The following is a 115,343-nucleotide window of genomic DNA, read 5'->3' as shown; positions in this document are numbered from 1 at the left end:
TAGAAGAAGCACTTCTTCTTATTTTAAAATGTTTTTCTAACTGTTCTATCGTCGTCATATTCTTCCCTCATCTATATCATACTCGAATTTCTAATCGTTCTCCTTGCATGAGCAGGATTGTCCTTGAATATATAGAATACTAGAAAAGATCGCATCTTTAAAGTGCGGAGGAGGTTCTCCAGTGGATATTACAGCATTGCAACAACAATTAGAGCTTATACAACAAAATGACTATACGCAACTACAGCATATAGATGTAAATGAGTTAACTTTGAACATGCTTCAGTATATCGGAACGACTGATAGCTACGTTCGTTACCAACTTATATATAAATGTTTTGCGCATTTCATTCATCATGAATTCCTTATGGACGATCAGCTGAAATTACTTCTGCAAACTTGTTTAAGTGATGAGTATTTATATTGTGACATTTACTCCCCACATACAGATGGGGTTTTCACACGTTCTTACACTGTTTCGTTAATTGCGTTAATACTCCAATTCGCTAATTCGCACTACTTTTGTACAGAGGAGGATATCGAAGAAATAAAAAATAAACTCATTACATACACAAACTTAGAAACGGATTTTCGGGGCTATATCGAAAATAAAGGATGGGCTCATTGTCTTGCTCATGTATCTGATGCCTTTACTGAAATTGTTCATAATACGTATACAACTTTTGAATGGTACGAAGAATTAATTCATTGTTTATTAAATAAAATCTTTATTCCATCTGACCTTTTTCATAATAACGAAGATGAGCGCATTGTTACGCCATTACTAGCAATGCTGTATCATGATTTTCCTCAAAACGAGTTAATTTCTATTATTCATAAAAAAATAAAAAGGCTTCCTCAAATTAGAAAACGCCTTTCGCTTAATGAGTATTGTATTTTATGTGCCAATATTAAAACCTTTTTACGCACATTATTTTTCAGAACAAAAGATGACCATAACTTAGCCTTTACAGCACGTAAAACAGAAAGAATGTTAAAAGAACTTCCTAACTATTATTAAATACAAGGAGCAATGACATGGGTTATATTGAAGATATGAGAAATCTAGTAGGAAATCATCCACTTATTTTAATAGGATCACACGCCATTATATTAAATGAAAAAGATGAAGTATTGCTGCAACTCCGTACAGATTTTAAACGCTGGGGCATTATTGGTGGTGCCCTAGAATATAACGAAACGTTAGAAGATGCTTTAAAACGAGAAGTGTTTGAAGAAACTGGACTTATTATTAAAAATCCAGAACTATTCCGTACATACTCAGGGCCAGACTTCTTTCAAATCTATCCAAACGGCGATCAAGTACACGGTGTACTCGTTGTTTATATTTGCCGAGAATTTCATGGTGAACTTGTATGCGATCAAAGTGAATCAAAAGAACTACGCTTCTTTTCACTTGATAAATTACCTAATAATCTTCCTCCTGTTATTGAGAGGATTATTACAGATTATCTAAAAAAATAAGGGAACGCTTAACGTTCCCTCTCAAATCCAATCTGCTTTTTAATTTCCGCTAAATTTACCTTCGCAATAGCACGTGCCCGCTCAGCACCTTTTTCTAACGCTTCATATAATAAATTTGGCTCATTCATATACATTGCGTATTTCTCCCGAGGTCCAGCTAACTCACGATCTACAACGCGAAATAACTCTTTTTTAACATCGCCCCATCCGATTCCAGTCTCATATTTTTCACGTAATGACTGTACTTCGTCTTCTGTCGCAAATTCTTTATAAATTGTAAATAAGGTTTCTAGTTCTTTCGGTTCATTTGGAAGTGAAGAATCTGTTTTGATTTTAAATATTAATTTTCGTAGTTTTTCTTGCTCTGCAAATAATGGGATCACATTTCCGTAACTTTTACTCATCTTCCTTCCGTCAAGACCAGGTAAAATAGCCCCTTCTTCTTGTATGACATACTCTGGAAGTGTAAATGTCGTGCCAAATGTATGATTAAAATACGTCGCAATATCACGAGCAATTTCAATATGCTGAATTTGGTCTTTTCCAACTGGTACATGAGTAGCTTGAAATAATAATATGTCAGCTGCCATTAAAATCGGGTACGTGTATAACCCCATATTCACTCCCGCATCGACCTCTAACCCTGCTTCTTTATTTTGCTCCACCTTCGCTTTATACGCATGAGCACGGTTCATAAGACCTTTCGGAGTTAGGCAAGCTAAAATCCAAGCTAATTCTAGAATCTCCGGCACTTCCGTTTGTCGATAAAAAATCACATCTTCTCCAAGTCCAAGCGATAGCCAAGTAGCTGCTACCTCTTTCGTATAACTACTAAACTGACTCGGATCATGCACAGCATTTAATGCATGATAATCAGCTATAAAGTACAATGCTTTTCCTTCATTATTCTTTGACATTTGTAATGCAGGTTTAATCGCACCAATATAATTTCCTAAATGCGGATAACCTGTCGGCTTAATTCCTGTTAACATTATTTTTTCACTCACACTAACTCCTCCTTTCTCAAAATAAAAAGAGCCCCTCATCCTTAAAAAAGGACGAGAAACTCCCGCGGTACCACCTTAATTAGCTATCATTAGCTCACTTCATACTTCAATAACGTGAAGTAACCGTCTTTACCTACTCATTTCAGTTAGAAGCTCCAGAGTCCATTCCATATTCATCCCTTACTGATTCTCACCACATATCAGCTCTCTGAAAAGTTTCGAATATGTACTCTTCTCTTTCATTGCTTTTTCGTTATTTTTTACAGTTTATCACATTTCACTTCTAAACAAACCCGAATTTTCTATTTTATATAGCAGGAATTTCCACTTCAATTGTCTAATGATATATAGGTTTGCAGAAATATTCGAAACAACTTTGGAGGTTTTTTCATGGTAAAATATATATCCATTTTAGGTTCCACAGGATCCATCGGCACATCTGCATTAGATGTCGTTTCAGCTCATCCTGAACATTTCAAAATCGTCGGTTTAACCGCAAATTATAATATCGATCTTCTTGAGCAACAAATCAAAACGTTTCAACCTCGTATTGTAAGCGTTGCAACAAAAGACTTAGCAGACACGCTTCGTACGCGTATTTCAGCGAATACAAAAATCACATACGGAACTGATGGCTTAATTGCGGTAGCTACTCACCCTGATTCAAATCTTGTATTAAGTTCTGTTGTCGGAGTTTCCGGACTACTTCCAACGATTGAAGCATTAAAGGCGAAGAAAGATATTGCCATCGCTAATAAAGAAACGTTAGTTGCAGCTGGTCATATCGTAACTGAACTGGCCAAGCAAAACGGATGTCGTTTAATTCCAGTCGATAGCGAACATTCAGCTATTTTCCAATGTTTAAACGGAGAAAATAATAAAGAAATTGACAAATTAATCGTTACAGCTTCTGGCGGTGCATTCCGTGATAAAACACGTGAAGAAATGAAAACTTTACAAGCAAAAGATGCTTTAAAGCACCCAAACTGGTTAATGGGGGCAAAACTAACGATTGATTCTGCCACATTAATGAATAAAGGATTCGAAGTAATGGAAGCAAGATGGCTATTTGATATTCCTTATGAAAAAATTGATGTAATGATTCATAAAGAAAGTATTATTCATTCTTTAGTAGAGTTTATTGATGGATCAGTTATTGCGCAGCTCGGTGCTCCTGATATGAGAATGCCAATTCAATATGCGTTTCACTACCCTACTCGGCTACCTTCTTCCTATGAAAAATTAAATTTATTAGAAATTGGTAGTTTACATTTTGAAAAACCAGATTTAGAGAAGTTCCCTTGTCTACAATACGCATATGAATGTGGCAAAATTGGTGGCACTACTCCTGCTGTATTAAACGCAGCAAATGAAATTGCAAATGCATTATTCTTAAAAAATGAAATTGCCTTTTTCGATATTGAAAAAACAATTTACAAAACAGTTGAAGCTCATCATAACGTAAAAGATCCTTCACTAGATGCTATATTAGAAGCGGATCAATGGGCGCGCCAATATGCAAATGAATTGTTAATAAAAAAGAGCTAAAACAGTTCCCACTGTTTTAGCTCTTTTTTTCACGTATTCAACTTAACAAATCGATATCCGTGCGTAACTAACACTTTTAATATTGCATACCCTGGAATTGCTAAAATAATCCCCATAATTCCAAATAAATTTCCGGCAGTTAAAATAATAAAAATGATAGTAATCGGGTGAATATCTAACTTTTTACCCATGACTTGCGGAGAAATAAATTTACCTTCTGCTAATTGTACGACCATCATTACGATAATTACCTTTAAAACCATTGCTGGCGAGTCAATAAATGCGATAATTAAAGCTGGTGTAATTGCAATGATTGGGCCTACGTACGGAACGATATTTACAATCATCGCTAAAATAGCGAGTAGTACCGCATATTTAATACCGATAATAAGGTAACCAATTAATAGCATAATACCGATAAATAAGCTAACGATAATTTGTCCTCTAATATACGAGCTAATCGCATAATGCATATCGTCTAGTATTCTCATCGCTGCTGGTCGTCTTTGTTCTGAAATAAACTTTAAAAAGTGATTCGGTAATTGCTCACCATCTTTTAAAAGATAGAACAATATAAACGGAACCATTACAAACGTTAAAACAACCTCTGTAACAGTACTCAAAAATCCAGTTACATTTCCTGTTACTGATGATAAAGATTTCGTAAAATCAACTGTGTAGTCTTTTACCATATTCGCAACATTAATATTTAAATTCTCCTGAATTTTACCGAGTAAATTACTTTCCCCGAATCTACGTGCTGCTTGTTCAATCTCATGACCAAAATAAGGTAAGTTATCAATTAATGCATCAATTTGATCTTTAATAATAGGGATAACCGTTACAACTAAAAATACAAATAATCCTAGTACGATTAAATATATGGAAGCTATCGATACAATTCTTGAAACACCTTTCTTTTCTAAAAGCGAAACGAATGGATGTAAAATATAGAATAGCACGCCTGCTAATAGTACTGGGAAGAAAATTGTTTTTAAAAATACGATAAACGGTGTAAAAACAAATGATATTTTTGTTAGCAATAAAATATTAATGAACAATAACGCAAATCCAAGTAATACCGCCAAATAATTTTGTTCTCTAAAAAACTTTCTTAACTTATCTCTTTTTCTTATATTTATTTTCTCCAATGAAACCACCTCTTCGAATGATGAAAAGCCCTTATTCAGGGCTCTTCATCATAATCTATATATCTATTTCTTTGCAGCTTTCACTACAAATGATACAATAAAAATTAACACGATTGCACCTAATAATGCTGGCATGACATGAATCCCACCAAATGATGGCCCAAAGGATCCAAATAATCTACCACCTAACGAAGCACCTAATAAACCTGCGATAATATTTCCGAACATACCACCTGGGAAATTTTTACCTGTTATAGAACTAGCAATTGCACCTATAATAGCACCAACTAAAAATGTGATAATCCATCCCATTTTTAGTCCTCCATTTCTATTATAGTTTGTATGATTCAATACAAACATATGTATTTATCATTGCTAATCATATTTCACTATAGAAATATATTTACTACTATTTTACATATGGAGATACATATATTATATGCAAAAAAGAAAAATATTGTCAAATTCACTCATAAAGCAATTATATTCATATACCATATTCAAAGGAGGCTTCATTATCTATGATTCTTAAGTTAAATTCCACTTCTATTAAAGTAGCAACATCCATTTTACAGGTTCAAATTCCAGCTTATAAAGTTGAAGCAGACTACTTAAATAGTACTGCCATACCTCGTTTATATGATACTGTAAACGATATTCAAAGTTGTGGTGAAACATTCTATGGATATTTTTCTGAAAATAAACTTGTCGGTTTTATTTCTTTTGTACAAGAAGAAAAACTAATCGATATCCACAGGTTAGTTGTATCGCCCGATTTTTTTCAAAAAGGAATCGCAACGAAACTCCTAATTCATATATTTAACATGTTTCCCTCTTCAATGACATACATTGTACAAACAGGTAAAGCGAATACCCCTGCTATTACTTTATATAAAAAACACGGATTCATTACAGTATCAGATACAATACTTCCTGACGGTATGATTCTTACGCAATTTAAAAAGACAGAATACACAAAATAATTTGACTTGTTCGCTCCTTTATGTTATTTTTTACTTTATAAAACCTTTTGCTGAGTCCAAATTTTGGAGCGGGGGAACCATTTTTGTAGCTATGCTACTTGGGGCGAATCTTTTTTAAGTAGGGAAACTCTCACTTCCCGAGTCCGACAGCTAACCTCGTAAGCGTAATGGGAGAGGAAGGTGCTTTTTGCCTATGTTACACATTTTGCCTCCTTAATTATAAATATGGGATCGATATCAAATAGTCACCTATATTTATAGAAAAGGAGAATGTATTATGTTACGTTTATCTGATCACGCAATAAAAATGATGGAGCAAAGACTCCGAATTGAAAAACAACGCACATATCAAGCAAATAAAGTTGTAGATAACTTACATCACAAATACTTCTTTCAGCATATTTTCCAACCGAAAAGATGAAGAAAATGTTTATTTAATATTAAAAAACACAAGGTGTGTCTTACAAAGACATTCCTTGTGTTTTTTATATTCTTTATAAAATTCTCACTACATTTAAACTTGCTGTAATCGCACCTGCTATAGTAGTCACATGACCTACACCTAACGGGCCATTTTGTAATATTAATGTTGAATTGGCACTCGTCACATTCACAAGAAGTGTATTTGAAATGGCTGGTTCGATTACTACAGTTGATGTCGTTACGTTTTGTATAAAACTCCCTGTTAGTTGCGTTCCATTTAATAGCAACCTAACAGATACTGTCTCATTCCCACCAGTCGCGTCCCCTTGGAAATAGTAGCTTACTAAATATATTCCTGGCGTCGCTACTGTGACTGTCGTAGCACTAGTTAAAGATACACCAGTTCCATATACAGTGGATCCAGAATTAATTGGGATGTTGGCATTTGCTGCAATTGTACTTGTTGATGTAGAAAAGAAATATCCGCCACCTGTCGATATAGCAGATGATCCTGTTGCTCCTGTCAAGCCAGTTGGACCCGTAGCACCTGTTGGGCCCGTTCCCCCCGTTACCCCTGTTGCTCCAGTCATTCCTTGTATGCCTTGTATTCCGGTCGGTCCAGTTGCACCAGTCACTCCCGTCTGGCCGGTTGCTCCTGTTGGACCGGTTATCCCTTGGGGACCTTGGATTCCTTGTGGGCCTTGGGGACCCGTTTCTCCAGTCAGTCCGGTTGCTCCCGCCTGACCGGTTATCCCTTGGGGACCCTGGATTCCCTGGATTCCTTGAGGACCGGTTACTCCAGTCTGGCCGGTTGCTCCCGTTGGACCAGTTTCCCCTTGTGGTCCTTGAATTCCTTGAGGACCTTGGGGACCCGTTTCTCCAGTCGGTCCGGTTGCTCCCGTTGGACCGGTTGCTCCCGCCTGACCGGTTATTCCTTGTAGACCTTGAGGGCCGGTTGGACCTGTTGGGCCTTGGGGACCTTGCACTCCTTGTATCCCCTGAATTCCTTGGGGACCCGTTGGACCAATTGGACCTTGTATTCCCTGAATTCCTTGAGGACCCGTTGCACCCGCCTCGCCGGTTGGGCCTTGGGGACCTTGCACTCCTTGGATTCCTTGAGGACCGGTTGGGCCTATACTTCCTTGTGGTCCTTGAATACCTTGGATTCCTTGAGGACCGGTTGGACCTGTTATGCCACTCGGACCTTGCACGCCTTGCACTCCTTGAGGACCAGTTGGACCACTCGGACCTTGGATTCCTTGTAGACCCTGTAAACCAGTTGGACCTGTCGCTCCCCTTACTCCTTGCTCACCTTGTATACCTTGAACCCCTTGTGGGCCGGTTGGACCGATTGAGCCTTGTATTCCTTGTAGACCTTGCGGACCGGTTGGGCCGGTTACTCCTTGTATCCCTTGTGGACCTTGAATGCCTTGGTCACCCGTTGGACCAGTTGCCCCCATCGGTCCCTGTACCCCTTGCAAACCTGTTAAACCAGTTGCTCCTGTTGGACCCTGTATCCCTTGCACTCCTTGGATTCCAGTTGCTCCTGTTGCTCCGGTCGCCCCTGTAGCCCCTGTTGCTCCGGTCGGACCGGTTGGACCCCCTGGTGATCCTGCTGGACCGGTTGGACCGGTTGGACCTCCTGGTGGACCGGTTGGACCGGTTGGACCTCCTGGTGGACCGGTTGGACCGGTTGCTCCGGTCGGGCCAGTTGCAGAACCTGTCGGACCAGTTATCCCAGTTGCTCCTGTGGGGCCGGTTGGACCTGGATCACCTTGTAAACCGGTTGGACCGGTCGGACCAATTACACCTTGCACTCCTTGTATCCCTTGTATTCCTGTTGGACCTACCTGCCCCATTTCTCCCTGGGGACCTTGTAAACCTTGAACACCAGTCTCCCCTTGTGGCCCCATTGGCCCTTGCTCCCCTTGAATTCCTTGAGAACCAGTTGGCCCAATCGGACCCTGTAGTCCTTGTATTCCTGTTACACCTTGTAAACCACTACCTCCTAAATTACCTTGAACACCTTGTATACCAGTATTTCCAGTTGGACCGGTTGGACCATTTTCTCCTTGCACCCCTTGTATACCTTGTATTCCTGTCGGGCCGATTGGACCGATTGGACCTTGTACGCCTTGTATCCCTTGTATTCCTGTTGGACCGGTTGGACCGATTGGACCAGGAATTCCTTGTATCCCTTGAATACCAGTTGGACCAGTCGGACCTCTTTCGCCTTGTATTCCCTGTGGGCCTCGTTCTCCCATAGGTCCTTGATTACCTTGAGAACCTTGTGGTCCAGTTAAACCAGTTGGGCCGGTTGGACCATTTTCTCCTTGCACCCCTTGCACCCCTTGTATTCCTTGAGGCCCGGTTGGACCGATTGGACCTTGTACGCCTTGTATTCCTTGAGGGCCAGTTGGTCCACCTAAAGAACCTGTCGGACCGGTTGGTCCAGTAGGCCCCGTAATACCTGGCGGCGGAAAAGGAATAGGTGCTTGAAACTTACTACACTTATCTTGATTCTTCACAAGCATCTCCTCCCGTTTGTAACGCATCAAACTATTTTCAATATATTTAAACTGGCTGTTATTACTCCCGCTAATGTCGTTACATGCCCAATAGCTAATGGACCATTTTGTAATGACAAAGTGGAATTTAGAGAAGTAACTTCGATTACCATCGTATTGGAAATCGCTGGTTCTAATATAAAATTACCTTTTGTAACATAAAAAATAAAACTCCCTGCGACTTGCGTTCCGTTTAACACAAGACTTACTGAAATTGTTTCATTCCCAAAAATTGCATCACCTTGAAAATAATAACTTATCAAATATATCCCTGGCGTACTTAACGTTATAGTTGTCGCATTTGTTAAACTAACTCCTGATCCAAAAATTGTAGATCCAGAATTAATTGGTATTAACGCATTCGCTGCAATTGTACTCGTTGAAGTAGAAAAGAAATAACCGCCCCCGCTAGGTAAGCCAGTCGCTCCTGTCGCTCCCGCTATTCCCAAGAAACCTATTGAACCTGCACTACCAGTTGCTCCTGTCGGTCCCACCACGCCACTCGGGCCCTGACTACCTTGTGCTCCAACCGGGCCTATACTACCACTAGCACCTATCACCCCACTTACTCCACTTGGGCCTTGCAATCCTTGAACCCCTTGTATACCTTGTATTCCTTGCGGACCCGTTGCACCTGTATTGCCGGTCGTTCCCGTTATTCCTTGTATTCCCGTAATCCCTTGAAAACCTTGCAAACCTTGTGGTCCAGTTGCCCCGGTTGCTCCAGTAGCTCCAGTTTCACCCATTGCACCAGTAATTCCAACATTCCCTTGTGGGCCTTGTGGGCCTTGACTACCTTGCGCCCCTTGGACTCCTTGAGGGCCTGTTATACCGACTTCCCCTGTATTTCCTTGGGGACCTCTAATTCCTTGCGCACCTGTTGGACCGATAATTCCTTGCTCTCCTTGTATTCCTTGCACTCCTTGCGCTCCTGTTGGACCCATTATTCCTTGTAATCCTTGAGGACCTTGCAAGCCAATAGCTCCAGTCGGTCCTATTATTCCTTGCACTCCTTGAGGACCTTGTGCACCTTGTGTGCCTGTCAATCCGGTAGTCCCTTGTATCCCTTGAACACCTTGAGGACCTTGTATTCCAGCTGCTCCTGTTTCTCCTTGTATTCCTTGCACTCCTTGTATACCTTGTGCTCCAGCAGGACCGGTTGCTCCTCGGATTCCTTGTGCACCTTGAGCTCCTTCCGCTCCTGTAACACCAGCTGGACCGGCTATCCCTTGTATTCCCACCATTCCTTGTGCTCCTGTTGGGCCTATTACACCTTGAATACCTTGAATACCTTTAGAGCCTTCTGCACCTGTTGGACCAGTTACTCCACGCGTACCTTGTATTCCTTGAGAACCTTCTGCACCCGTTGGACCTGTTATTCCTTGGTTACCTTGAGGACCTTGTGCCCCTTGTACTCCAACTGCTCCAACTACACCTTGTGAACCTTGTGCTCCCCTTACACCTTGAGGACCGGTTGGACCTGTTATACCTTGCACTCCTTGCGCTCCAATTGGTCCTATCCCTCCGCTTACGCCTGTTGAACCAGTCGCACCCGTCGGACCGGTTGGACCTCCTGGTGGACCGGGTGGGCCAGCTGGTCCAGTCACCCCACTAGATGGACCAATTGGACCTGTTGTTCCCGTCGGACCGCCCGGCGGTCCTTCTGAGCCTTGAATACCAATGCTACCCGTCGCTCCCGTTATACCTCTTATTCCTTTTATCCCTTGAAAACCTGTTGCTCCCGTTATACCTTGTATTCCTTGCACACCTTGTGGTCCTTGTAAACCTATTGCACCTGTTATCCCCTTTATTCCACTTATACCTTGGGCACCTTGCATTCCAGTAGAACCAGTTGGACCCACTTCACCTTGTATTCCTTGTGCTCCTTGCGGGCCTTCCTCCCCAGTAATTCCTTGTATCCCTTGGAAGCCGTCTTCTCCTTGTATACCAGTAGCCCCTTGCTCTCCTTGTATTCCTTGAACACCTTGAGGACCTTGTGAACCAGTTACACCCGAGAGTCCAGTTATGCCTCTCTCTCCTTGCATTCCTTGTCCTCCTGTTTGTCCTCGCTCACCTATTTCCCCTTGTATTCCCTGTATGCCTTGTATACCTTGACTACCAGCAGGACCCGTAGCTCCTTGTATTCCTTCTAACCCTTGTACTCCAATATCACCAATTAGACCTTGGTTACCGATTAATCCTTGAGCACCTTGGAGACCAGTCGGGCCAGTTATACCTTGCTCTCCTGTACCACCAATAGCTCCTTGTATTCCTTGTGCTCCTGTTGTCCCTCGGGGACCTTGTATTCCCCTGATACCTTGAGGACCTTGGGGCCCAGTTGCTCCCGTCGGTCCAGTCACCCCTGTAGGACCAACAGGACCTTCATGCCCTCCAGTTGGACCGATTGGACCACTATTACCTGTCGGACCAGTTGCTCCTATAAGCGGAAGAGGCAGTGCCACTCCGAATTTTTTGCAATTTCTATGATGACGCACAACAATCCCCCTTCCCTAAAATCATTACACCTTTTATATGAAATGCATTTTTATAAGAAAAGTACACCTTTGACCTCATTTTTTTAAAATAAAGAAGCCTATCATTTCATCTTGGTATTATCCCCTATAGGTAGACAGTAAAAAAAGAGTCCATCTGATATGATGGACTCAATACTGTTTTATCTGGAGGAGATTTTTTTATGGCAAGAAAGGGACAATCATTTCAAAAATATACAGAAGAACTAAAGCGAGAAGCAGTTCGTCTTCGATTAGAAGAGAGAAAATCATTGCGAGAAATTCGAGAACAACTCGGTGTGAAGAGAGATGCTCAGATTATTGAGTGGGTAAAACGTGCGCAACAGGGGGAGCCCTTTGATGATCAACGTGGCGTCTGGAATCGAAAGAATTTTAATAGTCTAGAAGAAGAAAATGCTTATTTGGAGGCACAGGTTGAGTATTTAAAAAAGCGCAATCCAAATCTAAACGGGAAGGAATGGTCCTAAAGAAAGAACGATTTTCTCTTATCGATTCATTACGCCAAGCCTAGCCACTTCGATGGCTGTTTCAAATCGCGGAAGTTTCTAAGGCTGGCTACTATAAATGGCGGAAATATCATAACGTACAGCGTTTACGTCAGAAAAGGGATAGGTGGCATAAAGAACATATTTTATCTATTCATCGTCAGCACCCTTATTATGGGTATAAACGCATGACTCGTGCTTTAGCTCGAGAAGGAGTGGTAATGAATCATAAACTTGTTCGTCGTCTCATGAGAGAGCTGGATATTCAATCTATCATTCGAAAAAAATGTCCGTTTTATGGAAGAAAAACATCTGTGATATTTAAAAATCATTTGAAGAAACTGTTTTGATAATGCGTGTATCGAATCATTCTTCTCACATTTAAAAACAGAGAAGTTGTATTTAGTGCGCCCAAAAACATATGAAATGGTCTATCGAGCAATTCAAGAATATATTCAATTCTATAATACAGAAAGGTTCCAAGAAAAACTTCACGGTCTTTCCCCGATAGAATATCGGGAAAAGGCCGTGGCATAATACTCTTTTTATTACTGTCTACTTGACAGGGAGATGACCAACAGTCGAATCTTTTTATTTTTCATATTCAAGGTGATTATGTCTTTTACAACCAAATAAATAGCAAGCCCCTATATAATCAGTTTCAAACTCTAATCCTGGAACGTATCCAGATTTGATACGTTCTACCAATGTTTTATAACAATTATTCTCTTCTGTATATTCCTCAATTAACTCTTTCTTATCATTTTCTGTCCAGTTTTCTTCTACTTCTTCATTCTGAACATCTTCTATTTCTGCTGTTTTCGCTTCGATAGATTCCCGTATAACTTCATTTATACGGGAGAAATTATTCGTTTTATATAGAGCATACACAAATCTACCAATCCAATTAGGACTTTTCCAGCATTCTTTATATCCCTTTTCGAACCATTCAATTGCTTCTTTATAGCAATTCAACTCAACATATAAATCTGCTACCTTAATTTCCCCTAAAAAATTATCAGATTCCCTGTTAAAAGTATCTAACTTCTCTTTTGCTTCTGTCGTTCGCCCTAAATCAATTAAACATTTTACATAGCTATACATGATATAGTCCGAATCCCCTGCAACTCGCAAGAAAAATTCTGAAGCTTTTTCCAGCTCTCCAAGGTTATAATGTGCTACAGCTACATTATGATATGCTTCATCTGATGGTTGAATCGAAATAGACTTTTGTAATGCTTCTTTCGCTTCTGTCCATTTTTCTTGTTTCATGTAAATGTCCCCTAAGATGTTATAAGGAAAGTATGAAGAAGGATTCAACTTAACAACTTCTCTTATTAATTCAAGAGCTTTATCATCATTCTCTTCCTCATAAAAGTACATCCAAGCCAGATTATTGAGAGATTGTACGTCTCTAGATTCATGTACTGCTTGTTGAAACAGTTCCATTGCTTCCTCATATTTATTTTGTTCAAACATTTCAATTGCCTTCTCATTAATGTTCAAATAAATACCTCCGAAGTAAATGAATTCATCTATTCCCTATCATTATAGTAAAATGTAAAAATTATAATTTCTATAAAAAAATTTCTTTCTCTCGTCTACATTTCGATTGAAATAGAAGCTAAAACACATGAATTTACAACAATCAGTAAATTTTTCAATCTCCCTTAAATTGGATATACACCCTGTTTTAATTTACATATTATGGTACAATTAAAAGGGTACTAACTAAACATTTACGCTCCACACTAGTAATCTAGCAATACCAAAATCAAAATTCACATGGAATTGAGGGATGTTATGAAACAGAAATTAGCTGTTCTTCTATTCACCGGAATCATATTATCCGGATGTTCAGCTATTCCAGGAAATTCTTTAGAAACTGGAAACGGCAGTATGGAATTATTAACACCAACCATTACAACAAAAGATAATGAATTAGAAATTAAGACCGAGGGCATTGATGAAAATAAAGTGACCTTTATTTATGTTGCTAATAAAAAAGTGTTGGAACAAAAGCTAAAGAATGGTGAATCCTACAAGCTTAACATTAAAGATATCGAACACGCTCATAGGACAGACTACAAACCAAAAGTTCAACTTTTGCAAACGAAAGATGATGATGATGATGGAGAAATAGTAACCTTCAAACAAGTTAGATATACAGTTAAAAACTGATTTTAAAGTTGTTTCATTATAAATGTAACGAACGAAAATATACTTTTAACAGTAGATACATGTAAGGGGTGCTAACATGAAAAAACGATGGATTTCTTGGTGGATTGGTAACATATTTTGGATTATCGTTTTTGGAATATGGGCCACTATCATTTGGCTACGAGATGTTGATGGTGCTGGTGTTATTCAAACACCTGAAATTAAATCAATATCACTTATCGTTTTATTAATTACATTTATCATACCGGTATTTTTTCAAATTATATGGCTAATCATTAATTTGAGAATGAGTAAAAAAAATAATTATACGATTTAGTTTTTTTGAATTAACAGATGAATATTTTTCATAAAAAAGAGAGGAATCTACATCAAAATAGATTCCTCCCTTTTACATTTGGACTTATACTGCGCTTTTACTGCAGCACTACTCCTCTTTTTTACGATGCATGTTCATCTTTCTTCTTCATTAACGCTCTTTTCTTCATCGCTTTCGTTAAATATCCACCTTTAAACGAACGAATTTCATACGAAGACATAAACGCTTTCGGTGCAATTTCATTAATAATTTCTAAAAGCTCTTTCTCTCTAGAACGCTTTGCGACGATATCTAAGCGATAACGTATAGAATTAATACCTTCGCCTTCAAATACTGTAACGCCAAATCCAGAGTGACGTAACTCATCTACTAATTCATTACAACGGTCTAGTAAACTAACTTGATACGTAATATAACCAATTGCTAATTTATTCTCTATATAACCGCCTAATAACAGTCCCGCACTAAAGCCAATGACATAGGCAACGATGTTCATCCAATTTGATAAATCTTGAAACACAATACCTAAACTGACAATGTAAATAGCTCCTTCTAACAATCCAACACCAGCAGCGGATCTTGTTTGATTCTTTACAAGCAAAATCGTACGAATTGTTAAAATTGGAACGTAAATAATTTGTAGCACAAAAATAAGTAGCGCTTGTAACATTGGTATCCACCTCTTTCAAAAAGTCTTTTGTCATAATAACATACATAACCTTTAGAAATCGATGGGTTTTTTAAAATTTTTTTATTATTTTTCATACTATTGAAAAACGCAAAAAAGAAGCGTATCATATTTGTCGTTAATTTGATTACTTGTATCATATCGCTAAACTAAAAAAGGAACCCAATTAGGTCCCTTTCATCATAGCTCTATGTTTTTCGAAGCACGTTCCCTTTGCTTCTCTTCTTCTTTCACTAACTGCATATTTGCATACGCTAAATTTGCAATCATTAAAAAGTGACCACCTAAAATACCTGTACCGAATGCCCAAATTTCCATTTCATGCTCAATTTCATACATGATTATAGCTCCTAAAATAGCAGCTGCAAATCGGTTTAAAACTCCTAATCCAGGAGACTTTTCCTTCATTACGATACTTTTTCCGAGTTTCTCCACTCTGCGAGCTAATAACCAAAGACAATAGGCGCTTACTGCTAATCCAATACCAAACCCTGTCACTTGTTTTCCAAACGGAGTAATCGTCCACATAAGTAGTAAACCACTAAAGATCACATACAATTGTAATCGATATACACGTAAGGCTTCTTGAATCAAAATATCCGCTCCTAAGTTCTCATTTTTTGTACTTTAGAAGAAAAGCAGCAACTTACACAGTTGCTGCTTTCTCTTCTTCTTGTTCTTGTTCCATCTTACGAATTTCAACACGTTTAATTTGGTAAGCGTCTTTTTCTAACACTTTAAATTCATAACCTTCTGCCTCAACGTGTTGTCCTTCTTCGATTTCATGATTTTGCATCATAATCCATCCACCGATTGTATCCACATCATCTTCTTCGATGTGTAATCCAAATAAATCTTTCACTTCTGAGATAAGCACTTTTCCATCAACAATGATATGTTGCTCGTTCACATGTTGAATTGGTGGCGCTTCATCTTCATCATATTCGTCACGAATTTCGCCGACGATTTCCTCCAAGATATCTTCAAGCGTTACAATTCCGGCTGTTCCTCCGTACTCATCATATAAAACAGCCATCGGAATTCGCTTCTTCTGCATTTGAAGTAATAAATCGTGAATTGGAGTCGTTTCCATCACTTCAATAATCGGACGCATATACGAGCGAATAGATGATAAATCTTTTTGATCCTCGGTCATATATCGAATAAAGAAATCTTTTACGTTGACCATACCGATAATATCATCTTTATCCTCTCCAAAAATTGGATAACGTGTGTATCTCTCATTTTGGATCACTTTCATGTGTTCTTCTACTGAATCTTCCAGGTAGAAACCAACGATTTCTGTTCGCGGTACCATAATCTCTTTTGCAATACGATTATCAAATTCAAAAATGTTATTTACATACTTGTATTCGGCTTGATTAATTTCGCCACTTTCATAGCTATCTGAAAGAATAAGGCGTAATTCTTCTTCGGTATGAGCTACTTCATGTTCAGAAGCCGGTTTTAAACCGAATAAACCAGTTATCACACGAGCTGAACCATTCAATACCCAAATAAATGGATACATTACTTTATAGAACATCATTAGTGGAGCTGCAAATAATAATGTTACTTTTTCAGCCTTTTGAATTGCCATCGTTTTCGGAGCCAATTCCCCTACTACAACGTGTAAATACGTCATTAACATAAAAGCAAGACCAAATGTTAATACTGATGAAATAGAAGGATTTAAGTTCCATTTCTCAAATAATGGGTGTAATAACTTTTCAATTGTCGGTTCACCTAACCAACCTAATCCCATAGCTGTCACTGTAATACCTAATTGACAAGCAGATAAATATTCATCTAAATTTGTTGTTACCTTTTTCGCTGCTAAAGCACCGCGTTTTCCTTCTGCAACAAGCTGATCAATACGACTTGAACGTACTTTTACAATCGCAAACTCAGCTGCTACGAAAAATCCAGTAAATGCGATTAAAATCGCAACCATGACTAAATTAAATATTTCCAATGAATCCCCTTAGTTAAAAAACTAAGGTGTCCACCTCCTGTATACTATAATGTTTTCTTATTTGTTTCTTAGAAAACATAGCCCTATACAAAAATTAAAGAGGTCAGATTTCACTTTTTCTATAATAATAGAGCAAGTGTCTGTATTAAAGCTGTCGTTTGACCAGATAAAGATTTCGATATTTTTTCACGTTGTGAATCAGTCAATCCATCTAAAAGCGGCTTTAACTCTGTTAACTCTGCTTCTAATCGATGAATATGGTCTGTCACTTCATTCACTTGTTTCGAAACGTGTTCATTGATACCGAGCAGCTTCTTCTTCTCCTCGATTTTCTCTTTAATCTCACAAAGCGGCATATGCATTTCTTTGCACTTCTCAATAAATTGTAATGTCTCAAATGCTGTTTCGTCGTAATAGCGATAATTAGATTGAGATCGCTCCGCTTTTAAGATACCTAGATTCGTATAATAATCAATCGTTCGTTTCGACACGTGAGCCATGAGAGCCAACTGTCCGATTCGATACACCTTCCCAACGATTTTCCCCCCTTGTTTATATTACTTACATGATACAATACATAAACTGTACAGTCAAACGTGACGGTTTATTATTCACAATTTATACCAAATTCCAAGCTCCACCCTACTATTATCCAATACAAATCACTCATACAATAAAATTACTAAACTATTACCTAATCACTACATTGTCTGTACCTTTTAACCTTTCTTATTTAAAAGCATATTCTACTAATAATGATTGCTTGTATAGGAGGGAATTAACATGAAAAAGACAATCATTTCTCATTTTTATAATGAAGAATACCTACTTCCATGGTGGCTTATGCATCACACGAAAATATTCGATCACGGCATTTTAATTAATAGAGGGTCTACAGATCGTTCCGTAGAGATTTGTAAACTATTAGCACCCCACTGGGAAGTACGAAATTCCAGATTTCTTGAGTTTGATCCAACTAATACTGATATTGAAGTGATGGAAATTGAAAGAGAAGTTTCAGGTTGGAAAATCGTTTTAAATACTACTGAATTCTTTTGTTGTAATAATACTGAAGATTTTTTTTCATCTCTTCATACACTAGGCCAAAACATGTATGCGATTAGAATGATTTTAATGATAGATAATCACAATTATAATTATTCAAAGCCTAGATATTCTATCCCCTTAGTAGAACAGCGATACCACGGTGTCTTCCCTTACAACCCACAACTCGGATGTGCTTGGAGATTTATTCACAATCATCTAGATGGTGCATATTTACCTGGTAGACATCATTCGCGGCACGGATATATAATTTATGACTATCCTTCATTTATTTTAAAATTTTATTTTAGCCCTTGGAATGAACAGTCAAAGGCAAGAAAATTACAAATTACACCTACCCTTTCAAAAAGGGGTGTTCAAATGGGGCTTCAAACACATTACGGTCAATCTCCTGAAGTACTGGACATACGTTTTTTAGAGCTTAGTAACCTAACACAAGACCTCCGTCATAACCCTGAATACCAAGAATTATTCCCAAAATTCAAACCGTAATATTTTCTGCATCGTCATCGCCTCAAACATTTTCATTCGCTTAATCAAAAACAATCTCATTTGCATAAAACATGAATACTGTATAAATAATAAATTTTTATTTTAGGAGGAAAAAATGAAAGCTGTTATTCTTGCTGGTGGGTACGGTACAAGAATTGGGGAAGAAACACATTTAAAACCGAAACCTATGATTGAAATTGGAACAAAACCCATTCTATGGCACATTATGAGTTTGTATAGTCATTACGGGATTACTGAGTTTATTATTTGCTTAGGCTATAAAGGATATGCAATTAAAGAGTTCTTTCTAAATTACAACTTACACATGTCTGATTTCACAATACAGTTAAACGATAATACAATTACTAGCCATTCTCATCGTGTAGAACCGTGGAAAGTTACACTAATCGATACTGGTGTAAATACCGAAACGGGTGGCCGAGTGAAAAAGATTCAAAATTATGTCGGAGACGAACCTTTCTGCCTCACTTATGGTGATGGATTAAGTAATGTAAATATAAAAGAACTTATTACATTCCATAAAAAACATGGAAAAATGGCTACTGTTACTGCCGTACAACCTCCTGGTAGATTTGGTTCTCTCATATTAGATAAACAGTCTGTAACATCTTTTCAAGAAAAGCCATTAGGTGATGGCGGATGGGTTAACGGTGGATTTTTCGTTTTAAATCCTGAAGTTTTCAATTACATTAGTGGAGATAAGTCTGTTTTTGAAACAGACACTTTAGTTCAGTTAGTAAACAAAAACGAATTGGCCGCATATCAACATTCTGGTTTTTGGCATCCAATGGATACATTGCGTGATAAAAATAAATTAGTCGAGCTATGGGAAAGTAATAACGCTCCATGGAAGGTTTGGTAATATGGCTTCATCATCTTTTTGGAATAAGAAAAAAGTATTTATTACGGGACATACTGGATTTAAAGGCTCCTGGCTCACCCTTTTCTTAAGTTCTTTAGGGGCAGAAATAGTGGGCTTTTCTTCTCATCCCCCATCCATTCCTAATCTTTTTGAACAAGGTAACGTAGCAAAAGAGTGTATGACAATTCATGGCGATATTACTGATTACGACTCTTTATTCCACGCCCTAAAACAACATAATCCCGACATAATATTTCATTTAGGAGCTCAGCCAATCGTCACCACTTCATACAAAAATCCTATCGATACATTCAAAACGAATGTTTTAGGTACTGTCCACGTGCTAGAAGCAGCAAAGTCCGTCGAAAGCGTACGTGCCATTATTAATGTGACAAGCGATAAATGTTATGAGAATGACGGTAGTGGCGACCGAGCGTTCGTGGAAAATGACCGACTAGGAGGTTTCGACCCTTATAGCGCTAGCAAAGCTTGCGCTGAAATAGTGGCAACATCCTATCAAAAATCATTCTTCCGCACTAATACCCAGAAACTCGCCTCAGTCAGAGCTGGTAACGTCATCGGCGGTGGTGATTGGGCAGAAGATCGATTATTCCCTGATATCATTCGGGCATATTTGCACAATCATACTTTGTGTATTCGAAACAAATATGCCGTCCGTCCGTGGCAACATGTTTTAGATCCTCTACATGGCTATATCCTTCTAGCTGAGAAACTTTGGAATGATGCTAAATATGCAGAAGCATGGAATTTCGGACCGATTAATGAACCTAGCAGAACCGTAAATGATGTCATTCAATCCGTAACGAAATTATGGAATAAACGACTCACCATCCATTCTCCCTCTACGAAAACTCCTTATGAATCACCAATTTTAACACTCAACAGTACAAAAGCAGTAAACAAACTCGGCTGGACCCCTAAGTTATCAACAGATGATTCTATTTCTTGGACTGTTGATTGGTACAAAAAATATGCATCCGGTGAAAATATAGAATCTTTCACGCGACAACAAATCGATGCATTCAAAAATTTATAAGGGGACTATAAAATGGAACAGAAAAAATGCCGTTTTTGCCACTCATTACTAACCAACACTTTTTTAGATTTGGGCGTTTCTCCTCTTGCTAATTCATTTGTAGCTCCTGAAAATTCATATAAAATGGAACCATTTTATCCGCTGCACACATTTGTTTGTCACTCTTGTTTACTCGTGCAGCTAGATGAATTTGAATCTCCGCACAATATTTTTCATGACTACTTATACTTCAGCTCTTACTCCTCAAGCTGGCTGCTACACGCTAAACAATATGTAGAAATGGCGATTAAGCGTTTCAACTTAACGAAACATTCAAAAGTGATTGAAATCGCAAGTAACGATGGGTACTTATTACAATACTTTAAAAAAGAAAATATCGAGACATTGGGAATTGAACCCGCGAAAAACGTAGCAGAAATTGCTATCAAAAAAGGAATTCCTACTCATGTGAATTTTTTCAGTAATGACTTAGCAAAAAAATTGCCACAAGCTGATTTAATCGTCGCAAATAACGTATTAGCACACGTTCCGAACTTGCATGATTTTGTCGCTGGTTTAAAAACACTATTAAAACGTGATGGCACGATAACAATTGAATTCCCACACTTATTAAACCTCATATCCTTTAAACAGTTCGATACTATCTACCATGAGCACTTTTCCTACTTCTCACTTATAAGCCTTCAAAAAGTTTTAAGTTATCATCATTTACAAATTGTTGATGTAGAAGAACTTTCAACGCATGGTGGTTCCTTACGGATTTTTGTAAACCATCTAAGTGCCCAATCAACTATCCATTCCAATGTTACAAAATTAATTCAAAAAGAAGTCGACCACGGGTTAGATACTTTAGATTGCTATCTCCTTTTTTCTAAACGCATCGAACAATTGAAAATAAATATTTTAAAGTTTTTTATTGAAGCGAAAGCTTTAAACAAACAAATTATCGGTTACGGTGCTCCAGCTAAAGGAAACACCCTTTTGAATTATTGCGGGATAGGTAAAGAATTTCTAGCTTATACAGTAGATAAAAATCCTCACAAACAAAATCTCCTTTTACCAGGAACTCGTATTCCAATAAAATCTCCAGCAGAAATTAAACGTACAAAACCAGATTACATTCTTATACTTCCTTGGAATTTGAAAGACGAAATTATGAAAGAATGCTCTTTCATTCGTGAATGGGGCGGTAAATTTTTAGTGACGGTTCCAGAAATTGAGGTGATCGAGCCATGAAGAAAGTTGTTGTAACAGGTGGTAGTGGCTGGATAGGTAAATATGTTGTACATTCACTTATACAAAAGGGATACGAAGTGCACGCCACGTATAATAAAAATAACCCCTCTCACCTCCCTTGCCATTGGCATAAAGTAAACTTGCTTCGCGATGACGAAGTAAAACAATTCATTTACGACGTTCAGCCTAGCCATCTCATTCACCTTGCTTGGGAAGCAGTGCCACCAGCATGCTATGTATCTATTAATAATTACTATTGGCTAAAGTCTAGTATTTCATTGATTCAACACTTTACAACATGCGGTGGAAAGCGTGTTGTCGTTGCAGGTACTGGCGCAGAGTACGAATGGTTTAACGGCGTATTATTTGAAGATTCACCGCTCCTTTCCTATAAAACCCCGTATTCTTTATGTAAAAATGCACTGCACTCCTGGCTAGAAACGTATGCACAACAAACAGGCCTCAGCATGTGTTGGGGCCGCATTTTTCATATGTATGGACCTCACGAACAAGGTAATCGGCTCGTTTCTAACATTATCACTTCCTTATTAAAAAACGAGGAAGCACTATGTACACATGGAAAACAATCGAGAGATTTCCTCCATGTGAGTGACGTCGCTGACGCTCTCGTAACAATATTAGAACACAGCGTTACAGGCACCATCAATATCGCTTCTGGTCAATCTGTACAAATTAAAGAGTTAGCTTCTATCATTGCTAAAAAGATAGGAAAAGAACATTTAATTAAACTAGGTGCAATCCCTTTCTCTAAAGATGAACCTTTATTTGTCGGGGTTAATGTAGAACGTTTAAAAACTGAAGTAAACTGGAAACCAACATACGATCTAAATACAGGAATTGAAGAAACAATTTTATGGTGGAAATCATTTATACAAAAACATAACGATATGCATCATTAAAACGTAAATCCTTCGTTCCTCTCGCTAATTCCTTATACCATCCTTCTAATCTTTCCGGCGTAACAATATGATGCGTCCCCATTCCCCCATGCTTACTAGCTTCAGAAAGAGTCGGACCAATTTGTAACTTTCTCTTTCTCATCGCATCGTTCCACGGACTAAACCCAAACCATAATATACAGGCAAGAGGTGGATAAATCATCGATTCATGCGCAGATAAATGTCTTCCAACCGTATAACTTCCATGCTCATGATTATGAATAAATCTACCTCTTCTCCATAACGGCCAATCTTCTGGTAAATAACCATGAAACCGCTGTTTCATTAAAGGTATTCCAAAGTTAAGGTCCGGATAGTTGTAGTTAGGATCATCAACCATAATAAGCCCGTCCAGCCAATACATCCTCCCCCCCAATTCATTTAGCGATTTCCAAAACTGATTTTTATCTTGCACGCAAAGAAACTCAGTCGTATTTAAAATCATTTTCCATCCTTGTACTTCTTGTTCTATCCTCATCACTTCATGATCTGTCGCATATGCATCAAACTCTGGATTTACAGAATCTCGCACCTCCCAATGCGGTGCGAATTTTTTACAAATCTCAACCGAACGATCCTTAGAACCTTTATTAATTAAAATGCCATGATCAAACAGTTTCGTATGATGTATAAGCCACCACGGCAATAAATACTCTTCGTTATAAAAATGAGAAATAACAGTTGTAGTTATAACAATCTCCTCCTCTTTCTCTATTAATCTACTTTTTCATCCTACTCTTAATATACTTATCTACTATGTCATTGGTTTCTCTTATTTTAAAAATATGTTTTTCTACCATATACTACACTTTCTTAGACAGCCACTATTTCCTAAAGAAACATCCCAATAAACTGAAAATTAAGTTATAATATCATTATAAAATATGAAGGAGGAATGCACCCATGTACTACAACACTTCATTCGAAAACGATCAACCTGTAGGCCGTCTATAAACTAAGGCGGGCTTGTAACACATACACTATGCCTCGTCTTAGGGAACTCATATTACCCTAAAAATAGACGGAGGTACTTCAAATGAAACAAACAATTTTAGGAGCTATATGCTTATCACTAGCAGCAAGTATATGGGGCGGTATGTATGTTGTTAGCAAATACGTACTCGATTTTATCCCACCACTAACACTCGTTTGGCTACGCTTTATTATCGCTTTTGTTGTTTTGTATGGCATTTTAAAACTAGCTGAGAAAAAGCAAAAGAAAAAAGTAACCATTCGCAAAAAAGATTGGCTCCTATTCGCTTGGATTGGATTTATCGGATATTTTATTTCAATCACATGTCAATTTATCGGAACAAAATTATCCGACGCTCATACAGGCTCATTAGTAACATCAGCTACACCTGCATTTATGGCTATATTTGCAGCGCTCATTTTGAAAGAAAAACTAACCGCTCGTAGACTTTTATCTACTATCATAGCGACAATCGGTGTCATTATCGTAATCGGGTGGGATATTGAAATTGGCTCCTATTTTATCGGAACAATCATTTTAGTTGGAGCCGCTATTACGTGGGCTTTACTATCTATTTATGTAAAAATCGCTTCAATCCAATTTTCATCCTTAGTTATTACAACGTATGCCATATTCTTTTCACTCTTTTTTATTACACCTTTTATGATAGGGGAACTACAAACATCCTCTATCGGAACAGTAAATACGTACGTCATATTAGGCGTATTATACTTAGGAATCGTCTCAACAGCAGGTGCCTTTTTCCTTTGGAATAAAGGATTAGACTTAATGGATGCAAGCATCGGTTCCTTATTTTTCTTCTTCCAACCTATCGTTGGATCATTACTTGGTTGGCTCTTATTAAATGAGACATTAAATAGTAACTTTTTCATTGGTGGTATGCTCATTATATGTAGCGTTTTCATTACTACTTTTGAAAAGAAATAAAAAGCAGGCAGAGATTCTTAGTCTCTGCCTGTTCGCATAATTGGATCTTGGTCGTGAAAACCAATACAAATCGGTATATTACTTTGCACTTCACTACGTACACTTATAAAACTACACAGCGTTTTAGCAATTAAATATAAAGTTATACTGATTGCTTTTTCACTTGTATCAAAGCCATTTTCATTATACATATCTGCTAATTCTACAGCCCCCGGCCCCTCAATATTATATGTCCATTCAGATGCCCAATCGTGATCCTCTTCTTCCATTGGAAAATACTCCTCACAAATATAAAACTGACTATCCCATTCGTTATCAAGGTCATACTCAAAATAAATCGCTTTTGCTTCTTCGTTAGTAGCCATTTCTACAGCTGCATCCAAACCTACTCGAATACTTTCCTTATATGACTCTAAATCAATTGCTTTAATTCGTTCTGCATATTCTGTAGATGCCAACATGCAACAAATATCATAATACTTCGCTTCTATTTGCTCTACTGCTAACGAAAAGACATCCTCTTGCATCTCTTCTAAATACTGAAATATATCCACACTAAACACTCCTCACTCTTTACGCACTCCAATGCGATGGACGGGACAACAATTTCGGCAATTTCGTATGCTTATCCCCTTTCGCCGCATTAATTTGAACTTGCGTAAGAAAAATACAATTTGTAAAGTCTGCTCCGCGAATATCTGCATCTCGTAAATCTGCTCCAATGAGATCTGCCCCTCGTAAGTCTGCTCCATTTAAGTTTGCCGCAATTAAGTAAGCTCCTCTTAAATTTGCACCTTGTAAATCTTTCTTTTTCAGATTTGCTCCCATAAGGTCTGCTCCGCGGTGAATGATTCGTTTCTTACGCGCAGTATTCATTTCCTTCCATACTAATTCGCTCGTTTCTAAAAGAAGAATGTTCACCTCTGCCCTATGCATTGGAACATTTATTTTCATTAACTCACCTGGATTTAAATTCGAAAGTCGCTCTGTCTCCTCAATTGCGGTCTCCAGCTCTTTATGAATTGGCTGTGTTGCCTTTAAAAGAATCGCTTCATTCAAATACCAAAGCATTTCATGAAGTTGATGCATAACCGGAAAAGCATCGTACATTTTTCTTGCATGCTTTGCATCTTTCCTCCAATCAATCCCTTTAAACGTACCCTGAGAAATCTTCTGCCCAGCACCGAAACACTCAAATACTGTACAACCTTTATAACCTTTTCCTCTAAGATTTTTATGTATACTACATTTAAAATCTGATTGTAAGTTGGAACATGGTTTACCACCATCTTTATTCACTGCAAAATCTACCGATGCTGCGAACGGTAATGCAACGCAACATAGACCGAAGCATTTTTCGCAGTTTGCTTTTAAATGATCATTATGATTAGTCAAAATCTATACCCCCTGTTGTCTTTTGACTATTTCATAATATTCCAACTGTAATAAATAATCAATTTTAAAATAAACCGGCATCTTTCGTTTCAATTCATAACTTTATCATTCGATTTCCTTTCAATTGAAAAGGACTATTTCTATTCAATGAATTATAATTAAATTATAAATTTTCTAACTAAAAGGAGACTTATTATGGCACTAGAAATGAAAACAAACTGTCAAATTTGTGATCAATCGCTCGAACAAGATTCTGAAGCATACATTTGTGTATATGAATGTACATTTTGCGCACCATGTACAGAAGAAAGACAAAACGTTTGTCCAAACTGCGGCGGCGAATTAGTACGTAGACCGAAAAAGAAACAATAAAAAGCAAAGCGATATCGCTTTGCTTTTTATTATTTTCTGAGTATATGAAATTATATCGAACACAACTTAAACATTTAAAAACTTCACACAAACAGGCTCTGGCACAGCAACATCAGATTGTAAAAGTGTTAACTTTCCTGTAGATTCATCTCTTGAAAATAGCACAAGATTATGTGACTTTTCATTTGTAGCAACAAGAAACTTTTCAGTAGGATCTAATACAAAATCCCTCGGCCAATTTCCTTCTGTAGATGTATGTTCCACAAATGCAAGCTCACCTGAGTTTTGATCCACACTGAAAACAGCAATACTATTATGACCACGATTACCTGCATATACAAAGCGGCCTTCAGAAGAAATATGGATAGCACTGCCTTGACTATTTTCATCAAATTGTTCTGGAAGAGTAGAAATATACTGTAATTCTGTAAAGGAGCCTTCTTCCGAGTTATATGTTAACGCAATAACCTCTGAACTCAGCTCCGTCATTACATAAGCGTATTTTCCATTTGGATGAAAAGCAATGTGTCTTGGTCCACTTCCCGGATTCACAGACAGGCTATTCACTTCTATTAATGTACTATCTTTTATTTCATACGTAATTAATTTATCTATCCCTAAATCAACACCTATCACATATTTTTCATCAGGAGTGTACCCCGCGTAATGTGCGTGTGGTTTTTCTTGTCTTTCTTTATTCGGACCTGAACCTTCATGCGCCATAATAGATGCAGCAGGATTTACAGTTCCATTTTCTTCATTTATTTCAAAAGACTCAATCGTTCCTTTATGGTAATTTGCTGTAACTACTGTATGATTTCCACTATCAACACTAATATGACAAGGAGAAGCCCCTTCTACTACTTGTCTATTTTTCGCTTTTAGTTCTCCAGTATGACTATCAATGGAATAAGCAGCTACACCGCCAGATTCGCCTTCCTTAACAACGGAATAGAGATATTCATTATTTCGGTTAATCGTTACATATGTAGGGTTATCCAACTTAGCGGCAAGTGTTACATTACCAATTTTTTTTGCTTCCGTGTCTAAAATAAACTTATATATTCCTTCACTATTTTCTTTCGTGTATGTTCCAACATATCCGATAAACTCTTTGTTATCCTTCATTTTCATAACCCTCTCTCCCTATATTTTTCATTCATCATACTTCTTAAAATATTTTATGTTGAAAGAGTATCCTAAAAAATCGGAGTACCCCTTTATACGTTACCATATTTTCTTGGTAAATAGCTTTTAAACCCACTTTTTTTGATACGCTGCTATACTTTCATATTCTTCTTCCAATTGACGGGACAAACGGATATAGATTGGCGTTAAATCTTTATATTTTTCCACACTTTCCATGTTTGGCTCATGATGAAAATCTGCACCTACCATTTCAGAAACTACATGTAACGTATCTACTTCACCTAAACTATATAAACCGAGGATGGCAGCTCCTAAGCAAGAGCTTTCGAAACTTTCAGGAACATATACGTCTTGATGGAAAATATCCGCCATCATCTGTCTCCAAAGTTCCGACCTTGCAAAACCGCCTGTCGCTTGAATTTTTTTCGGTTCGCCAATGAGTTCTTTTAAAGCGAGAAGAACTGTATATAAGTTATAAATTACTCCTTCTAAAACAGCACGTATCAGATGTTCTTTCTTATGATGCAATCCGAGTCCAAAGAAAGATCCTCGCGCATTTGCATTCCATAAAGGAGCTCTTTCCCCCGCTAAATACGGGTGAAATAATAAACCGTCAGATCCCGGATTCACTTTTGCTGCTATTTCAGTAAGCACCTCATATGGATCTTTTCCTAAGCGCTTTGCAAGTTCAATCTCTGAAGTGCCCAATTGGTCACGAGCCCACCTGAAAATCATACCGCCGTTATTAACTGGTCCACCGATTACCCAATGGTCTTCAGTTAACGCATAACAAAAAATTCTACCTTTTGGATCTGTTACAGGACGATTTGTTACAGCACGTATCGCACCGCTTGTACCAATTGTAACAGCCACAACGCCAGGATCTATTGCATTTACACCTAAATTAGATAGTACTCCATCACTCGCTCCTACGACAAAAGGCGTAGAAACAAGTACATTCATCTCTTTGGCAAACTCTTCATCTAATCCTGTTAAACTGTGCGTTGTTGGAACAAGCTTTGAAAGCTTTTCATCTGTAATTCCTGCTACATGTAAAGCCTCTTCATCCCACTTTAAAGATTTTAAATTGAACATTCCTGTCGCTGATGCTATAGAATAATCAATTACATATTCTTTATATAACTTGTAAAAAACATATTCTTTAATAGAAATGAATTTATAACTTTTTGCGAATAACTCTGCTTGCTCATTCTGTAGCCAAACTAATTTCGACAGTGGTGACATCGGATGAATTGGTGTCCCAGTACGAAGGTAAATTTCATGACCATTCATATCATTCTTTATTTTCTCCGCCCAGCTTGCACTTCTATTATCTGCCCAAGTGATACATCTCGTTAACGGCTTTCCCTTTTCATCTACAGCAATGATACTATGCATTGCCGAACTAAAAGAGACACAAAGAATATCATTCGGCTGTACACTACTTATTCGTACAGTTTCTTTAATCGTATTTATTACTGCATGAAAGATTTCTTCTGGGTCTTGTTCTGCTGTTTCAGGTGTAGGAGAATATAAAGGATATTCAATTCCATGACTAGCAATAACAGATCCATCAGTAGAAAATAGAACTGATTTTGTACTAGTTGTCCCAATATCTACACCAATCATATATTTTGAGCTCACCATCTCTTCCTCCTAACAAAAAATTGCTACAGTATCCCACCATAAAAATACATTCCTTTTATCTATTAATAACGTTGTATGCCACAATTATCTAAATAGAAACATCTTTATCTTAAACAAACATATCGAGTAGTAAAACGCCTCCAAAAGCGATAAATGAAAGTAACGTTTCTAATACTGTCCATGTTTTAAATGTTTCTTTCACTGTTAAACCTAGGTATTCTTTTACCATCCAAAAACCAGCATCGTTTACGTGTGAAAACATTAATGCTCCTGCACCTGTTGCAATAACGAGTAACTCTAAGTTCACACCTGTCGTATTTTCAACGATTGGCGAAACGATACCCGCTGCTGTTGTTAAAGCGACTGTCGCTGACCCTGTCGCAATTCGAATTAATCCAGCTACTATAAATGCTAATACAATTGGAGATAGAGCTAAATGCTCAGACATTTGAGCAATAGCATTCCCTACACCACTATCGATAAGGATTTGCTTAAATCCACCACCAGCACCAATAATCGCAACAATTGAACCGATTGGTAATAAGCTATCTTCTGTTATCTTCTTAATAGCTTTTTTATCGATACCTTGACGAAATCCAAGAAAATAGAACGCCGCAAAACATGCAATCAATAGCGCAATTATAGGACTACCGATTAATGTGATAACCTTCATCAAAGTATTAGAAAGAGGCACATAAGGAGCTGCTGCAGCTAAAACCATTAACATAACAGGTAACAATATAACTAAAAATGAAACTCCTATTCCTGGTAATTTCGTTGATTTTGTATTTACACGAATCAATTCTGGCTCATTTTCAGGAATTACACGTTTGTGAATCCATGTCGCAAATATAGGACCTGCAATAATCGCTGCAAAAAATGTAATAATGAGTGAATACATTAGTACCTTCCCAAGATTCGCTTTATAAATACCAATTGCAACTATGGCCCCTGGATGCGGAGGAACAAGGCCGTGTACGACAGATAGCCCAGCAATTGCTGGTAATGCTATTAATAAAATATTTTGTTTCGTTGTTTTATGAATTGAAATTACTAACGGCAGTAATATTAAAATGCCTACTTCAAAAAACACCGGGATTCCAATAATAAAACCTGCAATTAACATAGCCCATGGTAAGTTTTTTATCCCAAAGGATTTAATAAAGAACTCTGCCACTTGCATTCCAGCACCTGACTCTGCCATCATTTTCCCTAAAATTGTACCCAATACTAAAATACCTACTAAATGCCCGAGAACACTTCCGACTCCCATTTCATAAGCACTCACTATTTTATCCATTGGCATTCCAGACATAATTGCTAAAAACAAACTTGCAATCGTTAAACTAATAAACGCATGCCATCTCCACCACGATACCCCTAAAATAACAATTACAATTGATAATAATGTAATAATTAAAAGGTACATATTCATACGCAATTTCACCCCTTTATGTAAACCCTTTCAAAATTACTATACAATTAAGAGCACCTATATAGTTCTTTCATGAGTAAGAATTTATATATCGATATACAAATCATCTTCACAAAATAATAATTTATACAAAAAGAATCTCCCTTATCAGAGATACATGTTAACTACTCTCTCTGATAAGGGGATTTCTCTTTCATAATTATAATGTTATTTTATACATGCTTCATACGAGCATATTTTCCTTCTTCAAAAGTGAATGACACTTTCTTCTCTTGCTGTTTTCACGTAGTAAGACTACAAACTCAGGATCCAGTTTAAACGATGAAGTTACTTAAGATTTGTCCTCTTATGAAAAACAATTTTCGGAAAGCACCTTCGCTTTCATACATTATAATTTAGGCGCTTTCGCCCAATCAGCAGCAAATTTCTCAATACCTTGGTCTGTTAATGGGTGCATAGCAAGTTGTTCAATTACTTTATAAGGAATTGTTGCAATGTGAGCACCTGCCATCGCTACACGAGTTACATGATCTGGATGTCTAACAGAAGCCGCAATAATTTGTGTATCTAGTTGATGAACATCGAATAATTCAGCAATTTTAGCAACTAATAATACGCCATCTTCAGAAATATCATCTAAGCGTCCTAAAAATGGAGAAACGTACGTTGCACCTGCTCGAGCAGCTAAAAGTGCTTGGTTCACCGTGAAAATAAGTGTAACATTCGTTTTCACACCTTTTTCAGTAAGGTAGCGACAAGCTTCTAATCCAGCTAACGTCATCGGAAGTTTAACTGTAACTTTTTCATCGCCACCGTTAATTTTAATCAGTTCTTCTGCTTGGGCGATCATCTCTTCAGCTGTAACAGCATCTGGCGTTACTTCTGCCGAAACAGATTCAACTTTAGGAACTGCCTGACAAATTTCTGCAATACGGTCTTCAAATTTAATGCCCTCTTTTGCTACTAAAGAAGGATTCGTTGTAACACCAGCTAAAACTCCAAGTTTATATGCTTTTTTTATATCCTCAAGATTTGCAGTATCAATAAAAAATTTCATGATTAATTCCCTCCAGTTTTTAAACGTTGATGAGTTACATGTTTAATATGCTTATCCCGTAAAAGCCCGATTGGTGTGGAATGAAGCCCCTACTTATTAAAGTTTCACTTTATTTCTTTTCTACTGCATGTCCACCAAATTCATTGCGCAGAGCTGCTACAACTTTTCCTGTAAATGTATCATTGTCTAATGAGCGGTAGCGCATTAATAGAGACATTGCGATAACAGGAGTTGCTGTTTGAAGGTCTAATGCTGTTTCTACTGTCCATTTTCCTTCACCAGAAGAATGCATAACACCCTTAATCTCATCCAGTTTTGCATCTTTAGAAAATGCATTTTCTGTTAATTCCATTAACCAAGAACGAATGACTGAACCGTTGTTCCATACTCTTGATACTTTTTCATAATCGTAGTCAAATTCACTTTTCTCTAGAATCTCAAATCCTTCACCAATAGCAGCCATCATACCGTATTCAATTCCGTTATGAACCATTTTTAAGAAGTGACCACTACCAGCTTTTCCAGCATATAAGAATCCATTTTCTACAGCAGTATCGCGGAAGATAGGTTCAACGATGTCCCAAGCTTCTTGATCTCCTCCGATCATGTAACAAGCACCATTACGAGCTCCTTCCATTCCACCAGAAGTTCCTGCATCCATAAAGTGAATGCCATCTTTCTTTAATTGCTCATATCGGCGGATAGACTCTTTATAATGTGAATTACCAGCTTCAATTAAAATATCTCCTTTTGATAAAAGTGGTGTAACCTCATCAATAACAGAATCAACAACAGCGTGTGGTACCATTACCCAAAGAATTCTTGGTGATTGTAATGACTGAACAAGTTCACTTAAACTAGATGTACCTGTTGCCCCGTACTCTTTCATTTCTTCTACTGCGCTCGTATTTAAATCAAATGCTACTACTTCATGTTTATGATCCATTAAATTTTTCCCTAAATTTAATCCCATTTTACCTAACCCAATTAATCCTACTTGCATAATATAATTCCTCCTCAAATCATCTTTTATTAAAAATCCATATCACTACAATCTGGAATACCTTTCAGCACTGAAATGTTAATATGTACAGAAAGGTATTCACAGTCATAGCTTAAGAATTCAACACATTTTTTGTAATTTGAACAACATTTTCTGTCGTAAATCCAAATAGATTCATGACTTCAGCTCCAGTACCTGAAGCTCCAAATGTTTCAATTGATAGTACTTTTCCTTCTTGTCCTACATAACGTTCCCAACCGAGAGATACACCCATTTCAAGAGATACTCGTTTCGTTATAGAAGACGGAAGAACGGATTCTTTATATGCGTTCGATTGGTAATCGAATAGCTCCCAGCTCGGCATTGCAACGATGCGAACAGAAACTTGATCTTCTTCTAATTTTGCTTTCGCACTAGCAGCTAAGGGTACTTCAGAACCTGTCGCAATTAAAATTACATCCGGATTTTCATTCGTTTGTGTTAATACGTAAGCTCCTTTAGAGAGATTCTCTATGTTCGCTTTCGTTTCATTAAACACCGGTAAATTTTGACGGCTCAGTACTAAAACGACTGGACCATCCGTTTGCTGTAAAGCATACGCCCAAGCACTTCCTGTTTCATTTGCATCTGACGGACGGATAACTGTTAGACCAGGAATTGCTCGAAGAGCTGCCAATTGTTCAATTGGTTCATGCGTTGGACCATCTTCTCCTACAGCAATCGAATCATGTGTAAATACGTAAGTAACAGGTAACTTTTGCAGTGCAGCCAGTCGAATGGACGGACGAAGATAATCATTAAATACAAAGAATGTACTTACGAAAGGTTTTACTCCTCCATGAAGCGCCAATCCATTCGCTGCAGCGCCCATTGCATGTTCACGTACACCGAAATATATATTTCGTCCAGCATACGATTCTACTGCATATACTGCTTCACCTTTTATATCTGTCATCGTAGAATGAGAAAGATCCGCACTTCCACCGAAAATAGAAGGAATCGATTTCACATAATGATTAATAGCTTCCCCACTTGCAACACGAGTAGAAATTGTTTTTTCAGTATCAAAGGATAGAATGTCTTTCGCTTCAATTAAAACCTCACCTGTAATCGCTTTTTCTAATTCATCTGCCAGTGTAGGATTCGCTTCTCTGTATAAGTTGAACTGCTCATTCCAGTCATTGTCTTTTTCAATACCTTTTTGTTTTAGTTCATTAAAATGAGCTTTTACTTCTTCAGGTACAAAGAAATCTTCCTTATAACCCCAACCATACACTTGTTTTGTCGCTGTTGCCTCTTCTACTCCAAGCGGATTACCATGTGCTTTGTTCGTTCCAGCAACTTTTGGACTTCCATAACCTATAATGGTTCTAATTTCTATAAGAGTAGGTTGATCCTTATTTTCTTTCGCTAATGTAATAGCTTTTGTAATAGCATCGACATCGTTTCCATCTTCAACTCTTACATATTGCCAATGTACAGATTCTACCCTTTTCTGAATATCTTCAGAGAAAGCAATGCCTAATTCACCATCAAGTGAAATTTCATTTGAATCATACAGTACAATTAGCTTGCCAAGTTTCATATGTCCTGCCATTGACATCGCTTCATAAGCGACACCCTCCATTAAGTCACCATCTCCGACTAAAGCATACGTATTGTGATCTATAATAGAGTGACCACCCTTATTAAACTTTGCTGCTAAATGAGCTTCTGCCATTGCCATTCCGACAGCATTAGCAATCCCTTGTCCTAACGGGCCTGTAGTCGCTTCAACTCCAGGAGTATGACCAAACTCAGGATGTCCTGGTGTTTTACTATTTAACTTTCTGAAGTTTTTCAAGTCATCAATTGAAACATCATATCCAGCTAAATGAAGTAGACTATATAACAGACTAGATCCATGTCCCGCCGATAAAACGAAACGATCACGGTTAAACCATTCTGGGTGATTAGGATTGTAATTTAAATGATTCGCCCATAATGCATAAGCCATTGGTGCTGCTCCCATCGGAAGACCTGGATGACCTGAGTTTGCCGCATTAATAGCATCAATCGATAACGTACGAAGTGTATTCACTGCTAATTGATTTATGTTTTGTGTCATAGTAATCGTCCCCCTAAATGCTTTCATTAAAGAAAGTACTTATTTTTCCGTCTCTTGATCTAACCACCATTTAAATCCACTTTCTTGCAACAGTTCATTAGACGCTTCTGGACCATATGAACCAGACTCATATTCATAAAGCGGTAATAAGTTTTCCTCGAACGCTTCAAGAATTGGTTGTACCCATTCCCATGACAATTCAACTTCTCTCCAATGTGCAAAGAATGTAGCGTCTCCACTCACAGCATCATGAATGAGTCTTTCATACGCTTCAGGTACTCCCACATCCGCTTGCTCACAAGTAAAGTTAATACGCATCGGTTCAATTTCTCCATTTTTCAATGGATTTTTACTGTTTAACTGTAATGAAACGTTCTCACCTGGACTAATTTCAATTATTAACAAGTTAGGTGCTGCATTTGGATTACTATCTTGATATTGCTGTTTTAACGTATTTTTAAATTCAATTACAATACGAGTAGACTTTTCTTTCATTCGTTTGCCTGTTCGTATATAGAAGGGAACGCCAGTCCAAAATGGATTATCGATCCACAGGCGAGCAGCAACAAATGTGTCTATGTTAGAAGAAGGATTTACTCCTGGCTCCTCTTTGTATGCTACAACTTGCCCGCCTTTTATCTCACCTGCAGCGTATTGTCCGCGAATGATATGGCTTTGAACGTCTTCTTTTTTCACTTTACGAAGCGTTTCCATTACCTTTCGCTTTTCCTCTCGAATTTCACATGCATTAACCTTTTCCGGCAGATTCATAGCAGTCATCATTAATATTTGTAACATATGATTTTGAACCATATCTCGAATGGCCCCTGCCTGGTCATAATATCCTGCCCTTTCTTCAACCCCAACTGTTTCACTCGCTGTGATTTGTACATTCGCTATATGTTCTTTATTCCAAATTGATTGGAGAACAGGATTTGCAAATTCTAATGCTTCAAGATTTTGAATCATCGGTTTACCTAAATAATGATCGATACGGTATATCTCGTCTTCTTCAAACGTGCGACTAAGCTTATCGTTAAGCTCACGAGCAGATGTAAGGTCGTGCCCGAATGGTTTCTCAATCATCAGACGTTTCCATCCATCCGTTTTATCAAGTCCGCTTTCCTTAATATTTAAAGCAATGGTCTCGAAAAATTCAGGAGCAACGGAAAGATAAAACATTCTATTTCCTTTTATATGTAATTCTTCTTCCCTTTCACGAACGACTTGTAATAACCTCTCATAGTCTTCCGGCTTACTCACATCTAATGGACAATAGCGAAAATTATCTAAAAAACCTTCCAGTTCTGGAGTACCTTCTTCTCTATGACGGGAAAACGTCTCTATTGATTCTTTTATTCTTCCTTGAAAATCTACATGAGATACTTGACGTCTCCCAAGCCCGATAACGGATATTTGCTTTGGAAGTTTTTGATCTCTATATAAGTTATATAGTGCGGGGTAAATTTTGCGTTTCGCTAAGTCCCCTGTCGCTCCAAATAAAACAAAGGTCATTGATTCCAATTTCAGTCCCCCTCTTGTTGTATAATCCTTGTCAATATTTTAAAAATGAATTGTACAGAAGCTCATGTTTTATAAAAACAAAGAGTTATCAAATTCCAATTCTTTTTATGCCTTTCGCTTTTTAATTGTCCCCAATATTAATAGTGGCAATTCAAAGCATTTCTACCACAACTTACTTATTTATAGAATTTAACGGAATATTTTATATCTAATTACTTTTAGTAATTAGATAATCTTATGTCTAATATATTAACCACATAAATTATTATCGTCAATAAAAATGTCTTGAATTACATACGATTTATTTCGTAATACTTTTCTAAGTGTATTCCTAGTTACCATTCATTTTCAAAGATAATGATCGTTATAATAAATATCAGTTTCATCGAAATCTTCAATTAATTTCGCGTTAAACTCACGAGCAGACGTTACATTATAATCAAAAGGCTTCTCTATAATAAGACGATTTAATCCTTTTGTAGCCCACAATCCACTTTCCTTAATATTTAAAGCAATGACATCAAATACTTCTGGTATAACAGATAGGTAAAACATACGGTTTTCAGGAATATTTAATTCTGTTTCACGCCTCTTTACAAGACTCAACAAATCTTGATAGTCCTCTACATTCGCTGTATTTAATTGACAATAACGAAATGTGCTAATAAATCCTTCTACTCCTGATTCGTCATCAGTAGATCTTCTAGAAAATGTAGCAATGGATTGTTCTACCTTTGTTTGAAATTCCACATCTGACATTCCCCCTCTACCAATACCGATAATTGAAATAGATTGCGGTATATGTTGATTACTAATTAGTTTGTATAAAGCATGGTAAATTTTGCGTTTCGCTAAATCCTCTGTCGCTCCGAATAAAGTGAAACTTTAATTAGCCCTTACCAATCTGGCTTTTACAAGCAGCCCAACTCCCACCTAACTTCTTTGCTTTCGCTGAATTTTGAGGCGGGGGTCTTACTGCCCGGCAAATAGCGGCATAACATTCAAAAAAACCTTGCAGAAAAATTCTACAAGGTTTTTGTCTATACATACAAATTAATCACTATATTAAAATAAAAGAGTTTATAATTCATCACAATACTATTAAATATAAGCTGCTTTAAAGGCTTGTTGGACAGCTTGTACTTCTAATGAATCTTTACCATATAAGTTCGTTGCTACACGAATACAAGCTTCTTTTAATTCTTTAAAGTCAGAAGTCATATTTAATTCATCCGTATTTGCATAATAGAAAATATCAAACATTTTATCTTCTCCAATGCCATGTACGTTTACTCCATTATGGTTTCCACCACTAGCAATCAAGTAAGCTACTTTATTAATAATGCTAGAGTTCGTGTGTACACCACCATGATCGTGGTCAGCATCAATAGGTAAGTTATTATAATGTCTATAGTCCTCCGGATATCTAGAAGAGATAGATGATGGGTTTTTCATATCTCTAAAAATACGACCTGATTGTTCTCCCATTGTCCAATTGAACTTTCCGTTATTGGCATACTTTTCAACTGCTACTCCTAAAATATCAGATAGAGCCTCATTAATTGCACCAGCTTCTCCTGCGTACTCAAGTCCAGACTCATTTCTTGTAACCGCGTGTGTAAATTCATGTCCTGCCACATCAAATGCTCTAACAATTGGATCTCCGTATACTAGCATAGCTCCATTACTAAATGCATTAAACCACTGCTTAGGATTTCCTTTATTCGTACCATTTGTATTCCAGCCATGAACGACAGAAATTACTTTTTGTCCGTTATTATCAAAGCTGTTACGCCCATATTTTTCTTGATAAAAATCATATACTTTCGTTGCTAAATAATGGGCACTAACTGCTTTAGGATCAGTAAAATTTGTAGAATTACTTGTTACTAAATCATCGAGATAACCCCATACATTTCTTCTATAATTATTATAATCTTTATAATTAGCAGTGTATGTTTCAATTCCCTTACCACGAGAATAATCTGCAAGCATGTACGTTCCATCACTTCGCTGCGTAATTCCAAACGTACGATTAATACCTAAGTCATCTTTTCCTGTACCTGTTAATTTTGAAGGATCTTGTGATTTATTTGCTGTCGCAGATTGGACAATACTACTATCTACTTGTATACCCAATTTTTGAACGAGTTCTTTTAATAGATTACCACCAAAAGCATCAATTAATACTGTACCCGATACATATTCAGGTGTAGATGCACTAAAAGTAATTTGATATGCGTTTGTAGCTTTACTTGTATTTTCATCTACATATACTACTTGTTTAATTTCTGGTTCTTCAACAAATGTGAGATTATTCCCATAAATGTTAAAGAGCTGTTTCTTTGCATCTTCTTCTGATAGAGTAATAGGTTGTTTCAAATCTTCCTGTTGTTGTAGATCTTGGGCGCTATCCCCCGAAACACTCGTAAGTACACCATCATCATTAATATGTGCTGTTAATTGATATCCGTATACATCACGTCCTTCATATGTTTGTTGAAGACGTACCAATGTAGTACCATCATAAGATTTACGACTTTGCGTAACATTATAATTAACTTTGGATTCAGTATTAACTTGCTTTGATGATAATGCTTGTTCTGTTTTTCCTTTTAGCGCATCCTTTGCTACATTTTCTGCCGAATTTTGAGAAGGTGCTGTTAAATTACCTGTTCGGAACGTATCTTCCTTTGTTTCCACTTTTAAATCTTCTGTTTCCGCATGTACTCCTCCATAAGGCATAATCGCCGATAACACCACTCCTGTAGTTAAACCTACCTTTACGAAATTATTCATATTTTTACTCCTTTATAATCGTATTATCAAATTTAAAAAATGTATTTTAGAATTTTAAGCATAGATAAAAAATTTTAACTATAGCCAATCGTTTTTACATACCTCTCCATATATAGGTTAATAGATTGGTTTGCTACTTTTTTAGATTCAATTCATTTCTCAAAAATTACTCATTATATAAGCTATCTTTATATTTATTCATATACGTTATTTTTTGTGGTTCTGATAACATATTTATTGCCATCCACACATTCTTTTTCATTTCTAATTTTTGCATTGGTATCTCTTTTAAAAACTGATTACCTATAATCGCTTCCATTTCTTCATCAATTCTTTGTATAAGATTTTCTTCTGGATTATTTTGCAAAGAAGTATTTTTCAATCCCCATTTTGTTATTATAAATTCATTCGTTTTATTCATAGGATTAATAATAGTAGCTTTACTAGTTAATCGTTTTTTTATTTCATCATGATAGATTTTAATTCTATATCCCTCTTTTAGTGGAATGATATCTTTTACAATTATTACATTTGTTCCTTCCATTTCCTTCGTATAAATTTTTTCACCTTTTTCATTAAAGACCTCTATCGATGCATATTTTTCACCTGCATAATAGCTATGAGGCGTTTTAGTAGTAACCGTAAAAACAGCTCGCTTTTGCTCTAAATCCGTATTTAATTCAGCAAATTGGTCATCTCCTAACCCTAGGAATTGGATCGTTTGATTTACCAACTTGCCCACTTTCATTTCGTTAACATCAATAGTTAGACTATTATCTTTTTCTTTTACATAGGCATAATACGAACTGAAATGATACATAACATCTGTTTTTCCACCTGAAATCTCAACTGTATAAACCCCATTTGGTACATCTTGTAAATTGATATCTGTTGTTTCGATTGTTTTCTCTTGAATAACTATATTCCCTTCTTTTAATTTAATTTTTCCTCCTTTCAATGTATCTATTTCATTTGTATTTAAATGGATATGCAAATTCCCTTTTAGCCCAAGTGAAGCAATTTGCTGATTTGTAACTATTTCAAAGTTAGAGTTTATAAGAATCTCAGAATCAACTAGTGCTCTTGCTTTAGCTAATTGTGATTCAGGCACTATATAAGCTAAAGAAGTAACAGCCGGAAAACCTTTCGCCCTATTCATCTCTATTTGTTTATGATTAAGCTTAAAGCCCCATCTTTCAAATACAGGTGTAAAATCAACTCCTCCATTCTCACTATAATACTCATTCATCAAATCTGGTAAAGAATGGTCATCTTTTTTGAAAGCAGCATTGCTAGCTAGTTTTCGATAACCTTGATACATTTTTGCAAAAGCTTCATCGCCAGCTTTTTGTTTCGCCATCGTTAAAAGAATAAGTTTTTGTCGTAAATCTAAATCATCATAATTTTTATTTTCTTTCATTAAAGCATTATATAAATTCCGTTCTACCTGTTCCTTTTTCCCGAAATTAAACAACCAACCAACTTGATCTGCTTTTTTGCCGTATTTACTATATTGATATTGAACACCAAATAGATTATTAGAAACTTCTCCTGTAAATATTCCTTGATTATCAAAACCAGCTTGGTATCCATGAGCGATTTCATGTAAAGTTCCCCAACTCAGTTTATCTAACCACATTTTTGTACTATCTGAACTATTCGCTGTCCAATTTGTGCCATAATAAGCACCGCCAGCACCAGATATATCTGCTTTTAAAAAATAACGATTTTGACTTTTTTTATTTTCAAACGCTGAACCATCTAAACCAATAATTGAATCATACATCGCAAAAATATCTTCATAATACGCAATTAACTCATCCAACGATTGAAAATCTTTTAAAGATCTTACTAACTCTTTATCTTTTTTAGGTACAAATAATTGAAAACTCTCCCCTTGAATTAACGCATACTCTCCATCAAATTGATCCCATGTACTAAAAAATTGAGATACACTTTCTTGTTGTTTATAAATGGGAAGAGGCTTAGTAGCACTTTCATTCCCTACTTGGTACTCAAGTACAGCATGCTCTTCACCATACGGAGTATCTATGAAAGGAACTAAAGGCGTATCACCTTGAATGGTAACCCATTCATTTCCTACTTGTATGGATTTTTCATTTTTTGAGTCATTAGACAATAAACGTAATGTTAATTTGTCTTTAAAATTAGGATTCGTTTGTCTTACCTTTAGTGGTGTATTTCTCTGCAAAATAAGCCCTAAATCTTGTCGATCGTGATATTTCCCCTTACTTATGCCCGCCTGAAATATCCAAGTAGGCTCTTCTAAACTAGTAATTTCTTTTACATTTGTCCGTTCATCAGCATGTAAGTGTATATTTCCTATGAGGAAAAACATTGTATACATTATGCCTATAACAAGTAACCTTTTCATTTACATATCTCCTTCTCTATTTTTTATATACAAAATACAATAAAACCCTCCTTCTTCACTTATAACTGTCGTCAATAAGTTACTTATCAGTGTAATTATTATAGTTACATTAACTCGTGATTATCAATCATTAAACGTATGTAATTTTGCATATATGAATATTTTGTGATAAGTTCCAAAATATCGTATAATTATCAATATTTTTTCAGACATTATTCAATAAAAAAACACGAAGACTCTTAAGTCTTCATGTTTTTTATACATGTTATTACACTTGTAATTGAATTAATTACTAAAATCTTTTTAATCGTAAAAAATCAATTATTTTTAGGCTAATAGCCATACGTAAACTTTTATGATTTACTCATCCTTTTTGTTCTGTAATATTAAATTTTGAAACCAATTCCGTTAATTCTTCCACCTTTTCTTTCATTTTGTTGGATTGGATTGATATTTGTTCAATTGATACGGCCTGTGATTGAATTGAATTTACTGTTTGAAGAGTCTCCTTTTTCACATCCGTAGCAGTTTCAGAAACTAGCGAAAGAGAAGCATTTACTTCTTCTGTACCAGCAGACATCTCTTCTGTCGCTGCGGATACTTCTTGAATTTGACCTGTAATCTTAAGCAGCTTCTTTTCCTTCTACTGCCTTTTGTTGTCCTTTTTGCATGACATTAACTGTATCTTGGGTATCTTTTTGAATCGATTTTATTAAATGATTAACTTCTTTTGCAGATTCTTTAGATTGCTCAGCCAAGTCTCGAACTTCTGCGGCAACCACTGCAAATCCTTTCCCATTCTCTCCAGCACGTGCCACTTCAATAGCGGCATTTAAGGCAAGAAGGTTCGTTTGTTCGGCAATATTAGTAATTGCAGCGAGAGCTGTATCAATCTGTTGTGTACGTGTAACAAGTTTATTTATTACTTTTGATGTTTCCTCGACAACATCATGCACACTATTCATTTGAAGAATAGAGTGATTTATCACTTCACTACCGATATTTATTCGTTCTGTAGTCGTTACTGCTACCTCAGCGACTACTGCTGAAGATTCAGCTACAGTTTGCACCCCGGTTGTAATTTCTTCCATTGAGGATGGGCTCTCCTGAATACTAGTTACCTGTCCTTCTATTTTTGTTTTTACTTCTAGAACAGTCTGTACAACCTCATTTGAAATACTAGACGCTCGATTTGTATCTTGTACTACGCCCTCCGTAGGAAAAATAACCTCTTGTGTTGTCATCTTAACATTCTCAATTAATTGTTGAAGGTTATCTAACATACTATTAAAAGACTGAACAATATGCCCTAATTCATTATTTGCTTTATAAGGAGTACGTGTTGTTAAATCTCCAGCTGCTACTTTCTCCATATCATTTTGTAGTAATGCAAGTGGTTTTCGGATAGTTAATTTAATAATATATCCAATTAATATAATTATTAAAATTGCTAAAATCGAAATACTAACAAACATTATCATTGTATTTTGAGCACTATTATTATTTTCCTTCTGTAAAAGCTCTGCATTATTACTATTATATAAAATCAATTCACAAATTGATTTTATTGATTTTTGCATATTAGGTTCAATCTCTTTTAGGTAATATGCATATACTTCTTCATTATTAGATTTTCCTAATTCTTGTGCTTTCTTCATTTGAGTCCTTAATTCATTAAATGTTTCATGAAACGTGTTATATAATTCTTTTTCTTTAGTAGAAATAAGTTTAGCCTCAAACTGCTTTAAAAGATGATCATTTTCTTTACGAATTCCATCCATTTCTCTTATTAATTCGTTCATTCTTTTTTCATCTTTTGATAACATTATTTCCATAAAGTTCATATTAACGTGATAAAAATTAGATTCTACAATCCCAATCCACTCAATTGGTAGTAAATTATCCTCATACATATTAGAGGAAGTACTTTTCCCTCTTTCTAATCCCCAAAACCCTATTAGGGATAATACTATACATGCAATACTTGATATCGTTATTAATATGTTTAGTTTTGTACCAACCTTACTGTTTCTTAATAATTCCAATTTCATATTTTTTCATTCTAATATATAGTTTAAATAATGTATTTTATAATAAGAATCCAAAAATTCATGATTATGAGCACACCCCATTAAATCTTGAACTTCTCATCCAAAATATCCACAAATATTGTGGCACCAGGGGAACCTATCATTGATATATAAATTATACTTCCATACAAGACTAGCTTAAAAATATTTTTCTTATTGCTCATTTTTCTATTTCCTCTCTATTAGAAGTACTTCTAGCACATCACACTAATAAAAACGATAGTATTAAAAAAATAAGGAAAGACATAACACCTATGTCTTTCCTCTAAAATTGTAACACTCAATATGCTCTTGGCTCTATTTGATTTTCCAGTTAAATCCTCGCATTTCTTTCTTTATAATATTTCCTAACTCCGTCCAACTTGTAATTCGCGGGATATTGAGATGTTGATTGTAAGAAGTATTTTTTGCATACACATTTATCGGTTTTCCTATTAACGTTTCTAAGACTGCCGGCTTATCATCAAAGAAATAGTTTAATTTTATTTCTTGTATGAAGTGTATTTTTTCTTCATCCTTCATTCCATAGAAAAAGCGATCTTCATGTACCGGAAAACCTTTTTCTATTAACCATTTTTTTGTTTGCTCTCCATGCTCTTTAGGTCGCGCTGTTATATAGTATATTTCATGTCCCTGTCTTTCTAATTCTTGCAATGTCTCTACTGCATATGGAAACGGTGAACAAGAAGTATAATAAATCTCATCCAGCAAACTATTCCACATATGACTACCTTCCTCCGAAGTCATGCCAAATGCTTCATGAATTTCAATTGTTTTTAAAGAATGAAATACATCCAATCCTACTTTTTTGTTTAATTTTTTATTATATAAATGAAAAGCATGCTGCCTTAAATCAATTAACGTATCATCGATATCAAATCCAAACTTCACTCTTCATCGCTCCTTTCTGCAATCCATTTATCGGAAAATATAAGTAGTTTTTATTCTCCTTATTTCTCACCTTTCTGATATTCTGGGTAACCAATAAATCTATAATCTTTTCCAACCTGGGTAAATGATATATCCTTAAATTCAATTGCATCTTGCATTTTAGTAATACCAGCCCCCTCTACAAAGCTAGGCGCCATTCTACCCCCAATCATTTTAGGTGCAATATATAAAATCAGTTTATCTATTAATTTATTTTCAATAAACGAAGCATTTACCTCTCCACCACCTTCAATAAGCAGGGAGGAAACTCCTTTTTCCCCTAAAACATCAAGCATTTCATATAAGTTTATATGCTTTTCTCCGCTAGTAACAAATACTTTGACTCCTGCATTTTCTAATGCTTTCTTTTTTTCCGCTGCATGATTACTTGTTGTAAATATCCAGGTAGGAGCTTCTCCATCTGTAATAACCTTAGCTTCCATTGGTATGCGTAATGTTGAGTCCAATATTACTCGAATTGGATTTCGCCCATTTGGAATACGCGTTGTCAATGATGGATTATCCTCTTGTACAGTATTTGCTCCTACTAAAATGGCTGCATTTTCATTTCGTATTTGGTGTACTTCCTGTCTCGCTTCTGTAGATGTGATCCACTTACTATCCGATAAAGAAGTAGCAATTTTCCCATCTAATGTAACTCCTGATTTAATCGCTACAAATGGGCGCTTTGTCAAAATATATTTATTAAAGACTTCATTCATCTTTTTAGATTCTTCTTCACACACTCCTACAAGTACTTCAATACCTGCATCTTGTAGAATTTTAATTCCACGTCCAGAAACAAGCGGGTTTGGATCAAGTGTAGCAACTACTACCTTCTTAATTCCTGCTTGTACAATTGCTTCTGCACAAGGCCCTGTTCTTCCATGATGAGAACAAGGTTCAAGAGTTACATAGATTGTACCACCACGCGCCTGTTCTTCCGCCATACGTATCGCATGTATTTCAGCATGTGGTTCTCCAGCCTTCATATGTGCTCCGACCCCTACAATTCGGTTATCATTTACAATTACAGATCCAACCAATGGATTTGGAGTCGTTTGTCCCTTCATAGCCTTGGCATTTTCTAGTGCTAGCTTCATATACAATTCATGCTCAAGCATGTAAGTGTCCCCCTTCAAAATGTCCAGAACGCTGAATCTTCGTTTGCAAATATTTCTCATTAAACTCTGAGACATCACCCCATAACGGTTCACGACTCGTAACATTTAATCCAGCTTTTTGTAACGCTTCTAATTTTTTCGGATTATTTGTAATAAGTTTTACAGGTTTTGAGCGTAGCGCTTTTAATACTTCAATTGTATCATCATAGTTTCGAACATCATCTTCAAAACCTAGGTTCAGATTAGCTTCTACTGTATCTAACCCATTTTCTTGCAAGAGGTACGTCATAGCTTTACTAAACAAGCCAATTCCTCTTCCTTCATGATTCGCTAAGTAAAATAATGCGCCTGAACCATGTTCTGTAATCATTTGTAAAGACTGCTTTAATTGGAATCCACAGTCACAACGTTTACTACCAAAGATATCACCGGTGTGACAAATACTATGCATACGAATTAGGGCATCTTCAGAATTCTCAAAATCACCATATACAAGCACACTAGATTGCTGCATATCAGCTAAATTAATAGATGAAAGTTTTTCAATAACCCCTTCTACACTATTTGTACCCTCACTACATTGTAACCAAGAATACCATTGAAAAACTTTAGTCTCCCCATATAAATTAATTGGCAATTTGATAGGGCCTACTAAATAAATATCCTTTCCATCTTGATGTATAAATTGAATTTTATCTTCTAACATATGAATTGTATCTGTTGTAACCATTAGGTACCTCCTAGTATAGAGAATCTCTAAAATTCTCTTCCATTGTTATATTTTTTATTGTTTAACTTACACAACGTAAGTGTTTTTACAGATGCTATTCTTTTTTCTCTCAGCTTATATGCAATATGTATCATTACAACTTTGGCCATTTAAAGAAAAGAGTTTTAGTTACATAAAACAACTTAGTTACTTTATGTAAGTTAGTATACATTTGTAATTAATTTACGTCAAGTAATTAATTATAAAAACATTTGTTACTAATAGTAAGATGTTATATAATTTATTTTAGGAGGTGAAGGAAAATGAATGATTCTACATTATGCCCTCGCTTTGAAAAAGGAATGAAATTTTTTAGTCAACGATGGACAGCACTAATTATTTACCAACTTTTTTCTGGATCTCAGCGCTTTTGTACGCTTGAATCTTCTCTTCCTGTTAGCGGAAGATTACTTTCAGAAAGATTGAAAGAATTAGAACTAGAAGGAATTGTCGAACGTAAAGTCTTTCCTGAGACACCAGTTCGTATAGAATATTCTTTAACTCAAAAAGGATTTGCTTTAGAAGCTATTATTCGCGGAATAGAAGAATGGTCACAGGAATGGATAGAACTTGAGGAATAACATAAAAGCTTTTTCGTATATAGTTTTAAGTGTCAAATTACAGATACCTATTATTAAAACGCTAATTTTTCAAGCATTTATGAAAAGCTAGCGTTTTTTAATAAATAAAATGTAAGAAATAAAGCAAGGTGATCAAAACGATCACCTTGTTACCTTACAGATTAAAATAGTGTTTTAAAATCTTTTATTCATACATACTCGATTAATAAAAAAACGAATAAGTTTTTTTATTACTAAACAGTTTTATTTTTACAATACAGTTAGCTTCTCCTGCTATTTGCGGACAGTAAGACCACCACTGATTAAATTTCTATTTTATTACATTCGAATATTACTTATGAAATTTCACACGCTCTTCAAGTGGTTGGAATTCTTTTTCACCTGGTGCAGCTGTTGGATTACCAAATGGCATTTGTGCAATTAGTTTCCAATTAGCAGGGACATTCCATTCTTGTTTTACCTCATCGTCAATTAATGGATTATAATGTTGTAAAGATGCCCCTAATCCCTCTGCTTCTAAACCTGTCCACACGACTAATTGGTGCATACCTGATGCTTGGTGTGACCAAATTGGGAAGTTTTCAGCATATGCAACAAATTTTTCTTGAAGCGATTTAACGATAGCCTCATCTTCAAAGAATAGTACTGTTCCATAACCAGCTTTAAAAGAATCCATTTTTTGTTGCGTTCCTGAGAATTCTCCATCTCCAACTACTTTTCTTAATGTTTCAGTTGTAATATCCCATAATTTATCATGAGCTTCACCAAATAATACAACTAATCGCGCAGTTTGAGAATTGAAAGCTGATGGAGTATATTTCACAGCAAACTCCACAATTTCTTTAATTTTTTCATCCGATACTTGTACCTCTTTATTAATTCCATAGTAAGTACGTCTTTCTTTCAGTGCAGTATAGAAATCTTTTGTCATAATTCCATTCCTCCTAAGTTTTAATATTCTTCAAAAGGATACATCTCAAAGATAATATGCGTTTAAATGAGTTCATTTTTGAATCATTGAACTTCCTATCACCCATTGCCAGTCATTCTAAATCTAAACACACTGCTTCCTTCAGTTTCCCTAAAAAAAGCCTTATAACATCATTCATAAAATCTAATCATCATTCGGTATTATTTTACCCATTCTCTATTCATGTATCCTGCTTGTTTCATATTTACACAAACATGAAAATAAGCTTAAATTGATAGTTAAAAAGCCAGGTAGCATGAATAATGCATTACCTGGCTTTTTACATTTTAAATTTAACTAAATATTACTAACGAACTGTAGTAGAAACCATACTGGTCACTTATTTAATAATTAACATCTCATAAGGATTTACATATTAATAATTGCTTATAATACTCCATTATCTAATATGAAAGTATAAAAATACTTTCATTACTGATTCAACTGATTTTTCACCGCTCTTATAACCAATTCATGATCTTCTTCTGGTGGTAATCCTGAAACTGTTATCATTCCAATAACCCCTACGTTTTTTATTCTGATAGGAAAGCATCCACCAAACGCAGCATATTCCGAAGTATCTAAAAGATATTTTTCATTATATGAAATTCCAGTTATTTCACTTTGTATCTGCATATAATACGAGCTACGATCATGTAGGGAAACGACTCGTTTTTTACGCTCAATCCATTTCGTATTTTCCTCATTTGTCCCTGTCATCTTGAAATGAAATAATTGCACACCATTTTTCGTTATATCAACAGCAATCAATTTCCCCTCTTTCTTCGCTGTTTCAACGATAAATAAACCTATTTGCAAGGCATCTTCATTTGTAAAAGAGGAAAATTGAAGTGTTTCCTCCTCTTTTAAAATTTGTTTACTTATTTCATTCAAATTTGAAGTACTCATATCTTTAACCTCCATAATTGTTTTATGCCACACCGACATTTTTTCGAAATTATTAGGCCATATAGTACAACCTTTCAATCAATTTGATTCTAAATAAACTACTGTAACATCTTTGGTAACTAGTAGTACCGTAAAGCTTGTTTTCTTCTTACTGGTGCTATTATGAATGACATTCAAAGTTATAAAAAGTACTATTCTACTTATCCCTATCTTACAGAGACTATTATGAAATATATTTAACATCTTAAAAATGTATGTACTAAAGAATAATATTTTTAATCACTAACTTTTTTGATCAATCGTTATAATCCAATTTCATCAAAATTTTTATCAATTATTACACTATCCAACAATAGGAGGAAACAAAGATGGATGAAAATATATCCAAAAGCTGAAAAGCAGTTGAGTCCCTTGAGAGAATAGTTATAATTCACTACATATAGAAATAAACATACAAAAAACGCCATCCTTTCCTATAATTCTAAAGAAAGAATAGCGTATTCTTTTCAAAAATGATTTCTTTTATTGAGAAAATTTGATTCTATATTATACATAAAAGGGCAACCAGTGCTAAAACAGCTGGAAGTCCTTGTTTCACAATAATTGATTTATTAGATGTGAAACCTCCGAAAATAGCTGCTATCACCACACAAATCACGAAAAATAATTGGACCATATAACCAATTGGATTGAGCCCAAGTACAAGTCCCCAAATGAGACCAGCCGCTAAAAACCCATTATATAAACCTTGGTTTGCAAACATAATGGCTACGTTTCGATCTCCTTCTAAATGCTTCGGTAATTTGAAAGCACGTTTTGCTACTTTTGAATCAATAAAAAACATTTCAAGGATCATGATAAACAAATGTTCTAATGCTACGATCCCGACTAAAATAGCTGCAATTATTTCCACACTATTCTGCCCCCTACACTCTCTATTCTTTAATATTCTCCACATTTTTTTGCATCTGTAATAGAACATGAATAAGTATTTTGCGTTCTTCTCCACTGATATTTACGAACATTTCTTTCATAAAATGTTCCTTTTCTTTCTTGTCAAAACATTAATTGATATATCAATTATTGATACATCAATTAATATACACCTCTCTTTTTATTTTTGCAAGTTTTTTTGCTCAATTGGTTTTATTTTGTTCCAGCAACTTTAAACCAATTCAAAACATCAGTTTGCATTTCTAGAAATCATAATTACTTTAAGTTCATTCTAACAATCATATTTAACTAAATATATAAAAGAATTGAGTTATATCTCCATCAATTTATAAAAATTAATTTTTTCTAAAAACAGATACTTTACGTTTTTTATAGTAATAAAAATCATTTTTTGTTTCAGAAGCAATCCATTTTGTTAGCTTGATGGGCATAGGATAGCACCCAGATGACGAACCAATTATCTTTCAAGAAGACGGCTAGAAAACTGGATTTGGTAGGGGAGTTGCCTACTTCCCCAATCCAGATGGTACTAATTTAGAGCTAATTGCTCCAAAAAGGCCATTCAGACGTGAATAGTTAAAATAAATTAATACCGAAACAAGCCACCTTCTGCCTGGAAGGTGGCTGTTTGTCGGCAAGTTGATAGAATGACTAAAAAAGGACAAACTCTCCAATGTGAGAAGTTTGTCCAAAAAGTTTTTCATGTTAACTATTTTTACACTAATACGAATAATAATGAATTAGAATAATGACTTAATACTTGCTAAGACAGTAAGTACACCTACAATAATAACAAATACGTTGCTCATTTTCCCTTTGTATTTAGCTAGTACTGGCACTTTTTGAATCGCATACATCGGTAATAGACATAAGATAGCAGCAACTAAAGGACCGCTTAGAGAATCAATAAGTCCAAGAATACTTGGATTTGTATAAGCAACAAACCAGCATGATAATACAACAAAAGTAAGGATTACTGTCTTAATTGTTTTTTCTTCAATATCTTTTCCACGTGATTTACCAAACTTAATAATCATGTCACGCATTACTTCAAATGCTCCGATATAATGGCCAAGGAAAGACTTTGTAATAGCCACAAAAGCAATAATTGGAGCTGCAATAGTGATTACAGGCGAATTAAGCTCATTAGCAAGATATGAAAGTATTGATAAGTTTTGTTCTTTTGCCATTTTTATATCATCTGGAGTCAAGCTCAATGCGCTACTCCAAACGAAGAACATAACAACAGCGAATGTCATGATATAACAAACCTTTTGTATTTGCGCACATTTAGCATCAGTGGCTTCGATTCCATACGTAGCTCTCTGTTTCACAACAAATGATGAAATCATAGGTGAATGATTAAATGAGAATACGATGATTGGTAGAATCATCAATATCGTCCCAAAATAGCCTGTTCCTGTTGAAGCAGTTGAAACAGCTGAAAAACTAAGCATTGACGTATTCCACTGTGGAATTAAAGATATTGCGATAAAAAGTAGAGAAACTATGAAAGGATACACTAACATACTCATTACCTTTACAGTAATATCTTGACCAAAATTCAGTATAGCGATAAGACCAAGAACTAATACAAGTGATAAAATAGCTCTTGGAGGTTCTGGCATGTGCAATTGATGCACGATAAAACTACTTGCAGTGTTTGTAAGCGCAACCGAATACATTAGCACGATTGTATAAATTGAACCGAAATATACGATGTTAAAAATGATACTCGCTTTATTTCCGAAATACTCTCTAATTGTACCTGTGATCCCCTCATCAGCAGAATTAGAAGCGTATATCATTTTAGCAAGCGCCCTATGTGAGTAGTACATAACTGGATATGCAAGTAATGTAATTAGTAGTAAAGATAATAAACCACCTGAACCTGCATTAATCGGTAAAAAGAGCACCCCTGCTCCAATTGCAGTTCCAAATAGACTCAGTGCCCATGTAGTATCCTGCTTATGCCACTTTTTCGGATCTGCATATTGCTCATTTTTTAGTGCGGTATTTTCAGCTTGAACTTCTATTTTCTTTGCAGTATTCCCGTTCATATAATAACTCCCCCTTGTATCTATTCCTGCATCTCTCTTTGCATCTAACAAATATTCCCTTTCTGGAAAATGAATTCCTTACAAGTTGCCCCACATTGTATGTCCTTCATCATAATGAATCCAAATTGAAACATTCACTAATTAGCGTCCTAATATAATTGTTAGCGTTCACAAAAAAGTTTACTCGTAATATCCGCTCTTTATATAAAGACCCCTTAAGAGAACAATATAGAATAGACTTCATAAATACGTTGCAACATTTCTAATAACAGTGTATTACTTTAATGGTTTCTCTTTTTTACTTTTAACAGTAATTTTAGCTAAACCGGCCTCTCTTAATTTGCGAGGCATTTCTTTCTCAATTCTATACATTACCTTCATAACTTCGGTAGCACTGATGATATTGCTTACACAAGCCACTGAAGCACATTACATACATTTCGCCTCTAATCACACACCTTTCTTACTAAGAATCGCATTTTTTATATTTTCTCCAGAGATAATAAAATTTCTCTCGACGCCCTCATTATAACGTGTATATTTATAAAATTAATATTTTTATATTTTCAGAAATATTAAAGTGGAATAATTTTATACAGATAATATTTTACAGTTAGCATGTAGCCATTGTTTTTATAGCTTAAAGCTGAATTAGTTAGTAAAAAAATACAATAATACATTATCTTTCTAGGTGATTTATTATAAAGACACTTATATCCACTTTTATCAAAAAATTTTATTTTAAACATAAAAGATATTGTAATAAATAATTAATGTAGGTAAAAAGAAAAAAACCAAAAATACATAAACCAAATTTCAGGATATATATTATCAATATTGAATTCATATACAATTTAAAAAGCTACACTGAGCAAAAAACAAAAAAGCTGCCCCATATGGACAGCTCATTTACATAATTATCGTTATCAGGAATACACAAACAAATCAATTCAATATCATCTTAATTGTAATTTGTTCGGCTCTTCTTCAGGAATATCTCTATGTTTGTAATGAATCGTTTTTACATCGTTTCCCTTTATGCGAAAAGTAATTGCGTCCTCTCCATAAGGCGGATTGTGTGCACCCTCAAAAGTTTAAATTTTAAAATCCCTCATTAACTAGCTCTTTTATCGAGTTTAATTTTGAAGAAAGCTCGATAAACCATTCTTCATCCCCTGTTAATAATGCAAGATCTATAAGATAAAGGATTTGTTCCTTATTTATTACCTTTGATTCAGGGAGTTTGTTAACGTGTTTACTAAAGAGTAAAATCGCTTCGTTTATTGTGTACTTGCCGTCACGTTTCACAATACTAACTGTAACTATATCCTCCACATCATCAAGTGATACAATATAACCAACTATTAATTCACCTTCATTTGATATTCCACGAACCCAATCTCCTACTTTTAAAACATGATTATTATTTGACATCATACCGTTTCACCTTCTTATAAATATTTTTTGTGACGATAAAAAAGATATAAAAACAAATTATACTGTAATATTTTTCATTACATTTAAGTGTTAAGAACTCACGGCTATATAATAATTAAGCCCCCTTAACGCTCTTGATTGATAAGGTCAACAACTTCTTTCATTGTATAATTCTTTAAGTATTCACCTAGATGTTCTTCAGCACCTAAGAAAATAGCGAAAAGAACTTTTCGCATGTTCGAACCTACAACACACTGATTGTTTGATTCCGGACACTTCGGCTGCAAAGCACCTTCAGAGGTTATCTGATAAATATGCCAAAGATTAATTTCATCTAAATCGCGAGCGAAAATAAAACCTCCACCAGTTCCCTCTTTCGATTGTATAAATTTATGTTTTTTTAACAAACTTAGCACTTTACGAATACGTACTGGATGTACACCTGCACTTTCTGAAATAGCATTACTTGTTGACATCCGGTCTGGCTGTAAAGCTAAATAAGTTAAACTGTGAATGGCCAAGGTAAAGTCGCTGTTCATGATTTTCCTCCTACGATTCAAAATATTGTTTTTCATATATTAACATACTGTAGCCATAAATATTACAGATAGGTTAGAACGTTAAAACATATAGAATACTTCTTGCCATAAAAAATTAATTCTCTTATATTCTATCCGGTTCCACCTATATCTGATAACTTCATTTAGCTTTTTAAGTTGAAAATAAAATTAAACACTCCACTGTTTCTTCACTTGTTCTTCTGCCAACTGTTCAATTTTTGTCCAAATCGTATCTTTACTCACAATAACATTTGTTTGATAATTTCTATCATTATAATTAACTGTAACACATACTTCAATCATCTTCTGCTTCCTCCTTTCAAAAAACTTTTTCTAAAAAATACTACTTATTAATTGGCCAATTTTTGCAATTCAATGTTCAAAAACGTTCGAACGCTACGTGGTAAAAATTTACGAATTTCTTCCTCATTAAAACCAATCTGCAATCTTTTCTCGTCCAGCATAATTGGGCGACGTAACATTAGTGGATGCTCAATTATTAATGTATAAAATTCATTGAGCGAGAGCTCCTCAATATTTATATTTAAGTCCTGAAAAGTTTTCGATCTAGTTGAAATAATTTCAGTAGCCCCCTCTTCAGTTAAACGAAGAATTGATTTAAGCTCATCAACTGTCATAGAATTTGATACGATGTTTTTTTCAATATAATCAATTTGATGCTCTTCAAGCCATGCTTTCGCTTTTCGGCATGAGGCACAGCTTGCTGTTGTATATAGAATTACCATATTTAACTCACTCCTTTAATGTTATGAAACGTACATTTTAAACATCGTTTATTGAAATGTATTAAAAAAAATTACAGTTTAGAATCAAATACAAGCAATATTATTTATTCGAGAATATTTAATTTATCTACATTTTACAGACGATAACAACTCACTTCTAAAAACTATACTGTAATTTTAAACTTTACAGTTCTATAAATCAAATGTTAAGTCTTGGATTCATTCTATTAACTTATAATAGGAGCAGTTGAGACAATACTTGCCTCAACCGATTTTTATATCTCTTTATAATTTTTTGCAGTAATGACTGTTTCAAACTCAAAGGTTTCGGGTAGATGATCTGCATAAGAATATTCAAAAGTTCGTCCATCCGTTAAATAAGCTACTTGTTCAACTCGCATTAGGAAATCCTGATTTGTTAAGTTCATAAACTGCTTTCCCCTATCATCTGGGCGAATTCCTTTAACCCTGACAACAGATGTCCCTACTTCAAGACCAAGTTTATTTTGAATATGTGAGTATATCGACTCCTCTAAAATAGAAGCCTCAACACCTGGGATAACCGAAATTGGCATCCATGTATGCTCCATAATCGTCGGAATGCTGTGAATGATGCGGAGGCGAATGATTTTATAGACGAAATCACCGATTGAAACTCCCAATTTCTCAGCAACTACTTCATCAGCCCCAACAATCGCAAACTCGATAATTTTACTTTCTACCTCACTGCCGTATACAGCTTTCGTACCCGTTAAAGTTTGAATCATTCGTGCCTTTTCCTGTTGACGCCAATCTTGCACCACTGTTCCACTTCCGCGCCGGCGGATAATGTAGCCATCTCTAACTAATAGATCCAGCGCTTTCTTAATAGTAAGGGCTGAAACACCAAATTCTTCAGCAAGGACGGGGCTACTCGGAATTTTTTCGTTGATTTTATATTCACCGTCTAAAATTTGCTGTTTAATCTTTTGATAAATGCCGAGGTATTTTACTTGTGTTGATCCGCTTGCCATTTCCATACCTCCTTTATACTGCAAACTCTCTTCTATTCATTCAAATGTAAAGCCTCAAGTTTGTAAACTGAAGGTGATGGGGCAGCAAATCCATTTTCTAAGATTTCAATATTCGTTACCACTTCTTCGTCTTTCACAAGTTTTGGTGCACCATTTATAATTGTTTCATACGCGGCATCATAGAAACGACCGTAATCACCAAGTGGCGTTTTAATTTGTTTTTCAATCCAGTCACCATTTGCATTACGATACTTAGCAACTCCATAGTACATCGGTGAATCTTCACCAAACCCTGCACTCTCAGGCATAATCCCCGCTTTCAAATCATTTTCCTGCTGATCTTCACCGTATTTAATAAATGATCCATTTGTTCCATGGACGATAAAGCGTGGATAATCTTTTGCTACGACATGGTTTGTTTTCAGCTTAATCTTCAACTGATTTCCGTAATGTAAACCAACATCGAAATAGTTATCAACCGCACCTTCCATTTCATTATTACGAATATCGTATGTCACCGTATCTGGACGGCCGAATAGTGAAATCATGCGGTCCATCGTATGAATACCTAAACTATAAAATGAACCTTCTTCTTTTGGAGCTTCATGAGTGATTGAACCAGGACGGAAATAATCAATATGTGATTCAATCTCAATAATATCACCAAGGAATCCTTGTTCAACTACTTGCTTCACAGCTAAAAAATCACCATCAAAACGGCGGTTTTGATAAGGCATAACTACTACACCTTTTTCTCGTCCTAAAGCTAATAATTCTTTCGCATGTTCCACTGTATCGCAAAATGGTTTTTCAACGATAACTGATTTTCCAGCAAGTATAACTTTTTTCGCTAATTCGTAATGCGTATGTGCTGGCGTACAGACCGTCACCACTTGAATTTCTTTGTCATTCAACAATTCATCCAAATCAGTAGTGAAGTAAACACCTTTTTCCTCATATGGAGCCGCTAATTTTTCATTTATTTGCCGTACAAAAATCGTTTTTATTTTTATATTATTACGTGTGTTTACATAAGGTAAGTGATAGCGGTTAGCTGACTTTCCAAATCCAATAAAGCCCATTGTTAATGTCATATTTTTCAACTTCCTTGCTCATAAATTTTCGTTTCTATATTTATTATATAATTTAATCATTAAAAGTATATAGTTTTAACTTTATAATTATATATTAAATAAAAAATCCACGATAAAATTCATTCTCACTATAAGTTATGGACCTATAAAGTGAAACTTTAATCAGTGGGGCGGTTTATCCCCTACTGATTATTTACCCGTAAATACCGGGATGAAAAGGAGCGTAATGAACATGGCATATACTACTATATCTATGGAAATTTTTGGATCACCTGAACAAGTATGGCAATTAATCGGAGGTTTCAACTCCCTTCCAGACTGGTTACCTTATATACCTAGTAGTAAATTAACCGAAGGCGGTCGTGTACGTCATCTAGCTAATCCAGAGGGTGAAACAATTATAGAACGCTTAGAAGTATTCAATGATAAGGAACGCTACTACATGTATTCAATCATGAATGCACCGTTCCCGGTCACTAATTATTTATCTACAATCCAAGTTAAAGAAGGTACTGAAAGTAACACATCATTAGTAGAGTGGTCTGGTACGTTCACTCCTGTTGAGGTTAGTGTTGAAGAGGCAATAAATCTGTTTCATGGTATCTACAGCGATGGACTGAAAGCATTGCAGCAAGCATTTCTAGATTAATTCATGTAATTGATTGAGACGAGAAAGTTAATTAACAGTCAAATATTCGATTTTGTGGTTAAATTCATTATGAAAGATAAACAAATACAAATTTCATGCACTCTTGTTAATTACACGAAATAAAAAATACTACCTCCAAATGGAAGGTAGTATTTTTATTAATCCGGAAAAACAATTAATCCCTCTTCTTTTTCCTCCTGTTTTAAATCTTCTTCTGGGAAGTTTACAGTTGAATTTTTATCCCCGGTTCGTTTTGTTTCTTCACCTGGAAATACGAAAGTTGAATTTTCTTTTCCTTCATTTTTTTCTACGTTATCTGGAAATACCATAGGATCATTGGTAGTCAAATCACTATGAAATCCAAGGTTAGACAAAATCGCTTTTAAATCTGGTAAAACCCCTATTTTATCAGATGATGGGTTATTAGACTTTGTGCCTGTATTAGGATTACTTAAAATTGCTCTCAATTCTTTTGGTGTATATGCCTTACCTAAATGTTCTTTAGCAATCCCTTGAATTGATACAGCAGCCCCAGCAATTATAGGCGAAGCGCTAGAAGTACCACGGAAGTTAGAAGTATAACGATTCATTATATTCTGATCTGTAACTTTTTGTCCTTTACTATTTTGATTTTGATATGTATCTAATGTATCAACATACTCTCCCCAACCATATACATCAATTCTACTACCATAGTTAGAGAAACCTAAACGTTTATGAGGAACTCTTGCAGTAGATGCTCCAACTATAATAGCTCCTGAATCTTTAAAGTCTGGACTATTTCGATTTAAAATCTGTTTACCATTACGGTCTTTAAATTCATCTAAATCAATCCCACCATTACCAGCTGCTTCTACAATAATAATGCCTTTATCTGTACCTTTGCGAATTGCGTTAAATATACTCGGGTATACTTCTACTGGTAAAGGGTCATCTCCATATCCATCATATTTAAAGGATTCTTCTATTAATAAAACATCTCCAGCCTGTAAAGAATCTACGGCACTTAAAATAGCATCTCTTACATCGATTCTCCCATTATCTCGAATCACTGAAATTACTTTTGCCTTTGCTTTTGGTGCAATCCCAATGTTCCCAATCCCATTGTCAGCTGCAGAAACAACACCTAGAACTGAAGTACCGTGAGAAAGATCATTACTCATTTTTCCAGACATAAATTCAATATTTTGACCGACTAAATCTTCATGATTTAATAACCAGCCTTCTTCCAAATCTACAAAGGTTGCTCCTTGACCATCTCCTCCTTTAATTCCCCAAGCATAAGGAGCATTAATTCCTAAAGGTGCCTCTTCAAGATATCCCTGTCTCGAAAATCTAGGATCATCATAAGGATTCACTGATAATACAGGCAATCTCGAGCTAGGCGTTGTGTTTATACTCTTATTAGAACGAACTTGTATTTTACTAGAATCGTTATTAGCAGCATGTACTGTATTTGTTACAAATGTCGTACCTACTCCAGCAAAAGTTGTAATTGCAAGTGATGATATCAACATACCTTTAAAATTTTTCATCTTTCCACCTCTAGTTTTCTATTAGAATTAACATATTTAATAATGTGTATGAACCGAAATGCTTTTTATCTTATTATAAAAATTAATAGATTTTTATAACTTTTTGATTTACATAAAAACTCCTTTCATTCTTGTAATTCAATGTGTATATTTCAAAATAACAAACTTACTGTAACCATTATAGTTACACATTTGTTGATTTTCAACTATGAAATATAAATTTAAAAAAATAAATTTATATTACTTTAAAACAGCATTAGCCTTTTACGCACATAAAAAAGCAAAATATCTGTCCAAATTACAGCGATCAATAAGTTTATGGACTGCGAAAGAAATACGAAAAAGCAAAGCACTAAGTGCTTTGCTCCTTATAAAATTCCTTTTAACTTTTCACCAATTAACCTCGCTACATACTCATAGCCTTCTGGTCCAAAGTGTAATCCATCTTTTTCATCATTTTCTACAAATCTTTTATAATCCCGTTCTTGAATCATTTCAGCGAATACGTTTAGAAAATAACTTCCTGTTTCCCTCGCCACTTTCTCCACCACGTCTGCATACTGACCCAGCACTCTATTTGTTCTATTACGCTGTCTTTCTTCATCAACTGGTGCAGGACTAATCAGTAGTACTTTATCTGATGAAATATGGTTCACAATCTTCTCTAAGTTTTCTTTATATGCTTGTAATGACACTTGAGAAAAAGAAACTGCATCATTCGTACCAAGAAAAACTGTTACGAAATCTGGTTTATATGATATTACATCTTCTTCAATCCTATTTAACGCATCGAATGTATTATCCCCTGGAACACCTGCATTCACTACTTTCCATTTCGGAAACATCTCTTGCAAACGTGGTGTTAATCTCGGCATTCCATCAAAAAATGTTTCATCAGCTGTAATACTATCTCCAAAACATACTAACGTTTTCATTAAGCTACTCTCCTTTTACGTATGAAACAACTTTCCTTCTATTGCTTTTATATATCTTTCAGCAGAACGTTCAACTGCCCCATTTGCATTTTCTTTTACTACTCGATGAAAAGCGTTGTATAAACGATTAAACTGTAACGGCTTAACTCGGTTCACCATTTCTTCCACTTTTCTCGCTGGTAATGGAATTAAGTTTGGATAGCTGTACATAAAGCTTACCCACTTCTCATCTGCTACGACTTGAATAATATCACCTGTTAACAAAATCCCTTTTCCATCATTACCTTCTTCCCAATGCAATACAGAACCACCACTAAAATGTCCTCCAAGACGATGTACAGTAATCCCATCCGCTAATTGTAAAGACTCACCAGACCAATAAATAATACGACTACTTGGGCGCATCACCCATTCTTTATCATCTTCATGTATATAAATTGGTACATCAAATGTCTCTGCCCATTCTACTTGCGTTGAATAATAATGAGGATGAGACAATGCAATTGCATCTAATCCACCAAGCTCTTTTATTTTCGCAATTGTCGTTTCATCTAAATACGTAATGCAGTCCCATAGTAAACGATATGACTCTGTTTTCACTATAAATGCCGTTTGACCGATCGCAAATCCTGGTTTTGTCGTAATACTATAAAGTCCATTTTCCTCTTTGATTATTTCATTTTTATATGTATCATCTGTTTGCAAATTTTCTAAAGTCGTCCAAGACTGCCCTTTCGGATTCACATACTGCCTTTCTTCATCACAAATATGACAACTCACCGGTTCATCTACACTCGCTGCATACTGCACACCGCACGTTGTACAAACGAAATTTTTCATAATAATTTCCCCTATCCCTATATTTTTATTAAGCTGATTTTTGTTGATAATGATCTACTTTTTTATTTTCAATTAATAAACTTATAAAAGTAAGTAAATAGACAACTGTAACCAATAATGGCATTACAGTAAATCCTTTTTCGCTTCTGCAACATTCATCTCACTATCTCCCCCAAAATATTTGTACTATAAAGGCACCTCAACCTCACCCATCCAATAACGCCAAGCTGCTAAATAATTTTCTAAATCTTTCGGGTGGTGCCGTAAACATGTATCTATACGCAAATATAATCCTATGACTATTTCTTCATATAAATCACGGTCTTTTTTATGAAATACACATTGTTTCATCGCATAATCGATTGTTTCTTTTGTTAAATCTTCCGGGGTTGAACAGAACGCATAAATTAAATCATATATAGGATCTCCTAACAATGGTAAAGGATCAATTACACCATGTAGCTCATTCTCTTTAAATATAAAGTTATGAAATCCAAGATCACCATGTAATAAAAACGGCTGATTTATTCCAGCGTCCCTATTTGCTAACTTAAGAACCGTTCTATACTCTTCTTCACTTATGTAACATCTTACATTTTCATGAGCTTCTATCACATTTGTTGTTAAAAATTCATTCCAAGATTGAACCGGATTTTCTTTCCATCCCCAGCTATCAACCTCTGTAGCTACTTCATACTTATTGATAACTTTCTTTACAAGTTTACAAAGAACACTCCGTTTATGGCCTAGTTTGCAAGAAGTTGTGCCCTCAAGGAATGAGTAAACAATATAGCGATTTAAAGGTTCCTTATATAAAAGCTTTGGAAATAATTCGTCCTTTTTATAAAACTGAAGAAAATAAGCTTCTTCACGTATGACATCCGATTCATTCAACTTTATAACGTATTGTTCATCTAACAAATATATAGTACTTGTCGTTCCCCCGTTTAATGCTTTTACGCTATTTGGATAATGTGAAACAACTTTTTCCTTAACTAGTTGTGCAGTGATTATTGAAATGTCCATTCTCTCACCCTTCAACTCCGAATATTCCCTTAATTCAAAAGACAACTTTACTATTATTTGACAAACATAAGGGAATTTCCCCTAAAAATCTTAATATAACAAAAAATAATTTTATTTCACTGCAACTGCTTCCTTCAATATTCCATTATATAGTTCATTCCATTTATGGTAATGCGATGTGATTTCTTCACTCCAAATGATCTTCATTTAATCTAGTAATTTCTATTGAATTATCTCTTTCTTTTAACTTATGAGCCAAACTTTCTACACCAAACACTTCTGTAAACGTATGACTGCCTACAATTAAATTAATTCCTTTAAATTTCGCATGTTGAACTGTATATAATGTTTTTTCACCGGTTATGTACGTGTCACACCCTTTCTCTAATGCACGCTCAATCAAATTTGTGTTGTTTCCTGCACCGGTTAAAATCGCAATCCGTTTTACTAGTTTATCGTGATTTCTCCAGCTCTTCACTTTCTCTTCCATTTTTTCTTCAAGTTTTCCAACTAAGTTTGAAAAAGGAATCGCTTCTTTATATTCTCCTATTCCCGGTAGTTCTTCTTCCTCATAGGTTGAATATTCCAGTATTGTATCTATCCCAATTTCGTTAAATAACGATGTACACGTGCCAAACTTTACAAAATCTAACGGCAAATGAATCCAAAAATGATTCATTTCATATTGCTTCAATTTCTCAATACAAGCCTCTTCCATACCAAATAAAAAACTCCACGGCGCATGATGTGTAACTATCATATCGACTCCATTTCGATACGCTTCTTCAATAGTTTCTAACGTTAAATTTGTTGTGTAACCGATTTTGTGAAACTCTTCTTTACTTATATAAGTAAAACCATATTCATCATCGCCATATTTATGAAGATGCTCTCCAAATAGTGATGTTATATGTTCTTTAAACTGCTTTATATTCATTTTTATTTCTCCTTTCATTTACTTTTATATTTCATAAATAAGGAAATACTAAATTACAACGTTACATACATATAGGAGGACAATATGAAACCTGAATTTTTAAAAGCTGTACATGATGCAATCGGAAATGTCGAACACATTCATATAGAGGAAAGCGGTGCTGACAGCTTACTTATTCATCATGATGATGCACAGCAGTTACAACAAGTTGCTAAGGCGTTAGAAAATAATAATTTCCGCTCCGTTTTAAGAACAACTGGAGATGCTTCGTACATTGAAGTATTGAACAGATAATGAAAGTCCGGATGTATTCCGGGCTTTCTTTTTTATCGCGCTATTCACCGAGCAGTAAGACCCCCACTGATTAAAGTTTCACTTTATATCGAAATTTCAAACTCTTTTACATACACCGCTGTTCCAGCAATATCTATTTGTAACTTTTCGTTTTCTATCCCTTTCGTTACATAAACAGTTACACGACCATCTTTATTTATTTCCTGTCCTTGCTCAACGATTAAACCCAATTCATGTTCAAAATCTTTCTCTAAATACTCCGCATAATACGCTCCCATTACACCTGAAGCTGTTCCTGTCACTGGATCTTCAATCGTCCCAGCGTAAGCTGATGAAAAATGACGGCCGTGCATTTGTGCTAGTTCATCATAAGTTTCTAGACAAATGGGGTGAATAGAAGCATTAGGTATTTCTTTTAATACTGATGGAAATGCAGCATTATTAGGTGTCATTCTCTCACATGCATTAAGATTTTTAATCGGTACAATTACAGTCCAATTACCAGTACTTCCATATACAATCGGTAAACTTACATCTAAATCATTTACTTCTAAACCGATACTTTGAGCTAATTCTTCTTTTGAACCTGTAAATTCTTTAAACTGAGGTGCTGCCTGTCTCATTTTAATAAAGGTTTCTCCATTTTCATTTACACCTATTTGTATCGGTAAAATCCCAGCCTTCGTTTCAATCGTAAGGTTACTTTTCTCTTCTAATAAACCTTTTTCGCGCAAGGCAAATATCGTCCCTACTGTCCCATGACCACATAAATCCATTTCAAAACCAGGTGTAAAATAGCGCATTCTTATATCTCCTACTTCTGAGAAAAGAACAAAAGTTGTTTCGTTATATCCAACTTTTTCAGCAATAATTTGCATTTCCTCTTCCGTTAACCCATCTGCTTCTAATACAATACCTGCTGGATTTCCCTTATTTGGTTTATTCGTAAATGCGTCGTAATGAAATACGTTTATAGTCTTCATTTTCTTTTCTCCTAACCTTCTTTAAAGATTTTATAATAAAGCTCTATCTTCGTTTTCAACGAACAATTATTTCTCCAAAATATCCTCTGCATCTTTTCATTTGAAGTATGTGTGCTTCCAATGTAATAAGTAGCCCCCATTTCCTTTAACATATGCAACGATTGAAGATGCATATGGGAAGCAATTCCTTTCCCGCGATAATAAGGCATTACCCCAAAATAAAATAATCGTCCTTCACTTTCTGTTCCAGTTTCTATATGCGGTATGGACATACCAATCGGCTCATTTTTATCATAAAAAACAATACATGACTTTTCCCAGCCCGTACCTAACTCTGTTTGCACTGAATAAAAATGCTCATCGATAGTTAAAATTGAAGTTTGATTCCCTGAACCCGACATACATTGTTCCCAAATATATTTAAATTCTTTTTCCGCTAACGTTCCTTCTGCTATTGATCGATATGTATATTGTCTTTCAGGTCCTTCTACATTGTTCAATTCTCTACATACTTCTATCTTTGCGGCATACAAAGAAAAACCGGCATCAAGTAACACTCTCACACTTGATTTATAACTACTAAACCTTTTGTTTAATACAATACTCGCTCTTTTTAACTCCCAATTAAAACAAACTTCTTCAAATCTACTTATCTTTTCTTTATAAGTTTGTACATCATAAAGAACATTCTCTTCTATCTCTTCAATCGTTACTGCATTTGGTAAGCCATTTAATACTTTTTTAGAAGGGCCAAATAGATTCTGAATGATTGCAAGATCGTATATCACCACTTCAATTCCCCCACACCAGGCTTAATAAACTTTCCTGAAATATCCTCATTTAAATCTATTACCCAATCATATATATTTTTTGCTCCTTCAGCCGGAGTCATATTCGCATCAAAGGCACCAATATCAGTTTTTAATTTTCCTGGGTGAATGGCAGTTACACGAATTCCTTTATTCTCAAACTCTTGTTGTAAGCAGAGTGTTAACATATTTTGTGCAGCTTTAGCAATTCGATATGAATATGAGAACTGGCCTTGCGGAAACTTTTTGTTCGCCATTTTATGTAATGATCCTAATCGAGAGGACACATTTATTATTCTCGGATGATTCGATTTAGCCAACGCCACATATGTACCTTTTACAGCCCGAATTACACCTAAGCAATGAATATTAAATAAGTTCGTTAACTCTTCTGAATTTGTATGTAAAATCTCAGTCTCCTTCCCAGTAATGCCAGCGTTATTTATAACTAGATCAACATACTCTGTATATTCCTCAAGCTGCTTCTTAATTTGCTCCGTACTCTCATCAGCCGATAAGTCTGCCATTATAGGAAAACATCTACCACTAAATATTTGCTTCAATTGCGTTACCGCAACCTCAGTTCTAACTAATGGCTAAACGATATGCCCATTTTCATAAGATACTTTTACTAACTGTAATCCTAACCCGCGGCTGCCACCTGTAATAAACACTCTCATATATTCATCTCCTTATTTTTATAATAAATAAGAAAATCCATCCACTTACCATTCTCTAATGAAAACGCCTCTCTCTTGCATTCAAATGAAAAGCCTGCTCTTTCCGCAAGACGCACTGATGGCTCATTATCAACACATATATGTAATTCGATTCTATGAAAATTAAGGCTACTAAAAAATAACGGTAACGCAGCTTTCACACTTTCAACACCATATCCATTTCTCCAATATTGATTATGTATCGAGTATCCCATCATCACCCATTGATAGTCCATACGTAAAATTTTTATTAGCTCTAGCTTTCCAATTTAGCTCCGTCTTCTTTACGAAAAATGCCTAATACATACATCTCATCTCTATGTGCTGCTTCATCAAAACCTCTTACCCATTCCGTGAACCATGCTTTTGTTGATGATGCCAGAACTTGATAGCAATCGTCATATTTATACTGCGATGGCAGTCTCTTGTTAAATCCATCTAACCAACTTTCATAATCACCTTTTTGAAATGGACGAATAATGAGTCTATCCGTCTCTACTTCTAATAACGGTAGCTTCATTTAATTTCATCCCTCGAATTATTAATTGAATATTCTTTATCATCTTACACAAAATACAAAATCTAGTAAATTATTATGTTTTTGATACATAAAAACCCAGTCATGCTTTATACATAACTGGGTTCTCCATCGTTTCATAATTTTCTATTTCACAAGAACTGCATCTCGTAATTCCCTCTTCAACACTTTTCCTAAAGCGTTTTTCGGCAACTCATCTATGAATACTACTTCTGGTATTTTATAACTTGCTAATTTCTCTTTGCAATACTGAAGAATACTTTCTTCTGTTAATGTTGTTTCGCTATCCTTCACAAGATAAGCTCTTGGAACCTCTCCCCAAAAGTCATCTGGAACTCCAACTACTGCAACTTCTAAAACACCATGTATTTCATGAATAACATCTTCTACCTGATCTGGATATACGTTGTCACCACCGCGTATAATAACGTCTTTATATCTTCCCATAATATGCAGGAATCCATCATCATCTATCATGCCAGCATCACCCATGTTAAACCAGTTATCTTTTACTACTTTCTTTGTCGCCTTTTCATTATTCCAATATCCTTTAAACATGTATGGACTTTTCACATGAATCTCTCCAACTTCATTTGTTGTTAGTTCATGTCCTGTTTCCGGATGAACAATTTTCACCTCTACATTTTTCAAGGTCTTTCCTACAGAAGACATCTTTTCTTTTCCCATCATTGGATGCCATGAGGTTACAACCCAACCTTCTGTACTACCATAGCCTTGCACCATATATATGCCTTTTTCCATATATTTTTGAATGAGTGTTTCTGGCACTTTTGTACCACCGCTTTGTGCTACTTTAAAGGTTGAAATGTTACGTTCTTTTTTATGTAGTTCATCAAGCATGTAGCTATAAACGGCTGGGAAAGCAAGCATCGTAGTAATTTTCTCTTCTTCAATCTTATCCCAAATAAGAGCAGGATTCGAATCAGCTAAGAAGATCATCGTAACGCCATGATAAATACAATTTAAAATAGAAAGCACGCCACTCATATGAAACAATGGATGCACAGATAAAAAGCGTTCACCTGCTGGGATTTCTCTTTGTCCCGCAATTTCAGCAAAATAATGATGTAAGTTTTTATGTCCAATTACACATGCTTTCGCCTGTCCAGTCGTTCCTGATGTAAACAAGTAAATGGCATCGTCTTCTTCATGAACTTCTACGTTCGGTTCTGTCGTTGGCTGTTTTTGCAACTCTAATTCAAATGAACCAAAGCCTTCTTTTGTCGTTTGAATTACATAAGGAATTTCTTTAACAGCATCAACCTTTAATAACACTTCACTAAATTCTTCATCAATAACTAACACTTTTAATTTCGCTTCTTTTACAATCGTTTCTAATTCATAAACAGTCAGCTGATGATTTAGCGGAATAAATACCGCTCCAATTTTTAAACTTGCCATCATAACGCTTGGAAATGGGTGATTATTTTTGCATAGTATTCCTATACGATCTCCTCTTTGCACACCATTATGTAACAAATAATGTGCAAACTGATTTACTCGTTCATTATATTGCTGAAACGAATATCTTTTCTTCCCCCCTACAAGCGCTTCCAAACTTGGTGATTGCATTGCTCTCTTTTGTAATAATTGTCGCATCGTTCTCAAGTAAAACTCCCCTTTATATATGTTAGGTTTTTTATTTTACCAGATTAAATATTAATTTACTAAAGATTACACTTAGTGAATATAAGAAGAATATAAAATAGCCATTTACTTTACAAGTAAATGGCTATTTCCCATTATATATTAGAATACTTCTTGTTCATCACATATTGCACATACTCAGGTGCACTTTTATCAATCTCTTCATCACTTAGTTTATATTCTGCACCATATAAATAAAAGGAAGGTATAAATTCCATACCTGTGTATAAGCATGTAGCTTGGAATGGTTTCGTCAACTCATCCATTGTAATTCCACTATTTTCATAGTCTTTTTCTAATCCACCTATAGAAATAGCTACACCAAATTCTTTCCCCTTCACTTTATCTCCTTTAGATCCGTACGCAAATCCATATGTTAATACATCATCGAACCATTTTTTTAATAATGGTGGTGAGCTGTACCAGTAAAGCGGAAATTGAAATATATATCTGTCATGTTCTACTAATAACTTTTGCTCTTCTTCAATATTAAACTCCCAATTCGGTGCCACTTTATACAATTCATGCACCGTAATTTCATCCGAATATTTCTCAAGTTCTTCAATCCATCTTTTATTAATTTTTGATTTTTCAATATCAGGATGTGCTACAATTACAAGTGTTTTCATCTTTTTTCATCCCCTTTATAAATTATTCAACCCTTTACGTATTAGTATGAATGAGTCACATATAATTGAAAAGTACGTACTTTAAAGTGCTATAGGAACCTTAAAGTACCTGTGGAGGTGTTATATGAATCAAAATGATGACTGCCCAATTGCAACTACACTCGATGTAATCGGTGGAAAATGGAAAGTTCATATTTTATGTGTCTTAATAGATGGAAAAATGCGAACAAATGAAATCCGACGAGAAATTCCAAACATTACGCAAAAAGTTCTTACACAACAACTTCGGCAACTTGAAGCTGATGGTATTATCCATCGTACTGCATATCAAGAAGTTCCACCAAAGGTTGAGTACACACTAAGTGAATACGGAAAATCTTTAATGCAAATTATGGATGAATTATGTGAATGGGGGAAAGATCATCAAATGAAAAGATTACATGACTAAAAAAACATTACCGTCTTTATTAAATATTCTACATTCATATTAGTAGTTCAATATTTCTACTGAAATTTTATATTAGAGGGACTCCAACAACTCGTAATTTAGAACCCCAAATCTTTCAGAAGTAAAAAACAATAACATTCATCTATATCTTTATAACAAAAGTATCCTATACTTTTCACCTTATATTTTACTCGGACATTTTTTATTAATTGAACCGCATCCTAGTTGTTAGACATATAGTCAACAATTTGAGATGTGGTTTTATTAGTCGAATAACAGTTCTCATCAACTTTAATAATCATGACTGCACACAAAATACTTTGCAAAGAATTCCTGTACAAGCTGATTTTTCACATAGACTTACCAAATAGCATTTTTATAAAAAACTTCTCACATTTGAATTGTACAAGCATATTTTATTATATGGGGACTCCCTACTCATAGAAAACTACCTTTCTACTCTAAGAGCGCGCATATTTGTGTGCTCTTAAATTATTTACAATAAAATAAAGAGTTTATTAATTTTCTTAATTCACTATCAGAAAAGTACCCATAATAATATCTTTATATTTATCTATTATTTTTTATAAAACTATATTATTTTGGAGTTGGTTAATACGTTACAAAAAACTGACCGTGTAATCATTATGGTCCCTCCATTTTCACAAGTGTTTGTTACATTTTACTCATCATCAGGAGAACTTCTTTCATCACAAATATTATCTAATACCTCTCCACATCCTGTATCAATGTATGCACTTAATGAAATGGAAAGCGAATTATTTGAAGTCGAGTTAAAACCACTACTACCTCATTAAAACTACGAATAGCGGAAAGACCTTTACAACTCCCACATGGAACTATAGCAGTAGCATTTTTAGTAAAAATAGCACAAGCATAAGAAGCTGCAGCCTTTAATGCAAACGCCATTACATATCAATGCTACCCAATGGCTACTGCTGCAGACACGCTATATAGCTTTAACTACAACTATGTAGACTTCTCCTAGGAACTTCATTTTAGTTTCCAAGGAAACTAAAATGAAGTATAATTATATATGTACAATAGATAGCATTTATAAATCTATTTACAATTTTTCACATTAGCTCTTAAACAATTAAATAAATGGAGGGCATGATATGGACAATTATTATGATGTAGCGGTAGTTGGTGGTGGTCCAGTTGGGCTTATGGCAGCATGTGAATTAGCTATTCAAGGCGTAAAAGTTGTTGTTTTAGAGAGAAGATTAGACCGGGTACGAAATTCTAGAGCACTCACACTACACCCCCGCTCCTTAGAATTGATGGCTATGAGAGGTATTGCAGATCGATTTTTAGCTAGAGGCAAGAAATTAAATACAAGTCATTTTGCTGCCTTAGATACAAGATTAAACTTTAAAAATTTAAATACTGATTTTCCGTATACACTTTTTATTCCCCAATCTATTACAGAAGAAATATTAGAAGAACGTGCATTAGAATTAGGTGTAGTCATTAAACGTGGGCATACTCTGAAAGACTTAAAACAATATGAAACATTCGTACAACTAGAAATAGAACAAAGAGAAACAATATATAAAATAGAAGTTCCATATGTAATAGGAGCTGATGGAGCAAGAAGTAAAGTTCGTGAATTATCAAATATACCGTTTAATGGAACAAACACAACAACTACTGCTATATTAGGTGATGTTATTTTAGAAAATATACCAGATACTCCATTTTTATCTACTTCTAATATAAATGGGATATTAATGATGGTACCTATTACACCTGATGTATTTCGTTTTGCAATTGTTGATCCTAAGAATCAGACAATACCCGTTCATGTTGCTGTTACAGAAAAAGAGTTTATAGATAGTATTTATAGTATTACAGGTGAACATCTTCAAATTAAGAGCACAATATGGCTTTCTCGTTTTGGCAATGCAACCAAACTAGCAAATACTTATCAACATAAGCGTGTATTCTTAGCAGGGGATGCAGCACATATTCATTTCCCTGCTGGAGGACAAGGTTTGAATGTAGGCCTACAAGATGCTTTTAATATAGGCTGGAAATTAGGGCTCGCAATAAAACAAAAAAAATATGAAAGTCTATTAGAAAGTTATCATATTGAAAGACATGCTGTGGGAAAACAATTTTTCAAGGAAGTACAAGCGCAAGAACAATTAATGATAAACTTTTCAAACGCAGGAATGGAATTAAGGGATTTATTTTCGCACTTACTTACATATCCCGAGATAAATCACGATTTATCTGAAAGAGTAAGTGGGTTAGGGGTAATGTATTCATCGATGCACGATACAGAAAGACATCCATTGATAGGAAAAAGATGTAAAAATCTCACTATTTCTTCTCTAAATAAGAAAAGTTATAAACTCTTTGAATTAATGAAAGATGGTAACTTTATTTTATTAATACACCCTTCTTATATAGATAAGATAAATAAAATGAATATTGATTCGCACATAAAGGTAGTTGTAGGAGAAATACAAGATTCTGAGTTAAAAAATATAGATACCATTTTGATTCGACCAGATGGTCACATTGCCGACATTGAGTATACCAAGATAGATAACTGGGAATATTCCTGAAAAACGATTATCAACCGTATTAGTGATACAATATAAATTCACTTTTATAAAACGAAAAGAATCCTATTTATTTAGGATTCTTTTCGTTTTGCCCATCTCACTATTTATAAAAACATGTCCACAAGGGAAAAATATTAAACTTACAGTTAACTATAAAATTCCGCTCTGATGTACTACAAAAAACTCCCACCTACATACTCTCATAATCAAAAATATTTTTCTCTATTTCATATAAAGTATGATAAGCATCCATAAAGATAAAGCACAAAGGATAGCAAGCACTATACGAGTAGATAGTACCCTTACTTCGAAATCGGTTTTCTTGGATGGTTCAGGATATGCAATTACATAAATCCCTTTTAATAGTGCGAGCCATGCAATAAGTGTAATGAGTCCCTGCCAATTAAGTGTCCAAACATTATGTAGGATAACAGTACCTAACCCAAGGAAAATTGATAGAAAGCCATATATAATTCCAAATCCTCTGTCTTCTACCACTAATTTTTCTTCTCTAATTTTAATTTATTAACAATGTAAGATACCAATGTATTCAATGGAGTAATAATAGTCTTAGATGTTTTATACTCAACTTGCTTAGATGCATCAACCATAGATAATTGAGCAACAGAGATAAATTTCTTTTCATCTTTAATGATTTGATTTAAGAACTTTGTAACTTCTTGGTTGTATTCTTTTTTTAATCCTTTCATTATCAATTCAAAAACACTATTTATGACAACAACCTCTAAATCTAAAGATTTTTGAAGGCTATTAGCATGATGTTTAAGACGTTCTACTGTGCCTTCAACAGTTGCAGGATTTGTAAAAACAATTGTCTGAGGTTGCTGTATATTGCATATGTAATCAAAGAAAGGTACATCAATTTTAATAATTGGCACTGATATTAAGTCTTGGTCTTCATGTAAAATTGCAATATAATTTGTACAAGTAATAAGGATAGCATCAACATTACATTGAGCAATCCATTCTATTTGCTCTTTAACTTTAAATTGAGCATCTGATTCTTGAAATTTTTCATTGGATGTAACCTGATACATTAATGCCGGGTCAACAAAATGGATTAATTCAATGTTAAATGAGGTAAGTGCCTTTTCTATATATTCTATATTTGAATAATGGGCATGTAAGCATCCTAACCTTTTTCTCAAATCCATTCCACCTTTATTATATTTTCGCTTATTCTATCAGTATGCGAATCCACGTGTCTACTGAAATTGAGACCTTTTCTTACATTCTATAAAATGCACCTTTAACTGAACAATTTATTTTCACTAAATAGTTCCTTAATTGATTTTTTTAATAAATAAGGTAACAAGTAATTTTGCAAAATCTAGGATGCAGAGGATTTAAGTTATATTTTTTTGCATATTGAGCATGTTGATCTTTCCACTTAGGAATTAAGCCTGTGTGGACTTACTTTGACTCCAGACCTATTGCTAGTTTGTCAAACGTTTAAGGTAATCAAAATTTATAAAGATAGCGTATAAATTGAAACCAAAACATTCTTCCTTTTATTACAGATATTAAAAAATATGGTATAAAAATTCCGTTTTATACCATATTTTCAAACAATTATTTTATTTATTAAGGAACTTTACTTCAGATCTTCACTTGTGTAAAAACCTTAAAAATTCTCTCCATAGAATTGCTTTCCTATCCTTTTCTTAATTTTGACGTCTAGAAATCAGCATTTAAACTAAACATGCTAATATTGATTTTGTGCGATTGTCAGTTACCTCATAATAAATTTCTAATCCTTTCCGAGTACCTGTAACCATTTTAGCAGCTTTTAGTTTAGATAAATGTTGACTAATTGTACTTTGAGGCATTTCCAAATCCCCATACATTGTTGTTACATTAGTAGGACCTTTTGCAAGCATTATTTTTACTAAAGATAGACGAACTGGATGCGCCAATACCTTTAACACCTCAGCGATTTCTTGAAACATTTCTTTTTTTTCTTTCATCTTATTTCTCCCCTTTTATATACATATTTATGTTATCCATATATATAATTCGAAGGTATATGCGTTTTTGTGTCCGTCATTTTAAAAAAATATAAAAAAACTTTAATCCGAAACTAAAAGATTAGCTTAACATAATGTCTCACTATTAATGATGAATAGGAATCTCGTTATAGAAACACCAGTTTTTATGCTACAACTCTACATTCAACTAACTAAAATCAATGAAAAAAAGAGCAGATAGTCTGCTCTCTTATGATGCCTCCTTATGTTCCGTGGAATGTTTAACACTCCCCATTCTCTTTAGTTTATTCCATCCTACCGCTACGCCTCGAATAGATGAGAATATAGATTTAATGACAACATAAGTCATAAATTGACGATAAATAAAGCGTTGTAAAATTAACCACACTAACGGTTTAGGGTCCTCTTTCTCTAATTTAAATGCAAACAGAGATGCAAAAAGGTCTAATAAAAAGAATATAAGATAAAACCCTAACACTTTTAGCGGATTGCTACCAAACAGCCCCATAATCATTAAAATATCTGCAAAAGGAGCAATGAATTGCAGAACATATTGGAATAACCACATGTTAGGCAATGCAATAAATCCTAACGTTTTATGTTTTGTATGAAACACTGCTTTTCGATGTTTCCAAAGACATTGGAGTGTACCATATGACCAACGATATCGCTGTTTAATTAGACTTTTCACATCTTCAGGTGATTCCGTAAAAGCATAGGCCTTTTCTTCATATACAATTTTATATCCTTGACGTAAAAATGTAATAGTAAGATCCGTATCTTCTGCTAACGTATCCTCACTTAAATATCCAGATTCAACTACATTTTTTTTACGCCATGCTCCAATAGCTCCTGGAACTACTGTAATACAATTTAACTCATCAAAAGCTCTACGTTCTAAATTAAACCCGGTAATATACTCAACATGTTGCCAAGTAGTTAACAAGTTTCGTCTATTTCCCACTTTGACATTACCTGAAACTGCTGCTACATTCTGATTTTCAAAGTGTCTAATCATGAGAGAAATAGCGTCTTGCGCAATAATAGTATCCGCATCTAATGTGACAATAATCTCTCCTCGAGATTGTTGAAACCCTAGGTTCATTGCCGATGATTTCCCGCCGTTTTCTTTCTGAATGAAACGAACTTTAGGGTGTTTATAAAATGTTTCTTGCATTACTTTTGACGTACCATCTGTCGATCCGTCATCCACAACAATAACTTCAAATTCTCCATACTTACTATCCAAAATTGAGCGAATTGTCTTAGCTATCACCTTTTCTTCATTATATGCTGCTATGACAACACTAACAAAAGGTTGGTAGGACGAATTAATAGAGCGAGATAACGTTTTTCTTTTTTGCTTCCATGCAAAATAAATTAAGAATAAGAATCGAAAAATCCCTAATCCAATAGCAATATAAAAAATAGTTGTTAATATATGTTTAAAGTATCCCGCCCCTGAAAAGACAGCTTTATTGTAAAGTAAATATTGCTCACCCTCAGAAGAAACTGGGGGCATAATTTCATCTCGTTCTTTATTCATTAAATCTGAAATTGTTACAAAACTATATCCATGCTTTTTAAGCTCTTTAATAATGATCGGCAACGCCTCTACCGTATGGGTACGATTCCCTCCCGCATCATGGAGAAGAATAATATTTCCTTCTCCCTTATAAACGGGATTAAGAGCACGCTTTACTAATTCATTAGTTGATGGTGTTGCCCAGTCCTCAGGATCCACTTTTTCTGCTACCATTGTATAGTTCATATTTTGTGCCCGTAAAATAGGCACTATTTCATTTGAGGAATCCGGGTTAGCATCCGCTTCGTATGGTGGCCTAAACAAAACTGTAGAATGCCCAGTTATTTCCTGGATCAGACGTTGCGTCGTATTAAGTTCTACTTTTGTTCGTAGTAAAGACGTATCAGCTACGTTAGGATGCTTGAAAGTATGATTGCCAATTTCATGCCCTTCATCGTATATTCTTTTTACAATACTAGGATTTAGTTGTGCGTTTTCACCAAGGACAAAAAAAGCAGCTTTTATTTTATTCTCTTTTAATATATCTAAAATTTCTGGCGTATATTTCGGGTCTGGTCCATCATCAAATGTTAATACTACTTGTTTCCCTTTCGGTTTTCCATATCGTTGCACTTCGTATGCAGATGGTAAAGATTGATATACTTCATCTGTAAGATAACCATCTTTGCCTACTTTAAAATCTCTCAATCCATTTTGCTTTTCATTCTCAATCTGTAAAATTTCACCTTGTCCAGAATAATTCACTTCATCTAAACTAGTGATTTTATGTAATACATCAGGATTTTTTTGTGCCTCAATCGGATTTTTTAAAACTTTCCATATTGTAGGATCTTCTGCTCCTAATCTCCATAACGCAAACCCCTTTGCATTGTTGTCCATTGCGATTTTCACTTGATTATAGAGAGTAACACTGTCTAAGAACCAAGCAGTATGTTCTTTCTCTCCTGTTTTATATCTAAAATAAGGATTTCCACTCATGTTATCCCATTGAATTTTCATATTGGAATCATTCGCCATTGTCATAACTTCTGAAAAAGTTAAAGACTTCGCAGGTTTTTTACTATTTATTTCCCAATCATATCCGTAGTTACCGAAAGCAACTATAAGTTTATTAGACGGAATATTCAGTTCATTCAATGTATGTTGGAACCACTTATTTGAAGCAATTGGTCCTGGTTCCCCCGCTCCATAGTGCTCATCGTACATCATTACAATCATACGATCTATTATTTTTGCTAATGCACCATAATCAAAAGCCTTATCATTAGCTGGAACATCTTGTGTAACGAGCAAATCATGTTTATGAAAGACCGTAGTAAGTTCTTTCATAAAATTTGTTAAGTTTTCTCTATCACTTTCAGGTACGGCCTCAAAGTCAATATTAATACCTGAAAACTGACTCTTTTTAACTTCGCTTACTAAATCATTAATAAATTTCGTCTTCACATCATTCGGCGAATTCAGTAACTTATGGATAAGATCACTATCAGGGCCAGAAGCTTTTTCTGTATAGTTAGTAAGTAACGGCATAATTTTCACATGATTTTTTTTTGCTAGTTTTACAATCTCAGGTTTTATCTCACTTCTAATCGTTAAATCTTCTTTTAAATGATACCATTCTGGTACTAACGTGGTTAATGAATTGATATTTTCTTTTAAAGACGCTGTACTATTTTCATCCCAGTTTACATAAAAACCATACACTTCTTTACGTTGTTTACTATCGTTTGTCGAATTCACCAAATTTTTATTATCCTTCATTTCGGTATTTGGCTTGAATTCTCCCTTCTTTAACTGCTCTTCACTAAGTTTTTGATTAATTGGTACAAGTTTCGTATCTTGTTTTACAGTAGGATTCATGTTTGGAATTTCTGGTGTTGAAAAAATACTTTGAAAGAAAAAATAAAATACAACACCTACACTAACTATTGAGATACATAGAAACCAAATAAAGGCTATGTTTCTCCTTCCTTTCGGATCATAAAAAACAGGTTTTTCTTTATCTTTCTCTTGTTGAATGTTTTTCTCCATTATATTTTTCACATACTCCTTCTTAATAGAACTATAGAATAATAAAGTGAAACTTTAATTAGCCTCACCAATCTAACATTTATAAGCAGCCCAACTCCCATCTAACTTCTTTGCCTTAGCTGAATTTTGAGATGGGAGTTTTACTGCCCACAATAGCGAGATAAATCCTTTTAGCTTTAAATTGAATCTCTCACTTCCAAATTCTATTGATTCTTTTTTTCATTGCCTTGTTGGTGGCCCCTATTCTCTTGTTGAGATCCCCTTCCATTGTTCCCTTGCTCATTCTCATTATTTCCTTGTTGAGGTCCTCTTCCGTTGTACCCTTGCTCATTCCCATTATTTCCTTGTTGAGGTCCTCTTCCGTTGTTTCCTTGCTCATTCCCATTATTTCCTTGTTGAGGTCCTCTTCCGTTGTTTCCTTGTTGAGGTCCTCTTCCGTTGTTTCCTTGCCCATTCCCATTATTCCCTTGTTGAGGTCCTCTTCCGTTGTTTCCTTGCTCATTCCCATTATTCCCTTGTTGAGGTCCTCTTCCGTTGTTTCCTTGCTCATTCCCATTATTCCCTTGTTGAGGTCCTCTTCCGTTGTTTCCTTGCTCATTCCCATTATTTCCTTGTTGAGCTTCTCTACTGTTATTCTCCTGTTGATTCCTTCTATTTTCTTGCTGAGATCCTCTTCCATTGTTTTCTTTTATTTGCTTCGATGGCTGTTCCTCTGTTTTCTTTTGTTCTTTATGCTCTTGCTTCTCATACTTTTTTTCTTGTACGGGAGACAAATCCATTGTTGCATCAGGAGATGACTTCGGTTGCGATTGCACCTCTTCTTCGTTTTCCACCGGATTAGACGGCGTGGCAGGAGGCGTAAGCGATTTGTTCTTCTCATTCTCTTGCTTTATATAGACACCTGTGCCAATTCCAGCTTTTCTAGCATTCTCTCGTACTTGCATTGTGCTACTTTGATATTCAACTGTAATATGTTTTAGCTCATATTCTTTCTTTAATTCTTTCATTGCCTTTTCCAAAAGTGGTTCTAGTGCCTTGTCCTTTGCAACAGCTGTTAGCATAACTTGCTTATCATTCGTTAAATACTTATCCTCTTGACTTTGCTTTATAATAGTACGTATTACTTCTTGCAATTGTTTATTTTCCCATTGCTTCAATTCTTTTAAAATACGCCTTCCATCATCATTACAAGCCTGCAAATCTATAACACGAAAATCCTTTGTTACGCTCACCTCTAAACTTGGATTTATATCAACTGAGACGTAAGCAAATACTTTTTCTTCTGGTTGGTTGTAGAAAAACAGCACTGCAAATAGAAAACAAGCAACAAGTATTGATGCAGGCTTTAAAAAGGAAGGGATTGAAAAATACGATGCTTTTTGTTCTTGCTCATCAAATGAGATTTCTTCCCCGATTATGCAAGAATCCCCTTTTCTTTTACACGTAATAAACTCTCCATTTGGAGTTAAAACAACTACGCTATGCTTTTTTATATCCATCACAATTCCTTTATTCATCATGCTTCCCTCCCTTTATATAATCAAGAATGTATGTATAGTTGTTTGCAAAGATAATACACATTGCAATGATATATTTTCTATGACGCTCCAATGTTTTGCGACTTACCCTAACACGCGGTTCAATATGTTTAAGCGGTAACTTTTTCTTTCGGAACAGCTCTTCCATCATTTCCTCTTCTTTTATAATAATTTTCACAATTTCTATTAAGTGCTCACGTGTATCACGATGCTTAGGAGATTCTTTAGCAAGCTCTGAGAATGTGATTTTAAACTCAGCTAGCACACTTTGAAAATGAAGAATTTCCTCCTTACGGTTACTATTTTCCATCTCTTTCATATACTCCGTAAGCGACACTTGCATTTCTAACATTTCCTCTTGCTCATCTTCTTTTAAAAAGACAAAGTTATGTTTAGACTCCTTACGTATATAGTCAATTACATCTCTTTTTATAAGAAGATCAGCAAACGCTAAAAAGGATTTTCCTTTTGTATATGAATACTGTTCAATTGCTTCGTTAAACGCAAACAATCCAATGCTATATTCATCATCCTGTTCTGTAATATATCGGCGGCAGACAGATGAAATTGATTTTCTAATAAAAGGCTGATACTGTACGATAAACGCTTCTTTATCTTCTTCGTTGTTTTGTATGTTACATACGATATCTTCTATTTTCGGTTTTCTTAAGATCTTCATTACTAAACTCAACACTTGTAATCTCCCAGCCTCCTTCAAATAGCAAAATGGCCACTGCACAAGTGACCATTTAACCAGATTTTCTTGGTACTTTTCTTCGGTCTTGTTTTCTTGCTGTTAATTATATTTTTCGAGTCTAACTTTTCCCAACGTTTTCTTAATGATTTTCCTTTTCTCTCAGCACTAAAGTTAAGTTTGTATTTTTATCTACTTTCTTATTTTCTACCGTTCGTTTTGCTTATTCTTTTTCTATTTTATCTGCAATTCTTGAATAACTCTCCTCTATACCATTGGTAATTTCATCCTTTTTTTTGGATGCCCACTTAATCTAGTAATTTTATTCATACTTCTATATTCTTTCATAGTCATTTTTCTTCTATTTATTTTCTTCACTATACATATTCGGAGGAATACATAGTTTTATGGGGGTCAAAAAATATTTTTATAAAAAATACATATTTATTTCAAAAATAAAAACCATCAATTTGAAAAAGGATAATCAAATTGATGGTTTTCTTATAATATCTATTAAATTAAGTTGGATTCTCATCATATCTAAAAAAAGTACTAGCTATCCTCTGCCGCTTTTCTCCACTTTTATCTTTCTTGGTTATCATAATATGTCTTATCTGCGTATTTTCTATCATTTCCTTTTAGATAAGCTAAAATTACTTTTGGATTTTTAAATAAAGTCCAGTCTCCATATGTATCAAATCTTCTGCATGAAGTTATCATTCCATTTTTAATAGTACCGAATTTCTTATTATTTTTCTTTCCCCACTCTTTTAAACGTTTTGCGAAATCTGCATCTTCTGCCATAAGCATGTTTTCATTAAATCCATTGATTGCCATAAAGTCTTTTCTATAGCACCAAAAAATCCCTACAGATATAGCTCCGTACTTAAAAAGTAAAGGGATTATGATTAACATTGCGGAGAGAAATATTCCTAAAGATATTCTTTCAAACTTCCCATTCACCCCACCACCAATGTATTTACCTGAAGCTAAATATTTATCTACATTAGACAACATAGACTCTGTCATTATCGTATCAGCGTCTATAGTAACGATTATTTCTCCACTGGCTATTTTAGCCCCTGCATTTCGAATTTTAGATAAGTTTTTATCGTTATTTTTCAATGTAATACAATTATAAGATTTTGCTATTTCCTCTGTTTTATCTGTACAACGATTTAAAACAACTATAACTTCCGTTTGCTCTTTATATGCCTCTGATGCCTTTGCAATTGAATCTAAACATTTTCTAATGTACTTTTCTTCATTGTGTGCAGGAATTATAATAGAAAACTTCATATCTTTTTTCAAATTGACTCCTGAAGATTCATTTGTCTCAGTCATAATATTCCCCCCTTATTTTATAAGGTTAATATCTACTATACATAAATTATATTAATATTTATTAGGTTATATTATAGAAACTGAAGGTAAAGAGGCTCTTACTGTCGACGTTCAAAAGCAAGACGTACAGCAAGCACCGTTAAAACACTTGCCATAAGCCAACGCTGTACTCGTAGCCACGTCGGGCGTGTGCCAAACCATTTTGCAATTTTACTTGCTGTACATACAATTACAAGGTTAACTATAAAGCTAACAGTGATTTGCGTAAGCCCCAAAACTTCACCTTGAAAAAGCAGCAATCCCTTCTCTGGATCTTAAAATTGAGGTAGAAGTGATACACACAAAATGGAAATATTTGAATTCGAAAGTAACCTATCCGTAGAGCTACTAAAACTACTACGAATAAAGCAAAGCAACATGTAATATTTCGAATCCACTTTTGTATATCACCAAAATACCTTTCTATAAATATAGCGTTGATAGTAAGCATAAGAAATAAAACAAAGAAAGGCAGCGAGGTATAGGTCCATTTTTATCTTCATGGCTGGAATTATACTCCTTACCAAATTTCTAAATGAAATGTATAGCTGAGTAGTTACCTTATTTTTCAAAAAGACATTCTGATTATTTCTTTTTCACTTCTTCTACAAATTCCCATGTCTCTCCGTTATCTTTTGATTGATAAAGTGCACTACTATCGCCATTGTAGTCTCCATCTGCCCCTTGTCCAACTAACATATTAAAAACCCCATCTTTCTCATATGGCATACTAGGAGAATCAAAAGGACTTATTGTGGACTGTGTATGATCTAATTTCACTTCATGCGGCGGATATTCTACCTTTTTGAAAGATACTCCCCCATCATCTGTACGATATAACTCTCCTTCATTACCAGAAGGCCTGATTGCTCCTAAAAACCCAAGTTTATCATTTATAAAAGTGATTCCTGATACACTACCAATCCCCCCATTAAATGGGTCTGGATTGATAACCTCCCATGTTTTCCCTTCATCACTAGTCTTGCTTAATGAATAAAAGGCGCTCCCTAATGCTTTATCTGTCATATTTAGTTTATAACCAACTTCTTTCGATAGGAAAAACTGTTCTTTTTCATTCTTTAAATCTTGTTGTTCCTTCTCTTTAAGCCTATCTTCTTTTGGAGGCGTCTTTGATTTACTCCAACTTGCGTCACTTATTAAATTATATCTAGCAGGGACTAGCTCTTTCTCTTTTCCAGGGACAAATATAGATACAGTATATCCAATGATATCAGAAGCTGCTTCTTTAAGACTCTGCTCCTTACCATCCTCAGTAATATTAATAATTCCCTCTGTATTGGATCCCCAATTTCTTTTTCCATAATAAATCAACCCATACTTACTTTCATTCCATTTTTTGACCGTTTGCTTAACTGGGATCGCCTTAACCGTTTTAATTAAAGGTTCTACTAATTTATCATCATTATAATCAGGCTTTGCGTATCCATCTCGTATTATAGTAATATCTTCTGATTTCTTCTTATTATAAGAGATTAAATAAGTTTCTTCTTTCCCATCAACATTTTTCCCATAAACAAATGTATCAAACGCTGTGATTGTTCCATCTGAATGAAACGTAAGATCAAAATCAGTTGCCATATACAATTTCTTTGGCAAAGGATATTTTTTATTTATATCTTCAAAAATACCTTCTACTCCAGATTTATATATATTATTATGTTTAAGTTTAACTGACCTTTCATGTTTTAACTTTTCTATAAACCATGCCAATTTGCCATTGTAATTTATTGCACTTTTATAAATCTGCATCCCATAAAATGATGTAATTGCAACAATAACGATAATAGAAATGGATCTCCATGCTATTGAATTTGTTAATTTTTTAGATTTATATTCTCTATTTTTTATCACCCGCATTGTAGTAAATGTAGTTATGGATATAAAAAGTACTATACATAATAACAAAATGTAAATATTATAATTCATTCTTCCGTACTTACAGTATAAGGCCAACTCATAACAAAAAATCCCGTATACAATTATTAGTATTGGATTTGTTACTAATGACAGAAGTATCCTTTTTGTATTTTCTCTAAATATAGAAACCACTCCTAATTATATGAATTACTGATATTAAGTATACTTTATTGTAAAGTAACAAAAAAGCTATTTAATCTTGTCGCAAAAAATACAATAAACATATGAATATTATATTCATGTTAAAAAGGCCAACAATCCAAGATTGTTAGCCTCTACTTCCCATATTCGTATCTTTTATCACTTTACTTCCTTACAACTGGAATCCACATTTCACCAAACACTAAGCCGTTTCTTTTCCCCATCTCAACCGTCGTATTTGGTCCACCAACATAAGCAAACTCATTTGCATCTGGTAAAGCTTGACCGAAGGCGATGCCAGTCAACTTATTACTTAACTCTTCAGCTGTTTTGTCTTCCCCTTTTACTACTAAGTATTCTCCCCTCGGAAACTGAATCACTCTAGATTCTTCTTCTATTTGTGCTTCTGTCATGACACCCGCATAATACATCATTTTGTTATTCACCGCTTCGCTCACAGAAAAAATGTATTCATTTGTCGCTAAAGCTTTTAAAGTGTCCAGCCTTCCATCTTCTTTAACAGCCGACCAAAAGTCTTCCTTTTCTTTATTTATTCCAGCAAAGTCTGTGTACTCACTCTTAATTTCAGTTCCAATACCTAACACAATAAAGCTATCTTTTTCTTCTATAGTATAATTTTTCATATACAAAACCTGCCTCTTTTTTTATTAATCAAACGATTTATCTTTTCATCTGATACGTTTATAATATCTTTAAACCATGTCAAAAAATGATACTGTTTAGGAGACCAAAATGAAAAAAGTTGAACGGATTAATACAATTATGCGGTATATTAACAACCGCTCCCACTTTACAATTTCTGAAATCATACGAGAATTTAACATATCACGATCGACAGCTATTAGAGACATTAGAGAAATTGAAGCTATGGGAATGCCACTTGTCGCTGAAGTTGGGAGAACGGGTGGATATTTTGTTATGCATAATTCTATCCTGCCCGTTGTTCGCTTTACTGATAATGAAGTGAAAGCTCTTTTTATTGCCTTTATGGCTACGAGGAATCAACAACTTCCCTATCTAAAAAGTCGTCAATCTTTAGCTGAAAAACTACTAGGACTCATCTCAGAAACCCAGCAAGATGACCTCGTTCTTTTAAATCAACTCTTGCTGTTCCAAGGAACTAATCCTCATAATCCCGATCTACTTGAGCTTTCTGATCTCCCCCATCCTATGTTAGAAAAACTCATTCAAATCCTTCTTTTGGATAACCATTTATTGATTACCATTAAAGAAGATGAAGAAATTAAGTCTTATCCAATTTATCTATTACACCTTTATCAAGAAAAAAGCCATTGGATCATTGAAGGATTTGACTTAAAAGAAGAAAAGAAGTTAATGTTTCCTGTCGATGCTCTCATCAATATCGAACCGTACACGACGAATAAAAGGCTCAATAAGAAAAAGATTTTAGAAAAACTAAGTAAGAAGGCTGAAGCAATTAACCTTGTACTTGAACTTGGTCCGACAGCAATTGCCCAGTTCAAAAAATACCATCCTTTAAAAATTGCAATATCTTATACTAATCCTTACCAATCCACAGCCATTTTAAAAACTTTTATCAATGTTAACAATCCCGATGAAGTGACGGAAATAATAAATTGGCTGCTTTTTCTAGGGAAGGATATTAAAATCAAAGAAATACCCGATGAAGTATTAGCAGATTTACAAAAACGAGTGTGCTTATACATTCCATAAGCAGTGAGCCTCAAATATTAAGCTTTATCACTGGATAATTATCCTATTTTTAAATACCATTTCATTTACTACGATGAGAGCATGATAAATAATAAAAGCACGGAAAATCTCCCGTGCTTTTCTAAATATATATTATTCCTGAAGGTTTCGTTTATCTCGTTTCTTACCCTAACTGACGTTTAAATGCTTTACTGGCGAAAAAGTAAGAGATGACCATTATACCTACGCACCAAGCGAGTGCAATCCAAATATCGTTACCCACAGTTCCTTCATATAAAAGAGCACGAATCGCATTCACGATTGAAGTTACAGGCTGATTCTCTGCAAACGCACGAACAATTTTTGGCATTGTTTCGGTAGGCACAAAGGCCGAACTAATAAATGGAAGAAAAACTAGCGGGTACGAGTAAGCAGTCGCCCCTTCCATAGACTTCGCTTTCAATCCTGGAATGATAGCTAGCCATGTTAGCGCCAGCGTAAACATCCCAAGTATTCCAGCTACCGCGAGCCACTCTAGAATATTAGCACTGGAACGGAAACCCATTAATAATGCAACAAGAATAACCACCACGATAGTAAGTACATTAGCAACAAGAGAGGTTAAAACGTGAGCCCACAATATCGATGAACGCTTAATAGGCATCGTAATGAAACGTGCCATCAGCCCACTCTTTACATCAGTAAAGAGTCGCACAGAAGTGTAAGCTACACCGGATGCGATAGCCATTAGCAAAATTCCCGGCAATAAATAATTGACGTAGTTATCTGTTCCTGTCTTTATAGCCCCGCCAAATACGTAAACAAATAATAGCATCATCATAATCGGCGTAATCGCTACTGTAATAATTGTATCCGGGCTGCGCATAATGTTACGCATTAAACGACCTAATAATACACCTGTTTTACTTTTCATTTACATCTCCTCCTTTTTGCCAATAATCGCAAGGAATATTTCTTCCAATGTCGGTTGCTTCTCGATATACTCCACTTTTGCCGGTGGGAACATCTCTTTTAGTTCAGTAAGAGTACCTGTCGTAATAATTTTTCCGCCATGCAAAATAGCGATACGGTCTGCTAGTTGTTCGGCTTCTTCCAAGTACTGGGTCGTAAGCAAGATCGTTGTGCCGCTACCGGCAAGTTCCTTGACTGTATCCCACACTTCGATTCGCGCTTCAGGATCAAGTCCAGTCGTTGGTTCGTCAAGAAAAATAACTGCTGGCGCCCCGATCAAACTCATCGCGATATCAAGCCGGCGCTTCATCCCGCCTGAATACTGATCTGCCCTTTGGTTTGCCGCATCAGTCAGGCTAAATCTTTCAAGCAAATTGTCAGCGACTTGAACGGGATTGGAAACACCACGTAACTTAGCGATTATTATCAAGTTTTCTTTCCCCGTCAACATGCCGTCTAAAGCTGCAAACTGTCCTGTCAAACTGATACTTTGACGAACTTGATCTGGTTGGCGCTGTACATCAAATCCACAAATGCTTACCTCACCGCCATCTTGCTTCATTAGCGTCGAAAGGATGTTGACCGTTGTTGTCTTTCCCGCTCCATTTGAGCCTAGCAGTGCGAAAATTTCGCCACGCTGTACATCAAAATCCACTCCCTTTAACACTTCTTTGTCTTTAAAAAATTTTTTTAATCCTTTTACAGAAATCGCTGCATTGCTCATGCTTTTTCCCCCTTACAAAAATAAATTACCTATACCCTCTATTTAGTACCACTGATATTCTGTAACACTTAGTACTGAGTTAAAAATATAACTGAATAGCGATGGCGGTAGTTCACATTTATGACCAGCTAATCAGTCGGTATTACGTATTGCATTTATTTTTTTCTCAATTTCTTCATAATACTTTCATTCAAATCTTCACGATATTTGGAGACATACGTTTTAGCGTTTGCCACTAGTTCGTCAGCAAAAGATGCCACATCTTCCCCAGTAATATCTAGCACTTGTCTACCTTCCGCTGCACCGGCTTCAAACAAATCGATTAATTCGTACTGAATGTGCAGCATATCCATCCCGTTTCCGGTCGAAAAATTCCACATATAGTTTTGAATTTTCTTAAACACAAACTGATAGTCCTCTGGCAGTGCTGCAACACGTGCCATCATCATTCTGTACTCTTTTTTATCACCGATTAATTTTTTGAATATTTCCAACATGTTATTTTCCTCCTTTTTATAAAGCAGAACAAGAAACTCTCCAAATATGAGCCGAAACATTTTATATTATGAGGCTAGTTTGACTTCAAGACGTTAATTTTTGACGATACAAAATCCCATTTTCTCCAAAATAGTTCAAGCTCCTGACGACCAGCTTCATTTAATGAATAAAACTTACGAGGCGGCCCCATATCTGATGGTTTCTTTTCAATATTCACAAGCTTTTTCTTCTCTAGTCGTACGAGAATGGTATACACCGTTCCTTCCACGACTTCGGTAAACCCAAGATCATTCAAGTGGCGAGTAATCTCATAACCATACGTTTCACGGCGGCTAATGATTTCCAACACACACCCTTCCAGTGAACCTTTCAACATTTCAGTTAAATTTTCCATGTTCTGATCCTCCTTTACCCCCTATTCTGTCTGACTTATATTCAGTATTACAGAGTACTAAGGCGAATTTTTCACTGAACAGTTTTTGTGAATTCGAACTATTCAGTATCACTTATTACATCTACATTGTATGACTAAGTAGCGATAGATGTCAACTGATTTTCAAATTTTTTCTAAAATCCGCTATTACCTATTGTCTGCTGAAAATATTTTGAGAAACAACACTACTCAGTATTGCTTATTACAAGTACATTGTATGACTGAGTAGCGATGAATGTCAACTCGATTTTTATATTTTTTTCTAAAATCAACTATTACCTATTCGATACAGTCTGTTTTCTTTTTTTAAATTTCCCCATACCTATCCCACTAAGAAAAGAAAATACCCCAAAATAAAAATTCTACATTTTTGTTTTGGGGCGCTATACTATACCAAAGTTAATGAATATGGCTAGCTCTTCTTATTTAATAAGACAGATCATTTTTTGTTACGATAACATCATAGCCATATCTTCTGCTGCATTTGTAATTAGTTTTAAACCAAATGTTTCTTGTAATACATCAAGCACGCCAGCTGAAATAAATTCAGGAGCCTTTGGACCGATGCGAATATCTTGAATCCCAAGACTAAATAGCCCTAGTAAAATGGCAACCGCTTTTTGTTCAAACCATGATAGGACAATACTTACTGGCAATTCATTCACTTCACATTGAAAAGCATCAGCTAAAGCAGCCGCTATTTTCACTGTAGAAATTGAATTATTGCACTGTCCTAAATCAATGTAACGCGGAATTTCCGTACCAGGTACAACACCGTAATCCACATCATTAAAGCGGAATTTCCCGCAAGAAGTTGTTAAAATAACCGTTTCTGGCGGAAGTGACGTTGCTAATTCACGATAATATTCTCCGCCTTTTCCCGGTGCATCACAACCGGCGATAACAAAGAAACGCTTTATTTTCCCTTTTTTTACTGCGTCAATAATTTCTGGAGCTAATGATAATACTGTATTATGATGAAACCCTGTCACTAACTGTTCATCCGACTCCATATGTACTTCTGGAAGTTCTAGCGTTTTTTGAATTAACGTTGTAAAATCATCATTTTCAATTTTTTGTACACCTTCTAAACCTGCAATGTCATATGAAAAGAATCGATCAGAGTACGAGCCTTTAATTGGCATAACACAGTTCGTTGTAGCTAGTATGGCACCAGTAAATTTTTCAAAAAGGCGTCTTTGATCATACCATGCCTTACCGATGTTTCCTTTTAAATGTTTATATTTTTTCAGCTGCGGGTATCCGTGTGCTGGTAGCATTTCAGAATGCGTATAAATATTAATGTCTTTTCCTTCTGTTTGCTTTAATAGTTCTTCTAATGCAAATAAATTATGGCCCGTAACTACAATTGCTTTACCTTCTACACGATTTTGTGTAATTTGTACAGGTTCTGGCACACCAAAATGATTCGTATGTGCCTCATCCAATAACTCCATCACCCGTAAAGCTGATTTCCCAACTTTCATAGCCATATCAATATGCTCTTGTTCGTTAAAATTAGAATTTGTTAATGTCATATATAACGCTTCTTGTGTTGTAGCATCTACAAATGCATCCGTATACCCTAGCTGAGCAGCATGTGTGCGATAAGCTGCAATTCCTTTTAGCCCAAACACAATCGTATCTTGTAAACTCGCAATCGTTTCATTCTTACCACAAACACCCATCACTTTACATCCGCCTGTTGGCGTTTGTTCACATTGATAACAAAACATATCATCCCACCCTCTCCCAATCATTCATTACACCTTAAGCATAATACCCATTGAAAAAAAGTGATGTGATATCAATCACAATAATATATAAAGATTTGTGACAGTTCATATTGTTGACATAATATTTTTATTGACACTAAAAAATGTACATTAGTGTGCACACATCTTTCGATACTTTTAAATAGCTAAATAATTAATTTGGAGAAATATATACAACGAAAATTTTTTGAATCCTTATACAAATAGTTGCAATTCATCACATATGAAAATAGACATACAAAAACGCCATCCTTTTCTATCATTCAATAGAAAGAATAGCGTATTTTTTATTTTAAGGAACTATCATTTTTTATTAAAGCCTTTATTGTAAAGCTTTTTATTTACAATACATTTACACTATCTTAACATTACTTACATTATTTATATGATATATTTATATAGAAACTACTTAAGAAATTTCATATACATTTTATCTTTATGATCTCTTATCTAATCAATAAAAAGATCATGTTATATTTTTATAACAGGGGTGAATTAGAATGACTGAAACTTTAAAAACACTTATAATGCTTGATGCTACTTACGTTGTTATTGCAATTATGACAGTACTAGTATTTGTATACTTGGAATTAAAATCTCAGTAATATATGCTGACGTAATCGACAGATTCAGCATTTAAATATAGTTAGAAGAAAGAAAGGAGAAAATTATTTCTCCTTTCTTTTGTATTTCTACAATTTCTTATTTTAATAAATCCAATGTATGTAAAAGTAATCCCTTGTCTCCTACTTCTCCATGACCAGGTACTACCGAATTTATATTTCCATATCGCTTCAGCACATTCTCAATCGATGTAGACCATTCATTTACATACGCATCCGCAACATTTCCTAAATCTTTTGCTTCCGCAGATTTCACTAAACAGCCTCCAGCTAAAATTTTATATTGTGGCAACCAAACAACAATATTATCTTCTGTACGTCCTTTCCCTGGATGGAACGTTTCTACTTTTGTATTGCCAAACTTCAAACTCGTAATTGTTTGTAAATCTCCAAGCGGCTCTTCATATCCATTTTTCTTTGCTAATTCTGCAGTTAATGCTGTACTATGCGCTTTAATACCTCTTTCTTTCAACGTTTTTATTCCGCCAATTCGATCAGCGTGCGCATGTGTAATAATGAAATCCGTTACGCGCTTCTGAAATTTCTTTTCTACCATTTCTATTAGTTCCTTCGTTAATTTGTCGTCTCAATCTGAAACTCCACAATATTCATACTTAATCTCCCCTCATTACAAATACTCCATTTTTCTATTACATTTAAAATCAAAATTGTATTTTGTTAAATTATAACATTCAGACTATAATTTATTTATAGCCCATTAACGGAGGTGTTTGCAATGACTCTCTTCGCTTCACCATCATTATTCATAGTAGCAATCATTTCATTTGCACTAGCTTATTTCATCGGAGTAAAACAATACACTTGCCTCTTATCAGGATTCAACGAACGCCGCGTGCTTGATAAAGTGACACTATCAAAAATAGTAGGTCTTTATAATTTAATTGCTGGTGTCATTGCGACAATCGGTAGTGTCTTCACTACTCCTAATGCCAAAATCTTATTTCCTATCATTATAATTGGACACGTTATAATCGCGGCTTATGTAAATACACGCATGGTGCAGTGAAAAAGATCACCCAAATGGGTGATCTTTTTTATAATTTATCAACATATTGCTTCGCTTCTAGTAAGGAAAAACCAAAAGCTTCTCTTACTCTCTTAACTGCTGTAATTTTTTTGCCTTCTTCTACAAGCTGACGTAGTTCTTTATTAATTTCAGGTTCTCTTTCTACAATTCCCAATTCTTTCGTAATTAATTGTAATCTATCTTCAATTCTCTTTAAACGCCCATCATTTTTCTTTTCAATTGTAGTTAATTTTTCAGCGATATAAATGAAACCAAAGGCTACTATCGGTATAACCATCCAGAATTCCATGAATGTTCCCCCTTACTAACTTTCATTTGTTTTATTTCACTGACTTATCAGCTTTAGTCATTGAAATCATTCATTCCTTACAAGGAAAGGGCAAACTAAAACTTTCTCAAAAATTAGTACTAGACATGATTTCTCCTCAAGGTTGCTCAAAATGGACTGGATTAGGTGTTTTTCTAGATGATTCTAATGAAGAATTACAGATTTATTCACTCGGATGGGGCGTCGGATTTCAATGTATGATGGTTTGTTATCCATACTGCGGGAATGGCGCTGTTATTATGACCAATTCCGATTTAGGTGTTCATCAAATGGAAGGGATCATTGGTGAGGTTGTAAAAACGTTATCCTTATAATGAAAATAAAGAAGCTGTTCCTTCCAGCTTCTTTATCTATATAACATTTTTCGCAACAATTTTTATATGTTCTGGTGCGATAATTTCCGTTATACTTTCCTGGAAATCTTCATGTAACATTTCTTCCAAATGTTCTAACTGCACTTCAACATGAGTGCATTCTAAATTATGTATATTTAATAGTGCATAATGATCTTTTTTCTTAATTACTAAATATTGATTTTCCTCTGTCACAAGTACAGAACCTAATCGGACTCCTAGTAAGCGTTGATCATCAAACTTCATAATTACTTCTCCTTCCCTTATATAAACGAAACTACAATGAAAAAAATTACATTTATGGAAAAACACACTTATTTAGACTATATCATAATTTACTAAAATATAAATATCATTTTTCCTTTTAATAAAGTGAAACTTTAATCAGTGGAGGCCTTACTGTCCGTTAATGTGGGATGAAAATCCCTATTTTTTCATATATTTCGATACAAAAAACTTTCTCAACATGAAATTTGAATTTTCAGTTTTTAATTCTATGAAAATCTATTATAATAAAGTTAATAAATGTTTGACCTCTCCTAATTCATGTACATATGGATGATCAGTAGTTATTGCTACTGATCTATTTTTTTGATTTCAGAAAGTACATACGCTGCATCCTTTCCTACACCACAAATAAGTGCGGAACCCCTTTGAGATTGCCATGGTAAACCGATATAATACAATCCTTTTACTGGACTGATTCCCTTTATATGATTAGGAAATCCTTTCTCATTCACTGCCTGTTCAATTTCAATCCAATTATAATTTTGTACAAAACCAGTTGACCATATAACGCTTTCTGCACTATAAGTATCACCATTCTGAAACATAATGTTATTTCCTGATGCACTTACTACTTTTTCTTGCAGTTTGATTGCTCCATTACGAATAAGTTTCTTACCTTCAAAACCGAAAATAGGGTCCTTTCTCTTCTGAAACCATCTTCCCCTCTTTGTATTTATTTCAGCGTACAATAAACCCACTTTTTCTAGCAGATTAAAAATACTTTTTCCAAAAAGTTGTAACGGTAAAAACGTTAAAGTATTACTAATAGACACCGTAACTTCATGCGTTTTTGCAAGTTCTACTGCTATTTGCATTCCTGAATTTCCGCCACCTACTACAAGTGCCTTCCCCTGTGGAATTTGCGATGATGATCTATATTGTGATGAATGTATTTGAAAAATATGTGATGATAGATTTGCTGAAACTGAGGGAATAAATGGTTGCTGAAAACCACCTGATGCGATAATAACTTTTTTCGTTTGTAAAACTTCTGTAGGAGTATGTAATTCAAATATTTCTTTTTCTTTCTTTATTTTTAGTACTTCCGTTTGTAATTGTACCGGTAATTGAAAATGTCTTGCATATTCTTCTAAATAAGTTGCAATTTCATCTTTATATGGAAATTCATTCCTTGCTCCTTTTAATATCCTACCTGGTAAACTACTATATTCACTCGGTGTAAAGAGCCGCAAAGAATCATATCTATTTCTCCATGAATCACCAATTCGGTTTCCTGCCTCGAGTAATAAAAAATTATATCCTGCCTGCTTCAAGTAGTATCCTATTGTCAATCCCGCTTGACCAGCTCCAACAATGATTGCATCTAACATCTTTTCCCTCCTCCTTACAACAAATGAATATATGCTCATTTGTTCATGTATTTTATCATACGATTTATTTTTCAATAATTCAATCTGTTTAACAACATGAAAAAGAGCAGTTCACTACTTTATGAACTACTCTTCATTCCATTTACCACGTAACTACACTACTTAACCCATGAATATTTGTATATGAATCCTTTCTACTCCGACAATTTTTCCTCATAAAATATAATTCTATTTAAAAACGGATCAATTACAGTTAATTCAATTGTACCCCAAGGTGTTTTTTCTATATTCGGCTTCGAATAAACATATTCTTTACTTAATAATACAGAATGATAATCCTTTACATCATCTATTTTGATCCGAATCGCACCACCTGGTGAGGCATCACCATGATGTTCTGATAAATGTATCACAGTATCATCTAACGAAATTTGTATATATAATGGCATATTTTCCTCATACCGATGTTCCCAATCCAGTTTAAATCCTAAAAAACCTATGTAAAATAGTTTTGCTTTTTCAATATCAAAAATTCTAAATATAGGTGTAATCATTTATAACTTCATCTCCTATTTATAAACATCCGCAGCCAATTCCCTCAAAACATCCACGTTTACTACTTCATAGCATCCATCGTTCTTCTTTATTATCTCTTTATCACAAAAAATATTTAATGTTCGCAACAAATGCCGATAACTCGTTCCTAACAATTCCGCTATTTCCGTTAAATTCCCACTAAACACAATTCTATTTTCATGCTGAACTGCTCGTTCTCCTGCTGCTAACATGTAACTCGCAAGTCTATTTTCAAGTGGATATAGTAAATTAATAGTACTATTTTTTGAAAGTCGGTTTAATTTATGTGCTAACGATCCGCAAATACATCGTAAAAATTTCGCATCATGAAATAGTTGATTTCTCACTTTTCCTAAAGGTAAACCAACACAATATGAATCTGCCATTACTTGTACGTTTGAAGCAGTCTTTTGAGAATGAATTAACTCCACATCTCCTAACAACTGCAAACTATCATAAAAGCATAATAATACAGATTTCCCATTACTTAATGTATTAAACGCTTTCGCTTTTCCTTCAACGAAAAAATATAAATAATCTATCTCTTCATTTTCTCTACAAATAAACTCATTCTTTTTAAAAAATATAAGTTCCATATACGGTTTCATATCATTACTAAAAAATGAATCAATATTATTTTGTTTCATATACTTTGCTAATTTAATTGAATTACATACTTTCTTCATAGTTCCCCCGCCTTTACCACTCATCCCCATTGTAATCAAAATTTTCTTCTTCCACTATGACATATGTCATAGTAATACACAATTTCAGCATGATACAGTCATTACAAATATGAAAATTAAAGGGGATATTACATTGTATAACTTTCTTTCTGTCTTTATTGGTGTGCTCATCGCCGTTATGCTTCCACTGAATGGGATTTTATCTGAGTTAATTGGGAAGTATACAGCAAGCATTGTCATTCACCTTGTCGGTTTAATTGCAGTTATCTTCATTTTAATCATAAACAAAAATAAAATTCATTTTGATAAAAGTATTCCGCTTTTTTTATATAGCGCTGGAGCGATTGGAGTATTCACTGTCCTTTTTAATAATATAAGTTTCTCCGTCCTTGGTGCTTCTATTACGATTGCATTAAGTTTACTCGGTCAATCTATCGCTTCCATCGTTATTGATCATTTCGGCTTATTAGGAATGAAAGTTGCGAAGTTTGAAAAGAAAAAACTAATTGGATTATGTTTCATCTCTTCCGGAATTATAATCATGACAATTTATTAATGGAGGCAAAAAAATGTTATATATTACGATCGCTATTTTAGCTGGTGTTTCTATCGTTGTTGCTAGAATTATAAACGCGAATTTAGCAGCAAAAATTGGAAATTGGGAAGGCACGTTTTTCAATTATATTACTGGATTATTTTTCTCTATGTTATTTTTAATTTTCAGTTCAGATTCATTGTATATTCCAATGCAGACGTTACAATCTATTCCCATCGCTGTGTACTTAGGCGGATTAGTAGGCGTTATCGTCATTTCACTATCGAACTATATCACTCCTAAAATATCAGCATTTTATTTAACATTACTCATCTTTATCGGACAATTATTTGCGGGGACTATCATTGATTTCATTTTGTCGCATGAACTCTCAATGGGCAAAGTTATCGGTGGCATTTTCGTACTAATTGGTCTCACTTACAATTTACTCGTAGATCGCCCTGTAAAAACTGTGAAGCATAACCAAGTTCAACTATAATACTTTGCGCCTCCCTATCATATATTAATAGAAAAGCTCTTCATACGAAGTAATAGAGAGGAGAATATTCTATTAAGAAAATCATTTTACTGCTCGGTAGCGTATTAATTATTTCTGGAATTGTATGGTTTGTAAACTCGGGAAAATCTATTCAAGATCTGTATACTGCAAATAAGCCGAAAAAGAAAGCTACTATTATTTCAAGCTCGCGAGATCCAAATGAGCCTCCTGTTTTTTTAGGAAAACAGGAAATAAAAGATATACATGTCGAATCAATTAAAACAAAAAAGAATATCTTTCTCACAAAAACAGATGAATTAAAAACGTTTATTAACAGTATGAATACCGCAAAAAAAGACAAATTAACATTAGATGAAGAAGGATCAGACTTAATAGATTGTGATATGTGGATTACTTTCGAAGATGGAACTTATAAAAAATATTTCATATGGGTAGTTGATCATCACAGCAGCGAAGTGATGATTGCTCAGCAAGATACTCCTGATGATGTAAACCTTACGTACTATCAGTTAAACGAAGATAGTTCAAAAAAAGTTTATAATTTATTTAAAAAAATTATTTAAACGAAAAAGTCATGAGCACGCGAACTCATGACTTTTTGCACTATATATACTCCGGGAACACTCTACAACCCTTTTCCTGCTCTATATCATGACCAAAGAAAACAATTGGTTTCTCTTTCGCCACAACTCCTTTTAAACGTTTAATTGAAGATAAAGCTAATTCTGGATCAAATCCTGCGAACGGCACTTCATCTTCAAAATTCTCTTTCGTGTACGATGCATCAATAGTTAATAAAACTGAACCGGATTGCTCCGTCTCAATGAATAGCGACTGATGGCCTGGAGAATGACCTGGCGTATACAATAATTGAACACCTGGTACCACTTCATAATCCCCTTCAATAATTTTGTAGTTCAAATGCGGTAATATACATTCTTTCATATATTCTTCTCTATGAAGTGCTGCCTCATATTCCGTTCGCTGCACAATAATCGGTGTATTTGTAAAAGCACCGTTTCCTCCTGCATGATCAAAATGTAAGTGAGAGCTAATAATATATAAAAGGTCGTTTGGCTCATACCCTAAACGCTTTAATATATTCACGATTCTATCTTCTTCAGTCATTTTCGGTAAAATCTGTCCTTCAACAAATGTACCGTTAAAAAGCCCTTCATTATTAACTGCACTTTCTGGCATACCTGTGTCTACTAAAATAGGACCTTCTTCCGTCTCCAGAAGATAACACCACACCGGCAAGTTTAATAGTTTCCCCGGTGTTAACGCACTGTTAACAGACGAATGATCCAACATGCAACGACCTGCTGAGATGAAATAAAGTTTCTTTACTGTCATTATGTATCCACCTTTACATTTAGTTTTGGATAAAGTAATACAGTAAAAAATTCTTCTTTTTAGAAATAAACTCCTTCTAGACTATCAGTACAGCTTACATAAAAAAGAGGGTATTTTTTTACATAGCAGTATTTCACCATCTATAATATAGAGGTAAATGATTCTTACTTTAATGGAGGGATTACAAATGAAAGCAATTGGTTTACATGAATACTTACCTATTGAAGAAGAAAACAGTTTAATTAATCTGGAAATTGAAAAACCTGTTGCCACAGGAAGAGATATACTCGTGAAAATTAACGCTATTTCCGTTAACCCAGTTGATACAAAGGTCCGCTCTCCGAAAGATAAAAAAGAAGATGCACCAAAAATACTTGGCTGGGATGCTAGTGGTGTTGTTGTACAAACTGGCGAAAGTTGTACATTATTTAAAGAAGGAGACGAAGTATTTTACGCTGGAAGCATTACGAGACAAGGTACATATAGTGAATATCATTTAGTTGATGAAAGAATTGTCGGTAAGAAACCAAAAACGTTACATGATGCTGAATCCGCCGCAATTCCTTTAACAGCGATTACAGCATGGGAAGGTTTATTTGAACGTTTAGGCATTGATCATACTAAAAAAGATACGAACTCATTTAAAAACATTTTAATTATCGGCGGAGCTGGTGGTGTCGGTTCAATCGCAATTCAACTTGCGAAATGGGCTGGACTAAATGTAATCGCAACTGCTTCCCGCGGCGAAACGATAGACTGGGTTAAAAAGCTTGGAGCTGACCATACAATTGACCATCATACCCCTTTAAAAGAGCAATTACAAAGCCTTGGATTCAGCGATGTAGATTATATTTTCTGCTTAAACAATACAGATCAACATTGGCAAGCAATATGTGACCTTATTAAACCACAAGGCAAAATTTGCTCTATCGTAGAAAATGAACACCCTCTTGAAATGGGTATTTTAAAAAGTAAAAGTGCTACACTCGTTTGGGAGTTTATGTTTACAAAAGCGATGTATGAAACTGGCGATATGATTACGCAGCACGAACTATTAAATAAAGTAAGCGAACTACTAGATGAAGGCATTTTAAAGACTACTTTAAATGAAACATTAACACCGATTAACGCTGAAAACTTAAAGAAAGCACATGCACTACTTGAAAGCGGGCACACCATAGGGAAAATCGTATTAGAGAAATTTTAATCATGATAGTGACAGATAGTATGTGAAATTATATTAACGATTTTTCGAATATATCTATCATAACGTACAATATATCAACAATTTTTCAAATATATCTATCACAAATCAAATTATATCAACAATTCGACAAGGTGTACCGATTTATCGACAAATAACAACAATAAGAAAAGGCTGTTCCAGATGAACAGCCCCCTTCTTTATTTACTTGAAATCTCTTTATTATTTTGAACGTCTAACGGAGCTCGCTTCCCTATTCCGAAAGCATAGAAACTAATTGTAACGATAGCTAAGAAAATAATACCTACAACTAGTGAAATACGAGTATCATTGTTAAACCACATTCCGATTAATACCATAATTAAAAAGGCAATCGTTAAATAGTTTGTAACAGGAGCAAACGGCATTTTGAACGGATGATCTTTCATCTCTGCTCCCTTTTCTTTCCTAAAACGAATTTGACTAATTAAAATGACGAACCATGGTACCATACCAGGAAGTACACTTGCGCTGTATACATATACGAATAAATTTTTCGGCGCGATATAACTTAATACAACACCAACCGCCAAACCAATAATTACACCAACTGTACCGAATAAAGGTACACCATTTCCAGAAAGTTTCGTGAAGTATTTCGGTGCTTGTCCATTTACCCCTAACGTATAAAGCATACGTCCAGCACTATAAATACCACTATTACAACCAGACATTGCCGCTGTAATTACAACGAAGTTAATAAGTCCAGCTGCTGCCGTAATACCAACTTTCGCAAAAGTTGCTACGAACGGACTACCAATTGTACTTAATTGATCCCACGGATACACAGTTACAATAACGAAAATAGCACCGATGTAGAAAATTAAAATACGCCAAATTGTACTTTGAATTGCTTTTGTAAGTGTCTTCTTCGGATTTTTCGCTTCACCAGCAGTAATCCCGATTAATTCCACACCTTGATATGCTCCAACTACAAGTGATAATGCAAAGAAGAATCCTGAAAAACCACCTGTAAAGAAACCGCCATTTGACCAAAGATTAGATATGCCAATCGCTTCTCCGCCGTTACCAATCCCGAAGAAAATAAGGCCAAATCCCGCAATAATCATTAACAGAATCGTAACGATTTTAATCATCGCAAACCAAAATTCGAATTCACCAAATGACTTAACTGAAATTAAGTTGGCTGCACCAAGAATAACCATTGCAATTATACCTGGTATCCAAGCTGGTAAATCTGGGAACCAATATTGCATATACGCTCCAACCGCGATAATTTCTGACATCCCAACGATAACCCACTGGAACCAGTTACTCCACGCTGTCATATAACCAGCTAGTGGATGAATATACTTATGACCGAATGTCGCAAATGAGCCTGTACTTGGCTCCATATACAACATTTCTCCCATGGCACGCATGATGAAGAAGATGAAAATACCTGCAATTGCATAAGCAAGCATTACTGACGGACCTGTCCATTTAATCGTGCTGGCTGAACCCATAAACAAACCAACACCAATTGTTCCGCCTAAAGCAATCATTTGAATATGACGTGCTTCTAAACCTCTTTTCAATTCTTTGTTTGCCACTTCACTTCCCCCTCTTAGATGATTCATAGTCGTCGCATTTTAAAACAAGATGCTTTCCCCTAATTCCCTTTGGCCCTGAAAATGATGAAGCAAACGTCATTTTACACTAGCTTTAAAGCTATCCTAAAATCGTTTTGCGCTCCTAATAAAATTCTCAAAACCTTTCATCTTCCAATATTCTATAAATCTTAAAATTACTTACCTTATATTAATTCATTAATCTGAAAAATTCAATTATTTTTTCAATAAATTATTATACATAAGTCTGATTAATTTTTAACTAAATTAACAATAAAATACATCTATTCAATATGATTCCGGCATGTATATTATTACAATATAAATAACCGAGGAGAACATTTTTTCCTTAGTTTCATATCTTAAATACTTCAGCCTTTATTGTTAATAACGTAATTTCCCACACATTCAATTTATATACCAATGAGAAATTTAATATATTAATAAACTACTAACTTCTTTACCCCAGCCAAATTTTGAGGCAGAAACCTTTCTGCCTCAAAACAACGGAATAAAATATAAAAGAATCTCATTAAAAAATGAGACTCTTTTATGATTTCATATTTAAATTGATTTCGAAGTTTGCTTACCAAAGATAAACACCCTAGTAAACACTGCCATTATAACTACAATAACCAGAAAATAAAGTGGCATCACCATTAATGAGCCTGTATGCAGCTGACTCATTCCCCAAATTGTCATCGTTACAATTGCATAGTACCCTAAGCTAAACAATGCACCTGCTGTACCAATGACATCTTGAAAATCTACTAACGCTAAACTTAAACAGTTAGGTAACGCTATGCCAATTCCTAATAGCAATATAAACATCGCTATTAAAAATACAACCGTATATATTACATTCGGATTTGATCCAACAAACGTAATAACAGATAAAAGGATAGCTCCCCCTGTCATTACAAGACAACCGATATATATAATTTTCTCTGGTTTATAAGTAGCAAGTAAACGCTTTGAAACTTTCGCTCCAACAATAGAAGCAGACGCAACAACAATTCCTAAAAACCCATACGTACTAGGTAATAACTGAAAGTATTCAATAAAGATAAACGGTGCTTCTGCATAATAGCTAAATAAAACACCATTTGCTCCTCCAATTAACAGCCCATATGTTATCACTTTCGGATTTGTAATTAACCTCTTCAAGACTGAAAATACATTTATTTTATTCGTTACTGAGCCCGTTTTTGTTTCAGGAAGAGAAACAAACGTATACAGAAAAATACCGATACTCATAACTACTAAACTTAAAAATACTATTTTAAATCCAAACATTTGATCAAGAAAGCCACCAATTAACGGTCCTATCGCTGGTGTAAAAGCAATGACTGCCGAGATTTGAGCAAACATAACATGCCTCTTATGCCCTTCTACACTTTCACGAAGAATCGTTTGCGTCACAACTGATCCTGCACTTGCTCCAAACGCTTGAATAAAACGACTTACCAATAAAACTTCAATGGAATTTGCAATAAAGCATAAGAAACTCCCAGCGCCATATACGACAATTCCAAATAACATTGCCCGGCGACGGCCAATTATATCTGATAGCCATCCAATAAAAAATACACCTAAAGCAAATCCAGCAAAATACACACTAAGCGTTAACTGCACCTCATTATTACTTACATGTAACGCCTTTGAAATGTCCGGTAAAGACGGTGTGTAAATCGTTTCACTAATTTGCGGAAATGCGACAAGAATAATCATTAACAAAAGTGATGGTACTGAGACTTTTTTCATTTTTCATACCCTCCTATAACTTTGAAAATCTCAGAAATAAAAAGACTTTCCTTAGCTACGGAACAGGAGGGGCCATTATAGAAATCCGGTCATAAAACAACAAAGAAAACACCTCAATTACGTATGTTAATACTTATAGGAGGGTAATATTAACATCGATTTTTAAATATACTTTTTCAATTATATTACATATTACTTTTATTTTTCTAGTATTAACGTTCAAATGTTCTTTTTATATTAGTGAACAACTAATACACGCCATAGAAGATAACTACTTGATATAACCACCTTATTACGGAATAATTAGAAATAGTTTGAATCTATAAACCTAATTATAAAATGATATACTCATATATTCCTAATGTCATAAAGCTGAACAAGTAGGAGGACTTTCGTAATGATTGAAATTTTAAGGACAGTAGTAAACTTTCTAATTTCTCTATTCTCAGGAGAATTACCATTTGTATATTATGTATGGATTATTACCCTATTCCTAATTCAAATAACCCAATCTACTCTAAACTATAAACTCTTTAACAAGAAAGACAATTTCAGCACTTATATATTGGAAGGATTACTTGCTTTTATTATTTTATTGTTTGGAGGAATATTAGTATCTAAGTTACTTGCTTACATAATAGACGATCCTACTATTAATATGACGAATTTAACACATTATTTTGTTTCTCTTATCATATTAACTATATTTGTCGTAATAACCTGTGTTAAAGACTTTATAGAGACATCTATAAAGAATAAAAATATATCTCTTTTTAGCTTTTTAGTAATTTCCTTCATAACAAGTATACTTTCATTCAAGTTTTTATCACCTTTAATTGAAGGTTCTTTTTCTCTTTCTAAATCTTTTATCACCACTTTAATCATTCTTGTAACTATATCAATCCCTCTATTAATTTCCTTAGAGGATAAGTATGCAGACGAAAAGGAAACGGAAAATTTATAGTTTCTCATTTACATAAAAGAAAGAGGGAGCTCCCCTCTTTCTTTTAAATCATCCCTTTTAATATCAATCCTAAAACTGACATTATTATCGCGCTAATAATAATTCGCAAAATCCAAGTAGTGTTTGTACTTATTTTTTCTAATTGCTTATTGATTGTTGCTATGTCTTTCTCATTAATAGTGGTACGCGTTTCTAAATTTCGAATGTCTCTCATAATTTCTTTTTGCTCCGCCTTGAGACTGTCAATTTTAGCGTAAACATCTTCCATATATTCACACCCTCTGTTCATCTTTATAGAAAAATCTATATATATTATGAGACAACCCTCTTACCTGTGAATACATTCCGTATATCAGCGTACCAAATTATTTGTACAATCTAATTGAATCACTCACATGTTTCCATTCTTCTATTTATGAATTAGCGTTAAGATACATTAAAATTAGAAAAGGAATCCCCTGTTTATTTAACAACAAACAAGGTGCAATCCAACATTCGGGAGCACCTACGATAATTTCTATTGTTTTCATATTTACAACTTAATATAATCAGTATGATTTTCTGAAGAATCCACTTTTTGAACTGCTTAAAATATACTAATATGAATACGAAATAGCTGTATTGATAAACTCTCTAGAACAATAAATATACTGGCTGAAACGGATCTATATCCAATATTTTTTCCAGTAACATGAATGGTTATTTCTGATAAATGCGTTTGTACATCATTGTTTTCAAAAATTTCATTCTCAACCTTTACAATATCTGCTTCACAATCTACTTCTTTAAAAGTTTTCAATAATTTTGTTTCCAATAAACTACAATCAAAGCTCTCATCTTTTATTACGGCAAATTTAACCTTCATATCGATTTCCCCATTTTTAACAAACTAAAATCATTAAATCAATATAAATATATATTATTCTATTAAATAATTCAAAATATACGCTTCTTACATACATTATTAACAATCAGTTCTAAAGAATTAAATACAAAAAGAAATTAAATAGTAGGCGTTCACTAATCTTTAGTATAATTCGTCTCTTAATTATTTTGCTCATTGCGCTTTTTTTATGTTCCTCCCTATTTCAACTGAACTTTGTGTAATAATGCATATCCCAAATACCTTATTTCCTTTCACTCATACTTTTATCATTGAGTTTTTATTCACAAATTCGTAACACATATATATGAGTTATCATGCTAAAATTAGTTTATTCACAAGAAGAAGTTATTCTTAATAAATCAATAATTTTTAATACCCTGTTTAAAGCCTTGCCCCCCTGCAAGGCTTTCTCCTATTTAACTAGCGTAGTAGTTATCTCTCCCCTTTGTTCCTTACCCTACAAATAATACTGAATATTTATTTTAATTTTTCAGCATCCACACTCACTCTGTTCGAAGGCTCTTTACCAAATATTCAATCTAATGATAAAATTGACCAAATTAATAATTTCATGCATCACTGTATCAATAAGTACAATAAAGTGAAACTTTAATCAATCGTGCTTTTACAGGTAGCCTGCCCCCACCTAACGTCTTTGCTTCCGCTGAATTTTGAGGTGCGGGTCTTACTGCCCGGCAAATAGCGGGATAAAGACACAAATAGTACTCTCACGATTAAGTAAACGCGAGCTTTTTCTTCTATAAACTTACTATTTAAGGTTAATAGTTTAGTAACAAGATTTAAAAATTCGACTTAAATTCATTGATGAATGGAGAGGTTTATATGAAATTAAAAGACAAAGTAGCAATCATAACTGGTGGTGCAAGTGGAATTGGCAAATCTACTGTTCGTCTTTTTATCGAAGAAGGTGCAAAAGTAGTTATTGCTGACTTTTCTGAACGTGGAAAAGAACTATCAGATGAATTGAATGCACATGGATATACTACGTTATTTATTAAAACTGATGTAACAAAAGAGGCAGATATTAAACAGCTAATTCATGAGACAGTAAGTACATACGGTAAATTAGATATTATGTATGCCAATGCCGGCGTTGCTGATGATGCACCGGCAAACGAATTATCCTATGAAAAATGGAAAAGAACTATTGATATTAATTTGTCTGGGGTATTCCTTTCTGATAAATATTCGATTGAACAATTTCTTAAACAAGGTACAGGTGGTGTCATCGTTAACGCTGGTTCGATTCATAGTTTTGTTTCATTACCTACCCCAACAGCATACTCCTCTGCAAAAGGTGGTGTGAAACTATTAACTCAAAATTTATGTACTGCCTACGCTAAATATGGAATACGTATTAATGCGGTGTGCCCTGGTTATATTGACACCCCTTTACTAGGTAGTGTTAATCCTCAACAGAAAGAATATTTAGCTTCACTTCATCCGCAAGGCAGACTTGGAACACCAGAAGAAGTCGCTAAAGCTGTCTTATTTTTAGCAAGTGATGATGCTAGTTTTGTTAACGGTACAACACTTCTTGTTGATGGAGGCTATACTGCACGTTAATTTAAAAATTTTGAAGCACCCTAAAAAATATATAGTCTTCAACAAGAAAAAGCGCCATCACAAGTGACGGCGCTTTTTCTATGTAAGAGCAACTAGAAGGTATCCTTCTAGCCTACTCCCATTTATAAGTCCAAAACTGTTCAAGTTGCAGCCATTTTAATGTTGCTGCATCTTTGTTTTTTATTTTTGCATGCGTATCTTCCAGCATTGCTTCTGTTTGTGAACGGTGCGCACCTAATGCAGTTAATTTATGATCAAATACTTCACTAATGTTATTTACAACATCCGGTTCTCCTAATACTGCTTCACGATTTTTCGTAATCGCAACAGCATGGATAACTGGGCGCTCTTCTTTTGGCATACGTGATACAGCGCGAACGACAGCGCGGCCAAATGCATTATGATCTGGATGTACACCGTGCTCTGGATAAAATGTAATAATTCGAGATGGATTTACTTCTTGAATGATTGCTTCAATTTTGTCAGCAACGAAATCAACATCTTCAAATTCTAACGTTTTATCATGGAAGCCAAGCATTCTTAAATCTTTAATGCCCATCGCTTCACAAGCATCTTTCAATTCTTTCTCACGGATATTTGGAATCGTTTCACGGTTAGCGAATACGTTCTTACCCATGTTACGTCCCATTTGTCCTAGAGTACCACATGCATATGTTACAGGTACTCCTTGATCTGTTAATAAGCGAATTGTTCCTCCCGCAGCATATGCTTCATCATCTGGATGCGGAAATACAACAAGTACATGTCTCTCCATAAGTTTCCCTCCTTCTTACTTAAATGGTGTTAAGCTTAACTCAAGTGCAACTGCTAGACGACCTAAATTATCATGTCCAGCTAGTAATAAACGCTCTTGACCATCTACTTCCCAGTGCGTAATACCTTCAGCATATACCCAACCGTGATCCATTTTTAGACCAACTCGGTATGGATTTGTTCCAGTTATCTTCCCGCGTTCAAAACGGATAATTGCATTTCGAATGAAAGCACCAACTGTCATCATCTTTTCATTTATGTGTGATGCATACGCTCCGTTTGTCGTTTCTAAATGAATATATACATCTTTATTTACAAAACGTTCAATTTCATTTTGAATAAGAGAACTATCTTTTACTATTTCCATCGGAATTCACCTCTTTAAACCATTTTACGCAAAAATAATGTAAATTGCTATCTCTATATTAGAGGACAACGCTCACTTTTCCTAATAATTTGCACTGTGTTTTTTATATTTTTTATATGATATGTAAAAAATACATTTTTTCCTTCACTTTGTTAAATAGTTTTCTTTCTTTTTTGAATTTGCTACAATATATTTTATCCCGCATTATTGCAGCGAGATACATTTCGACAATTGAATACATAATTTAAAGAAGGTGACATGGTTGGAACAATCAGCACATGAAGTAGCAAATTGGCAATATTATTTTGCAATTGCCGTATTTTTAATCACGTACGGATTTATTATTTCTGAGAAATTGAATCGTGCTGTAATCGCACTATTCGGTGCTGCTATTATGATTATTTTTGGAGTTGTAGATTTACATACTGCTTTCACATCACATATTCAATGGGAAACGATTACCCTTTTAATTGGGATGATGATTCTCGTACATATTACGAGTCAATCAGGCGTCTTTGAATTTGTGGCCATTAAAGCGGCAAAAGCAGCTGGCGGAAAACCGATTCGCATTTTATTATTACTATCCCTATTAACTGCTGTCGGATCAGCATTTTTGGACAATGTAACGACTGTTTTATTAATCGTTCCTGTTACATTATCCATTACACGTATTTTAAAAGTAAATCCTGTGCCTTATTTGATTTCAGAAGTGCTGTTTTCAAATATAGGCGGAACAGCAACATTAATCGGTGATCCACCTAATATTATGATTGGATCAGCAAACAAGCATTTAGACTTTAACGCCTTTTTACTTAACTTAGCTCCAATCGTAATTATTATTTCTATCGTGACACTTGGCATTATTTACTTCATGTATCGTAACAAACTAAAAACAACACCTGAACAAATCGAAAAACTAATGGCATTAAACGAAAAAGATTACATTAAAGATCAAAGCCTCCTTTTAAAATCTATTTCGATTTTAGGACTAACTATTTTAGGCTTCGTACTTCATTCGATTATTCATGTAGACGCTGCTGTTATCGCGATGACAGGCGCTACACTTCTTATGTTAATCGGCGTGAAAGAACATGATATTGAAGATGTATTTGCCCACGTTGAATGGGTAACCATTTTCTTCTTCGCCGGACTATTTGTTCTCGTTGGCGGGTTAATTGATATCGGACTTATCTCTTCACTTGCAAAAGAAGTAATCGGCGTAACAAACGGTGACATCGGATTCGCAGCTATACTTATTTTATGGGTATCTGGCATCGCATCTGCGACAATCGACAACATCCCATTTGTCGCTACGATGATTCCTCTTATTCAAGACTTAGCTACAGGACTCGGACTATCTGTCGATTCTCCGCAAATCGAAGTACTATGGTGGGCGTTATCTCTTGGAGCTTGCTTAGGAGGAAATGGAACGCTAATCGGAGCATCTGCAAACGTAGTCGTTGCTGGTATTGCAAAACGTGAAGGACATGCTTTCTCTTATATGGACTTCTTAAAAATTGGTTTACCATTAACCATTGTTGCACTCTTGTTATCACATGGTTATATATATTTACGTTATTTAATGTAAAAGTTGTATTGCATGAAATTATATCGTCAAATACAAAAGGTTTGCAGCATCGTGCTGCAAACCTTTTTTCATCACCAAAATATACCGATAATTGCTAACCCACCTAAAATCATACCACCAATTTGTCCGACAATTGTTGGTGATAATTGAACACCTTTTCTCACTTCAACAACTGGTCTTTCGTGCCTTAGTTGCTGCACTTCGCTTTGCAGTTGATGTACACTTCCGTGTAACTCTTTAATTAGTTCCTTTAATTCAGCGACCTCTTCATTTACTGGTTTTGCTTTTTCTAAATTCATTTTACATAACTCCTTATAAATTCAATCAGTTCACTGTAAATTTTCGCCAATTATCATTATATCTCCTGCATACTACATATATAATATTGAATGTATTCGCTAATCTTGCAACCCTATCCATTCATCCCGCAATATCCCCATAATGATACGATCAAAACACTTCCCATCTCTTTGAACCGCTTCTCTCATACACCCTTCCATCTGAAAACCTATCTTTTTATACAACGCAATGGCTGCTTTATTATAAGAAATCACATCCAGACCGACGCGGTGTAAATTCAATTCATAGAAAGCATATTTTAAGATAAGATGGATTGCTTCTCTTCCATATCCCTTTCCTCTATCATTTGCATCTCCTATACCAATGGCTAATAAACCCGTTCTGTTATTCCACTCTATGCCATGAATTGCAACAAAACCAATTAAGCAATCATCTTGAACTGTCCTTAACATAAAAGAAACACTATTCGATCTCCGTCCCTTTAATAGCCCATCACTTGCTATTTCTTGTATCGATTGCGGGAATGCTACATCTGTATCTACATTCCTTAAATACTCACTATCTTCTTGCCACATAGCCATTACTTCAGCATCTGCTTCTCTCATAACTGATAATTTAACCGTTTTATTTTGAAAAAGATTCATTGTCATTTCAAACTCCCCTTTATTAAATAATGGGGATAATTATTCTAGCCTATTTATCCCCTATTTCCATAAACTGCTTTATAAACGGGATACTTACAATAAGTGCTGACATCGGCACATCTCCTCTGCATTAAATTAAATTTATTGTATAATTTTTTATTTATTCTAACAATAAAAAAGACCCTCAAAATTCAGAGGATCTTCCTAACATCGAATCTATATTATTTCGTAAACATTTTCTCCGCTTCATCCATTGCCATTTTGTTACCTAAAGCAGAATAGTCAAGCCATGGTTGGTCATTAATAATGTATACGTGCTTACCTTTAACAGCTTTTAAGTCTTTCCAAATTGGTGTTTCTTGAAGTTGTTTAAATGCAGCTTTCGCTTTATCATCTCTGTTAACGACAACGAAAATAGCATCTGCATCAAAGTCAGGTAATACTTCTTGTGAAATGACTTCGAAAGGACGGTTTCCATCAATTTTCTCTACACCATTTGCAGGTTGTAATCCTAAGTCTTGGAATAAAATTGGTCCCATCGGTCTTTTCGTACTAAATACTCGTAATTCTTTTGCAGTAACGCGAATTGCCATTACTTTTTCGTTATTACCTAATTCTTTATCTATTAAACTTTTTACTCGTTTTGATTGCTCTTCGTAATCTTGAATATATTTATCCGCTTCTTTCTCACGGTTTACAAGTTTACCAACTTGTTTTAACTGATCTCTCCACGTGCCTTCATCTAAGTTGAAAGAATGTGTTTTTGCAATTTTTTCGTATTTCGCTAAATCTTTGCCCGCGTATTTTTCATCCACATAAATGTCAGTTGGCTTCAATTGAAGTAACGCTTCCATATTCGGATCTGTTACAACACCAAGTTTCTTCGTATCTTTCAACTGCTCTTTTGCGTGTGGTAAGAAATCTTTTAAATCTCCGCCAATAACAGAACCTACTGGTGTAATTCCTAATGCAAGTAAATTATTTGTTAAATGAATGGACATAGAGGCGATTTTTGGATCATTACTTTTTTCCGTTTTTTTCGTTGCCTCTTCATTAGCTTTAGTTTGACCACATGCTGATAATACTAAAATACACATCATGCTAAATAAAATAGTAAGTTTCTTTTTCATATGTTCTCCTCTTTGAAGTATTTATTTTGTTTTTGTAAGTAAATAAAGAAAATACGGTGCTCCTAATGCCGCCACTACTACACCAGCTGGAATAGAGTTTGGCTCAAATATAGAACGACCTATCGTATCTGCTAGCACTAAAATAATCATTCCGATAATGCTAGCTAAAGGAAGAAAGTGTTGATATGTAGTACCTACTAACTTCCTTGCGATATGCGGAGCAACTAAACCGATAAAACCAATCCCTCCTGCCATCGATACACTTGCGCAAGATAATCCAACCGCTGTAGCTAAAAGTAATAACCGTTCTTTTTGAACAGAAACACCAAGTCCCGCCGCTACACTATCACCTAGTGACAATGCATTTAACGTTTTAGATTTTAGCCACGCATAAGGGGTTAGTATGAAAATCCAAGGTAATAATGCAAGGACATGAATCCAATCCCTTCCCCACACGTTACCAACTAGCCATCTAGAAGCGAATGTATACGTCTCATCATTTAACTTGAGAGAGAAAAATAACGAAATTGCACTAAAACCAGCTGAAACTGCAATACCAACGAGAATAAGTCTAATGGGAAGTAAACCATTTGACCGATCACTCGCAAGTAAAATAATAAGAAATGCAGCTAATACTCCTCCGCCAAATGTAAATAACGGTATTAAAATAGATGCACTTTCATTAATAGAATGAAAGAATGTAACGAATATAATTAGCCCGAAAGATGCACCTGAATGCAGTCCAAGAATACCAGGGTCTGCAAGTGCATTACGGGATAATCCTTGCAAAATCGCACCGGAAATCCCAAGGCCAATACCGGCTAACATTGTGATTATAATTCTTGGCATACGATAATCGTATAGCACGGTTGCACTTTCAAAATCACCATAACCGAAAAGCGTTTGAATTACTTTGAGCGGTGCAATGCTAAGTGTCCCTGTATTTAAGCTAAGTAAAATGACAGCGATACTAATACAACCAAAAATTGTAGTTACAGTAATGGCTCTTTTTTTATCTGTGTTAATAAGACCCTTCACTTATAGCTCCCTCCCAACTTTACGTGCTATATAGAGGAAGAACGGAACTCCAACAAGAGCTACCATAATTCCTATCGCAAGTTCTTTAGGAGGGTTTACTGTTCTTGCCCCTAAATCAGCTAAAACTAATAACATAGCTCCTAATAACGCTGACATAGGAATAATGAGTCTATAATTCACACCAACTAATTTTCTAGCAATGTGGGGGATAACTAGTCCTACAAATCCAATAGAACCAACAGCTGAAACAGAAACACCTGCTAGAATAACTACTATAATCATCCCTAGTATTCTCGTTCGGTTCGTTTTCACTCCTAAATTTGTAGCAACATCATCCCCCATTGATATGAGTGAAATAGATCTCCCTAACACTATTGCAAAAATAATCGTTATAAGAATAATAGGGACTAAAAATTTCAAGTGTTCCCACTTAACCCCTGCAACACCACCAGCATACCAAAACGCTAAATCTTGGCTTAAATCATAATAAATCGCAACACCTGAACTTAATGAATGTAAAAGCGCTGCCATAACAGCTCCAGCAATCGTTAACCTCATTGGTGTTAACCCACCTGATGTTGCTGATCCAATAACAAAAATAAGTACTGTACTTAAGACTGCTCCAATAAAGGAAACAATCATTAAATAGGAATACGGCATATGCGGAAAAAAAGCAAAACTAAGTGCTACTACAAACATCGCTCCTGCATTTATGCCAAGTACACCTGCATCAGCTAAAGGATTTCGTGTTACTCCTTGCATAACCGCTCCAGCGACCGCAAAAGCTGCCCCTACAACTGCTGCTCCAATTACTCTCGGGAGCCTTAATTCATAAATAATTTGGTGCTGCGTTAATTTCGGATTGTAATCCAAAACCGCAGTCCACACCGTTTGTAAATGAATATCCTTTGCACCAAATGAAATGGCTAAAAATATAGATCCAATTAAACATAAAATTATTAAGCTCATGAAACATATGAACTTAATATGTATCCAGCGGTTATTACCAGCATGTACAGTAGACTTATGTAACATGTTTCATTTCATCCTTTATATTCAGTTGTTTTTTATAATTATTTTTTATTTGTAATTATTATTGATAATAATTATCATTTTCATCTAGATATTATATCCCCACCTTTTTTAAATAGCAAACTATTTTTTTACTTTGCTACTTGTTTTCTCTCGCACATTTGTACAATTTTCATTACAAGGCGTTACATATAAAATGCCACTCGTTCTCTCCTTTTTCCTTATCGGATTTTTCATTTGGATTGCAGAGAACATCGCAACATTTTTCGGAGCATGGCAATATCCAAATCAACGGGAAGCATGGAGTCTCGTTCACTTAAGCAAAATTAGTTCATGGTTTTTACTCGTTGTTATTAGCATTATGATTGTCACGCAGCTCAAACATTTGAAGGAATCAAAAAGATAATGCTGATTATGTAAAAACAGTTCCCATCACTCATTAGAGAGTGATGAGCTAATTGTTTTTAGTAATATTTTTTAAACCGTCCTTATCAAGGGAGTTATAATTTACAAGAGTATAAGCAATTACACATTATGAACTGCTACTAGCAGAAGATGTTGCTACAGATGAAGCGGCAATCGTTGCCATCATGGCTGCCTGTTGTGCTTGTATGAGGACTTCTATCATTGTTTGTAAACCTGTGTTAGTAGCTTTACTTTCCTCACCTTTCTGACTTACGAACAGTTGAATAGCAATAAGAATATTTGTATCTGTATGCCAACGGAACAATTTATCCCCCTGCAATTTTTCAATAAATGCTCGAATAGAATGAATCTCTTTTTCTCCGTCCTCGAGTAACGCTAGTAGCCCGATAGCTGGGTAATGCATCTGTTTTACTTTTACCTTTTCTTGCTTTAACAAATTCCATATATTTGTGCATTTTGCAACTAATAGTTCTTCCCTGACATCCTTCTTTAATGAAAGAATATGACTCAAAAATTGAAGATCATTCCCTTTACGTAAACCAGCTGTCGCTAGTTTCTGATAAAGACGTTCCACTCGGTCCATAAGTGTTTCTACATTCTCTGATTGTCCTGCTAATAAAACCGCGAGCGGATAATCATTTGTACTTGTAAGAAAGAGGTGATCCTTTTTCATGCGTTTATATACTTGCATCGAACGCTGAATGTGCGCGCCATGCTGTTCATTTTCTTCTGTTAAAAGCACAGCTGCTGCGAGATAAGTAAATATACTCCGGCTAAAGCCACTAGTGACCAATTGTTCATATAAATCTAAAAACGTGCGAAAAGCTTCCTTGTAATCTGTAAAGTGAATATCTAATGTTGCGGCCACTACAAAACGATGATAAGACTTTAAGTATGAAAACATCCCTACCTCATTCTTAATATAACTACTAATTTCTAAAAAACGTCCGAGATCAAACAATTTATCACTACCTGCATACATAGCAGCAATCATCATTCCTGTTCGAGAATCACTCGTTTTCCATTTTAGTTCTCCCTTTAACTGTACATATGTATGTTTATATTGCTCCAACTTTTGTTCTAATGTAATCATAGTATTCACCCCTATTTCTAGTTCTTCTCTATTATTATACGTATATTCCATATTTAGGAATACTATAATTAATAATCACAACATAAAAAATTATAAAATTCTCTAATCCTTCAAGAAGTTATACAAAAAAGGTAGATAATAATTTATCTACCTTTTTTGTATATATTATTTAACATTACCCCTGTATTGCTTGTTATATGCAATTAAGAACTAAAGAACTTTAATAATACGTTCCATCGCCTTCATTTGCCCAATATGATCAGCTTCATGATAAAGCATCATACCGTAAAGCTCACCAACTGTTTCTAGTCCTAAGAACGGCTCTGGCAGTTTATTTTCAAATGCTTCTGCTGGAATTTCGTTAATACGTTTTGCTTGTTCTTTTAATTGAGCCATTAACACGTCTAATGATGGTCCTTCTGTTTTCCATTTAGACGGTCTTGATCCATACCCAAACATACCTGGATATTCAGTTGGTAATTGTTTAAATTCTTTTCCAAACATGAAAACTTCTGCTGCCGTTAATACATGACCGATATGCCAGCGAATTGTATTGTTAAAACCCTCTGGCTGTGTATCTACAGTTTTATCGTCTAACGTCTCCATAAATTTAAGCAATTCTCCACGCGTTATTTCAAATTGTTTTAAGCCAACTAGTCTATTCATTTGATCGTTCTCCTTCTTCATGTACCATTTATTATGAACTAAGAATGTTCAATTTATTAAAGTTTCACCTTGTTTAATCTATCAGAAACAAATAAGAAATACATCTAATATGCTTATTAAAAATAATAAAAAGGTTCACTCCTCGTAAATATAGAATTACTTACTATGTAAATAAAAGAGGAGTGTACTTGCATGTTACATATTTTAAAACAGCAATATAATCTTATTAGCTCTACAAGAGAAACTCTATTTTCATTTTTGGAAGAAATCCCAGTAGAAAAATTACATAGCACAGTTCCTAATTTCGGAAGCGGTAGCATTATAAAGACTCATATTCATGTAGCCGATTGCTATCGATACTGGCTTGGATCATTCGCATTCAAACAAAAACGAGCATGTTTTGAAATCCAATCAAAACATGCTCTTAAAATATTCTATCTTACAATCTCCATATCCCCATCAATACCAAATAGTCTCAGCATAATTATATGCATCACTATTCGGAATGGCATGTTTCCCCTGCGCTTGTGCCTTTCTTGGATCTAAATCATATACCATTGGCGTATAGCATGATGTTTGCCCTTTATTCACAACACCATTTCCTCCAGCACTCCCGCAAGTGTATGCCTTTCCATCTGTTTTTCTAACAATCCTTGCATCAGCTTCGTTATTATATACTGCTGCACGAGTTACAGTAACTTTTGCCCATGCTGTCTTACACGTTGTGCTAAATTTTAATTCTACATAAGAATTTGAATCAATCCACTTCTTTTCTTTCGTTACTGCGGATTGATCACAGCTATTATAATAAGGACTTTTCCCATCATATGAATGGTCTTCTGCATACGCTTTATCATTACCAGTCGTACTAAACATACTAGTTAAAACGAGCAAGGACAGACAAAAACATGCACTTAGCTTTTTTAAAAGTTTCAAAGCATTCCACTCCTTCTTAATAGCGTCCAGTTTTTCCATAACCGTTATTAAAAGTAACCGCTTCAGCATCTGCTGTGTATCCGAAATCAGCAGTTAAATCAAATACCATTCCTGTATACGTGCTCGTTTGACCTGTTTTTATTGTCCCGTTCCCCTGATTGGAAGTGACTGATTTTTGGAATACACCATTTTTGTATTTATTCACAACAGCGTACGCATACACTCCTCCCGCAACAGCTGGTGCTGGTTGATCTAAAACAAACTTAGCCCAAGCTGCATGACATTTATTGCTGTAACGTAAATACACTGTCCCTACTTTTTTACTCCCTTCGTACACAGCTGTAGACTTTGCATTAAATCCATCTGCATCACACGTTGTACTACCTCCGTATACTTTCGTTGTTGCTGGATTTTTCCCGTCATAGTAACTACTTAAATCAGTAGCAGCAAATGTACTTCCTTGGAAACTAAATAATAGCCCTACACTCGCTACACTTAATACACATACTTTCATTAACTTTTTAAACATTTTCAATTTCCTCCCTCAAAATAAGTACGTATAATAAAGACAATCTATCCCCTATGTACGCCCCTCCTTTCATGCTTCCTAGAGGCATCTTACAGAAACGACTA

At 34.9% G+C, this 115,343-nt stretch carries 108 protein-coding genes, 15 pseudogenes, 1 riboswitch and 1 other annotated feature (1 of these 125 running past the window's edge); of the genes and pseudogenes, 34 read left to right on the top strand and 89 right to left on the bottom strand.

From position 1 onward, the window contains the following. On the bottom strand, window positions 1-58 hold the 5' end (the start) of the coding sequence (locus ACTFRH_RS12285) for a GNAT family N-acetyltransferase (RefSeq protein ID WP_000207421.1). Its footprint begins 665 nt before the window's first position; only the first 58 of its 723 coding nucleotides appear in the window; the start codon lies at window positions 56-58; the stop codon falls past the left edge of the window. A gap of 123 nt (window positions 59-181) precedes the next feature. On the opposite strand from ACTFRH_RS12285, the gene ACTFRH_RS12280 reads away from it, so the two are divergent. Beyond that, complete coding sequence (locus ACTFRH_RS12280; protein WP_000355454.1) at window positions 182-1,021, top strand: DUF2785 domain-containing protein; 840 nt, start codon at window positions 182-184, stop codon at window positions 1,019-1,021. 17 nt (window positions 1,022-1,038) lie between these two features. Further along, a complete protein-coding gene (locus ACTFRH_RS12275) occupies window positions 1,039-1,485 on the top strand; it encodes an NUDIX hydrolase (protein WP_000540455.1) in 447 nt (148 codons plus the stop codon). Window positions 1,486-1,493: 8 nt separating this feature from the next. Here ACTFRH_RS12275 and ACTFRH_RS12270 read toward each other — a convergent pair whose 3' ends face one another. Then, window positions 1,494-2,492: a tryptophan--tRNA ligase gene (locus ACTFRH_RS12270; protein ID WP_001290882.1), complete on the bottom strand. Its 999-nt coding sequence runs from the start codon at window positions 2,490-2,492 to the stop codon at window positions 1,494-1,496. A 44-nt stretch (window positions 2,493-2,536) separates the two neighbouring features. Continuing rightward, window positions 2,537-2,744, bottom strand: a binding site (T-box leader). A 138-nt stretch (window positions 2,745-2,882) separates the two neighbouring features. Here ACTFRH_RS12270 and ACTFRH_RS12265 point away from each other — a divergent pair. Continuing rightward, entirely contained in the window at window positions 2,883-4,040 is a 1,158-nt protein-coding gene (locus ACTFRH_RS12265; RefSeq protein WP_000241794.1) for a 1-deoxy-D-xylulose-5-phosphate reductoisomerase, read from the top strand. Between the two features lie 29 nt (window positions 4,041-4,069). Here ACTFRH_RS12265 and ACTFRH_RS12260 read toward each other — a convergent pair whose 3' ends face one another. Together ACTFRH_RS12260 and ACTFRH_RS12255 are read right to left on the bottom strand one after the other, a co-directional pair. Beyond that, entirely contained in the window at window positions 4,070-5,191 is a 1,122-nt protein-coding gene (locus ACTFRH_RS12260) for an AI-2E family transporter (protein ID WP_000411482.1), read from the bottom strand. A 63-nt stretch (window positions 5,192-5,254) separates the two neighbouring features. Then, window positions 5,255-5,503 carry a GlsB/YeaQ/YmgE family stress response membrane protein gene (locus ACTFRH_RS12255; protein ID WP_000539713.1) on the bottom strand — a complete coding sequence of 83 codons (249 nt, stop codon included), beginning with the start codon at window positions 5,501-5,503 and terminating at the stop codon, window positions 5,255-5,257. A 209-nt stretch (window positions 5,504-5,712) separates the two neighbouring features. Between ACTFRH_RS12255 and ACTFRH_RS12250 the strand changes: the two genes are divergently transcribed. Both ACTFRH_RS12250 and ACTFRH_RS12245 read left to right on the top strand, forming a co-directional pair. After that, window positions 5,713-6,174 (top strand): GNAT family N-acetyltransferase, encoded by a 462-nt coding sequence (locus tag ACTFRH_RS12250; RefSeq protein WP_000601237.1) that lies wholly within the window; start codon window positions 5,713-5,715, stop codon window positions 6,172-6,174. A gap of 38 nt (window positions 6,175-6,212) precedes the next feature. Next, window positions 6,213-6,355, top strand: a riboswitch (cyclic di-AMP (ydaO/yuaA leader). Between the two features lie 96 nt (window positions 6,356-6,451). Next, entirely contained in the window at window positions 6,452-6,595 is a 144-nt protein-coding gene (locus ACTFRH_RS12245) for a hypothetical protein (protein ID WP_000945243.1), read from the top strand. A gap of 73 nt (window positions 6,596-6,668) precedes the next feature. On the opposite strand, the gene ACTFRH_RS12240 is transcribed toward ACTFRH_RS12245, so the two are convergent. Beyond that, a complete protein-coding gene (locus ACTFRH_RS12240; RefSeq protein ID WP_440048748.1) occupies window positions 6,669-9,131 on the bottom strand; it encodes a BC_3345 family exosporium-associated protein in 2,463 nt (820 codons plus the stop codon). 20 nt (window positions 9,132-9,151) lie between these two features. After that, the gene (locus ACTFRH_RS12235; protein WP_001215818.1) at window positions 9,152-11,659 is read right to left on the bottom strand and encodes a collagen-like protein; all 2,508 of its coding nucleotides are present in this window, start codon (window positions 11,657-11,659) and stop codon (window positions 9,152-9,154) included. 200 nt (window positions 11,660-11,859) lie between these two features. On the opposite strand from ACTFRH_RS12235, the pseudogene ACTFRH_RS12230 reads away from it, so the two are divergent. Continuing rightward, window positions 11,860-12,717: pseudogene (locus tag ACTFRH_RS12230) on the top strand (IS3 family transposase). Window positions 12,718-12,771: 54 nt separating this feature from the next. Here the strand turns inward: ACTFRH_RS12230 and ACTFRH_RS12225 are convergent. Further along, window positions 12,772-13,686 (bottom strand): tetratricopeptide repeat protein, encoded by a 915-nt coding sequence (locus ACTFRH_RS12225; protein ID WP_001024463.1) that lies wholly within the window; start codon window positions 13,684-13,686, stop codon window positions 12,772-12,774. A 279-nt stretch (window positions 13,687-13,965) separates the two neighbouring features. Between ACTFRH_RS12225 and ACTFRH_RS12220 the strand changes: the two genes are divergently transcribed. Beyond that, a complete protein-coding gene (locus ACTFRH_RS12220) occupies window positions 13,966-14,361 on the top strand; it encodes a hypothetical protein (RefSeq protein ID WP_003301932.1) in 396 nt (131 codons plus the stop codon). Window positions 14,362-14,437: 76 nt separating this feature from the next. Beyond that, window positions 14,438-14,677, top strand: coding sequence for a DUF3923 family protein (locus ACTFRH_RS12215; RefSeq protein WP_000747687.1), 240 nt, complete (start codon window positions 14,438-14,440; stop codon window positions 14,675-14,677). A 121-nt stretch (window positions 14,678-14,798) separates the two neighbouring features. Here ACTFRH_RS12215 and ACTFRH_RS12210 read toward each other — a convergent pair whose 3' ends face one another. The 4 genes from ACTFRH_RS12210 to ACTFRH_RS12195 form a co-directional block, all read right to left on the bottom strand. Beyond that, window positions 14,799-15,347 carry a DUF2179 domain-containing protein gene (locus ACTFRH_RS12210; protein ID WP_000938438.1) on the bottom strand — a complete coding sequence of 183 codons (549 nt, stop codon included), beginning with the start codon at window positions 15,345-15,347 and terminating at the stop codon, window positions 14,799-14,801. Window positions 15,348-15,545: 198 nt separating this feature from the next. Next, window positions 15,546-15,959: an ATP synthase subunit I gene (locus tag ACTFRH_RS12205; protein WP_000613880.1), complete on the bottom strand. Its 414-nt coding sequence runs from the start codon at window positions 15,957-15,959 to the stop codon at window positions 15,546-15,548. 52 nt (window positions 15,960-16,011) lie between these two features. After that, a complete protein-coding gene (locus tag ACTFRH_RS12200; protein WP_000402275.1) occupies window positions 16,012-17,340 on the bottom strand; it encodes a hemolysin family protein in 1,329 nt (442 codons plus the stop codon). Between the two features lie 119 nt (window positions 17,341-17,459). Then, window positions 17,460-17,867, bottom strand: coding sequence for a MerR family transcriptional regulator (locus tag ACTFRH_RS12195; RefSeq protein WP_000285637.1), 408 nt, complete (start codon window positions 17,865-17,867; stop codon window positions 17,460-17,462). Window positions 17,868-18,123: 256 nt separating this feature from the next. Between ACTFRH_RS12195 and ACTFRH_RS12190 the strand changes: the two genes are divergently transcribed. The 5 genes from ACTFRH_RS12190 (at window position 18,124) to ACTFRH_RS12170 (ending at window position 22,993) form a co-directional block, all read left to right on the top strand. After that, the gene (locus ACTFRH_RS12190; protein ID WP_000750968.1) at window positions 18,124-18,897 is read left to right on the top strand and encodes a glycosyltransferase family 2 protein; all 774 of its coding nucleotides are present in this window, start codon (window positions 18,124-18,126) and stop codon (window positions 18,895-18,897) included. Between the two features lie 115 nt (window positions 18,898-19,012). Further along, the gene (gene rfbF / locus ACTFRH_RS12185) at window positions 19,013-19,780 is read left to right on the top strand and encodes a glucose-1-phosphate cytidylyltransferase (RefSeq protein WP_000648807.1); all 768 of its coding nucleotides are present in this window, start codon (window positions 19,013-19,015) and stop codon (window positions 19,778-19,780) included. A 1-nt stretch (window position 19,781) separates the two neighbouring features. Further along, on the top strand, window positions 19,782-20,837 hold the full coding sequence (gene rfbG, locus ACTFRH_RS12180; RefSeq protein ID WP_000168650.1) for a CDP-glucose 4,6-dehydratase: 1,056 nt from the start codon (window positions 19,782-19,784) through the stop codon (window positions 20,835-20,837). Window positions 20,838-20,849: 12 nt separating this feature from the next. After that, entirely contained in the window at window positions 20,850-22,073 is a 1,224-nt protein-coding gene (locus tag ACTFRH_RS12175) for a class I SAM-dependent methyltransferase (protein ID WP_000435767.1), read from the top strand. Beyond that, window positions 22,070-22,993 carry an NAD-dependent epimerase/dehydratase family protein gene (locus tag ACTFRH_RS12170; protein ID WP_000758379.1) on the top strand — a complete coding sequence of 308 codons (924 nt, stop codon included), beginning with the start codon at window positions 22,070-22,072 and terminating at the stop codon, window positions 22,991-22,993. Before ACTFRH_RS12175 ends, ACTFRH_RS12170 begins: the two co-directional genes overlap by 4 nt. Here the strand turns inward: ACTFRH_RS12170 and ACTFRH_RS12165 are convergent. Continuing rightward, window positions 22,962-23,747: a glycosyltransferase family 2 protein gene (locus ACTFRH_RS12165; protein ID WP_071732485.1), complete on the bottom strand. Its 786-nt coding sequence runs from the start codon at window positions 23,745-23,747 to the stop codon at window positions 22,962-22,964. The two genes, ACTFRH_RS12170 and ACTFRH_RS12165, sit on opposite strands and share 32 nt — an antisense overlap. Before the next feature lie 321 nt (window positions 23,748-24,068). Between ACTFRH_RS12165 and ACTFRH_RS12160 the strand changes: the two genes are divergently transcribed. Next, entirely contained in the window at window positions 24,069-24,953 is an 885-nt protein-coding gene (locus ACTFRH_RS12160) for a DMT family transporter (protein WP_000814728.1), read from the top strand. A 17-nt stretch (window positions 24,954-24,970) separates the two neighbouring features. Here ACTFRH_RS12160 and ACTFRH_RS12155 read toward each other — a convergent pair whose 3' ends face one another. Beyond that, window positions 24,971-25,507, bottom strand: a complete 537-nt coding sequence (locus tag ACTFRH_RS12155; RefSeq protein WP_000350938.1) for a hypothetical protein — start codon at window positions 25,505-25,507, stop codon at window positions 24,971-24,973. 19 nt (window positions 25,508-25,526) lie between these two features. Beyond that, window positions 25,527-26,348 carry a pentapeptide repeat-containing protein gene (locus ACTFRH_RS12150; protein WP_000181433.1) on the bottom strand — a complete coding sequence of 274 codons (822 nt, stop codon included), beginning with the start codon at window positions 26,346-26,348 and terminating at the stop codon, window positions 25,527-25,529. A 195-nt stretch (window positions 26,349-26,543) separates the two neighbouring features. Here ACTFRH_RS12150 and ACTFRH_RS12145 point away from each other — a divergent pair, with 195 nt between their 5' ends. Next, window positions 26,544-26,720: a DUF1272 domain-containing protein gene (locus tag ACTFRH_RS12145; RefSeq protein WP_001162791.1), complete on the top strand. Its 177-nt coding sequence runs from the start codon at window positions 26,544-26,546 to the stop codon at window positions 26,718-26,720. A 66-nt stretch (window positions 26,721-26,786) separates the two neighbouring features. On the opposite strand, the gene ACTFRH_RS12140 is transcribed toward ACTFRH_RS12145, so the two are convergent. The 14 genes and pseudogenes from ACTFRH_RS12140 to ACTFRH_RS12075 all read right to left on the bottom strand — a co-directional run bounded on the left by ACTFRH_RS12140 (window position 26,787) and on the right by ACTFRH_RS12075 (window position 46,710). After that, a complete protein-coding gene (locus tag ACTFRH_RS12140; RefSeq protein ID WP_000782213.1) occupies window positions 26,787-27,854 on the bottom strand; it encodes a lactonase family protein in 1,068 nt (355 codons plus the stop codon). A 120-nt stretch (window positions 27,855-27,974) separates the two neighbouring features. Next, window positions 27,975-29,516 (bottom strand): gluconokinase, encoded by a 1,542-nt coding sequence (gntK, locus tag ACTFRH_RS12135; RefSeq protein ID WP_000254932.1) that lies wholly within the window; start codon window positions 29,514-29,516, stop codon window positions 27,975-27,977. Window positions 29,517-29,625: 109 nt separating this feature from the next. Next, window positions 29,626-30,951: a gluconate permease GntP gene (gntP, locus tag ACTFRH_RS12130; protein ID WP_001057597.1), complete on the bottom strand. Its 1,326-nt coding sequence runs from the start codon at window positions 30,949-30,951 to the stop codon at window positions 29,626-29,628. A gap of 388 nt (window positions 30,952-31,339) precedes the next feature. Next, on the bottom strand, window positions 31,340-32,008 hold the full coding sequence (fsa, locus tag ACTFRH_RS12125; RefSeq protein ID WP_000667679.1) for a fructose-6-phosphate aldolase: 669 nt from the start codon (window positions 32,006-32,008) through the stop codon (window positions 31,340-31,342). A gap of 109 nt (window positions 32,009-32,117) precedes the next feature. Continuing rightward, window positions 32,118-33,011, bottom strand: a complete 894-nt coding sequence (gnd, locus tag ACTFRH_RS12120; RefSeq protein WP_001195925.1) for a phosphogluconate dehydrogenase (NAD(+)-dependent, decarboxylating) — start codon at window positions 33,009-33,011, stop codon at window positions 32,118-32,120. 112 nt (window positions 33,012-33,123) lie between these two features. Continuing rightward, window positions 33,124-35,118, bottom strand: coding sequence for a transketolase (tkt, locus tag ACTFRH_RS12115; protein WP_000193052.1), 1,995 nt, complete (start codon window positions 35,116-35,118; stop codon window positions 33,124-33,126). Between the two features lie 39 nt (window positions 35,119-35,157). Further along, entirely contained in the window at window positions 35,158-36,642 is a 1,485-nt protein-coding gene (zwf, locus tag ACTFRH_RS12110; protein ID WP_000445368.1) for a glucose-6-phosphate dehydrogenase, read from the bottom strand. Window positions 36,643-36,990: 348 nt separating this feature from the next. After that, window positions 36,991-37,506, bottom strand: a pseudogene (locus tag ACTFRH_RS12105) (glucose-6-phosphate dehydrogenase); the annotation flags it as partial. A 237-nt stretch (window positions 37,507-37,743) separates the two neighbouring features. Then, window positions 37,744-39,441 (bottom strand): M4 family metallopeptidase, encoded by a 1,698-nt coding sequence (locus ACTFRH_RS12100; protein WP_001058950.1) that lies wholly within the window; start codon window positions 39,439-39,441, stop codon window positions 37,744-37,746. Between the two features lie 166 nt (window positions 39,442-39,607). Continuing rightward, the gene (locus tag ACTFRH_RS12095) at window positions 39,608-41,836 is read right to left on the bottom strand and encodes a putative mucin/carbohydrate-binding domain-containing protein (protein WP_000826240.1); all 2,229 of its coding nucleotides are present in this window, start codon (window positions 41,834-41,836) and stop codon (window positions 39,608-39,610) included. A 364-nt stretch (window positions 41,837-42,200) separates the two neighbouring features. Beyond that, window positions 42,201-43,881, bottom strand: a pseudogene (locus ACTFRH_RS12090) (methyl-accepting chemotaxis protein). 342 nt (window positions 43,882-44,223) lie between these two features. Further along, complete coding sequence (locus ACTFRH_RS12085) at window positions 44,224-44,817, bottom strand: 5' nucleotidase, NT5C type (RefSeq protein ID WP_000668228.1); 594 nt, start codon at window positions 44,815-44,817, stop codon at window positions 44,224-44,226. 59 nt (window positions 44,818-44,876) lie between these two features. Then, entirely contained in the window at window positions 44,877-45,980 is a 1,104-nt protein-coding gene (ribD, locus tag ACTFRH_RS12080) for a bifunctional diaminohydroxyphosphoribosylaminopyrimidine deaminase/5-amino-6-(5-phosphoribosylamino)uracil reductase RibD (protein ID WP_000889423.1), read from the bottom strand. Beyond that, the gene (locus ACTFRH_RS12075; protein ID WP_000258861.1) at window positions 45,973-46,710 is read right to left on the bottom strand and encodes a GTP cyclohydrolase II; all 738 of its coding nucleotides are present in this window, start codon (window positions 46,708-46,710) and stop codon (window positions 45,973-45,975) included. Before ACTFRH_RS12075 ends, ribD begins: the two co-directional genes overlap by 8 nt. Window positions 46,711-47,012: 302 nt before the next feature. On the opposite strand from ACTFRH_RS12075, the gene ACTFRH_RS12070 reads away from it, so the two are divergent. Beyond that, on the top strand, window positions 47,013-47,330 hold the full coding sequence (locus tag ACTFRH_RS12070) for a winged helix-turn-helix transcriptional regulator (protein WP_001000104.1): 318 nt from the start codon (window positions 47,013-47,015) through the stop codon (window positions 47,328-47,330). 331 nt (window positions 47,331-47,661) lie between these two features. Here the strand turns inward: ACTFRH_RS12070 and ACTFRH_RS12065 are convergent, their stop codons facing one another. The 3 genes from ACTFRH_RS12065 to ACTFRH_RS12055 all read right to left on the bottom strand — a co-directional run bounded on the left by ACTFRH_RS12065 (window position 47,662) and on the right by ACTFRH_RS12055 (window position 50,122). Continuing rightward, a complete protein-coding gene (locus ACTFRH_RS12065; RefSeq protein WP_000158943.1) occupies window positions 47,662-48,261 on the bottom strand; it encodes a nitroreductase family protein in 600 nt (199 codons plus the stop codon). A gap of 471 nt (window positions 48,262-48,732) precedes the next feature. After that, window positions 48,733-49,248: a heme-degrading domain-containing protein gene (locus ACTFRH_RS12060; protein WP_116777641.1), complete on the bottom strand. Its 516-nt coding sequence runs from the start codon at window positions 49,246-49,248 to the stop codon at window positions 48,733-48,735. Between the two features lie 502 nt (window positions 49,249-49,750). Beyond that, window positions 49,751-50,122, bottom strand: coding sequence for a DUF1304 domain-containing protein (locus ACTFRH_RS12055; RefSeq protein WP_000402471.1), 372 nt, complete (start codon window positions 50,120-50,122; stop codon window positions 49,751-49,753). 482 nt (window positions 50,123-50,604) lie between these two features. Here ACTFRH_RS12055 and ACTFRH_RS12050 point away from each other — a divergent pair. Continuing rightward, window positions 50,605-50,739: pseudogene (locus ACTFRH_RS12050) on the top strand (VOC family protein); the annotation flags it as partial. Window positions 50,740-50,903: 164 nt separating this feature from the next. On the opposite strand, the gene ACTFRH_RS12045 reads toward ACTFRH_RS12050, so the two are convergent. The 8 genes and pseudogenes from ACTFRH_RS12045 to ACTFRH_RS12010 all read right to left on the bottom strand — a co-directional run bounded on the left by ACTFRH_RS12045 (window position 50,904) and on the right by ACTFRH_RS12010 (window position 57,073). Further along, window positions 50,904-52,223, bottom strand: a complete 1,320-nt coding sequence (locus ACTFRH_RS12045) for an aromatic amino acid transport family protein (RefSeq protein WP_001014169.1) — start codon at window positions 52,221-52,223, stop codon at window positions 50,904-50,906. 956 nt (window positions 52,224-53,179) lie between these two features. Beyond that, a pseudogene (locus ACTFRH_RS12040) lies at window positions 53,180-53,317 on the bottom strand (DUF3888 domain-containing protein); the annotation flags it as partial. Window positions 53,318-53,324: 7 nt separating this feature from the next. Continuing rightward, a complete protein-coding gene (locus tag ACTFRH_RS12035) occupies window positions 53,325-53,660 on the bottom strand; it encodes an IDEAL domain-containing protein (protein WP_000987461.1) in 336 nt (111 codons plus the stop codon). A 125-nt stretch (window positions 53,661-53,785) separates the two neighbouring features. Then, entirely contained in the window at window positions 53,786-54,199 is a 414-nt protein-coding gene (gene saiR, locus ACTFRH_RS12030; RefSeq protein WP_001083465.1) for an Rrf2-family transcriptional regulator SaiR, read from the bottom strand. Between the two features lie 189 nt (window positions 54,200-54,388). Next, window positions 54,389-54,523 carry a BA3454 family stress response protein gene (locus tag ACTFRH_RS12025; RefSeq protein ID WP_000573530.1) on the bottom strand — a complete coding sequence of 45 codons (135 nt, stop codon included), beginning with the start codon at window positions 54,521-54,523 and terminating at the stop codon, window positions 54,389-54,391. A 47-nt stretch (window positions 54,524-54,570) separates the two neighbouring features. Continuing rightward, complete coding sequence (gene spxA / locus ACTFRH_RS12020; RefSeq protein WP_000236190.1) at window positions 54,571-54,966, bottom strand: transcriptional regulator SpxA; 396 nt, start codon at window positions 54,964-54,966, stop codon at window positions 54,571-54,573. A gap of 275 nt (window positions 54,967-55,241) precedes the next feature. Further along, window positions 55,242-55,979: a GntR family transcriptional regulator gene (locus ACTFRH_RS12015; protein ID WP_000146277.1), complete on the bottom strand. Its 738-nt coding sequence runs from the start codon at window positions 55,977-55,979 to the stop codon at window positions 55,242-55,244. A gap of 32 nt (window positions 55,980-56,011) precedes the next feature. Further along, complete coding sequence (locus tag ACTFRH_RS12010) at window positions 56,012-57,073, bottom strand: oxidoreductase (RefSeq protein ID WP_000176634.1); 1,062 nt, start codon at window positions 57,071-57,073, stop codon at window positions 56,012-56,014. A gap of 232 nt (window positions 57,074-57,305) precedes the next feature. Between ACTFRH_RS12010 and ACTFRH_RS12005 the strand changes: the two genes are divergently transcribed. Then, window positions 57,306-57,722: an SRPBCC family protein gene (locus tag ACTFRH_RS12005; RefSeq protein ID WP_000332042.1), complete on the top strand. Its 417-nt coding sequence runs from the start codon at window positions 57,306-57,308 to the stop codon at window positions 57,720-57,722. 158 nt (window positions 57,723-57,880) lie between these two features. Here ACTFRH_RS12005 and ACTFRH_RS12000 read toward each other — a convergent pair whose 3' ends face one another. The 6 genes and pseudogenes from ACTFRH_RS12000 to ACTFRH_RS11975 all read right to left on the bottom strand — a co-directional run bounded on the left by ACTFRH_RS12000 (window position 57,881) and on the right by ACTFRH_RS11975 (window position 62,995). Then, a complete protein-coding gene (locus tag ACTFRH_RS12000; RefSeq protein WP_000787688.1) occupies window positions 57,881-59,257 on the bottom strand; it encodes a S8 family peptidase in 1,377 nt (458 codons plus the stop codon). Window positions 59,258-59,625: 368 nt separating this feature from the next. Then, window positions 59,626-60,192 (bottom strand): SGNH/GDSL hydrolase family protein, encoded by a 567-nt coding sequence (locus ACTFRH_RS11995; protein ID WP_000855201.1) that lies wholly within the window; start codon window positions 60,190-60,192, stop codon window positions 59,626-59,628. Between the two features lie 15 nt (window positions 60,193-60,207). Further along, window positions 60,208-61,032, bottom strand: coding sequence for an MBL fold metallo-hydrolase (locus ACTFRH_RS11990; RefSeq protein WP_000788155.1), 825 nt, complete (start codon window positions 61,030-61,032; stop codon window positions 60,208-60,210). A gap of 28 nt (window positions 61,033-61,060) precedes the next feature. Beyond that, a pseudogene (locus ACTFRH_RS11985) lies at window positions 61,061-61,177 on the bottom strand (DUF7010 family protein); the annotation flags it as partial. Between the two features lie 41 nt (window positions 61,178-61,218). Next, the gene (locus tag ACTFRH_RS11980; protein ID WP_000355257.1) at window positions 61,219-62,058 is read right to left on the bottom strand and encodes an aminoglycoside phosphotransferase family protein; all 840 of its coding nucleotides are present in this window, start codon (window positions 62,056-62,058) and stop codon (window positions 61,219-61,221) included. A gap of 187 nt (window positions 62,059-62,245) precedes the next feature. After that, on the bottom strand, window positions 62,246-62,995 hold the full coding sequence (locus ACTFRH_RS11975) for a Nif3-like dinuclear metal center hexameric protein (RefSeq protein WP_001022436.1): 750 nt from the start codon (window positions 62,993-62,995) through the stop codon (window positions 62,246-62,248). 84 nt (window positions 62,996-63,079) lie between these two features. Here ACTFRH_RS11975 and ACTFRH_RS11970 point away from each other — a divergent pair, with 84 nt between their 5' ends. Further along, window positions 63,080-63,289 carry a hypothetical protein gene (locus ACTFRH_RS11970; protein WP_000801652.1) on the top strand — a complete coding sequence of 70 codons (210 nt, stop codon included), beginning with the start codon at window positions 63,080-63,082 and terminating at the stop codon, window positions 63,287-63,289. Between the two features lie 83 nt (window positions 63,290-63,372). Here the strand turns inward: ACTFRH_RS11970 and ACTFRH_RS11965 are convergent, their stop codons facing one another. From ACTFRH_RS11965 to ACTFRH_RS11940, 6 genes and pseudogenes are all read right to left on the bottom strand, one after another. Then, the gene (locus ACTFRH_RS11965) at window positions 63,373-64,272 is read right to left on the bottom strand and encodes a PhzF family phenazine biosynthesis isomerase (protein WP_000849315.1); all 900 of its coding nucleotides are present in this window, start codon (window positions 64,270-64,272) and stop codon (window positions 63,373-63,375) included. An 11-nt stretch (window positions 64,273-64,283) separates the two neighbouring features. Beyond that, complete coding sequence (locus tag ACTFRH_RS11960; protein ID WP_002164109.1) at window positions 64,284-65,060, bottom strand: GNAT family N-acetyltransferase; 777 nt, start codon at window positions 65,058-65,060, stop codon at window positions 64,284-64,286. Continuing rightward, a pseudogene (locus ACTFRH_RS11955) lies at window positions 65,057-65,761 on the bottom strand (SDR family NAD(P)-dependent oxidoreductase). The gene ACTFRH_RS11960 and the pseudogene ACTFRH_RS11955 overlap by 4 nt, the downstream one beginning before the upstream one ends. Continuing rightward, a pseudogene (locus ACTFRH_RS11950) lies at window positions 65,758-66,320 on the bottom strand (GNAT family N-acetyltransferase). Before ACTFRH_RS11950 ends, ACTFRH_RS11955 begins: the two co-directional pseudogenes overlap by 4 nt. 144 nt (window positions 66,321-66,464) lie before the next feature. After that, window positions 66,465-67,958: a class I adenylate-forming enzyme family protein gene (locus ACTFRH_RS11945; protein WP_003302073.1), complete on the bottom strand. Its 1,494-nt coding sequence runs from the start codon at window positions 67,956-67,958 to the stop codon at window positions 66,465-66,467. A 143-nt stretch (window positions 67,959-68,101) separates the two neighbouring features. Next, window positions 68,102-68,635, bottom strand: coding sequence for an NAD(P)H-dependent oxidoreductase (locus tag ACTFRH_RS11940; RefSeq protein ID WP_000855231.1), 534 nt, complete (start codon window positions 68,633-68,635; stop codon window positions 68,102-68,104). Window positions 68,636-68,759: 124 nt separating this feature from the next. Here ACTFRH_RS11940 and ACTFRH_RS11935 point away from each other — a divergent pair, with 124 nt between their 5' ends. The 3 genes from ACTFRH_RS11935 (at window position 68,760) to ACTFRH_RS11925 (ending at window position 71,680) form a co-directional block, all read left to right on the top strand. Next, window positions 68,760-69,083 carry a winged helix-turn-helix transcriptional regulator gene (locus ACTFRH_RS11935; protein WP_001072961.1) on the top strand — a complete coding sequence of 108 codons (324 nt, stop codon included), beginning with the start codon at window positions 68,760-68,762 and terminating at the stop codon, window positions 69,081-69,083. Window positions 69,084-69,685: 602 nt separating this feature from the next. Next, entirely contained in the window at window positions 69,686-69,901 is a 216-nt protein-coding gene (locus ACTFRH_RS11930; protein WP_157405320.1) for a hypothetical protein, read from the top strand. A gap of 321 nt (window positions 69,902-70,222) precedes the next feature. Then, window positions 70,223-71,680, top strand: coding sequence for an FAD-dependent oxidoreductase (locus ACTFRH_RS11925; RefSeq protein ID WP_000371165.1), 1,458 nt, complete (start codon window positions 70,223-70,225; stop codon window positions 71,678-71,680). A gap of 222 nt (window positions 71,681-71,902) precedes the next feature. Here the strand turns inward: ACTFRH_RS11925 and ACTFRH_RS11920 are convergent. The 11 genes and pseudogenes from ACTFRH_RS11920 to ACTFRH_RS11870 all read right to left on the bottom strand — a co-directional run. After that, window positions 71,903-72,187, bottom strand: a pseudogene (locus ACTFRH_RS11920) (hypothetical protein); the annotation flags it as partial. Beyond that, the gene (locus ACTFRH_RS11915) at window positions 72,178-72,855 is read right to left on the bottom strand and encodes a hypothetical protein (protein ID WP_003302066.1); all 678 of its coding nucleotides are present in this window, start codon (window positions 72,853-72,855) and stop codon (window positions 72,178-72,180) included. The gene ACTFRH_RS11915 and the pseudogene ACTFRH_RS11920, both read right to left, overlap by 10 nt. Before the next feature lie 537 nt (window positions 72,856-73,392). Beyond that, complete coding sequence (locus ACTFRH_RS11910) at window positions 73,393-73,668, bottom strand: ArsR/SmtB family transcription factor (RefSeq protein WP_000660065.1); 276 nt, start codon at window positions 73,666-73,668, stop codon at window positions 73,393-73,395. 250 nt (window positions 73,669-73,918) lie between these two features. Continuing rightward, the gene (locus tag ACTFRH_RS11905) at window positions 73,919-77,266 is read right to left on the bottom strand and encodes a glycosyltransferase (protein WP_000414289.1); all 3,348 of its coding nucleotides are present in this window, start codon (window positions 77,264-77,266) and stop codon (window positions 73,919-73,921) included. Between the two features lie 203 nt (window positions 77,267-77,469). Further along, the gene (locus ACTFRH_RS11900) at window positions 77,470-78,786 is read right to left on the bottom strand and encodes an anti-sigma factor domain-containing protein (RefSeq protein WP_440048749.1); all 1,317 of its coding nucleotides are present in this window, start codon (window positions 78,784-78,786) and stop codon (window positions 77,470-77,472) included. Beyond that, on the bottom strand, window positions 78,776-79,498 hold the full coding sequence (gene sigI / locus ACTFRH_RS11895) for an RNA polymerase sigma factor SigI (protein WP_002181307.1): 723 nt from the start codon (window positions 79,496-79,498) through the stop codon (window positions 78,776-78,778). The genes ACTFRH_RS11900 and sigI overlap by 11 nt, the downstream gene beginning before the upstream one ends. A gap of 582 nt (window positions 79,499-80,080) precedes the next feature. After that, window positions 80,081-80,842: a glycosyltransferase gene (locus ACTFRH_RS11890; protein WP_000141001.1), complete on the bottom strand. Its 762-nt coding sequence runs from the start codon at window positions 80,840-80,842 to the stop codon at window positions 80,081-80,083. 98 nt (window positions 80,843-80,940) lie between these two features. Then, window positions 80,941-81,210: pseudogene (locus tag ACTFRH_RS11885) on the bottom strand (LysE family translocator); the annotation flags it as partial. Then, window positions 81,207-81,359, bottom strand: a pseudogene (locus ACTFRH_RS11880) (DUF3963 domain-containing protein); the annotation flags it as partial. The pseudogenes ACTFRH_RS11885 and ACTFRH_RS11880, both read right to left, overlap by 4 nt. 107 nt (window positions 81,360-81,466) lie before the next feature. Then, the gene (locus tag ACTFRH_RS11875) at window positions 81,467-82,951 is read right to left on the bottom strand and encodes a WD40/YVTN/BNR-like repeat-containing protein (RefSeq protein WP_074593070.1); all 1,485 of its coding nucleotides are present in this window, start codon (window positions 82,949-82,951) and stop codon (window positions 81,467-81,469) included. A gap of 173 nt (window positions 82,952-83,124) precedes the next feature. Further along, the gene (locus tag ACTFRH_RS11870; protein WP_000801038.1) at window positions 83,125-83,604 is read right to left on the bottom strand and encodes a GyrI-like domain-containing protein; all 480 of its coding nucleotides are present in this window, start codon (window positions 83,602-83,604) and stop codon (window positions 83,125-83,127) included. 109 nt (window positions 83,605-83,713) lie between these two features. Here ACTFRH_RS11870 and ACTFRH_RS11865 point away from each other — a divergent pair, with 109 nt between their 5' ends. Beyond that, window positions 83,714-84,676: a helix-turn-helix transcriptional regulator gene (locus ACTFRH_RS11865; protein WP_000755056.1), complete on the top strand. Its 963-nt coding sequence runs from the start codon at window positions 83,714-83,716 to the stop codon at window positions 84,674-84,676. A 163-nt stretch (window positions 84,677-84,839) separates the two neighbouring features. Here the strand turns inward: ACTFRH_RS11865 and ACTFRH_RS11860 are convergent, their stop codons facing one another. From ACTFRH_RS11860 to bla, 6 genes and pseudogenes are all read right to left on the bottom strand, one after another. Next, a complete protein-coding gene (locus tag ACTFRH_RS11860) occupies window positions 84,840-85,589 on the bottom strand; it encodes an ABC transporter permease (protein WP_000837801.1) in 750 nt (249 codons plus the stop codon). Continuing rightward, window positions 85,590-86,351, bottom strand: a complete 762-nt coding sequence (locus tag ACTFRH_RS11855; RefSeq protein WP_000063323.1) for an ABC transporter ATP-binding protein — start codon at window positions 86,349-86,351, stop codon at window positions 85,590-85,592. It lies immediately after the preceding gene. Window positions 86,352-86,506: 155 nt separating this feature from the next. Next, window positions 86,507-86,848 (bottom strand): DUF1048 domain-containing protein, encoded by a 342-nt coding sequence (locus ACTFRH_RS11850; protein WP_000889650.1) that lies wholly within the window; start codon window positions 86,846-86,848, stop codon window positions 86,507-86,509. A 74-nt stretch (window positions 86,849-86,922) separates the two neighbouring features. Then, window positions 86,923-87,243, bottom strand: a complete 321-nt coding sequence (locus ACTFRH_RS11845; RefSeq protein ID WP_000429484.1) for a PadR family transcriptional regulator — start codon at window positions 87,241-87,243, stop codon at window positions 86,923-86,925. Between the two features lie 488 nt (window positions 87,244-87,731). Further along, window positions 87,732-89,018: a hydroxylamine reductase gene (gene hcp / locus ACTFRH_RS11840; protein ID WP_002082429.1), complete on the bottom strand. Its 1,287-nt coding sequence runs from the start codon at window positions 89,016-89,018 to the stop codon at window positions 87,732-87,734. A 741-nt stretch (window positions 89,019-89,759) separates the two neighbouring features. After that, window positions 89,760-90,266: pseudogene (gene bla, locus ACTFRH_RS11835) on the bottom strand (subclass B1 metallo-beta-lactamase); the annotation flags it as partial. A gap of 150 nt (window positions 90,267-90,416) precedes the next feature. On the opposite strand from bla, the gene ACTFRH_RS11830 reads away from it, so the two are divergent. Next, complete coding sequence (locus ACTFRH_RS11830; RefSeq protein WP_000171767.1) at window positions 90,417-90,707, top strand: DUF3784 domain-containing protein; 291 nt, start codon at window positions 90,417-90,419, stop codon at window positions 90,705-90,707. A gap of 28 nt (window positions 90,708-90,735) precedes the next feature. Here ACTFRH_RS11830 and ACTFRH_RS11825 read toward each other — a convergent pair whose 3' ends face one another. Then, window positions 90,736-91,017: a hypothetical protein gene (locus tag ACTFRH_RS11825; RefSeq protein ID WP_000397730.1), complete on the bottom strand. Its 282-nt coding sequence runs from the start codon at window positions 91,015-91,017 to the stop codon at window positions 90,736-90,738. A gap of 38 nt (window positions 91,018-91,055) precedes the next feature. On the opposite strand from ACTFRH_RS11825, the pseudogene ACTFRH_RS11820 reads away from it, so the two are divergent. Beyond that, a pseudogene (locus tag ACTFRH_RS11820) lies at window positions 91,056-91,370 on the top strand (serine hydrolase domain-containing protein); the annotation flags it as partial. Window positions 91,371-91,406: 36 nt separating this feature from the next. Here ACTFRH_RS11820 and ACTFRH_RS11815 read toward each other — a convergent pair. The 4 genes from ACTFRH_RS11815 to yeiL all read right to left on the bottom strand — a co-directional run bounded on the left by ACTFRH_RS11815 (window position 91,407) and on the right by yeiL (window position 94,290). Next, complete coding sequence (locus tag ACTFRH_RS11815) at window positions 91,407-91,655, bottom strand: hypothetical protein (RefSeq protein WP_000666947.1); 249 nt, start codon at window positions 91,653-91,655, stop codon at window positions 91,407-91,409. A 329-nt stretch (window positions 91,656-91,984) separates the two neighbouring features. Continuing rightward, window positions 91,985-93,028, bottom strand: a complete 1,044-nt coding sequence (locus tag ACTFRH_RS11810) for a flavin-containing monooxygenase (protein ID WP_000882902.1) — start codon at window positions 93,026-93,028, stop codon at window positions 91,985-91,987. 194 nt (window positions 93,029-93,222) lie between these two features. Next, a complete protein-coding gene (locus ACTFRH_RS11805) occupies window positions 93,223-93,582 on the bottom strand; it encodes a glyoxalase superfamily protein (RefSeq protein WP_000632389.1) in 360 nt (119 codons plus the stop codon). A gap of 15 nt (window positions 93,583-93,597) precedes the next feature. After that, window positions 93,598-94,290, bottom strand: coding sequence for a transcriptional regulator YeiL (yeiL, locus tag ACTFRH_RS11800; protein WP_033703578.1), 693 nt, complete (start codon window positions 94,288-94,290; stop codon window positions 93,598-93,600). A 109-nt stretch (window positions 94,291-94,399) separates the two neighbouring features. Between yeiL and ACTFRH_RS11795 the strand changes: the two genes are divergently transcribed. The 3 genes from ACTFRH_RS11795 (at window position 94,400) to ACTFRH_RS11785 (ending at window position 95,908) form a co-directional block, all read left to right on the top strand. Continuing rightward, a complete protein-coding gene (locus ACTFRH_RS11795; RefSeq protein ID WP_003302139.1) occupies window positions 94,400-94,846 on the top strand; it encodes a DMT family transporter in 447 nt (148 codons plus the stop codon). A 13-nt stretch (window positions 94,847-94,859) separates the two neighbouring features. Further along, window positions 94,860-95,324, top strand: coding sequence for a DMT family transporter (locus ACTFRH_RS11790; RefSeq protein WP_000965803.1), 465 nt, complete (start codon window positions 94,860-94,862; stop codon window positions 95,322-95,324). Between the two features lie 89 nt (window positions 95,325-95,413). Further along, window positions 95,414-95,908, top strand: coding sequence for a hypothetical protein (locus ACTFRH_RS11785; RefSeq protein ID WP_033703074.1), 495 nt, complete (start codon window positions 95,414-95,416; stop codon window positions 95,906-95,908). A gap of 40 nt (window positions 95,909-95,948) precedes the next feature. Here the strand turns inward: ACTFRH_RS11785 and aiiA are convergent, their stop codons facing one another. Continuing rightward, window positions 95,949-96,701 (bottom strand): quorum-quenching N-acyl homoserine lactonase AiiA, encoded by a 753-nt coding sequence (aiiA, locus tag ACTFRH_RS11780; protein WP_000216601.1) that lies wholly within the window; start codon window positions 96,699-96,701, stop codon window positions 95,949-95,951. Between the two features lie 187 nt (window positions 96,702-96,888). Between aiiA and ACTFRH_RS11775 the strand changes: the two genes are divergently transcribed. Continuing rightward, the gene (locus ACTFRH_RS11775; RefSeq protein WP_000643785.1) at window positions 96,889-97,908 is read left to right on the top strand and encodes a zinc-binding alcohol dehydrogenase family protein; all 1,020 of its coding nucleotides are present in this window, start codon (window positions 96,889-96,891) and stop codon (window positions 97,906-97,908) included. Window positions 97,909-98,105: 197 nt separating this feature from the next. Here ACTFRH_RS11775 and ACTFRH_RS11770 read toward each other — a convergent pair whose 3' ends face one another. Further along, on the bottom strand, window positions 98,106-99,497 hold the full coding sequence (locus ACTFRH_RS11770; RefSeq protein ID WP_001284407.1) for an amino acid permease: 1,392 nt from the start codon (window positions 99,495-99,497) through the stop codon (window positions 98,106-98,108). Window positions 99,498-100,079: 582 nt separating this feature from the next. Beyond that, window positions 100,080-101,279: a multidrug effflux MFS transporter gene (locus ACTFRH_RS11765; RefSeq protein WP_000757996.1), complete on the bottom strand. Its 1,200-nt coding sequence runs from the start codon at window positions 101,277-101,279 to the stop codon at window positions 100,080-100,082. 397 nt (window positions 101,280-101,676) lie between these two features. Between ACTFRH_RS11765 and ACTFRH_RS11760 the strand changes: the two genes are divergently transcribed. Next, complete coding sequence (locus tag ACTFRH_RS11760) at window positions 101,677-102,243, top strand: DUF5823 family protein (protein ID WP_000570039.1); 567 nt, start codon at window positions 101,677-101,679, stop codon at window positions 102,241-102,243. 43 nt (window positions 102,244-102,286) lie between these two features. Here ACTFRH_RS11760 and ACTFRH_RS11755 read toward each other — a convergent pair whose 3' ends face one another. Continuing rightward, window positions 102,287-102,511: a hemolysin XhlA family protein gene (locus ACTFRH_RS11755; protein WP_000390462.1), complete on the bottom strand. Its 225-nt coding sequence runs from the start codon at window positions 102,509-102,511 to the stop codon at window positions 102,287-102,289. A 318-nt stretch (window positions 102,512-102,829) separates the two neighbouring features. Further along, window positions 102,830-103,108, bottom strand: coding sequence for a hypothetical protein (locus ACTFRH_RS11750; protein WP_000865020.1), 279 nt, complete (start codon window positions 103,106-103,108; stop codon window positions 102,830-102,832). Between the two features lie 864 nt (window positions 103,109-103,972). Between ACTFRH_RS11750 and ACTFRH_RS11745 the strand changes: the two genes are divergently transcribed. Then, entirely contained in the window at window positions 103,973-104,716 is a 744-nt protein-coding gene (locus ACTFRH_RS11745) for an SDR family NAD(P)-dependent oxidoreductase (RefSeq protein ID WP_000768028.1), read from the top strand. Window positions 104,717-104,828: 112 nt separating this feature from the next. Here ACTFRH_RS11745 and bshB2 read toward each other — a convergent pair whose 3' ends face one another. Beyond that, window positions 104,829-105,491 (bottom strand): bacillithiol biosynthesis deacetylase BshB2, encoded by a 663-nt coding sequence (gene bshB2 / locus ACTFRH_RS11740; RefSeq protein ID WP_000439487.1) that lies wholly within the window; start codon window positions 105,489-105,491, stop codon window positions 104,829-104,831. Window positions 105,492-105,506: 15 nt separating this feature from the next. Then, a complete protein-coding gene (locus ACTFRH_RS11735) occupies window positions 105,507-105,857 on the bottom strand; it encodes a YojF family protein (protein WP_000407046.1) in 351 nt (116 codons plus the stop codon). Window positions 105,858-106,119: 262 nt separating this feature from the next. Between ACTFRH_RS11735 and ACTFRH_RS11730 the strand changes: the two genes are divergently transcribed. Then, window positions 106,120-107,445, top strand: a complete 1,326-nt coding sequence (locus tag ACTFRH_RS11730) for an ArsB/NhaD family transporter (protein WP_000437989.1) — start codon at window positions 106,120-106,122, stop codon at window positions 107,443-107,445. A gap of 71 nt (window positions 107,446-107,516) precedes the next feature. On the opposite strand, the gene ACTFRH_RS11725 is transcribed toward ACTFRH_RS11730, so the two are convergent. The 5 genes from ACTFRH_RS11725 to ACTFRH_RS11705 all read right to left on the bottom strand — a co-directional run bounded on the left by ACTFRH_RS11725 (window position 107,517) and on the right by ACTFRH_RS11705 (window position 111,592). Beyond that, window positions 107,517-107,744, bottom strand: coding sequence for a hypothetical protein (locus ACTFRH_RS11725; RefSeq protein ID WP_001047304.1), 228 nt, complete (start codon window positions 107,742-107,744; stop codon window positions 107,517-107,519). Window positions 107,745-107,843: 99 nt separating this feature from the next. Then, window positions 107,844-108,395 carry a GNAT family N-acetyltransferase gene (locus tag ACTFRH_RS11720; protein WP_000178499.1) on the bottom strand — a complete coding sequence of 184 codons (552 nt, stop codon included), beginning with the start codon at window positions 108,393-108,395 and terminating at the stop codon, window positions 107,844-107,846. 215 nt (window positions 108,396-108,610) lie between these two features. Further along, entirely contained in the window at window positions 108,611-109,519 is a 909-nt protein-coding gene (locus ACTFRH_RS11715) for an iron-hydroxamate ABC transporter substrate-binding protein (RefSeq protein ID WP_000728233.1), read from the bottom strand. 21 nt (window positions 109,520-109,540) lie between these two features. Beyond that, complete coding sequence (locus tag ACTFRH_RS11710; RefSeq protein WP_000677271.1) at window positions 109,541-110,557, bottom strand: FecCD family ABC transporter permease; 1,017 nt, start codon at window positions 110,555-110,557, stop codon at window positions 109,541-109,543. Continuing rightward, entirely contained in the window at window positions 110,558-111,592 is a 1,035-nt protein-coding gene (locus tag ACTFRH_RS11705) for a FecCD family ABC transporter permease (protein ID WP_000902715.1), read from the bottom strand. A 133-nt stretch (window positions 111,593-111,725) separates the two neighbouring features. On the opposite strand from ACTFRH_RS11705, the pseudogene ACTFRH_RS11700 reads away from it, so the two are divergent. Continuing rightward, window positions 111,726-111,995: pseudogene (locus tag ACTFRH_RS11700) on the top strand (DUF817 family protein); the annotation flags it as partial. Between the two features lie 126 nt (window positions 111,996-112,121). Here the strand turns inward: ACTFRH_RS11700 and ACTFRH_RS11695 are convergent. Both ACTFRH_RS11695 and ACTFRH_RS11690 read right to left on the bottom strand, forming a co-directional pair. Further along, complete coding sequence (locus ACTFRH_RS11695; protein ID WP_440048750.1) at window positions 112,122-113,159, bottom strand: DUF4003 domain-containing protein; 1,038 nt, start codon at window positions 113,157-113,159, stop codon at window positions 112,122-112,124. 159 nt (window positions 113,160-113,318) lie between these two features. Beyond that, the gene (locus ACTFRH_RS11690) at window positions 113,319-113,795 is read right to left on the bottom strand and encodes a DinB family protein (RefSeq protein ID WP_003302183.1); all 477 of its coding nucleotides are present in this window, start codon (window positions 113,793-113,795) and stop codon (window positions 113,319-113,321) included. Window positions 113,796-113,966: 171 nt separating this feature from the next. On the opposite strand from ACTFRH_RS11690, the pseudogene ACTFRH_RS11685 reads away from it, so the two are divergent. Further along, window positions 113,967-114,188 (top strand): annotated as a pseudogene (locus tag ACTFRH_RS11685) (DinB family protein); the annotation flags it as partial. Between the two features lie 45 nt (window positions 114,189-114,233). On the opposite strand, the gene ACTFRH_RS11680 reads toward ACTFRH_RS11685, so the two are convergent. Continuing rightward, window positions 114,234-114,710 carry a DUF2690 domain-containing protein gene (locus ACTFRH_RS11680; RefSeq protein WP_000771041.1) on the bottom strand — a complete coding sequence of 159 codons (477 nt, stop codon included), beginning with the start codon at window positions 114,708-114,710 and terminating at the stop codon, window positions 114,234-114,236. Between the two features lie 16 nt (window positions 114,711-114,726). After that, entirely contained in the window at window positions 114,727-115,239 is a 513-nt protein-coding gene (locus ACTFRH_RS11675; protein ID WP_000473745.1) for a YjfA family protein, read from the bottom strand. Window positions 115,240-115,343 lie beyond the last annotated feature (104 nt).

This window comes from Bacillus cereus group sp. MYBK216-1 (assembly GCF_051916495.1).
GTDB classification, from domain to species: Bacteria; Bacillota; Bacilli; order Bacillales; family Bacillaceae_G; genus Bacillus_A; species Bacillus_A thuringiensis_K.
The sequence above is the reverse complement of the archived record's forward strand: the minus strand, read 5'-3'. Positions and strand labels throughout refer to the sequence as shown.

Bases quoted from the DNA above. Each gene is read 5' to 3' on its own strand.
- ACTFRH_RS11915 (WP_003302066.1), bottom strand. From the start codon at position 72,855: ATGGATTTGAGAAAAAGGTTAGGATGCTTACATGCCCATTATTCAAAT.
- ACTFRH_RS12215 (WP_000747687.1), top strand. From the start codon at position 14,438: ATGAAAAAACGATGGATTTCTTGGTGGATTGGTAACATATTTTGGATT.
- ACTFRH_RS11850 (WP_000889650.1), bottom strand. From the start codon at position 86,848: ATGTTGGAAATATTCAAAAAATTAATCGGTGATAAAAAAGAGTACAGA.
- ACTFRH_RS12010 (WP_000176634.1), bottom strand. From the start codon at position 57,073: ATGACATTAACAATGGGCTTTATTGGATTTGGAAAGTCAGCTAACCGC.
- ACTFRH_RS11870 (WP_000801038.1), bottom strand. From the start codon at position 83,604: ATGAAAAATTATACTATAGAAGAAAAAGATAGCTTTATTGTGTTAGGT.
- ACTFRH_RS11750 (WP_000865020.1), bottom strand. From the start codon at position 103,108: ATGAAGGTTAAATTTGCCGTAATAAAAGATGAGAGCTTTGATTGTAGT.
- ACTFRH_RS11725 (WP_001047304.1), bottom strand. From the start codon at position 107,744: ATGAATTTAGAAAAAGCAAAACCAGTAAATGAAGAGGTCGCTGAATTA.
- ACTFRH_RS11795 (WP_003302139.1), top strand. From the start codon at position 94,400: ATGAAAATTAAAGGGGATATTACATTGTATAACTTTCTTTCTGTCTTT.
- ACTFRH_RS12035 (WP_000987461.1), bottom strand. From the start codon at position 53,660: ATGATGTCAAATAATAATCATGTTTTAAAAGTAGGAGATTGGGTTCGT.
- ACTFRH_RS11965 (WP_000849315.1), bottom strand. From the start codon at position 64,272: ATGAAGACTATAAACGTATTTCATTACGACGCATTTACGAATAAACCA.
- rfbF (WP_000648807.1), top strand. From the start codon at position 19,013: ATGAAAGCTGTTATTCTTGCTGGTGGGTACGGTACAAGAATTGGGGAA.
- ACTFRH_RS12100 (WP_001058950.1), bottom strand. From the start codon at position 39,441: ATGAATAATTTCGTAAAGGTAGGTTTAACTACAGGAGTGGTGTTATCG.
- ACTFRH_RS12000 (WP_000787688.1), bottom strand. From the start codon at position 59,257: ATGAAAAATTTTAAAGGTATGTTGATATCATCACTTGCAATTACAACT.
- ribD (WP_000889423.1), bottom strand. From the start codon at position 45,980: ATGCTTGAGCATGAATTGTATATGAAGCTAGCACTAGAAAATGCCAAG.
- ACTFRH_RS12160 (WP_000814728.1), top strand. From the start codon at position 24,069: ATGAAACAAACAATTTTAGGAGCTATATGCTTATCACTAGCAGCAAGT.
- ACTFRH_RS11825 (WP_000397730.1), bottom strand. From the start codon at position 91,017: ATGGAATTCTGGATGGTTATACCGATAGTAGCCTTTGGTTTCATTTAT.
- ACTFRH_RS11890 (WP_000141001.1), bottom strand. From the start codon at position 80,842: ATGACTGAGACAAATGAATCTTCAGGAGTCAATTTGAAAAAAGATATG.
- ACTFRH_RS11900 (WP_440048749.1), bottom strand. From the start codon at position 78,786: ATGATGAATAAAGGAATTGTGATGGATATAAAAAAGCATAGCGTAGTT.
- rfbG (WP_000168650.1), top strand. From the start codon at position 19,782: ATGGCTTCATCATCTTTTTGGAATAAGAAAAAAGTATTTATTACGGGA.
- ACTFRH_RS11675 (WP_000473745.1), bottom strand. From the start codon at position 115,239: ATGTTTAAAAAGTTAATGAAAGTATGTGTATTAAGTGTAGCGAGTGTA.
- ACTFRH_RS11775 (WP_000643785.1), top strand. From the start codon at position 96,889: ATGAAAGCAATTGGTTTACATGAATACTTACCTATTGAAGAAGAAAAC.
- gnd (WP_001195925.1), bottom strand. From the start codon at position 33,011: ATGCAAGTAGGATTAATTGGGTTAGGTAAAATGGGATTAAATTTAGGG.
- ACTFRH_RS11970 (WP_000801652.1), top strand. From the start codon at position 63,080: ATGAAACCTGAATTTTTAAAAGCTGTACATGATGCAATCGGAAATGTC.
- ACTFRH_RS11690 (WP_003302183.1), bottom strand. From the start codon at position 113,795: ATGAAGAAGGAGAACGATCAAATGAATAGACTAGTTGGCTTAAAACAA.
- gntP (WP_001057597.1), bottom strand. From the start codon at position 30,951: ATGAATATGTACCTTTTAATTATTACATTATTATCAATTGTAATTGTT.
- ACTFRH_RS12255 (WP_000539713.1), bottom strand. From the start codon at position 5,503: ATGGGATGGATTATCACATTTTTAGTTGGTGCTATTATAGGTGCAATT.
- ACTFRH_RS12075 (WP_000258861.1), bottom strand. From the start codon at position 46,710: ATGGTTACAACAGATACAATTCATATGTTAGAAGATAAAATTCAATTT.
- ACTFRH_RS11925 (WP_000371165.1), top strand. From the start codon at position 70,223: ATGGACAATTATTATGATGTAGCGGTAGTTGGTGGTGGTCCAGTTGGG.
- ACTFRH_RS11705 (WP_000902715.1), bottom strand. From the start codon at position 111,592: ATGTTACATAAGTCTACTGTACATGCTGGTAATAACCGCTGGATACAT.
- ACTFRH_RS12065 (WP_000158943.1), bottom strand. From the start codon at position 48,261: ATGACAAAAGATTTCTATACTGCACTGAAAGAAAGACGTACTTACTAT.
- fsa (WP_000667679.1), bottom strand. From the start codon at position 32,008: ATGAAATTTTTTATTGATACTGCAAATCTTGAGGATATAAAAAAAGCA.
- aiiA (WP_000216601.1), bottom strand. From the start codon at position 96,701: ATGACAGTAAAGAAACTTTATTTCATCTCAGCAGGTCGTTGCATGTTG.
- ACTFRH_RS11855 (WP_000063323.1), bottom strand. From the start codon at position 86,351: ATGAGCAATGCAGCGATTTCTGTAAAAGGATTAAAAAAATTTTTTAAA.
- ACTFRH_RS11745 (WP_000768028.1), top strand. From the start codon at position 103,973: ATGAAATTAAAAGACAAAGTAGCAATCATAACTGGTGGTGCAAGTGGA.
- ACTFRH_RS11810 (WP_000882902.1), bottom strand. From the start codon at position 93,028: ATGTTAGATGCAATCATTGTTGGAGCTGGTCAAGCGGGATTGACAATA.
- ACTFRH_RS11935 (WP_001072961.1), top strand. From the start codon at position 68,760: ATGAATCAAAATGATGACTGCCCAATTGCAACTACACTCGATGTAATC.
- ACTFRH_RS11975 (WP_001022436.1), bottom strand. From the start codon at position 62,995: ATGAATATAAAGCAGTTTAAAGAACATATAACATCACTATTTGGAGAG.
- ACTFRH_RS11865 (WP_000755056.1), top strand. From the start codon at position 83,714: ATGAAAAAAGTTGAACGGATTAATACAATTATGCGGTATATTAACAAC.
- ACTFRH_RS11860 (WP_000837801.1), bottom strand. From the start codon at position 85,589: ATGAAAAGTAAAACAGGTGTATTATTAGGTCGTTTAATGCGTAACATT.
- ACTFRH_RS12240 (WP_440048748.1), bottom strand. From the start codon at position 9,131: ATGCTTGTGAAGAATCAAGATAAGTGTAGTAAGTTTCAAGCACCTATT.
- ACTFRH_RS12095 (WP_000826240.1), bottom strand. From the start codon at position 41,836: ATGAAAAGGTTACTTGTTATAGGCATAATGTATACAATGTTTTTCCTC.
- ACTFRH_RS12005 (WP_000332042.1), top strand. From the start codon at position 57,306: ATGGCATATACTACTATATCTATGGAAATTTTTGGATCACCTGAACAA.
- ACTFRH_RS11905 (WP_000414289.1), bottom strand. From the start codon at position 77,266: ATGGAGAAAAACATTCAACAAGAGAAAGATAAAGAAAAACCTGTTTTT.
- ACTFRH_RS12210 (WP_000938438.1), bottom strand. From the start codon at position 15,347: ATGTTACAAGCGCTACTTATTTTTGTGCTACAAATTATTTACGTTCCA.
- ACTFRH_RS12245 (WP_000945243.1), top strand. From the start codon at position 6,452: ATGTTACGTTTATCTGATCACGCAATAAAAATGATGGAGCAAAGACTC.
- ACTFRH_RS12025 (WP_000573530.1), bottom strand. From the start codon at position 54,523: ATGATTGAAGTATGTGTTACAGTTAATTATAATGATAGAAATTATCAA.
- ACTFRH_RS12250 (WP_000601237.1), top strand. From the start codon at position 5,713: ATGATTCTTAAGTTAAATTCCACTTCTATTAAAGTAGCAACATCCATT.
- ACTFRH_RS11755 (WP_000390462.1), bottom strand. From the start codon at position 102,511: ATGGAAGATGTTTACGCTAAAATTGACAGTCTCAAGGCGGAGCAAAAA.
- ACTFRH_RS12190 (WP_000750968.1), top strand. From the start codon at position 18,124: ATGAAAAAGACAATCATTTCTCATTTTTATAATGAAGAATACCTACTT.
- ACTFRH_RS11995 (WP_000855201.1), bottom strand. From the start codon at position 60,192: ATGAAAACGTTAGTATGTTTTGGAGATAGTATTACAGCTGATGAAACA.
- ACTFRH_RS11715 (WP_000728233.1), bottom strand. From the start codon at position 109,519: ATGAAAAAGAAACTTACTATTTTATTTAGCATGATGTGTATTTTAGTA.
- ACTFRH_RS11760 (WP_000570039.1), top strand. From the start codon at position 101,677: ATGATTGAAATTTTAAGGACAGTAGTAAACTTTCTAATTTCTCTATTC.
- ACTFRH_RS11815 (WP_000666947.1), bottom strand. From the start codon at position 91,655: ATGAAGTTTGATGATCAACGCTTACTAGGAGTCCGATTAGGTTCTGTA.
- ACTFRH_RS12070 (WP_001000104.1), top strand. From the start codon at position 47,013: ATGAATGATTCTACATTATGCCCTCGCTTTGAAAAAGGAATGAAATTT.
- tkt (WP_000193052.1), bottom strand. From the start codon at position 35,118: ATGACACAAAACATAAATCAATTAGCAGTGAATACACTTCGTACGTTA.
- ACTFRH_RS11845 (WP_000429484.1), bottom strand. From the start codon at position 87,243: ATGGAAAATTTAACTGAAATGTTGAAAGGTTCACTGGAAGGGTGTGTG.
- ACTFRH_RS11980 (WP_000355257.1), bottom strand. From the start codon at position 62,058: ATGGACATTTCAATAATCACTGCACAACTAGTTAAGGAAAAAGTTGTT.
- ACTFRH_RS11735 (WP_000407046.1), bottom strand. From the start codon at position 105,857: ATGGAAATAGTAAAAGATAGTTCTCTTATTCAAAATGAAATTGAACGT.
- ACTFRH_RS11805 (WP_000632389.1), bottom strand. From the start codon at position 93,582: ATGATTACACCTATATTTAGAATTTTTGATATTGAAAAAGCAAAACTA.
- bshB2 (WP_000439487.1), bottom strand. From the start codon at position 105,491: ATGGAGAGACATGTACTTGTTGTATTTCCGCATCCAGATGATGAAGCA.
- spxA (WP_000236190.1), bottom strand. From the start codon at position 54,966: ATGGTAATTCTATATACAACAGCAAGCTGTGCCTCATGCCGAAAAGCG.
- ACTFRH_RS11765 (WP_000757996.1), bottom strand. From the start codon at position 101,279: ATGAAAAAAGTCTCAGTACCATCACTTTTGTTAATGATTATTCTTGTC.
- ACTFRH_RS11940 (WP_000855231.1), bottom strand. From the start codon at position 68,635: ATGAAAACACTTGTAATTGTAGCACATCCTGATATTGAAAAATCAAAA.
- ACTFRH_RS12015 (WP_000146277.1), bottom strand. From the start codon at position 55,979: ATGGCAAGCGGATCAACACAAGTAAAATACCTCGGCATTTATCAAAAG.
- ACTFRH_RS12275 (WP_000540455.1), top strand. From the start codon at position 1,039: ATGGGTTATATTGAAGATATGAGAAATCTAGTAGGAAATCATCCACTT.
- ACTFRH_RS12045 (WP_001014169.1), bottom strand. From the start codon at position 52,223: ATGAACGGGAATACTGCAAAGAAAATAGAAGTTCAAGCTGAAAATACC.
- ACTFRH_RS12170 (WP_000758379.1), top strand. From the start codon at position 22,070: ATGAAGAAAGTTGTTGTAACAGGTGGTAGTGGCTGGATAGGTAAATAT.
- saiR (WP_001083465.1), bottom strand. From the start codon at position 54,199: ATGAACAGCGACTTTACCTTGGCCATTCACAGTTTAACTTATTTAGCT.
- ACTFRH_RS11990 (WP_000788155.1), bottom strand. From the start codon at position 61,032: ATGAAAAATTTCGTTTGTACAACGTGCGGTGTGCAGTATGCAGCGAGT.
- ACTFRH_RS11830 (WP_000171767.1), top strand. From the start codon at position 90,417: ATGACTCTCTTCGCTTCACCATCATTATTCATAGTAGCAATCATTTCA.
- hcp (WP_002082429.1), bottom strand. From the start codon at position 89,018: ATGTTTTGTTATCAATGTGAACAAACGCCAACAGGCGGATGTAAAGTG.
- yeiL (WP_033703578.1), bottom strand. From the start codon at position 94,290: ATGAAGAAAGTATGTAATTCAATTAAATTAGCAAAGTATATGAAACAA.
- ACTFRH_RS11910 (WP_000660065.1), bottom strand. From the start codon at position 73,668: ATGAAAGAAAAAAAAGAAATGTTTCAAGAAATCGCTGAGGTGTTAAAG.
- ACTFRH_RS12060 (WP_116777641.1), bottom strand. From the start codon at position 49,248: ATGTCGGTGTGGCATAAAACAATTATGGAGGTTAAAGATATGAGTACT.
- ACTFRH_RS11695 (WP_440048750.1), bottom strand. From the start codon at position 113,159: ATGGAATATACGTATAATAATAGAGAAGAACTAGAAATAGGGGTGAAT.
- gntK (WP_000254932.1), bottom strand. From the start codon at position 29,516: ATGGTGAGCTCAAAATATATGATTGGTGTAGATATTGGGACAACTAGT.
- ACTFRH_RS12145 (WP_001162791.1), top strand. From the start codon at position 26,544: ATGGCACTAGAAATGAAAACAAACTGTCAAATTTGTGATCAATCGCTC.
- ACTFRH_RS11720 (WP_000178499.1), bottom strand. From the start codon at position 108,395: ATGACAATGAATCTTTTTCAAAATAAAACGGTTAAATTATCAGTTATG.
- ACTFRH_RS12175 (WP_000435767.1), top strand. From the start codon at position 20,850: ATGGAACAGAAAAAATGCCGTTTTTGCCACTCATTACTAACCAACACT.
- ACTFRH_RS12140 (WP_000782213.1), bottom strand. From the start codon at position 27,854: ATGAAAATGAAGGATAACAAAGAGTTTATCGGATATGTTGGAACATAC.
- ACTFRH_RS11945 (WP_003302073.1), bottom strand. From the start codon at position 67,958: ATGCGACAATTATTACAAAAGAGAGCAATGCAATCACCAAGTTTGGAA.
- ACTFRH_RS12220 (WP_003301932.1), top strand. From the start codon at position 13,966: ATGGAATTGAGGGATGTTATGAAACAGAAATTAGCTGTTCTTCTATTC.
- ACTFRH_RS11790 (WP_000965803.1), top strand. From the start codon at position 94,860: ATGTTATATATTACGATCGCTATTTTAGCTGGTGTTTCTATCGTTGTT.
- ACTFRH_RS12265 (WP_000241794.1), top strand. From the start codon at position 2,883: ATGGTAAAATATATATCCATTTTAGGTTCCACAGGATCCATCGGCACA.